Source organism: Oscillatoria sp. CS-180, from assembly GCF_028330965.1.
In the GTDB taxonomy this organism is placed as follows: Bacteria; Cyanobacteriota; Cyanobacteriia; order Phormidesmidales; family Phormidesmidaceae; genus Halomicronema.
Map to the genome: position 1 here is coordinate 1 of NZ_JAQMUB010000025.1, position 115343 is coordinate 115343.

103 protein-coding genes, 1 other RNA gene and 2 pseudogenes (1 of these 106 running past the window's edge) are annotated in these 115343 nt (G+C 50.1%); 59 read left to right on the top strand and 47 right to left on the bottom strand.

Annotated elements, in window-relative coordinates; translation table 11 throughout:
- Both PN498_RS04280 and PN498_RS04285 read right to left on the bottom strand, forming a co-directional pair.
- Nucleotides 1–206, bottom strand: a pseudogene (locus PN498_RS04280) (hypothetical protein); the annotation flags it as partial.
- Nucleotides 187–2070 carry a strawberry notch C-terminal domain-containing protein gene (locus tag PN498_RS04285; RefSeq protein WP_272061446.1) on the bottom strand — a complete coding sequence of 628 codons (1884 nt, stop codon included), beginning with the start codon at nt 2068–2070 and terminating at the stop codon, nt 187–189. The gene PN498_RS04285 and the pseudogene PN498_RS04280, both read right to left, overlap by 20 nt.
- On the opposite strand from PN498_RS04285, the gene PN498_RS04290 reads away from it, so the two are divergent.
- Nucleotides 2065–2262, top strand: a complete 198-nt coding sequence (locus PN498_RS04290) for a hypothetical protein (protein ID WP_272061447.1) — start codon at nt 2065–2067, stop codon at nt 2260–2262. The two genes, PN498_RS04285 and PN498_RS04290, sit on opposite strands and share 6 nt — an antisense overlap.
- Here PN498_RS04290 and PN498_RS04295 read toward each other — a convergent pair.
- The 5 genes from PN498_RS04295 to PN498_RS04315 form a co-directional block, all read right to left on the bottom strand.
- On the bottom strand, nt 2245–2868 hold the full coding sequence (locus PN498_RS04295; RefSeq protein ID WP_272061448.1) for a strawberry notch-like NTP hydrolase domain-containing protein: 624 nt from the start codon (nt 2866–2868) through the stop codon (nt 2245–2247). The two genes, PN498_RS04290 and PN498_RS04295, sit on opposite strands and share 18 nt — an antisense overlap.
- 36 nt (nt 2869–2904) lie before the next feature.
- On the bottom strand, nt 2905–3075 hold the full coding sequence (locus tag PN498_RS04300) for a hypothetical protein (protein ID WP_272061449.1): 171 nt from the start codon (nt 3073–3075) through the stop codon (nt 2905–2907).
- A 20-nt stretch (nt 3076–3095) separates the two neighbouring features.
- Complete coding sequence (locus tag PN498_RS04305; RefSeq protein ID WP_272061450.1) at nt 3096–3602, bottom strand: hypothetical protein; 507 nt, start codon at nt 3600–3602, stop codon at nt 3096–3098.
- 124 nt (nt 3603–3726) lie between these two features.
- Entirely contained in the window at nt 3727–4446 is a 720-nt protein-coding gene (locus tag PN498_RS04310) for a hypothetical protein (RefSeq protein ID WP_272061451.1), read from the bottom strand.
- Nucleotides 4447–4609: 163 nt separating this feature from the next.
- Nucleotides 4610–5182: a hypothetical protein gene (locus tag PN498_RS04315; protein WP_272061452.1), complete on the bottom strand. Its 573-nt coding sequence runs from the start codon at nt 5180–5182 to the stop codon at nt 4610–4612.
- Nucleotides 5183–5238: 56 nt separating this feature from the next.
- Between PN498_RS04315 and PN498_RS04320 the strand changes: the two genes are divergently transcribed.
- The 9 genes from PN498_RS04320 (at nt 5239) to PN498_RS04360 (ending at nt 11256) form a co-directional block, all read left to right on the top strand.
- Nucleotides 5239–5547 carry a hypothetical protein gene (locus tag PN498_RS04320; RefSeq protein WP_272061453.1) on the top strand — a complete coding sequence of 103 codons (309 nt, stop codon included), beginning with the start codon at nt 5239–5241 and terminating at the stop codon, nt 5545–5547.
- Nucleotides 5548–5655: 108 nt separating this feature from the next.
- Nucleotides 5656–6876, top strand: a complete 1221-nt coding sequence (locus PN498_RS04325) for a hypothetical protein (RefSeq protein WP_272061454.1) — start codon at nt 5656–5658, stop codon at nt 6874–6876.
- Nucleotides 6877–6885: 9 nt separating this feature from the next.
- Nucleotides 6886–8682: an ATP-binding protein gene (locus PN498_RS04330; protein WP_272061455.1), complete on the top strand. Its 1797-nt coding sequence runs from the start codon at nt 6886–6888 to the stop codon at nt 8680–8682.
- 191 nt (nt 8683–8873) lie between these two features.
- On the top strand, nt 8874–9290 hold the full coding sequence (locus PN498_RS04335) for a UvrD-helicase domain-containing protein (RefSeq protein ID WP_272061457.1): 417 nt from the start codon (nt 8874–8876) through the stop codon (nt 9288–9290).
- A complete protein-coding gene (locus PN498_RS04340) occupies nt 9229–9921 on the top strand; it encodes a hypothetical protein (protein WP_272061458.1) in 693 nt (230 codons plus the stop codon). The genes PN498_RS04335 and PN498_RS04340 overlap by 62 nt, the downstream gene beginning before the upstream one ends.
- Before the next feature lie 36 nt (nt 9922–9957).
- Nucleotides 9958–10104, top strand: coding sequence for a hypothetical protein (locus tag PN498_RS04345; RefSeq protein ID WP_272061459.1), 147 nt, complete (start codon nt 9958–9960; stop codon nt 10102–10104).
- Nucleotides 10105–10201: 97 nt separating this feature from the next.
- Nucleotides 10202–10585, top strand: coding sequence for a 3'-5' exonuclease (locus tag PN498_RS04350; protein WP_272061566.1), 384 nt, complete (start codon nt 10202–10204; stop codon nt 10583–10585).
- 149 nt (nt 10586–10734) lie between these two features.
- Nucleotides 10735–10956 (top strand): WYL domain-containing protein, encoded by a 222-nt coding sequence (locus PN498_RS04355; protein ID WP_272061461.1) that lies wholly within the window; start codon nt 10735–10737, stop codon nt 10954–10956.
- A gap of 15 nt (nt 10957–10971) precedes the next feature.
- Complete coding sequence (locus PN498_RS04360) at nt 10972–11256, top strand: hypothetical protein (protein WP_272061462.1); 285 nt, start codon at nt 10972–10974, stop codon at nt 11254–11256.
- Between the two features lie 23 nt (nt 11257–11279).
- Here the strand turns inward: PN498_RS04360 and PN498_RS04365 are convergent, their stop codons facing one another.
- Nucleotides 11280–11642 carry a type II toxin-antitoxin system VapC family toxin gene (locus tag PN498_RS04365; protein WP_272061463.1) on the bottom strand — a complete coding sequence of 121 codons (363 nt, stop codon included), beginning with the start codon at nt 11640–11642 and terminating at the stop codon, nt 11280–11282.
- Nucleotides 11642–11899: a hypothetical protein gene (locus PN498_RS04370; RefSeq protein ID WP_272061465.1), complete on the bottom strand. Its 258-nt coding sequence runs from the start codon at nt 11897–11899 to the stop codon at nt 11642–11644. The genes PN498_RS04365 and PN498_RS04370 overlap by 1 nt, the downstream gene beginning before the upstream one ends.
- A 35-nt stretch (nt 11900–11934) precedes the next feature.
- On the opposite strand from PN498_RS04370, the gene PN498_RS04375 reads away from it, so the two are divergent.
- Genes PN498_RS04375 through PN498_RS04385 form a run of 3 tightly spaced genes read left to right on the top strand, consistent with a single transcriptional unit; the run spans nt 11935 to nt 13782 of the window.
- Nucleotides 11935–12108, top strand: coding sequence for a hypothetical protein (locus PN498_RS04375; RefSeq protein WP_272061466.1), 174 nt, complete (start codon nt 11935–11937; stop codon nt 12106–12108).
- A gap of 24 nt (nt 12109–12132) precedes the next feature.
- Nucleotides 12133–13275 carry a hypothetical protein gene (locus tag PN498_RS04380; protein WP_272061467.1) on the top strand — a complete coding sequence of 381 codons (1143 nt, stop codon included), beginning with the start codon at nt 12133–12135 and terminating at the stop codon, nt 13273–13275.
- 51 nt (nt 13276–13326) lie between these two features.
- Nucleotides 13327–13782 (top strand): hypothetical protein, encoded by a 456-nt coding sequence (locus PN498_RS04385; protein ID WP_272061468.1) that lies wholly within the window; start codon nt 13327–13329, stop codon nt 13780–13782.
- 97 nt (nt 13783–13879) lie between these two features.
- On the opposite strand, the gene PN498_RS04390 is transcribed toward PN498_RS04385, so the two are convergent.
- On the bottom strand, nt 13880–14128 hold the full coding sequence (locus tag PN498_RS04390) for a hypothetical protein (protein ID WP_272061469.1): 249 nt from the start codon (nt 14126–14128) through the stop codon (nt 13880–13882).
- Here PN498_RS04390 and PN498_RS04395 point away from each other — a divergent pair.
- The 3 genes from PN498_RS04395 to PN498_RS04405 are packed head-to-tail and all read left to right on the top strand — an operon-like array spanning nt 14127 to nt 15092.
- Nucleotides 14127–14468, top strand: a complete 342-nt coding sequence (locus PN498_RS04395; RefSeq protein WP_272061470.1) for a hypothetical protein — start codon at nt 14127–14129, stop codon at nt 14466–14468. The genes PN498_RS04390 and PN498_RS04395 overlap by 2 nt on opposite strands.
- Nucleotides 14469–14505: 37 nt before the next feature.
- Complete coding sequence (locus PN498_RS04400) at nt 14506–14703, top strand: DNA-binding protein (RefSeq protein ID WP_272061471.1); 198 nt, start codon at nt 14506–14508, stop codon at nt 14701–14703.
- The gene (locus PN498_RS04405) at nt 14703–15092 is read left to right on the top strand and encodes a type II toxin-antitoxin system death-on-curing family toxin (protein WP_272061472.1); all 390 of its coding nucleotides are present in this window, start codon (nt 14703–14705) and stop codon (nt 15090–15092) included. Before PN498_RS04400 ends, PN498_RS04405 begins: the two co-directional genes overlap by 1 nt.
- A 141-nt stretch (nt 15093–15233) precedes the next feature.
- Here the strand turns inward: PN498_RS04405 and PN498_RS04410 are convergent, their stop codons facing one another.
- Nucleotides 15234–15476: a hypothetical protein gene (locus tag PN498_RS04410; RefSeq protein WP_272061474.1), complete on the bottom strand. Its 243-nt coding sequence runs from the start codon at nt 15474–15476 to the stop codon at nt 15234–15236.
- Nucleotides 15477–15570: 94 nt separating this feature from the next.
- Between PN498_RS04410 and PN498_RS04415 the strand changes: the two genes are divergently transcribed.
- Nucleotides 15571–15852: a hypothetical protein gene (locus PN498_RS04415; protein WP_272061475.1), complete on the top strand. Its 282-nt coding sequence runs from the start codon at nt 15571–15573 to the stop codon at nt 15850–15852.
- 84 nt (nt 15853–15936) lie between these two features.
- On the opposite strand, the gene PN498_RS04420 is transcribed toward PN498_RS04415, so the two are convergent.
- Genes PN498_RS04420 through PN498_RS04430 form a run of 3 tightly spaced genes read right to left on the bottom strand, consistent with a single transcriptional unit; the run spans nt 15937 to nt 21552 of the window.
- Complete coding sequence (locus tag PN498_RS04420; RefSeq protein ID WP_272061476.1) at nt 15937–18261, bottom strand: DEAD/DEAH box helicase; 2325 nt, start codon at nt 18259–18261, stop codon at nt 15937–15939.
- A 4-nt stretch (nt 18262–18265) separates the two neighbouring features.
- The gene (locus PN498_RS04425; RefSeq protein ID WP_272061477.1) at nt 18266–19204 is read right to left on the bottom strand and encodes a tRNA-guanine transglycosylase; all 939 of its coding nucleotides are present in this window, start codon (nt 19202–19204) and stop codon (nt 18266–18268) included.
- The gene (locus PN498_RS04430) at nt 19201–21552 is read right to left on the bottom strand and encodes a DEAD/DEAH box helicase (RefSeq protein ID WP_272061479.1); all 2352 of its coding nucleotides are present in this window, start codon (nt 21550–21552) and stop codon (nt 19201–19203) included. Before PN498_RS04430 ends, PN498_RS04425 begins: the two co-directional genes overlap by 4 nt.
- Before the next feature lie 135 nt (nt 21553–21687).
- Between PN498_RS04430 and PN498_RS04435 the strand changes: the two genes are divergently transcribed.
- Nucleotides 21688–22362 carry a hypothetical protein gene (locus PN498_RS04435; protein WP_272061480.1) on the top strand — a complete coding sequence of 225 codons (675 nt, stop codon included), beginning with the start codon at nt 21688–21690 and terminating at the stop codon, nt 22360–22362.
- Here PN498_RS04435 and PN498_RS28465 read toward each other — a convergent pair.
- From PN498_RS28465 to PN498_RS04455, 3 genes and pseudogenes are all read right to left on the bottom strand, one after another.
- Nucleotides 22359–22745, bottom strand: a pseudogene (locus tag PN498_RS28465) (toxin-antitoxin system TumE family protein). The gene PN498_RS04435 and the pseudogene PN498_RS28465 overlap by 4 nt on opposite strands.
- Complete coding sequence (locus PN498_RS04450) at nt 22745–23068, bottom strand: hypothetical protein (protein WP_272061483.1); 324 nt, start codon at nt 23066–23068, stop codon at nt 22745–22747. The pseudogene PN498_RS28465 and the gene PN498_RS04450 overlap by 1 nt, the downstream one beginning before the upstream one ends.
- Before the next feature lie 99 nt (nt 23069–23167).
- Nucleotides 23168–25261 carry a hypothetical protein gene (locus PN498_RS04455; protein ID WP_272061484.1) on the bottom strand — a complete coding sequence of 698 codons (2094 nt, stop codon included), beginning with the start codon at nt 25259–25261 and terminating at the stop codon, nt 23168–23170.
- 136 nt (nt 25262–25397) lie between these two features.
- Between PN498_RS04455 and PN498_RS04460 the strand changes: the two genes are divergently transcribed.
- The gene (locus tag PN498_RS04460; protein WP_272061485.1) at nt 25398–26057 is read left to right on the top strand and encodes a Uma2 family endonuclease; all 660 of its coding nucleotides are present in this window, start codon (nt 25398–25400) and stop codon (nt 26055–26057) included.
- Here the strand turns inward: PN498_RS04460 and dpdA are convergent.
- The 4 genes from dpdA to PN498_RS04480 are packed head-to-tail and all read right to left on the bottom strand — an operon-like array spanning nt 26054 to nt 29886.
- On the bottom strand, nt 26054–28141 hold the full coding sequence (gene dpdA / locus PN498_RS04465) for a tRNA-guanine transglycosylase DpdA (RefSeq protein WP_272061486.1): 2088 nt from the start codon (nt 28139–28141) through the stop codon (nt 26054–26056). The two genes, PN498_RS04460 and dpdA, sit on opposite strands and share 4 nt — an antisense overlap.
- The gene (queC, locus tag PN498_RS04470; RefSeq protein WP_272061487.1) at nt 28120–28842 is read right to left on the bottom strand and encodes a 7-cyano-7-deazaguanine synthase QueC; all 723 of its coding nucleotides are present in this window, start codon (nt 28840–28842) and stop codon (nt 28120–28122) included. The genes dpdA and queC overlap by 22 nt, the downstream gene beginning before the upstream one ends.
- 2 nt (nt 28843–28844) lie before the next feature.
- A complete protein-coding gene (locus tag PN498_RS04475) occupies nt 28845–29492 on the bottom strand; it encodes a 7-carboxy-7-deazaguanine synthase QueE (RefSeq protein ID WP_272061488.1) in 648 nt (215 codons plus the stop codon).
- Between the two features lies 1 nt (nt 29493).
- Nucleotides 29494–29886 carry a 6-pyruvoyl trahydropterin synthase family protein gene (locus PN498_RS04480; RefSeq protein WP_272061489.1) on the bottom strand — a complete coding sequence of 131 codons (393 nt, stop codon included), beginning with the start codon at nt 29884–29886 and terminating at the stop codon, nt 29494–29496.
- Nucleotides 29887–30090: 204 nt separating this feature from the next.
- On the opposite strand from PN498_RS04480, the gene PN498_RS04485 reads away from it, so the two are divergent.
- From PN498_RS04485 to PN498_RS04500, 4 genes are read left to right on the top strand one after another with little or no spacing between them, the layout of a single operon-like run.
- Nucleotides 30091–30525, top strand: coding sequence for a hypothetical protein (locus PN498_RS04485; RefSeq protein WP_272061490.1), 435 nt, complete (start codon nt 30091–30093; stop codon nt 30523–30525).
- 29 nt (nt 30526–30554) lie between these two features.
- Complete coding sequence (gene lepB / locus PN498_RS04490) at nt 30555–33002, top strand: signal peptidase I (RefSeq protein WP_272061491.1); 2448 nt, start codon at nt 30555–30557, stop codon at nt 33000–33002.
- A gap of 10 nt (nt 33003–33012) precedes the next feature.
- On the top strand, nt 33013–34887 hold the full coding sequence (locus PN498_RS04495) for a hypothetical protein (protein WP_272061492.1): 1875 nt from the start codon (nt 33013–33015) through the stop codon (nt 34885–34887).
- A gap of 12 nt (nt 34888–34899) precedes the next feature.
- Entirely contained in the window at nt 34900–36804 is a 1905-nt protein-coding gene (locus PN498_RS04500; RefSeq protein WP_272061493.1) for an ATP-binding protein, read from the top strand.
- Here PN498_RS04500 and PN498_RS04505 read toward each other — a convergent pair.
- On the bottom strand, nt 36801–37103 hold the full coding sequence (locus PN498_RS04505; RefSeq protein WP_272061494.1) for a hypothetical protein: 303 nt from the start codon (nt 37101–37103) through the stop codon (nt 36801–36803). The two genes, PN498_RS04500 and PN498_RS04505, sit on opposite strands and share 4 nt — an antisense overlap.
- A 98-nt stretch (nt 37104–37201) precedes the next feature.
- Between PN498_RS04505 and PN498_RS04510 the strand changes: the two genes are divergently transcribed.
- The 3 genes from PN498_RS04510 (at nt 37202) to PN498_RS04520 (ending at nt 40817) form a co-directional block, all read left to right on the top strand.
- Nucleotides 37202–37435, top strand: coding sequence for a helix-turn-helix domain-containing protein (locus PN498_RS04510; RefSeq protein WP_272061495.1), 234 nt, complete (start codon nt 37202–37204; stop codon nt 37433–37435).
- An 828-nt stretch (nt 37436–38263) separates the two neighbouring features.
- Entirely contained in the window at nt 38264–39226 is a 963-nt protein-coding gene (locus PN498_RS04515) for a UDP-glucuronic acid decarboxylase family protein (RefSeq protein WP_272061496.1), read from the top strand.
- 205 nt (nt 39227–39431) lie between these two features.
- Nucleotides 39432–40817, top strand: coding sequence for a UDP-glucose dehydrogenase family protein (locus PN498_RS04520; RefSeq protein WP_272061497.1), 1386 nt, complete (start codon nt 39432–39434; stop codon nt 40815–40817).
- A 310-nt stretch (nt 40818–41127) separates the two neighbouring features.
- Here PN498_RS04520 and cysC read toward each other — a convergent pair whose 3' ends face one another.
- Complete coding sequence (gene cysC / locus PN498_RS04525; protein WP_272061498.1) at nt 41128–41700, bottom strand: adenylyl-sulfate kinase; 573 nt, start codon at nt 41698–41700, stop codon at nt 41128–41130.
- 510 nt (nt 41701–42210) lie between these two features.
- Here cysC and PN498_RS04530 point away from each other — a divergent pair.
- Nucleotides 42211–43362, top strand: a complete 1152-nt coding sequence (locus tag PN498_RS04530; RefSeq protein ID WP_272061500.1) for an AI-2E family transporter — start codon at nt 42211–42213, stop codon at nt 43360–43362.
- Nucleotides 43363–43458: 96 nt separating this feature from the next.
- Nucleotides 43459–44199: a hypothetical protein gene (locus PN498_RS04535; protein WP_272061502.1), complete on the top strand. Its 741-nt coding sequence runs from the start codon at nt 43459–43461 to the stop codon at nt 44197–44199.
- Nucleotides 44200–44231: 32 nt separating this feature from the next.
- On the opposite strand, the gene purM is transcribed toward PN498_RS04535, so the two are convergent.
- A complete protein-coding gene (gene purM, locus PN498_RS04540; RefSeq protein ID WP_272061503.1) occupies nt 44232–45287 on the bottom strand; it encodes a phosphoribosylformylglycinamidine cyclo-ligase in 1056 nt (351 codons plus the stop codon).
- Between the two features lie 731 nt (nt 45288–46018).
- Between purM and PN498_RS04545 the strand changes: the two genes are divergently transcribed.
- Nucleotides 46019–47134: a septal ring lytic transglycosylase RlpA family protein gene (locus PN498_RS04545; protein WP_272061504.1), complete on the top strand. Its 1116-nt coding sequence runs from the start codon at nt 46019–46021 to the stop codon at nt 47132–47134.
- A 57-nt stretch (nt 47135–47191) separates the two neighbouring features.
- Here the strand turns inward: PN498_RS04545 and PN498_RS04550 are convergent, their stop codons facing one another.
- Nucleotides 47192–47914, bottom strand: a complete 723-nt coding sequence (locus tag PN498_RS04550; RefSeq protein WP_272061506.1) for a 4'-phosphopantetheinyl transferase family protein — start codon at nt 47912–47914, stop codon at nt 47192–47194.
- A gap of 520 nt (nt 47915–48434) precedes the next feature.
- On the opposite strand from PN498_RS04550, the gene PN498_RS04555 reads away from it, so the two are divergent.
- Nucleotides 48435–50183 (top strand): DUF3370 domain-containing protein, encoded by a 1749-nt coding sequence (locus tag PN498_RS04555; RefSeq protein ID WP_272061507.1) that lies wholly within the window; start codon nt 48435–48437, stop codon nt 50181–50183.
- 203 nt (nt 50184–50386) lie between these two features.
- Here the strand turns inward: PN498_RS04555 and PN498_RS04560 are convergent, their stop codons facing one another.
- A complete protein-coding gene (locus tag PN498_RS04560) occupies nt 50387–50638 on the bottom strand; it encodes a ChaB family protein (protein ID WP_272061508.1) in 252 nt (83 codons plus the stop codon).
- A gap of 295 nt (nt 50639–50933) precedes the next feature.
- On the bottom strand, nt 50934–51323 hold the full coding sequence (gene gloA2, locus PN498_RS04565) for an SMU1112c/YaeR family gloxylase I-like metalloprotein (protein WP_272061509.1): 390 nt from the start codon (nt 51321–51323) through the stop codon (nt 50934–50936).
- Between the two features lie 18 nt (nt 51324–51341).
- On the opposite strand from gloA2, the gene PN498_RS04570 reads away from it, so the two are divergent.
- Both PN498_RS04570 and PN498_RS04575 read left to right on the top strand, forming a co-directional pair.
- Nucleotides 51342–51677 (top strand): cupin domain-containing protein, encoded by a 336-nt coding sequence (locus tag PN498_RS04570; protein ID WP_272061510.1) that lies wholly within the window; start codon nt 51342–51344, stop codon nt 51675–51677.
- Nucleotides 51678–51805: 128 nt separating this feature from the next.
- Entirely contained in the window at nt 51806–52141 is a 336-nt protein-coding gene (locus PN498_RS04575; RefSeq protein WP_272061511.1) for a hypothetical protein, read from the top strand.
- 26 nt (nt 52142–52167) lie between these two features.
- Here PN498_RS04575 and PN498_RS04580 read toward each other — a convergent pair whose 3' ends face one another.
- Nucleotides 52168–52386, bottom strand: a complete 219-nt coding sequence (locus tag PN498_RS04580; RefSeq protein WP_272061512.1) for a glycogen debranching protein — start codon at nt 52384–52386, stop codon at nt 52168–52170.
- Nucleotides 52387–52460: 74 nt separating this feature from the next.
- Nucleotides 52461–54218, bottom strand: a complete 1758-nt coding sequence (gene hmpF, locus PN498_RS04585; RefSeq protein WP_272061513.1) for a pilus motility taxis protein HmpF — start codon at nt 54216–54218, stop codon at nt 52461–52463.
- 549 nt (nt 54219–54767) lie between these two features.
- On the opposite strand from hmpF, the gene PN498_RS04590 reads away from it, so the two are divergent.
- The 6 genes from PN498_RS04590 (at nt 54768) to fabI (ending at nt 67761) form a co-directional block, all read left to right on the top strand.
- Complete coding sequence (locus tag PN498_RS04590; RefSeq protein ID WP_272061514.1) at nt 54768–56027, top strand: response regulator; 1260 nt, start codon at nt 54768–54770, stop codon at nt 56025–56027.
- A 416-nt stretch (nt 56028–56443) separates the two neighbouring features.
- A complete protein-coding gene (locus PN498_RS04595) occupies nt 56444–56812 on the top strand; it encodes a response regulator transcription factor (protein WP_272061515.1) in 369 nt (122 codons plus the stop codon).
- Nucleotides 56813–56841: 29 nt separating this feature from the next.
- Complete coding sequence (locus PN498_RS04600) at nt 56842–57375, top strand: CheW domain-containing protein (RefSeq protein WP_272061516.1); 534 nt, start codon at nt 56842–56844, stop codon at nt 57373–57375.
- A gap of 38 nt (nt 57376–57413) precedes the next feature.
- Nucleotides 57414–60200: a methyl-accepting chemotaxis protein gene (locus tag PN498_RS04605; RefSeq protein WP_272061517.1), complete on the top strand. Its 2787-nt coding sequence runs from the start codon at nt 57414–57416 to the stop codon at nt 60198–60200.
- 193 nt (nt 60201–60393) lie between these two features.
- Nucleotides 60394–66876: a response regulator gene (locus tag PN498_RS04610; RefSeq protein ID WP_272061518.1), complete on the top strand. Its 6483-nt coding sequence runs from the start codon at nt 60394–60396 to the stop codon at nt 66874–66876.
- Between the two features lie 108 nt (nt 66877–66984).
- On the top strand, nt 66985–67761 hold the full coding sequence (gene fabI, locus PN498_RS04615) for an enoyl-ACP reductase FabI (RefSeq protein ID WP_272061519.1): 777 nt from the start codon (nt 66985–66987) through the stop codon (nt 67759–67761).
- Between the two features lie 32 nt (nt 67762–67793).
- On the opposite strand, the gene PN498_RS04620 is transcribed toward fabI, so the two are convergent.
- Together PN498_RS04620 and PN498_RS04625 are read right to left on the bottom strand one after the other, a co-directional pair.
- A complete protein-coding gene (locus PN498_RS04620) occupies nt 67794–70775 on the bottom strand; it encodes a CHAT domain-containing protein (RefSeq protein ID WP_272061521.1) in 2982 nt (993 codons plus the stop codon).
- On the bottom strand, nt 70772–71902 hold the full coding sequence (locus PN498_RS04625; protein WP_272061522.1) for a leucine-rich repeat domain-containing protein: 1131 nt from the start codon (nt 71900–71902) through the stop codon (nt 70772–70774). Before PN498_RS04625 ends, PN498_RS04620 begins: the two co-directional genes overlap by 4 nt.
- Nucleotides 71903–72130: 228 nt before the next feature.
- On the opposite strand from PN498_RS04625, the gene PN498_RS04630 reads away from it, so the two are divergent.
- On the top strand, nt 72131–73585 hold the full coding sequence (locus tag PN498_RS04630; protein ID WP_272061523.1) for a hypothetical protein: 1455 nt from the start codon (nt 72131–72133) through the stop codon (nt 73583–73585).
- Nucleotides 73586–73687: 102 nt separating this feature from the next.
- A complete protein-coding gene (locus PN498_RS04635; RefSeq protein WP_272061524.1) occupies nt 73688–75130 on the top strand; it encodes a M48 family metallopeptidase in 1443 nt (480 codons plus the stop codon).
- 424 nt (nt 75131–75554) lie between these two features.
- Here the strand turns inward: PN498_RS04635 and PN498_RS04640 are convergent, their stop codons facing one another.
- Nucleotides 75555–76394: a Uma2 family endonuclease gene (locus PN498_RS04640; RefSeq protein WP_272061525.1), complete on the bottom strand. Its 840-nt coding sequence runs from the start codon at nt 76392–76394 to the stop codon at nt 75555–75557.
- Between the two features lie 104 nt (nt 76395–76498).
- Nucleotides 76499–78016 carry a hypothetical protein gene (locus tag PN498_RS04645; protein WP_272061526.1) on the bottom strand — a complete coding sequence of 506 codons (1518 nt, stop codon included), beginning with the start codon at nt 78014–78016 and terminating at the stop codon, nt 76499–76501.
- Nucleotides 78017–78212: 196 nt separating this feature from the next.
- Here PN498_RS04645 and PN498_RS04650 point away from each other — a divergent pair, with 196 nt between their 5' ends.
- From PN498_RS04650 to PN498_RS04665, 4 genes are all read left to right on the top strand, one after another.
- Complete coding sequence (locus PN498_RS04650) at nt 78213–79133, top strand: shikimate dehydrogenase (protein ID WP_442951398.1); 921 nt, start codon at nt 78213–78215, stop codon at nt 79131–79133.
- Between the two features lie 65 nt (nt 79134–79198).
- Nucleotides 79199–79639 carry a hypothetical protein gene (locus PN498_RS04655; protein WP_442951399.1) on the top strand — a complete coding sequence of 147 codons (441 nt, stop codon included), beginning with the start codon at nt 79199–79201 and terminating at the stop codon, nt 79637–79639.
- A gap of 369 nt (nt 79640–80008) precedes the next feature.
- Nucleotides 80009–81478, top strand: a complete 1470-nt coding sequence (locus PN498_RS04660) for a peptidoglycan-binding protein (RefSeq protein ID WP_272061527.1) — start codon at nt 80009–80011, stop codon at nt 81476–81478.
- 54 nt (nt 81479–81532) lie between these two features.
- Nucleotides 81533–82624 carry a glycosyltransferase family 4 protein gene (locus PN498_RS04665; protein ID WP_272061528.1) on the top strand — a complete coding sequence of 364 codons (1092 nt, stop codon included), beginning with the start codon at nt 81533–81535 and terminating at the stop codon, nt 82622–82624.
- Between the two features lie 191 nt (nt 82625–82815).
- On the opposite strand, the gene PN498_RS04670 is transcribed toward PN498_RS04665, so the two are convergent.
- The 3 genes from PN498_RS04670 to PN498_RS04680 form a co-directional block, all read right to left on the bottom strand.
- Nucleotides 82816–83715 carry a carbohydrate ABC transporter permease gene (locus PN498_RS04670; RefSeq protein ID WP_272061530.1) on the bottom strand — a complete coding sequence of 300 codons (900 nt, stop codon included), beginning with the start codon at nt 83713–83715 and terminating at the stop codon, nt 82816–82818.
- A 4-nt stretch (nt 83716–83719) separates the two neighbouring features.
- Nucleotides 83720–84208 (bottom strand): DUF4231 domain-containing protein, encoded by a 489-nt coding sequence (locus tag PN498_RS04675; protein ID WP_272061531.1) that lies wholly within the window; start codon nt 84206–84208, stop codon nt 83720–83722.
- Nucleotides 84209–84283: 75 nt separating this feature from the next.
- Nucleotides 84284–85957, bottom strand: coding sequence for a CocE/NonD family hydrolase (locus tag PN498_RS04680; protein WP_272061532.1), 1674 nt, complete (start codon nt 85955–85957; stop codon nt 84284–84286).
- A 566-nt stretch (nt 85958–86523) separates the two neighbouring features.
- On the opposite strand from PN498_RS04680, the gene PN498_RS04685 reads away from it, so the two are divergent.
- A complete protein-coding gene (locus tag PN498_RS04685) occupies nt 86524–87654 on the top strand; it encodes a SpoIIE family protein phosphatase (RefSeq protein ID WP_272061533.1) in 1131 nt (376 codons plus the stop codon).
- Nucleotides 87655–87945: 291 nt separating this feature from the next.
- On the opposite strand, the gene PN498_RS04690 is transcribed toward PN498_RS04685, so the two are convergent.
- Nucleotides 87946–88113, bottom strand: a complete 168-nt coding sequence (locus tag PN498_RS04690; RefSeq protein WP_272061534.1) for a hypothetical protein — start codon at nt 88111–88113, stop codon at nt 87946–87948.
- Between the two features lie 369 nt (nt 88114–88482).
- Here PN498_RS04690 and PN498_RS04695 point away from each other — a divergent pair, with 369 nt between their 5' ends.
- The 9 genes from PN498_RS04695 to PN498_RS04735 all read left to right on the top strand — a co-directional run bounded on the left by PN498_RS04695 (nt 88483) and on the right by PN498_RS04735 (nt 103639).
- Nucleotides 88483–89130 (top strand): GNAT family N-acetyltransferase, encoded by a 648-nt coding sequence (locus PN498_RS04695; RefSeq protein WP_272061536.1) that lies wholly within the window; start codon nt 88483–88485, stop codon nt 89128–89130.
- 303 nt (nt 89131–89433) lie between these two features.
- Entirely contained in the window at nt 89434–90393 is a 960-nt protein-coding gene (locus tag PN498_RS04700) for an aldo/keto reductase (RefSeq protein WP_272061537.1), read from the top strand.
- Between the two features lie 632 nt (nt 90394–91025).
- On the top strand, nt 91026–92201 hold the full coding sequence (locus tag PN498_RS04705; protein ID WP_272061538.1) for a response regulator: 1176 nt from the start codon (nt 91026–91028) through the stop codon (nt 92199–92201).
- 261 nt (nt 92202–92462) lie between these two features.
- Nucleotides 92463–92819, top strand: a complete 357-nt coding sequence (locus PN498_RS04710; RefSeq protein ID WP_272061539.1) for a response regulator — start codon at nt 92463–92465, stop codon at nt 92817–92819.
- Nucleotides 92820–92907: 88 nt separating this feature from the next.
- Nucleotides 92908–93345: a chemotaxis protein CheW gene (locus PN498_RS04715; RefSeq protein WP_272061540.1), complete on the top strand. Its 438-nt coding sequence runs from the start codon at nt 92908–92910 to the stop codon at nt 93343–93345.
- A 323-nt stretch (nt 93346–93668) separates the two neighbouring features.
- Nucleotides 93669–96857: a cache domain-containing protein gene (locus tag PN498_RS04720; RefSeq protein WP_272061541.1), complete on the top strand. Its 3189-nt coding sequence runs from the start codon at nt 93669–93671 to the stop codon at nt 96855–96857.
- A gap of 110 nt (nt 96858–96967) precedes the next feature.
- Entirely contained in the window at nt 96968–99226 is a 2259-nt protein-coding gene (locus tag PN498_RS04725; RefSeq protein WP_272061542.1) for a cache domain-containing protein, read from the top strand.
- Nucleotides 99227–99321: 95 nt separating this feature from the next.
- Nucleotides 99322–102411 carry an ATP-binding response regulator gene (locus PN498_RS04730; RefSeq protein WP_272061543.1) on the top strand — a complete coding sequence of 1030 codons (3090 nt, stop codon included), beginning with the start codon at nt 99322–99324 and terminating at the stop codon, nt 102409–102411.
- Nucleotides 102412–102559: 148 nt separating this feature from the next.
- The gene (locus tag PN498_RS04735) at nt 102560–103639 is read left to right on the top strand and encodes a TRAP transporter substrate-binding protein (protein WP_272061545.1); all 1080 of its coding nucleotides are present in this window, start codon (nt 102560–102562) and stop codon (nt 103637–103639) included.
- Nucleotides 103640–104116: 477 nt separating this feature from the next.
- Here PN498_RS04735 and PN498_RS04740 read toward each other — a convergent pair whose 3' ends face one another.
- The 4 genes from PN498_RS04740 to PN498_RS04755 form a co-directional block, all read right to left on the bottom strand.
- Nucleotides 104117–104647, bottom strand: a complete 531-nt coding sequence (locus PN498_RS04740; protein ID WP_272061546.1) for a chromate transporter — start codon at nt 104645–104647, stop codon at nt 104117–104119.
- The gene (locus tag PN498_RS04745) at nt 104631–105197 is read right to left on the bottom strand and encodes a chromate transporter (protein ID WP_272061548.1); all 567 of its coding nucleotides are present in this window, start codon (nt 105195–105197) and stop codon (nt 104631–104633) included. The genes PN498_RS04740 and PN498_RS04745 overlap by 17 nt, the downstream gene beginning before the upstream one ends.
- A gap of 21 nt (nt 105198–105218) precedes the next feature.
- A complete protein-coding gene (locus PN498_RS04750) occupies nt 105219–105998 on the bottom strand; it encodes a hypothetical protein (RefSeq protein WP_272061550.1) in 780 nt (259 codons plus the stop codon).
- 396 nt (nt 105999–106394) lie between these two features.
- Nucleotides 106395–106910, bottom strand: a complete 516-nt coding sequence (locus tag PN498_RS04755) for a VOC family protein (protein ID WP_272061552.1) — start codon at nt 106908–106910, stop codon at nt 106395–106397.
- A gap of 536 nt (nt 106911–107446) precedes the next feature.
- Between PN498_RS04755 and PN498_RS04760 the strand changes: the two genes are divergently transcribed.
- The 4 genes from PN498_RS04760 (at nt 107447) to PN498_RS04775 (ending at nt 108775) form a co-directional block, all read left to right on the top strand.
- Nucleotides 107447–107602 carry a hypothetical protein gene (locus tag PN498_RS04760; protein ID WP_272061553.1) on the top strand — a complete coding sequence of 52 codons (156 nt, stop codon included), beginning with the start codon at nt 107447–107449 and terminating at the stop codon, nt 107600–107602.
- 71 nt (nt 107603–107673) lie between these two features.
- Nucleotides 107674–107770: signal recognition particle sRNA small type (gene ffs / locus PN498_RS04765), an RNA gene on the top strand.
- Nucleotides 107771–107909: 139 nt separating this feature from the next.
- Nucleotides 107910–108281, top strand: a complete 372-nt coding sequence (locus PN498_RS04770) for a phasin family protein (RefSeq protein ID WP_272061555.1) — start codon at nt 107910–107912, stop codon at nt 108279–108281.
- The gene (locus PN498_RS04775; protein WP_272061556.1) at nt 108278–108775 is read left to right on the top strand and encodes a hypothetical protein; all 498 of its coding nucleotides are present in this window, start codon (nt 108278–108280) and stop codon (nt 108773–108775) included. Before PN498_RS04770 ends, PN498_RS04775 begins: the two co-directional genes overlap by 4 nt.
- On the opposite strand, the gene thiD is transcribed toward PN498_RS04775, so the two are convergent.
- From thiD to PN498_RS04800, 5 genes are all read right to left on the bottom strand, one after another.
- Nucleotides 108754–109569 carry a bifunctional hydroxymethylpyrimidine kinase/phosphomethylpyrimidine kinase gene (thiD, locus tag PN498_RS04780; RefSeq protein ID WP_272061557.1) on the bottom strand — a complete coding sequence of 272 codons (816 nt, stop codon included), beginning with the start codon at nt 109567–109569 and terminating at the stop codon, nt 108754–108756. The two genes, PN498_RS04775 and thiD, sit on opposite strands and share 22 nt — an antisense overlap.
- A gap of 39 nt (nt 109570–109608) precedes the next feature.
- Nucleotides 109609–109806, bottom strand: a complete 198-nt coding sequence (locus PN498_RS04785; RefSeq protein ID WP_272061558.1) for a hypothetical protein — start codon at nt 109804–109806, stop codon at nt 109609–109611.
- 65 nt (nt 109807–109871) lie between these two features.
- Nucleotides 109872–110987, bottom strand: a complete 1116-nt coding sequence (gene ftsZ / locus PN498_RS04790) for a cell division protein FtsZ (protein ID WP_272061570.1) — start codon at nt 110985–110987, stop codon at nt 109872–109874.
- 487 nt (nt 110988–111474) lie between these two features.
- Complete coding sequence (locus PN498_RS04795; RefSeq protein ID WP_272061560.1) at nt 111475–112317, bottom strand: cell division protein FtsQ/DivIB; 843 nt, start codon at nt 112315–112317, stop codon at nt 111475–111477.
- Nucleotides 112318–112389: 72 nt separating this feature from the next.
- Entirely contained in the window at nt 112390–112818 is a 429-nt protein-coding gene (locus PN498_RS04800; RefSeq protein WP_272061561.1) for a hypothetical protein, read from the bottom strand.
- Between the two features lie 344 nt (nt 112819–113162).
- On the opposite strand from PN498_RS04800, the gene psaK reads away from it, so the two are divergent.
- Nucleotides 113163–113402, top strand: coding sequence for a photosystem I reaction center subunit PsaK (gene psaK, locus PN498_RS04805; protein WP_272061562.1), 240 nt, complete (start codon nt 113163–113165; stop codon nt 113400–113402).
- 248 nt (nt 113403–113650) lie between these two features.
- Here the strand turns inward: psaK and PN498_RS04810 are convergent, their stop codons facing one another.
- Nucleotides 113651–115343, bottom strand: partial view of a ShlB/FhaC/HecB family hemolysin secretion/activation protein gene (locus tag PN498_RS04810; RefSeq protein WP_272061563.1) — the 3' portion only. It continues 29 nt past the right edge of the window; 1693 of the gene's 1722 nt are visible here — the last part of the coding sequence; the start codon falls outside the window, past its right edge; its stop codon occupies nt 113651–113653.

Sequence of the window (115343 nt, forward strand, 5' to 3'; positions counted from 1 at the left end):
AGTTGTTTGGATAAAAAATTGCCCAATCCAGGAGAAACATGAGTCTGTAGTTGCGCACGAACCGTCTGTTCGATAGTCTCCAAACTATCCATCGGTAGGCCCTGGGTCTGCGCATCGCTATGCAGAATCGCTGCGATTGCGTGGACATGGGAATCCAGTTGCCGACGGTCCTCGAGGTCATGACTATCACCGAATAGAAACGATATCTTCTAGGATATTTTTTCTACCATGAGCGGATGACGTGCTCCCTTTCTCAAAAGCCTTGATCAGGTTGCCGGTAAAAATCTGCCGATTCATGCGACCAGCAGCAGTCTGCTGGTCGAACAAGCCATAGACATCATTGCCCAGCCAATCCTCGGTCTGGACGGTTGCTGCCAAAGCTCCACTGCGTCCGGTATTGAATTTCGAGAGAGGAACCGTGAGTTGCCGGACGGAGTCAGCTACCAGAATCCGGATCTTCCAGCGGTTCGGTGCAGCAGGGCTGCCGGATCGCGGCTTAGCATCAATACTTGCCACCACCCCATAGAAAATGCTTTGGCTGGCTGGAGTAACCAGTCTTAAGGGCGTTCCCGGAGGGAATGCTTCCAGCACTTGGGTGACGTGGCTGAGCTGCTGGTCGAGGCGATCGTTTAGCTTGTCCCTGGCTTTCCTGTCTTGTCTATCCGCCAGCGCCAGTTGTCGGTATTGCTCTGTTTGAGTTTGGAGGATGGCGATCGCACCATCCGCCTGCCCCCTCGCCCGCTCCTCAACCGCGCCCTGATCGTGCAGCTCAACGGCTTTCACCGTCTTCAACCCCACGGACTCCCGCACTGCATTGATCATCTGCAACTGGGTCAGGGGCTTGGTCTGACTTTTGGCATCCACCACTTCCAGATATACCGGCCCCGTGAACTCACTGGGCGTATCGCTGTTGTCAGCGACCACCTCCATCCGAGCCAAAGGACGAGCATCCAGGTCGAGCTGATCGGCTTCCAGAATGTTTTCGCCCATCGCCCGCGCCTGATCTATCAGGTCGCGGTACTCCGATTCAATCAGGCTGTAGAGCGCTTCTTGCTCTGCGATCGGCAATAACGGAATCCGCCCGGTTACTTTCTTGATCAGAGCAATGTCGGAGGCGTTGTTATCTGCCTGAGCAACGGGGAAATCCAGCTGGGCGTTGAGTTCGGGGTCATCATTCAACAGTTCAGTGACCACCTGCTCCCCGTAAGAATTCATGAAATCGACGACGGTGTTGAGGGAAATGTCGGTCTCTCGTGCTGCCGTGGTGTTGGCGTTGAGGTTGGCCATCTTACGACAGAGAATTGCGCCCGGTCTTTTCTCAGCCGGTAAGTCACCCATCAGCAGGGTGTAGCTCGGCAGGGCGACCTGCCCAGTGCGATGCACGCGCCCCAGCATCTGCATGAACACATTGATGTCCCGCTCCGCCTGAGCCACAATCATGTGGCGCGATCTCTGGTCAGCAAACTTTTCCGAGGCATGGAGCGAAATCCCTGTAGAACCGGAGCAGTTCAGCAGAATGACATCGGCATCGCCCGCATTGAACTTGGTGACCGCGTCAATCTTGCCCTTTGCCGTTGTCTCCTGGTCAGCCCTCACCCGGTAGGTCATAGAACCATCGGCAACATACTCAATTCCGGCTTTGCGTCCCGTCACCTCCGTAACGCGATACCCAACTCGCTCTAACTGCTGCTCAATGTAGTCAATGGGGCTGACAGGTATACTGCTGAAGTCGGCTTCTCGAATCGCGTCTAGGGCAGCTTCGTAAGCTATAACGCCCTCGGCTCCCAATTGTTCGTTGGTGAGGCGCGATCGCGTCGCTTTGCCCCGATAGTCTTTCACGATGACATCGCGGGAGCGTTCCAGATACCGTTCCAGCAAATCGCCGAAGGAGAGATTCAGTTCATCGCCGGGATTTAAGCCTTGGGCGTCGGCATAGGCCTGAATAAAACTGCCCATGGTGTTGGCAACCGTGATGACCGGCTTTTCGCCCTTTTGCAGCGCCGCGATCGCTGCTTGTACCGTGGCATCCGCTTTCTGCGCCAGGAGCCCCTGCTCAATGCAGTTGTGCATCAGGGCGGTGAAATTCGTACTCTTCGCTCCCACTTCGCCGATCGCCCCATCCTCGCCCAGCGCTTTGGCTTCGGCTTTGAGGTCTTTACTGATAGTTTTGACCGCTTTCTGTTTGCCGTCATGCTGCTGACGCCGAGCCGCAGGTCGGTGCGGCGAGCGTACAGATCCATCACGTCAGGCCGTTTGGCGTAGGTGGCGGAGGAATAAAAGACGCTGGAGGAGTTGTCGATCAACTCCCGCACGTAATCGGCGCGGTCTTGCTTTCCAGCCGCCCTTGCTGCCTCCGGCTTGGTGGGCTTCATCGAGAATTAGGATGGCCTGAGGCACGAGTTGACGTAGAAAATCGCGCCGCAGGGGTTCTTTCTTCCCAACGGTCTGAAGCTGGCTGTAGGTGGTAAAGATCGCGCTGTAGTGGCCGAGATGGCCCCGTTGCATCATTGCCCGCATTTCCTGCTGTTGTTTGGCCGCGCCAGCGGTCTTTAAAACACCGCCTCTGGTCAAGGGAATCTCGGTACTGCTGTCGGTGATGAACGGGGTAAACCGGCGCATCCCGATGTCGCTGACATCGCGCATCATGTCAGCGTAGAGGGGTTTGTCCTTGGTGATGAAGATGGCGATTTTGCCCTGCTGCTGGGCATAGCGCATGATGCTGGCGCAGATGCGGCCTTTGCTGATGCCGGTTTGGTCGCCCGTGATGAATCCGGCTCCCTGTTCCAGATTGCTGATGGCGAGAGGGGCAGCATCCACCTGTTCAGCGCTGAAGTACTGATGCAGTTCTGCGACCGAGCCATAGCCCAAGTGAGTCGCCAGGTATTCATCGATATCGCCGTGATATTACTCAAAGCGTTCCAAGGCCTGCTGCGCCGCACTGGCCATGTTGAAGGGAACCAGGGTCTGGGTCGAAAATCCCTGGCTTTTAGGTACATACTCGACCTGCCGAGGCTGGACATCGTAAGCCTCGGCAGACGCTGCCTCAGCGCTACCGGTTGAAAGAGATGTCTTCATCGTGCGTTCGGGGTGAAGATCTACAGAGTCAGTTCGCTCAGCCACGCTGCCAGCGGAGTTTCGTCGTGCAGGCTCAGCCAGTCGGAGTAATCCGGATAGTGGGGCGTGACGGGCGTCGCCGGAAAACTCGCTCCGTAGTGGCTCAGTCGTTCCTGAAACCGCCAGTTGCTCAGAATCAGAGTCTCCGCCCATTGCTGTCGCCAATACTCCAGGGCGAAGTCCCGGTCCGCGTCGGTTTCCAAGACCGGAATCTCCTGAGCCCAGTCCAACTGGCTGAGGGTGCTGGCCAGCCATTGCTGCGTCTCGCTCTGGGAGGTTTCCGAGACGGCGGCCTGAATCATGCTGTCCAGCCGAGTTTGCATCAGCTGCCGGTACGTCGCTTTGCTCAACTGCGCCAATTCTGGTGGCACCTTGACGATGAACAGCGCCCCGAGGTTCTCCAACGTCCAGAGGTTGGGAAAGTTGGGATACTGGCGGGTCATGAACGGGTAGGTCCAAGGGGATACGGGCAGGGTGGATGGGTTCATGGGGAAGTCGTCCCTTGAGTTCATTGAAAGAGTGATAAATCGTTGGGACGTCGGCAGCAGGTAAGGGGCGCTCAGACGGTCCCCTCCCTGCAATCACAATTAAATCGATGGGAAAACCGGCTCCCTACTTGCGGTAGAGGTCGCCGGAGAGGGAGAAATGCTGCGTCACGCAGTAGTGCTGGTAGAGCAGGTAGTAGAAGGCGCGACTTTCGCGAGTGTTGTAGCGTTGCGAGCGCAAGTCTGTGTCAAGCCCCATTTTGCCCCCCAGAATCAGCACCGCTCGTCCCTCCGGTTTCATCACAGATAGAGCATTCAGGGCAATCACCTGGTCGATCTGGGTGGTCCAGGTATCGGCGATGGGGAAACGGCGGGTGTGCAGTTTGGGGTCCTTGACGGAACCGAAGGGGGGATTGCAGATGACGACATCCACCTCAGTAGTCGGTCGATAGGTCAGCGCATCTGCCTGGGTGAGTTGACGGAAGCCTCTAGTGGCGAGTTCAGCCAATCTGCCCTCGTTCAATTCATTCGCGATCACCTGCTGTGGATTGGCTCCAATGAGCAATGCGCCATTGCCCGCTGTCGGTTCATAGACGGTAGTTGCGGCATCAATACCGGCGAGCACCGAGGCGAGATAGGCGATGGGAATTGGCGTGCTGTAAGCCTGTTGGAGTACCGAAGTCGAAGACCTGACGCTCAGATTAGGCTGCCGTTGCAAGAGTCCTACTAAGCGATTATAGGTGTCGTTAATCCCATCGGTACTTTGGACAATGTGCCGACCGGCCCGCACGACTGCCGCTTCGATGGATTCATCAACGACCTTTGCCAGAGCGGTTCCTGGTCGCACGGGTTCCTTAAAGCCGACGACGCCAACTGTCGAGCTTCCACAATCGATGTGAAGCCCTGTTCCGAGAGAAAATGTTGGGTAAAGGCATCCACTAGTTCGGGATGACTCATAGGACGCTCCGGACATGAAACAGCCTGGTAGATGCCGGAGCCCTGTATTCGACCTAACTGATTTCGAGTTGAGATTTGGATGCTGTGAGCGTTTTCTGTTCAACCTGTTGCATTCGCTTTTGCAGCCGACTGAAATAGGCAAAGTCTTGGGGCGTCAATCGAGAAGAGACCTGACCTTGTTGACGCTCATAGACCACGCCTCGGCCCCACTGATCGATGATGCGCACCGCGTCTGCTTCTCCTATTTCAAACTTGAACTGACCGCCGTCTTTGCTCCAGCTGCTGGCTCGAACATGTTTCTGAAGAAAGTTGCGGACAGTCTGTTCTACCTGACGAGTCTTTGCCACATAAATCGCTGCACTGTCCAGGGTGCTTTGAGGCACTAATTGGCGATTTTGACGGAACCCTTGCAAAGTTTGGCGGTGGATGTCATCGAGGCGATCGCTCACAGCCTGGACTTGCACCTGCCGCCCTAATCCGACACTACCGGACGCCTGAAACTGCATCAGGACTCCCCGTGCATCCCTGAGGGTGTATTGGTTTGATCCTTGGCGGCTGAGGGTGTAGTTACCGATGTGATACGCGCGATCGCCCTTCCTCGCTGAGATCCTAGAATTACTCTTCACCAGCGAAGTTGGGGAGCAACTGCGAGAGAGTGCTCTAAAGCACCGCTGCGATTGGATTGCCGGAGTCGTTGTGTCCGGAGTTGCTGTCGCCAGATGCGGTCGCTCTCATTTCTGAAGTCTGGGAAAGTGAATCGCCTGCGCCGCAGTGTGGTTGGAGAACGTTGGCTAGGGTTGCCAATATTACTAGCTCGGAACCTCTGGGATTGCGTACCCGATTTCAAGAAACTCCTCTTACCTCTGGATGGGAGCGTTTGACAGTTGAGTTTCAAGATGGGCAGGAAGGGGTACTTTACCGTTTTTACGCAACTTATGACGAGGGATATTGGTGTGAAATTCGAGACAGTTTTCCAGAAGATTGGCTCTAGAAGATGTATGACAAAACAGCATCCGGCGATATCTCTGCGAAATAAGCTGCGCTTTACTCTTTCACTTGCTAATGTGTGAGGCTAGCGGTAATAGGACGGAAGTTCTATATGAGATTTGACCTTCATTTACGATCGCAAGTTCGTGACCAGTTCCAGGCTCTGGCCAGTGAAATGCAGTCTTGGCAGACCCAGCCTCGTATTCAAGAGGTGGAGGTCGAACGGCTACGGTCTGCGATCGTGAGCTTTGACCACACCATTGAGCGTACCAATTTGACTGTTGCAGGAGTAGATGGCAGCGGTGACTTTCCCCTCCTTAGTTACGCAGACTCTTTCATTTATTTGGCTGTGGCGCAAGGAACGGTTTATCAAGCTGATCGGCTTTGTGGTTTGCGGGAATTGCCCCCTGCTAGGGAGCCACTGTTTCAGACAGTATGGCTGACTGAAGATACAGAAATGTCAGATAGTGCCCTCGACCGGGTCTTCGGCGAGCTCGCTGGTATGTCGCCACTGGCAGCCATTCAAGAGTCGGACTATCGCACCCTCAAGGCGCACGTTTCCGGCAGGCGTCTTAGTTCAGACCGGATGTTGGCAGAACTGATCCGGCCTCATGCCAGTGACGCCAGCAACTTGGCGATCCAACTGCGTTCGACGGCGGAGTTTGGCGCTGCGCTGCAACTCTTGGCAGGGGGAATTTTGCCGAAATACCTGCTAGTAGACACAACCTTCTCATTGCCGCTGGTTTCTAACGCCGCAAACTCCCTCTTTTATGAGCACCTGAAACGACTGTGTTGTGTGAGAGCGCGATCTCGAGGGGTGGGCTTCTTTGCCTTATCCAAATCCCACGGCTTGCCTGCGATGGAGGTCTTGGAAGACATCGTCAGAGATGTTCAGGAACGAGACACGAACGAGGTTGCGGAGCATTGGTATCTCCGAATTCCGAAACCGGAACGGGATGGCTGGCAGTTGTCGCTGACGGAGGGGCGGCGGATGCCACCACCGGGGACAGTATCTTATCTAGTGCGGTTTCATCGGACAACTCCGGTGATGCGACTGGATATGGATTTAGCTTATTGGGAGTCAGCCGTGAAGGGGGCGTCTGAGGCGGAAACGAGATCGCGAGAACGGACCATCTTCGAGGACTTAGACTACGCTTGCCACGACCAGCGAGTCTATGGCTATCCATATCCCATTAAAGCGGCCCATGATCGCGCATCTTTAACTCAAGCTGAGCGGGTGACCTTCCGCAAACAGCTCGTTGCAGCAGCCGTAAAGCAAGGCATGAGTCCGTCTCTCTTCCGGGATCCGTCCCGAGCGACCGGACACCGATAGGAGGACACCATGGAAACGATGGATGCGTTACTCAAAAAGGTGGGCGATCGCTTCGGCGTCTTGGCAGAAAGCGATACGTATCAGCTCACCGTCGTCGCCAAAAATCTGGATGTTGCTGTCGGAGATTTGTTTCTGTTGCCCAGTATGCGGGGACCTAAAGATCGGGTTTACGTGTTTCGAGCAAACCAGTATGCCAATGTCATGAACCGGTCACTGGATATGAGTGACATTGCCCGCAACAAGCTCACGATGGAAAATTCTTACCTGAGTGAAGACCTCGCAGAAGAGTTGCTCATCGAAATGAAGGGCATGGTACTGGGCTACTCAGAGCAGCAAGCAGATGGCTGGACCTTTCACCGACCTCGCCGACTCCCGGAACACTTGTCCGACGTGCATCGCGTCGATGCTGACCAGTCCGGCACCCCAGAAGTGATGCAGGTCTTGATGGGCAGCCAACTGGGGCGAGAGGGGCTCTATGTGGGAGACCTGTTGGCAGGGGAGCGATCGCTGCCTGATGTGAAGGTCTTTTTGCCCAGCTATGCCTTGTCTCACCATATCGGTGTGTTTGGCCGCACCGGGGCCGGCAAAAGCAATTTGATGATGGTGTTGCTGCAGTCGATCCTGGAGCACAACCAACAGGTCACCCGCAAACAGACGTTGGGACCGGCAGCGAGCGTGCTGGCGATCGACCCACATGACGAGTTTCGGTTTTGGCACTTGGCGACGGGAGGGCGAGATGGGATCCACGGCATTGTAGAAAGCTATTCCGCCAAGGAAAAGGTAGCATTGGTCAACCCTTTCTACTACCTGACGGGACGGCAACTGGCGAAAGAAGGGTTAGAACGACGAGTCGTTTTCTCACGAGCGGACGTGCTGCCGGAGGATTTGGTCAGTATCAGCGAGTTTTCGGAACAGCAAGTTGCCTTTGTGAATCAGCAATTTGCTCAGTGGGGCGAGCACTGGATTGGGCGGGTGCTGATGGGCGACACCCAAGGGCCAGGCGGGTTTGAGCAAGGGCCAGACTTCCTACCGGGTACGGTGTCAGCAGTGCAGCGGCGGCTCGACTTTTTGCGTCGGGGACGATCGCAAGTCTTTGGTCCCTTTGACCCCGAGTTGGGGGCTCCCTATGAGTCGCTGCTACCGGAGCTGGTGTGTGCTCTCGAACAGGGGCGAGTCGTCATCGTGGATACGACGCTGATGGGAGAGCTGGAGCAGTTTTTGCTAACGACAGTAGTGGCGCGGACTTTGTTTACTTTGCGGCGATCGCTGCGAAGCGTCGAAAAGCCTAAGGATTTGGCAGGGGCAATCCGCAGAGCGTTTGGCAACGACGAGGATCTGGGGCAAGTCGGATTGCGAACCTTCTCAGATGTGTTGTTAGAAAAGCTCGAAGGGGGCCACTTGTCCTATCTGGAAGGCGATCAGCTCAAAAGTACCGATCAGCTCCCCTATGTAAATGTGGTGGTGGAAGAAGCCCCGAGTGTGTTGAATCCTGACCGCATGAAGTTTGGGTCGGTTTTCCGAGACATCTCGCGGCAAGGACGGAAGTTTGGTATTGGCTTAACGGTCGTTAGCCAGCAAGTCAGCGAAATCGACAATGGCATCTTGACTCAGCTGAATACGGAACTGGTGATGGCGCTAGGCAATGAAGGCGAGCGGAAATCGGCATTGCGTAATGCTTCCGCTGATTTATCTGGTTTTGAGCGAGAGCTTCAAGTAATGGGAAAAGGACAGGTCATGGTGTCAGGGTCTTATAAGGATGTGCCATTGCCCATTCAGGTCCCTGAATTTGATTCTTGGCAGGATTGAATGGTTCCAGATTATTGTTTTTTGCTATGGATCGCGAAGCAAGGTTGCGCCACGAAGACATTCGACGATCGGTGCAGAGGTATTAATTTTGCGGAGTTTATGAAAGCTTTATCGTTTTTGTGAGGATCTGAGCTTTCATACTGGGAAAAATACTGAAACAGTAGGTAGCCATTTGGCAATAGAGGATCTTCATGCTCGCTGTAGAGCCCCTTGCCGGAACGGGTGGAATGATTTCACTTGAGCAATTTTACCGAGCCTATACAACGGTCAGTCAATATGAGCCTAACAGTGAGCAGCAGGACACGATCAGACCTGCTTCTACTCAACCTCTCTTCATTGTGGCTGGACCTAGTACAGGAAAGACGACCTGTCTTACGTTGCGCATTCTCAAGTTGATTCTGGTGGATGGAGTGCCGCCCCAGAGCATCCTGGCGACTACGTTTACTAAAAAAGCGGCAGCCGAATTGCGATCTCGCATTCTGGGCCGGGGTTTTCGCATTTTGGAGGCTCTGGAAGCAGACCCGACCATCCTAGAAGATACGAACGGTGGCCATCTTTGGGGGACTGTTGCTGGAATGTTTAGATCCTGGAGGAGCGGTCGAGGCTGAAATCCGAGGATTAAGCCGGGACATCCAGAGAGTCTTTGAGCAGTGGCGCGAGACCGCAATCAATTTTGTTAATTCCGCTGATGCTCCAGACGGATTGCTGGAATTTGCCCAAGGTTGGGCGAGACGAGAGCCCCAAAGGACTGAGCTACGATGGCCTCCTAGAGTCCCAGGTTTGGAGTTGATTTACGGACTGGCCCACTTCTTCCCTGCACTGCACGACGACCCTGAGGGACAAATTTACCTGGAGGTCTTCACCCGACAAATCTCTGCCTGTGAGCAAGTTGGCGACTTTTCGGGAAGAGTCATCTACGACCCCGAAGATACCGGACTGGCGGATGCGTCCACTCGGGAGCTATTGCGGGACTTTCTGGGACCCATTGCCTCTGGCACGGTTAAGGTCAACGAAGACTTGATGGAGGCTTTTCCTCGCGATCGCCTCAGCATTCTCTCCATCCACCAGTCGAAGGGCTTGGAGTTCCCGCTAGTGATTGTGGATGTGGGGGCAGACTTTAAAGGCAATCACCACGCCCATCGGTTTAAGCGCTTCCCGAAAGACGGTGGCACACCTCACATCATGGAAGATAGGCTGCGGCCTCACTCAGAACTTAACCACCCCATCCGTTCTGGATAAGATCGATCCTTTGACGATCTCTACCGGCAATTTTTCGTGGCCTACAGCCGTCCCCAGCAGGTGCTGTTGCTGGTTGGGCTGAATGCGACCTTGCCCGAGGGGCGAGTGAATAATGTAGCCACGGGTTGGGACCGCACCGGAAATTGTGCCTGGCGCGGCGACCGTCCGTTTGTGGAAATTTGAGGGTGCGCGTGAAGGTGGATCGATTGATAGCTGAGACTGCCCTAACCTTTCTGGACGTAGAGACGACCGGCACGTCTCTCAGGCATGGCGACGCATTATCGAAATTGCCATGCTCCAGATGCGGGGAAACGATATCGTGGGTCATGTGGATGCGCTGGTGAACCCGCAGCGATCGCTGAAGTTTGGGGCCATGCAGGTCAACGGCATGACGTCAGAGATGGTGGCGGAGCAGCCCACTTTTGCGGAGGTGCTGCCGGAGGTGCAGGGGCTGTTGGAGGGTACGGTGGTGGTGGGCCACAACGTGCGGTTTGACCTCAACTTTTTGCAGGCGGAGTATGTGATCGCGGGTGTGCCGTTCCCGTCGGTGTCTGCGCTGGATACTCTGCCCGTTGCCCGCAAGCGTACGACTTCCCCTCCAATAGCCTGGAGCAGATTGCTGACTGTTTGGGCATTGTGGGGGACCAGTTTCACCGGGCGATGAGCGATGTGCTAGTGACCTATGAGGTATTTGACCACTTCACGACAGACCAGAGCTTTCGGACGGTAGCCGACTGGCTCGATGCCCAGGATGGCCCGGTCTGGAAGCCGGGGACGGTGAGCTTTGTGCCTCCGGTGACCAACCCTGAGCCGGTGCCCCTGCCCATCGACTTGCCGATTCCGGAGCTGATCGCGGTGGCCATTGGCGAGTGGCGACCGGTGCAGATTGAGTACACCGACACCCGCAACGGCATCACCCAGCGCACCATCAGCGTCTCGTCCTTCGATGGCGTTACCATTCGCGCCTTTTGTCACCTGCGGGAGCAGCCCCGATGTTTTGTGCTGGAGCGGGTCTCTAGCGCCTGTTTGTTGTAGTTCTGGCCCAATCCTATGGAACTCTCTGTGCGACCATCTGTCTACGCTCGGTTGCGGCGAGCGATTCGGGTGATTCCGGTGACGGAGGGGACAATGGCCCATGCGCTGGAGCAGTTTGACCAGACGGTGGCGAGGATTGAGGTTTGTCGGGGGAGGGAGTTGGAGGAGGGCAGGGTGTTGAATACGTGGGAGAAGAATCCGGCGGAGGAGAGTACTTGTACGGCTTGTGATGCGAGGACGTTTTGCCCGAGTTATGGGTCTGAGAATCAGTCGAAGTTGCCGGGAGTAAGGCAGGGATAAAAGGCCATGTGGAGTTCGACGGTCTATACCATGGGGTCATGGAGATTCAGGTTGGGAATCCAGGCAAAGTCGTCGGTGTCGTGGGTAATGAGCGTCAGACCGTATGACAAGGCAGTGCCTGCAATCAGGGCATCCCCAAGGGACATGCGACGCTGCTGCCTGAGAAGCACTGCTCGTTCAGCAATTTCTGCTGTGATAGGCAAAATCTCTGTAGCGGCAAAAAATTCTTCGAGAAACTGTTTGTCTTCTAGATCTAAGCGATGAAAGCCCAAAGTTTCGACATAGCTGACGAGCGACGCAGCCGGATTGTTGTCTTTGATGAACTGACGCAGTGCAACTTGAGCTGGCTCGGCAGCGTAAATGATGATGTTGCTATCAAGCAGCATTATTCTCGCCCATGCAGGGGTTTATCTTGGCGAACTTCTCGTTGCCAGGCGATGGGGTCAACGCCTTTGAAAGCGTTGCGTTGGGCCAGTTTTTCGAGGGCAGCGGCCATGGCGTCTCCCCGCGATCGAGTGCGGGGAAGAGATTGGCTAACGGTGACGCTGACTTCGGTGTTTTCGGGCAAGTTGGGGGGAGGATCGAGCCAGATCAGCTGTGAACCCTGGAGGATTGCCCGATAGGTTGGAGGTTGAATCGTCATGGGAGCCATCTAGAGGAGAAATGGACTTGATTTCTATGCTAACCCGTTGCCAGCTTCTGCCCCTGTCGAAGGTGGCGCGGGTGATTTCGATGGGGTTTTCGGAGGGGGGAGACTACCTGAAAATGCGGGATGAGTTGTTTGAGGGGGAGACGGTGGAGTCTCTGGCAGCCAAGATTCAGGCGTTTCGGGAAGAGCAAACGACAGACTAAAAATCAATATTCGATCAAATTTTTATGGCGAATGAGACACGCGGACTTTTATTTGAAACAGTTGCAGAAGCAGCCCTACAGCAAGCTGTTCAACTTGCTGGCATCCCCGGAACGGTGCGCTGGAATGAAAAACCAGCAGGCATGAGCATAAACCCGGACTTCACGATTGGAAAAGACAAAGATTCGCCCAGTCATGTTGTATTGGTTACTGCAAGCGGAGCGGAACATAACAGCCACATGAAAATGTGGAGGAATTTAGCTGAAATTTTTGAGGCAAAAGCTCAATTACCAGCAACAGCAACTGTCATCAGCATTTATGGATTATCTCGACAGAAGAAAAATGTCCGTTCAGTAATTAACGAAATTGTTGACTTAGGTTTTCATTCAGATGAACAGATATATTCTGAAGCTCTAAGTCAATGGATTGAGCAAGGAGCAAAGGGAACAAAAAAGGCTAAAGAAGAGAAAAAATCACTGCTGACTCATAGTTCTCAAGCCAATCTTAAACTTGCTGGTGCTGTTTTATCCTTAGCTAAAGACTTGGCTCAGGTTTTACAACAGCGCAATACAGAACTCGATGCTCTCTGGCAGTTAATGCGAGAAGACTATACCAAAGCGCACCATCCGCCAGAGGCGAAAACCACTTCAGTGCGTCGGGGATTGGGCAAGCTGTTGGTGCTGGAGCCATCAATCCGGCAATTGGTGTATGCCGTTTACAACAAGCGATCGGGCATTCGAGCAGATAACTTACCTCAATATGCCTATGAACTCGGCTTCTTCAAGAAGTCCCTTGTGGGTGCCCACGTTGATGATCCTGAAATCAAAGCAGCCCTGGATTTACTCGGAGGTGAAACCTGTGAAGCAGTCCTAGAACAAGCCCCTGCCTCAATAGAAACCTGGATTAATCCACTGCGCGATTTAGCTAGGGTCGCGACCCATGTGGACTTTATTTATGAAAACTACGATCAAATCACTGACTCTGAAGGGTTTAGAGAACTATTAAGCCGTTGCTTTAATGACCCATCAGGTTTATCTGGTGAACCAGGTGACGAGAAAGTCTGGGTGTACGAGATCATGGTCTCTCTTCTCAAGGCTGAGACAGGTAGATTGCAGGGCTATGGTTTAGCACAGTTAGCTGAAGATACTGGTTTAGTTGAAACTAGATAGGGTGCTCCACTTGCTCGTTTTATTATTCCTAGATTTACTCAACGAGAAGAAATGCTTGAGCCAGACCATCTAAGAATGTTGGCGAATGGCTTAGCTAATCGCTTTCAAACCAACGTCAGTCGTGAGAAGGTGTTGGCTCTCAAAGCAAAAGTTGAAACTTGGGTGATCAAGGAGAATCTGGAAGATCGGCTGATTCCCTATCGTAATTTTGAGCCGCTGATGTGGTTACTGATCGCAGAACTGCGCAAGCAAGGTAAAGCTTACGAGGCTAAAAAGCCCTACGTCGGTTGGATCAATGAATACGCCAGCACTGGAAAACGCAGCGCCACACCCCTTTCGTCAAAGTCGGTTCCACCCTCATCCACTGGAAAACCGTTTCAGACGCAGGCCGAGTGCATAAGAAAAAAGAGCTATCTGCCCGTGCCCGCAACGTCAAATACCAGTACCATCCATCCAGCAAAACCTTTACCCGTCGCGCCGGAGTCAGCCAACTGGCCCTCATCGTAGACGGCACCTTCACCGACGACGATCTCAAAGTTCTCTCGGAATCAGGCTGGGACATCATTGTTTACCCTGATCAAATTGCTGACCTGGTTAGCCAACTTTAGGCAGTCTGCAAATGCTTGAGGCGGAAATGTTGATCAAGACCCATCAGTTTCTCAAAACTGGGCAACTGACGGAGCAGTCCATCTCCCGCCTCTACACAGACGCCCACACTACCCTCCTCTCCCCCAAAACCCTTTCCCCCTTCCAGCGCTTCACCCTCAACCTCGGCGACTTCGTCATGCCTTCCGACCTCGTCGGCCAACTCACCGACGGTAAAATAAGGAAAAGAACCTCCTGGGAATGACATGGCGAAAGTTACGTTAGATATTCCAGATGAACTCATGGCGCAGTTAGCTGACATGGGAGAAGACCCTTCCAACTGGCTGCGTCAACAGTTACCTGAGTTAGTACAAGCCAAAATTCAGCCATCAACTCCCCCCAACTCCGTCTATCGCTACATTCTCGACTTCATCGCCAGCACCCCCACCCCACAACAAATTGCAGAGTTTAGACCGACCCCAGAAATGCAGGCACGACTGCAACGCCTACTTGAGCTCAATCAATTGGGCCAACTCACCCCCTCGCAACAAGCAGAACTAGACGAATATGAACGCATCGAACACATTGTGATTATGCTAAAAGCGTAAACTTAGTCATAATCCTGGTTGAATTGACAATACCCCGATGGCAACCATCACCATTACCCTAGCTGACGACCAGCTTGCCCAGCTCAAGGCGATTGCCACCCAGCAAGGGGTAACCGTCGAATCCCTGATTCAGACGAAGATCGCCACGTTGGTTAATCAGCCTCAACCTAGCTTCCAAGAAGCATCAGATTATGTGCTGCAAAAAAATGCTGCCCTTTACCAGCGCTTAGCTTGATGCACTACTTGACTGTTGATCAAGTGATCAACTTGCATACCCGTATCGTTGAGCAGTCAGGCGGAGCACCGGGGCTAGCGAACAAAGGCGCATTAGAATCTGCGGTGGCTCAACCTCAAATGACCTTCGCAGGAGCAGACCTGTATTCTACGATTCCTGAAAAAGCCTGTGCTCTTGGTTTTTCCCTCATTCAAAATCATCCCTTCATCGACGGCAACAAGCGCATTGGCCATGCCGCCATGGAAGTTTTTCTAGTCCTGAATGGTCATGAGCTCAATGCCTCCGTCGATGAGCAAGAGCACATTATTCTTCAAGTTGCCTCTGGTGCGATTGATCGTGATGGTTTGGCTCAATGGCTAGCTCGATCAATTGTTCTGCGGCAATCTTGAGAGTCTTGAACTGGTTATGCTGGTATTCATTGCAGCTTTTCCCAGGTGCCCAATTTAACCCCTTGTACCAAGATACCCGCTTAAGCAGATTCCGCCGATTGCAGCTTTTCGGTGACCAAGTCTTTGGTGCGGGCTTGCAACTCAGTGGCGATGGCCCTCGGGCCGGTCTTTGACCATCGCGTCAATCTCCTCCGCATCCAGCAGTGAGCTCAATCCCTCCTGCAAAAGGGCCAAGAGCTTGGCGAGATCGAGGTAGCTTTCCGCACTCACCAGATATGCATCCGCATTGCGCCCCCAATCAAAGCCAGCCTCCACATCACAGCCAGCGTCCTCCTCAATGCGAGCCATCTCTAGCAGCTCATCCTGGCTAATTGCAAACGCCATGATTCTCTCCCTCTCCTTACCCAGTGCTCAACTAGCAAGACTTTGGCAGCTTCATTAAGCTTTAGTGTAATCTGATCAATCTTTGGTCGGTGGTATGCTTCGATCTATTCCCCCCGATCAAACATCCACGATGTCACCTACTTATCGGGCGATCCTCAGAGGCAACCAGGTTATCTGGCTAGACACCCCTCCCACTTTGCCAGAGAGCACAGAAGTGCTGGTCACACTCTCGACCGTAGTGCCTCGATCAGATGGCAGAAAAATGGCTGAGAGCCTGGAAAAGTTAGCCACTCGTCATGCCTTTGCAGATATCGATCCAGTTCAATGGCAGCGGGAGATGCGCCGCGATCGCCCTCTTCACGGTCGAGAAAATTGATTGCTTTCCGACCTAGGAGATTACCCTCAACCTCAGCACCAGCGACCCCCACCGTGACAAATTACGCTTCAAAGCAGTAAGCAACTAACGCATACGTCTTCTCAGATAAGTAGAAATCTGTTCTGCCTGTTTTCGCCTCAGCCCTAACGTGACGAGGCGATCGCTATCTAGCCCCACTAAGTCTTTGAGAGACTGAATCCCAGATTCTTCTAACTTCCGAATGGATTGAATTCCAAGCTTGCGTTCCTGAGAAGGCAGCATCCGGCGCATCTCCTTGAGCAAACTGCCTAGGGGAGAGCAGTACTTCAAATATTCACGCAACTCATAGGTTTGATACCGCATCTGCCTGAGGCACCGCTTAATGCGCTTGATGCGTTCCGAGCTAGCCTGACAGTCTCCTTTCAAATGATAGTAAAACGTGCGAATTTCTAAAAGCTTCGCTAGCCCCGACAGCTTCCACAGCATGTCGTCCCGCCAGCGTTCCTCAATACCTCCCAGGTTTTTGATGCCGTATTGTCGTTCGATTTCGTTGCTGGGGACACCTTGCGATCGCAGCCCCAGCACCAGAACTCGCAGCATTGCCAAATAGCTTAGTTGGTGAGCCCACTTGTCAGCCGCTTGTCCCGCTTTGTCAGAAGCAATTCCCAAAGAACCCAGCACTTCTCCAGCTCTGGACTGTTCGACCGTACCCCAAATCCATTTGCGAAAAAGAATGGGCGTTTGGTTAGGGTTCGCCTCACACCAGCTCTCAATTTGGCCGGATAGCTTAGCGCTGTAGCGGCGCAAACTGGGAGACTGCTCAGATAGCAAATCCAGTATCAGCAGATGATCCAGAGATCGCCAATCAGCCAAAAAGGCATCGTCAGGATCGATAGTCATCAGGTCGCGCATTAGTCTCGCAAAACCAGTGGCCAACGGTAAGGGCAAAACGGCTAGCGCAGCTCGCTTCCCCAGAACTGTCAGGTGGTAATTTTTTTCCTGAAGATCTTGGTAAGCCAGAGTCTCAGATTCGAGCCAGCGTAAAGCTGAAGGCACTTGGGAAACGAGATTCTGACTACCCAGCGACTTTTCCAAAAAGCGCTTGATGCTTTCCAAAGACATTCCAGTTTCTGGATGACGCGAAAGTAAAGCCGCAATTTGTATTGTGCCGGGTGGCATATTCTCTTGAGTACGCCCTCGATGTTCTCGTTCAAAGGCGGACGCAAACTCGGGCAGTATCTCGGTCTTTAGTTCCGACACCAATTCCAGTTCAGACCAGCTATCGGTCGGTCTGAGCATAACGATTGCGATTCCTGGCTGGTCGCCACGACCCGCTCGCCCCATCATCTGAAGAAGTTCGCCACTGTGGAGTCGGCCCACGCCTGGGAACGTGATATCGCGAATCAAAACGTGGGTTGCGGGTAAATTCATGCCCATCGCTAGCGCTGTGGTGGTCACGATCGCTCGGCTCTCTTCTTTCAGAAAAGCCTGCTGCACCTGTTCCCGCTGCCCTTGGCTCATCTGCGCATGGTAAGCCTGGGCGCTTATCCCCTCTGAGGTATTGTTGATGGCCTGGGCTAGCTTCTGAGTGGACTGGGTTTGGTAAACAAAAATCAAAATCTGGGCGTTGGGAGACTGTAAAGCTTCGGCAACATAGGCGATCGCGACCTCGTTGGCCTCTTCTCCTTCCTCCAAAGCCAACACCCATTTCTCTAAAGAAGGCTGTCTCTCCAAGACACTCACTACTGAACAAGGCTTCAGCCATTTCTGCGCCTTCTCCACATTGCCTAGAGTCGCTGATAACAAGGCCAAACGGGGGGGCGTCGGTAAGCAAAGTAGCGAGGTCACCAGATACTCCAGAGTCGGTCCCCGCTTCGGAGAACTGATTAGGTGAGCTTCATCCACACAGACGGCACCGACAGTCTCAAACCATTTGGCGTTAGCCGGATTGCGCAGCAAGGCTTCCAACCGCTCAGGCGTCGCGACTAAGATCTCGCCCCCCGGTGGAGGACCAAACGGCAGTTCGTCTTCGATGCGATAGTCACCTGTCGAAATTTTCAGGCTGATGGGCTGCTGCAGAATGAGGCTGAGCTGTGGCGTCAGTCGCTCAAGCTCGTCAACCATTTGGCGAGCCAATGCCCTTAGGGGCTCTAGCAAAATGGCTCGCTTCCCTTGTCTCACCGCGTCTAGCAAAATTAACCAGCCGACCAGTGTTTTACCGCTATTGGTGGGAGACGACACGATAAGGTTTTGGTTGGTGTCCAAGATTTTGTGGTCTCTGAGAGCCATAAGCTGAACTGGCCGAAGCGATCGCTGCGGACATAGCAATTCCAATACCGCTGGCCAGGGAGGGGAAAGCTCCAATTCGTCCCAGCTCGCTTGTTGACCGCTTTGACTCGTTCCTGATGTGCCGCAAAAGATTGGTCGCATTGCTCTACCCACGCTGAGCTGACCGTAGCGTCGAAAAGGTGATTTGTGCCGCCGAAAGCGGTAATGTGTGTCCCGTTGCCATTGCTAAATTGCAGAGTGCCAAATGTAGCCGATCAGTAGGAGAAGGGTCTTTCAGTTGCAGGTTCGGATCTGCCCACAGCTTACCGTTTGCGGCGTATTGCACGTAGGAGCTGCTGTCCACGGAGTCTGCTCCGGCTTTGTAGATTTCCTGGAGAAACTTGGGGTTGCCTAATCCGAGGACGTGGAGCGGCAAGTCGCCAATGACTTCTCGGACGGTACGAATGATAGCCAAGACGAGCTCCTGATTCTGCGATCGCGGCACTAGTCCCCCAATTGCCACACCGTCAAACCCTTTCCCGATATAAGCTTCTGCACAAGCTTTGGCAGAGTCCACATCCCAGGCTTGAAGGCAAGCGTAAAGGCAAAGGTCTGGGCGACGACGGTTGGCTAATGCCCACAACGCATTGGCGATCGTCAATTTTTGACGACGTTGAGATTCCCGTTTGGGTAGTCCGGGAGGGATGGGAAAATCGAGCGTTAGAGCCACGTCAGCCTGGGATTCTTGAAACGTCAAAATATCCTTAGGATGCAGAACTTCTACTTCTTCTCCTCTGGTGATTTGGAGCAGCCCAATATCCCCTTTTTTCTGGATTTTGGCACCTTCGAACAAAGCGGCAAAACCTCCTGAATCGACCCACATGGGCAATCGAGGACGCTGTTCTGGCTGCATTTGTTGAGCGTAGTAGTAGCTCACCATCACTCCTGAAGCCAGCCGGGGTAGATAAGGACGAATGAGATCGTCTAAGGGATACTTTTTGCCAAAGGTGGTTACTGGTAGGTAAGCCGGAAATAAAATCTCTCCCCGTCGGGTTTGGAGCGATCGCGATTGACTGATGCACGTTTCAGTTTGTGGTGGAGTCATCGATTCCCCCTCCACCAAAGACTGAAGAGATCGAGCGGGTCTTCAGCTTTGGCCTCAGTCAAGTCATTGGCGAGTTGGCGAAGAGATGCGTCTCCCTGAAAGAGGCGCACTTGTAGGACGTGCTTGCAAAGGTGTCCTTTGGCATAGTCAGGACAATCACAAGCCAGTTCTCCTTGTCGAAACTGAACGGCATGGGGATCAAGTCCGCCGATAACCCGAAAGACGTTGCCGTCCTGTCCCGCAACCTTGAGCTCTAAGGCTCGACGCAACCGATACGGATCCATGTCTTTAGGCCATTCAGATCGCTTAAGCGTGTGGCTTGAGGCCTCTTCACGGTATCGAAAGGCTGATAGATGCCCATCCACCATTTCTTCGGCACCAGTTAGCCAACTTTCCGCTCGCTTCAGACCGATGCCCGGCACCTTCAGAAGATCATCAATTTCTGCGAGGGCTAAGTCTTCAACGTCCTCAATGCCTGCTTCTTTCAACTGTCGGGCAAATTTTGCTCCCAGCCCCGGGACTAGGGTTAAGGTGACCGACTGCTCATCGAGACCGCAAGCGATCATCTTCTCCAAAACCCGAATGCGTTCTAACAGAGCTGGTCCCTCAGACGCAGGCACCTCTTCTTTTTGAAAAACGGAGAAGAGATCGACCATGGCTGCCAGCAGTCTTTGCAACGACTCACAAAGGCATTGCACTTCAAAGGCATAGCACCCATGGCGATCAGCAACCCCTTCAGCATTTCCCATGCGAGTCCAGGTCCGGCCAATTAGGGCTGTATGAAGCGCTGACAGTAAGCGTTTGCCTTCAATGCCCAGGAGCTGAGTGATTCGGTTTTCAGAAAGCGTCAGCAGAAAAGAAGGTGCTTGGTTGAGCTGATCAGACAGCTCATCAAGCTGCTCAAAATCTACCGGAATCAGAGGTTGGCAATCAGAGCTACTCGCCGCCAGCACAAGCAAATCCAAGAAGGTCAGCTGGGGATGCGACTCCAGCACTCGCCGAAATAACAGAACCGTTTGGGGGCGCAACATGTGTCGCACTGCAACATGTCCCAGGCGAGTGGCCCGCAGTAAGACTCGACGATCATCTTCAATCGTCACCAACATTTCGGCTGCCAGCATTTCATCCACTAATCGGTGAATTGATGGCAGCTTTCCTTGTTGGGCAGCCAAGCTATGGGAAAAGTTCGCCACTAGCTGGCCTTCTGTACAGCTCAACCCACAGGCAACTTCGGCAACAATTTGCTCAGCTAACGCCGCAGCTTGGCCTAGACCAGACTGCAACGGTTCAAAATTGCCCTGGGGGTAGTGATCTGTCTGTCCCCAAGTGGGGGCTATTAGCACAACTTCGCCGATCTCATCAAGGCCTGGGCGGCCAGCCCGTCCTGCCCGTTGCCAGACATTATTGACCGGGAGCGGCACAAAGTCTTGCCCGTCGAACCCCTGTAAGTCATAGAGGATGGCTTGTCGAACAGGCAGATTAAGGCCCATTTCTAGGGTTGCAGTGGCTATCAACACGTCAAATTGCCCAGTTCGAAACGCAGATTCAACGTTGCGGCGAGCTGGGTGATCCAATCCAGCATGATGGTGAGCGACTTGAATACCCGCTTCTTGAAGCTGGGCCGATAACGCCTCAGCACGTCGCCGACTTTGCACAAAGACCAAACTTTGTCCTCCGTCCCGCAAATTGCGCTGCAGCTCACGCAGCAATAGGTTGGGTTTGTCATCAGCACGCTTATAGCGAACGGTAGACCATTGAAGCGGAACGGGTCTTTCTGTAGAAGCGTATTCGATGCCTTTGAGCCAGTCTGTCAACTCGGCACGATTACCTAAGGTCGCTGACAGCCCCAGGATGCGGATGAATGGATTGAGGCGCATCATCCGTAGCAGAGCCCCCTCTAAGCGGGGACCTCGATTAGAGTCTCCCAGCAGGTGAAACTCGTCGATCGCCATCAGACTGACGTTAGGTAGCCAGTTCCAGTGCGATCGCCAATTTCGCGTACAGGCATCCAGCTTCTCAGGCGTCATCACCAGCAGCTGCGCCTCTTGAAACGAAACGGGATATTTGCCGCCAGCATAGTCACCTGTAAAGACGCCAACAGCGTGACCGCTAAAACGCTTTTGCCAACGATCGCAGAGTTCATCGGCTAGGGCTCTTAGAGGTGTCAGATAGATTGCTCTTTGCCCCTGGCCCAGGGTGTGGGCGATCGCTTGCTCCGCCAACCAGGTTTTGCCGCTGCCCGTTGGCATTTGCAGAATGCAGTTGAACCCAGAAGTGAGTAATCCTGCCTGCAATATGTTGGCTTGGGCCAAGGAGGGTTTCCAGCCGACCTTTGCTGACGTAGCCACCCCAGAAACCATCATGCACACCCACTTTCACACCACTTTAGCAGTGAATTATAGAATTTATTGCTTCGCTTTTAGCTTGCTAAAAACAAAAATAAAGGGAACTTTGTTTCCTGGCGATTGAGATACAGTTGAAGGATGAGCAACTTTTCAGCCAATCTCCGATTTCTGCTGTGGCGCAGGCAAGTGCCACCCAAAGAATGGGCTGCAACGGTTGCTCAGTGGATAGAGGGACAATCTTTTGAGCAGCCTACAAGCGTTTATCGACCACAAGCTGACTGGCATGCTCGTCAGCGGCAGAACGAGACGGTTGCGACTACCGAGACAATGGGATCAGTACGGGGCGATCGCCGCCGCGCTCATGAGTTGCTGACGACTAGTGACCCCTCAGAACAAGAAGTCCACCAGATTGCTCAGACTGTAGGACTGGAAACGCAGGAACTGTTCTACACCGATCTGCTGGAACAAAGCGACATCGACATTTGGCGAGAAAATGTGGCGCATTTGGTGAAGTCGCTCAAGCGGGGGGAGCAAAGCAAGTTGGTGGCCTATCTGGGCTTACGCTCTCTAGGCACCGTCACGAAGTGGAAATCGAAACAAGCTAATCCGGAGAAAAAGCATAAGCAGGGACTCCAAAACTTTTTTGGATTGCCCTTATCGGTGGATCTGGAGCAGACCCCTCTATTTTTGTCTCTCAGTCCGGTTGATGTAGTGTCCCAAAGAGCTTGGCTGCATGATCACATTGACCAACTGGGCGACCTCACCCTTCGCAACCTGTTTCCAGCCTTGGAACGCTTACTCCGCGATCCCTAATTTTCCAGCAGATTTTCCAACTCGTTTAGCAATTGCAGAATACTGCGTGGTTCTGACGGTTCGACAACGTCCTCAGCACCTACATGCACGTGATGGGGAAAGTGAGGCAAATTCGGAAAATGAGGCACGTTATCCTATCGGTTGCGAAGAGTTTGATGGGTCTTGTCCATCCATTGATAGCGGTAGCGCTCTGGCTGAGGCTGCCCATCAACGATGACAAAATATTCAGCAATTTCTAAAAAGTCAGTATTGACCAACTGAACTCGGGCACGAAAATAGCCGCAATCGTTCAAGTCTTTTTCTTCGACGATGGCAAAGCTCGCCGCGATCGAGCTGGCAATTAGCCGCGACTTAATTTCGGTCAGGTACTGCTGTGCATCCATCAGCGGGTGGCAAATTGCAAAACCTCTAGCCGCGCTTGCACAGATTGCCACATATCGTAGAAGGCGCTCCACTCAAAAAAGTCCATGCTGTCCCCGAGTGTCCCGGCATTAAACTGCTGGTAAAAAGCCTCGGAAGACATCTGATATTGAGTTTCGTAGTGCTTTAGCTTGGCTTCCAGTTCGGTGGCTTGTTGCAGGGCATGACTGCGTTCGAGTTCAATGATTTTGGTGAGGGCGCGTTCCATCAAATCGCTGTGGTAGCCCTGCTGAGATAGCGTATTGAGTATTTGCAACTGATGGGTAAAGCTACTTGGTGCAGTCATGGTTGCTGGCCCAAAACGTCGCTAGAGCTTCAGTGTAGCCTAAACCGCTTAGCGCTTGACCCACTGGCTTTGGGGCTGACGAACGCACGTCGCTTGCCGCTAAGACGGTTGAATGAGCTGACGTAATTCCTGGAGTTGAGAGACGTCGCCGACCCAGTTCCACCCAGCTTCGTAGAGGTTACGCTTTTTGGTGACATCCCAATCGCCATCGAGCACGAGAGCCAGCTTGGGCAAAGGGCGCAGGCTAAAAGACCACTCATCGCGGTTCCGGGGATCATTACCGTGGGACCAAGCTAGCCGCAACGCCCGACACCGACCCGCCAATTCTTTGGTTTTGTGCCCTTCATTGCCATCCTGCGACGACTGCACCTTGATTAGCCACTGCCTATTCCGCGACACCCCCTCCATCCACGTCTCCAGCGGTCGCCCATTCCAAATTGTATTAATCACATCCGTCTGCCAGGATGGGCAAATTCTAGCCTTGAGTTCTTCTGAATAGTCTGAGGTGTCTTCTGTAAATTGGAGATAGCAAATATCTCCCAAAAAATGCTCAACCATGATGTAAAAACCATTGAGGTCAGAGCTAATAACCCGCATCGATTTGTTGCCCTGATACTTCTGAATCACAGTTTCAGAGGGATAAATAATGCGATTCTCATCCCGAAAGCCCTGAATAATACATTGGGCAATGGTGCGCCAGCTCAAAGTGCGAAACTCTTCGGCGCTGAGGGTACGTCTGCGGCTAGAGTCTGACCATTGTTCGCTGATATCGCGACCTTGCAGCAGAAAGGCAACCGTCTGTGCATGTCCTCCATAGGGAGCATGGGGTCGAACTCGGTGTCCTGATCGCTCAAAATTAGCCTTGAAGCGCTTTTGAATATCCTCAGCACTGTTGAGTCCTGAGATGTAGAGCAGCATCTCAAACACCCAATTTTGCTGATGCTCAGAGATTTCTAGGCGTTCCTCACTCAGAACTTTAGCGTGAAGCTGTAGTTGCTCGTTGAGAGCATCTTCATCCTCTAATACACTCAAAAAATGGGCTCTCACAAACGCCTCTTTAGCCGACACCAAAGCTGGATCAGCTAAGTCATCCAATGCTTCTTCAATCCCAAAAGTTTGATCAAACCGTTCAAATGAGCGATAGACAGAACTGGCAAAACTGCTGTCTTGAATGTGCTCTCGCAGGTCTTGCATACAAAGCTGAAAGTCAGGATTGAATTTGGCTCGATAAACTGTTGCGTCGGCAATTGGGTTAGAAAAGGTCTGTAGCGTGCAAAAGGTTTTGGCATTTTTGCCTTTTCGCACATAAATCTGAGCCAACTGTTCAAACACTTGAACGAGCCGCTCCAATCCCATTGCAGCCAAAGCGGGTTGGGTTGCCAGTCGGTTGACATGCACTCGGTCATTGGTCGTTTCTACCAAAGTTGATACAAAATCTTCCAGGCTGGGCGCACGGTCATGAGCAACCCTTTGGACTAACCGATAGAACAAATAAACGTGCAAAAGCCCAATGCGATAACGACTACGGGTGTTCTGTACTTGAGGTAAGTTTTCGAAGGCTGTATGCCGAATTCCTTGAAGTATCTGCCACTGAGAGATAAAGCAGGGCTTGATGTCAGCTTCCAATACCTCAGCCAGCAAGTCAGTGGTTGTCGGATCGTGGTTGCCTTCTACGGAGTGGTCTAATTCAAAGACTGGCGCATACCCAACCGGAAAAATAATTGAAATATCGAAAGCTTCAATCATCGCCCAGCCAATGCCAGGATCCCAGCCATTAAGCTGAATGGGGACATCTTCCTCACGAGTCTGGTCTCTCGGTAACTCATGCGAGGTTCTGTAAACGGCAGGTTGCGAACCTGATGGCAGCGCTTCAAAAATACAGTTAATCGTCAGAATTTCTTGGGAGACAGCCAGCTTTTGTTGCACGGATTCTTCCCAGGTTCGCCAAAACTTTTTCTTCGATGATCTCGTTTCGCTCCAGTGAGTGGAGTAAATGATCGCTTGAACTTCTCGACCTTCTCGAACGACAATATCTGGCTGAATATAAGTGTCAGGAATAATGATATTTTTGGCTCGTTTTGATGGGTGCAAATAGTTTTTGCCAACCGTGCTGCCTAGCTCATAGCCCAAATGAAGGAGTGATGCGGCCAAAATCTGCTCATAACTGTCACCTGTTCGATCTTGCTTGGGCATGTTGGGCTAGCGTGCTGGCGTCTACGGATTGCGGCTATAGGTTCTTTTGTCTCAATTAAGTAAGCCCTCCTGCAACACGACATAACGCTAGGATCAGCAAATAGTATTCTTCCTTACACAGGCAACAATTTTATTCATGGTTGCTTCCCCCGTCACCATCCCCATCAAACAGCTTCAGCTAGCCCCCGGCAGTCTAGCCACCCTTTCTGACGTTACCTGGGACGCTTACGAAGCCATCCTCACCGAACTAGGGGCCGAGCGACGGGTGCCCCGCATCACCTACAGCAACGGCATCCTGGAACTTATGTCTCCCCTGCCCCGACACGAACGCCCCCACAAGCTCATTGGCTACATCGTCACCACCCTCCTAGATGCCGCCGAACAAGACTGGGAAGACTTCGGCTCCACCACCTTCAAACGCCCAGACAAGCAAGCTGGCTTAGAACCCGACACCTGCTTTTACATCCAAAACGCCGCTCAGGTCCGTGACTGTCAGCGCATGGATTTGAGCACCTATCCCCCTCCTGATCTGGCCATCGAATCGGACGTCACCTCCAAAACCACCCTGGAAGCCTACCAGCGCATCGGCATCCCCGAACTCTGGATTTACGAAGCGGGAGCACTCACGATTTATCGGCTCAATCAAGACGAGTACGTACAATCAGAGACCAGTCCCCTCTTTCCTGACTATGCAATTCCCTCCCTGATCCCACAACTGATTGAGGAAGCCTTTGCCGTCGGCAGCAGCCAAATGTTACGCAACCTGCGATCGCGTCTCACTCAAGGGCAACTCTAACGTTTAGACAGCTTTGCCAAGAGCTCCTGAAAGCGCTTATAAAAGGCCCGTGTGTTGTGGAACCCCCGTCTGCGGTTGCGATCGTTCCCACGGAAAATGACCACTTCGACTCCAACCTCATTACAAATCACGCAGTCGCACTGCTGCCAAGGGCGATCCTCCAGCAGCTCTCGGTACATACGCTCATGCTTTACCCGTCGCTTTGCCTGCTCTGCCGGGTCAGCCTTGCCATCCTTCGGTAGCTCCAGCAGCTCGTCATAGGCTAAAAGCGCTTCTAGGGTTTCTTCCAGACCCAACCCTGCCTGATCGAACGCTCGCAGTGCCTTGAGAGCATTTTGCTCTAGTCCTTTGAGCGTGTCGCGATCAGCGACACCTGCTTCAATGAGCCGCTTCACCCGTACTCCATGGCCATCAACGGGTGGAATGCGGACAGCAGTGTACATTCTGCTGGAGGAGGTGTGGTAGTTAGCTCCCGAACCTAGCCAAGCTCGTCGGAGGGGACTGGCCGAATCAAAGCTGGTGATGCCCAAATGCCGAAAAACTGGAATCGCGTTGATGCGGGCCACTCCAAATAGGTGTAGTCGGGTATTCGGCGTCAGATGAGGACGCACCTCCTTCATGATTTCGATAATTTCTTTGCTCTGGGCTCTGGCTAACCCACCCAGCGCGATGTAGTCGTACCCTACTCGAATATTCTCTTTGACGGATTCGGCGTAGGTTTCGGGGCTCCAGCCTTGAGCGACACCGATAGGAGTGAAGGAATAACCTGCTGTCTGGTGCTTCTCGAAGAACTCCCGCGCATTCTTCATCGTGAGTTCGTACCGCTTTTCGCGAATGCCTGGGATAGCAAAGGGGCCGACGATCAGGTGGTCGATACTGACCCCGTAGTCGAATCCCAGGTTTTCGTAGTAATCCAGAATTTCAACCGTGTTGTAGGGTGGTTTCTCTTCTTTGACATAGCCGAATGCGCCGCAGTCACCCATGACTGGTCCTGAGTATCGAATAAAGTCGTGGATGCCGATCGCTTCAATCCGTGCCCTTTTCTTCTTGCTGCTGTCTACGACGACCTTCGACACTAGGATGCCGTCGTAGTTGGGGGTGTTGTAAATCTGGTGGGCGTAGACCTCATCATGGTGGGGATCACGTCCCGGAGTGAGACGGTCATTCAGAAAATCGTAGTTGGGGTCTACATGGTCATCCCATTCGGGAATGTAGTACTGCATGCCCAAATCAATGTTGGCGGCTGGGGGCACATCGGGAATGGGCAAAAATTCGTCTTTGCCTGGGCGATCGCCCCCGGTCTTTCCACTCGCCTTGGAGGGTTTTGGCGTTGTGGGTACTTGATCCAGTAAAGTCGTGAAGGCAAGCTGCTGAGGTGGAGGCTCAATATCGCCCTCAATGACTTGTCGAAAGATTCCGGGATTGTCTTGAACCTTGTTCAGCAGTTCCGGTTCTGCGGCAACGGCTTCGGCGAACTGCTTGAAGAGGAACCCTTTGAGCCCAACCAATCCGTATCGGTAACGCTTCGCGTCTTGATTAGAAAGCGGCAGCACAAAGGTCTTGGCTGCCAGGTCAGGAATCTTTTTGGCTGAACCGCCAGAGGCTAAGAAGACGAGGGTCTGATCAGGTCGGGTTTGAATGGGGAGCTGGAGCGATCGCAGGTAGTTATCCCCCAGCAAAAAAAAGACCAGGTCTGCTAGCTCTAGCCGTTGCTCTACCGCATCGTGAATGCCCAACTGCTGCCCCCACAGGTCCACCTCACCCGCTTTCATGCCGTTGAAGGTGACTTCGTAGGGGACAACTTTTTGGTGCTCTGCAATCAGCCCATAACCAGCCGAGAGAATATCGACATCTAAGACTTCTGGCCCTAAGGTATCCCTTAACGCCTGTACTCCCTCCATTAGCCGCAGATGTTGTTGCCCAGTGTACAGCTCTCCAGCGGGGCAGGCGAAAACGGCCAGCTCAGCCTCGCGATCGCGCAACCGTTTCACGTCGCGAAAGTCTTCGAGGGTCAGTTGGTTCTCAGGTTTGGAGCGTTTTTCCCCAGTGCAGGACGTAATGACTAGGACACGGGGGTCGGGCATTCGGTCTCCTGAGCGTGTAGATTTCGGCCTATCAACGTTGCCAGATCGGGGCGTCCAGCGTCAATCAGGGCCTTGTCACGAATGCGGCAAGAGTCGCAGAGTCCACAGGGTTCTTCCCCTCCCTGGTAGCAGGACCAGGTTTCCTCAATGGGAACGCCGAGTCGCAGGGCTCGCCGCACGATCGCTTCCTTGGTATCTCTTACCAGCGGAGCCACCAGGATTGGTGCATTACCCTCCAGACCTGCCTTGGAGGACAAGCTGGCGAGTTGCTGAAACGCTTCGAGATACTCGGGACGGCAATCGGGATAGCCGGAGTAGTCAACGGCGTTGATCCCTAGGTAGATGGCTTGAGCTGACTTAGCTTCAGCTAGGGATAGGGCAAGAGAAATGAAGACCGTGTTGCGTCCCGGCACATAGGTTGAGGGAATCTGATCGGGCTGAACACCTGCTTGGGGCAACGTCTCATCCAGATCCGTCAAAGAAGACCCGCCCCACTGAGCCAGGTTCACATCCAGAACGTAGTGTTCTTGGATGCCGAGGTGAGCGGCGACTTTTTGGGCTGCTTCGAGCTCGCGCTCATGGCGTTGTCCATAGCGAAACGAGAGCGCAACGGGGGCGTAGTCGTCGGCAATCGCCTGGGCTGCAGCAGTAGCAGAATCCAGACCTCCGGATAGGAGAACGATGGCTTTGGGTTGGGGCATGGCTATTGGACTCCTAGAAATTTATGAGTTTGCAGGCTAACGCGCCATTCGGAATGCTTCAAGACGTAACTGAACACAATTTCCTGACTGCCGGGAGTTTCCCATTCGGGCTGGAGCAGCTTGACTGCGGTTGGGGGAACCTGGGCGGCTTGCTGTTCGGCCCATTCCAGATCGGACTCGTCAGCGATGACGACTTTGAGTTCGCTGACGTGGGGATAAATACTGGGGTGAGGTGGTTTGAAGCGTTTGGGAGAGCAGGTCACCCAGTCAAAGTTGCCGCTTAAGGGGTGAGCACCCGACGTTTCCAGGTGAACCTGTAGTCCCTCGACCTGGAGCTGCTGAGTGAGCACTGTCAGGTCATGCATGAGCGGTTCCCCTCCGGTAATCACGACGATTTGAGGATTCGCCGCTTGGGCTGCAGCCACCAACTCATCAATCTCGCGTTGGGGTTGTCGCTTCGGATTCCAGGAATGTTTGGTGTCGCACCAGGGACAGCCGACATCGCAACCAGCCAGCCGGATAAAAAAGGCGTTGGTGCCCGTCCATGAGCCTTCGCCTTGTATGGAGTGGAACATCTCAACGATGGGCAGGGGTGAGGATGCTTTGCTCGATAGGGCTGCTGGGGATTGGGTGGCAGTTGGGCTAGTCATCTTAGTCGTCGTCCTCGTACTCGACCCAGGAGTTCGGTGTCTCAGAAACGCAAACTTTGAGCTTGACGCCTTCCGGTACTTCTTTCTTCGTTCTCTCGTGGATGTACTGGGCAATCATCTCTGCGGTGGTTTCGTAGCCTTCGGGCAGCACCTCATTGAGGACGCAGTGGTCGAGCCCTCCTTTGAGCAGGTCGCGTTTGGCCCAGCGCAGGGTGCGGAAGTCGCTCACCATAACGGAGTGGGGACAGTATTGGGAGGAGTGGAGCTGGCTGGAGGTGGCTTCAATGCGCACTCGGTAGGTATGGCCGTGCATGCGTCCGCAGGGGCCATCGTAGTCGCGGATGAAGTGCGCGGCGTCAAAGGTAAATTCGGTTGAGAGCTTCCACTTAGGCATGGGGAGATTTAAGGATTAAAAGGCAAAAACGCTACATGTAGAATTCAGAAGCAGGGAACGGACTAGATATAGAGCCTAGTTTTAGCACAACTTGCCTATTAGATCATTGTAGTTTGTTTGAACTATAAAAGTGTTTTTGAAGTTATCGTGTCACCTCGTAGAGTGCGGTTATAAAGGTACTGAGAAGTTGCTGAGCAGATACCCATGGAGCCTTTGACATTAGCTGCGACTGCGATCGCCGCCACAATCATGACTAAGTTTTGGGAGAAAACAGGGGAGAAGCTCAGCGAAGAATTGTTTGAGAAAAGCGAAGAGTTTTACAAGTCACTGCAACAGAAGACTCCTGAAACCGCTTCAGCAATTGAGAAGTTGCCTCAAAATTCTTCGGCATATGGCCAGGCGGTACTGGAAGTTAGAGCGATCGCTGATAGTGATGTCGAACTTGTTGAAGAGATGGAGTCACTTGCGGCAGTTGCTCAGAATGAGCCTAATGAGCAGTTACAGCGAATAATTGGAGAGATTCTTGACACCCTGCAAAACCAGCAACCCACAGTACAGAACATCGGTAAAGTGGCTGACAAGATTGGGTTGCTTGTCCAAGGAGGGACAGTCAATATTCAGAATTTCTCTGTTGAATAAAGGTAGCTTGCTGGGGAAAAAGCTTGAAAATGAATCATAACCAGGACAGAGATCCAAGAAAGATTGGAGTTTATGCATTAAACAGCCAGGTAAATATCAAAAATCTTTCGATTGGTAAAGATAGCAAGAAAGAACTTCGTAGAAGGGTTTCTTTACTTACAAAAGTTGACAGCGAAATTACTGGCAGGCTGGAGCAATCACTCCACAACCAAGTACTTATGAAGGTTTCGAGCGAATATCGAGCTCAAGATGTAAAAAGGATATGGGATGTCGAAGTTAAGGTTAGGGGTCGATCTGAGACCAAGAATATTGACGATAAGGACATCATAGATATTCTTGATTGGACATCTATTGCTGGTAGATTGCTCATACTTGGAAAAATAGGATCAGGAAAGACAACCAGTCTTCTAAAAGTGGCAAAAAAGTTGGTTGAGAGAGCCTCAATAGATCAAAACGAACCTTTGCCCATTATTCTAAGCCTTTCATCTTGGAAGGATGAAGACCTTTTATACACTTGGCTGCAAACCGAGACAAGACTCAAGTATGGAATTAGAAAGAAACAATTCTCCAAATGGCTTCAAGGGGACATGTTGTTCCCCTTACTAGATGGACTAGACGAATTAGAACCAACAGTTCAGGAAAAATGCATCTTAGCCATAAATGAATTTCTTTCAAGTGAAAAGCAAACGACAAGCCTTTTAGTTTGCTGTAGGTCAGAAGATTATAAAAATCATAGAAAAACATCTCTTAATCTGAATGGGGCTGTCTTTCTTAAACCTCTCAGCAGCAATCAGATATCCGAGTACTTAAGAAAGGTAGACCTTGAAACTCTATGGATTAGCATTAGTGATTCTCCAAGCATATTGAATTTAATAAACTCTCCGCTGTTTTTAAGCATGATGGTTCTCGCTTACAAACAAATATCTCTTGATGAATGGCGAAATTGCAATACACCTGCAAGATGTAAAGAGTATTTGTTAAGCGTTTACATCAACTATATGCTATCTAGAAGGGGTAAAAGCAGAGCGTTTGCCAATGAATCAATTGTAGATCCCTCAAGAAATCATCGTTGGCTTATTTTTTTGGCTCAGAAATTGAGCAGAAGTAGTAGAAGTATTTTTTCAATAGAACAACTGCAACCCTCTTGGCTTGAAACTGCAAAACAAAGACTTGTTTATCGCTTGATTGTTGCATTAACTGGTGGAATGTCTCTTGCCTTGATCATTATTCCGATTACTGGAGTAGTATGGGGTTGTCTAATATCAAACTTGCTTTGGTTATGTTTGACGCCATACGAGATAACTTCAGAACCGAACTTGAATATTTCTTGGAAAGTACTGTTTAAAAACACAAGATCAAATTTCCAGTCTTATCTAAAAATAAATATACTTTTATGCACGATCTTCGTCTTCCTGAATAGTCTTTTTGGGACTCAGAAAGAGTTTTGGATTGCGTTAATTACCGGAGCGCTGGGGGGCATGCTCATCGGAACCACCCTCACGATTTTAATAGGGGCAATACCTAGTTTAATTGCAGGAGTTTTTTCTTCCTTCCAATATTCGGAACTAGGCTCCGAAATATCTCCAATAAAAGTAGCAATCAAAACCACTCGTGGTGCAGGAATTCTAGGTATTGGGTTCTGTGTACTTTTCGGTGTACTAACTGCTTTGTTTCTCGGTTCTACTTTCGGTATGCTTTTGGGTTTAATATTTGGAACCGTAATTTTCCTGATTGGTTGCAGATCCTTGATTCAAATCTTAGGACTTCGTCTAGTTCTCTGGAGATATGGCTTCATCCCCTGGAACTATATGGAATTTTTAACCGTTTCAACAGAAAGAATCATCTTGCAGAGAACTGGAAACAGTTTTAGTTTTATTCATTCTTCTTTGCAGGAACATCTAGCCAACAATCCTCTTTTTCCTGGCAAGCAAGATGTCTTTTCAAATCAACATCGCAACCAAAAGCGCAGACTTAGATGGCTTTTGCCCATTTTCTTCCTTTACTTTTCTAGAACTTTTATCTTGGAAGCTAGATATGTGGCCTCGGTAGACTATATGAATCCATCATACCAAATAAACGATAGAATTCTTGTTGATAAGCTAACTTATAGCATCTTCAACCCTAAGCGTGGAGATGTTATTTTGTTTGATAGCAAAAGAGCTTACTATGAAAATATTAGAGAGCAAAGCTTTTATTTTCGGAGGATTATTGGACTTCCTGGAGAAAAAGTAGAGATCAAAGATGGAAATCTTTATGTTGATGGTCGTTTTGTAGAGGAGTCCTATTTAATTAATGCCAGTACTGGCTCTTCCATTAGTGAAAGCGAGACTATAATCCCAAAGTCAGAATATCTTGTGCTAGGAGATGATCGGCAACAGGGAAAAGCCATTTATTTAGAATTGGTTCCCAAAAAAAATATTTTAGGGAAAGGTGTCTTTCGAATGTGGCCGCCTTATAGAGTGCGGAGGCTTTGGTAAGTACTAGGTAATGTCCAACATTTCCCAAATATACAGCAGCTACGGCGAAGCCCTCGACTTCTCCCGCGACAAGTTCGACGACCTCTACACCAGTCGCGCCCATAACGCCAGCGACTTCTATCACACCTTCTTCCACCACCTCATCTGCCCCCTCCACCCCCACTTCACCAACCCCGCCTCCCTCCGCACCCTCCATCGCCATATCGAGCGCTTCTTCGGCACCCGCCAACTCGACTTCGTTGCCATCGATGGCACCTGCGGCAAAGACCCTTTCCAAGACTTCATTGTCTTCTCCGCCTGCGCCTATGGGGCCAAAGGCCAAATCAACCTCGACGACGACCCACCCACCGTCCGCTACCAAAAGTGGTCCCTGGACAAAGACGTCTCCATGGTTACCTACATCCCCGTACCCTTTTCCGAGTTCGCCGACGTCGTAGACCAAGACCGTCCCGAAACCTTCCTCGTCTCCGACAACGAGCGGGTAGACCTCTCCAGCATCGATACCAAAATGATGGAGCTGGCCGAAATCTACCTCGCCTACAACGTCGCCACCTCCTCTGCCCTCGAAGCGCCCAAGGTCATCCTCCTCGATCGTTCCCCCTCCAGCATCCTAGCGAGCGTGGCCGTGCAGCCCGAAGCCATCCCCATGCTCAACTTCCCCTTCGATCGCCGCCACCTCACCGTCGATGACGCCACTGTTGCCCTGGCCCACCCTTTCAACCCCGTCCTCGGCATCCCCACTACCAAAAAGTTTAGCCAGTACATGGCCCTCATCGCCGAATTGCACCACCAGCGCACTCGGTCCCTCAACCTTGATGAGTTTGCCGCTCGCCAACACCTCACCACCGACGACCTGCAAGGGGCTATTCGCTACCTCACCAAAGAACGCCGCCGAGGGCAAGATCCCCTCCCGCCCTTCGCCCGGCTCGAACCTCACCAGGGCAGCACCACCCTCACCACTGACGTCAACTGCGTTGCCTCCTGGGACTACTGTGTGGCTCTCTTCGAACACATCTGCCGTCGCCTTTTCGTCGAAAAAGACCAGCAAGCCCTCGTCTACGAAGCTCCCGACGAATACGGTGTCGTCCGCCAGCGCTGGATGTCTCCCAACGACGTCGGCTTCCTGATTGCCGTCGGCATCCGCGCCCTGATCGAAGAATGCTGGCAGCGCAAAATCCTCCTCACCGGCATCATCAAAGACTCCGCTTCTCGCTACCTCACCCGCAACTACTTGGGCGTCATGAAGCAGCTCGGTCAACAGGGCTACCCTGACCTCGCCACCCTGGACGTGCGCCAGCTCCCCTGGACTGATCGCATCTTCCTCGAACTCCTCCCCCTCGCCGACGAAACCCTCACCGCTCCCTGGTCCTCCATCGAGTTCGACTCCACCTACATGACCCTCCACGCTCGCGCCAGTGCGGACGGCAACCCCGAGATATCTGGCGTGCAGGGGTTCATCGTGGCACCAGAGCGGTTGTTTGCGCGTTCCCTGGCCCAATTTTTCTTAAAGCGAGATAAAGCCACCCCCCTCATGGGGCATGTTGTGTTTATAGACCGGCTCATCTACCCCGAGTGGGACCAGCCAGGGCTTGACCAGGTCACCATCCAGACGAATGCCTTGGGGCGTATCCAGCCCTTCTGCTATCGCACCAAAGATGAAACCAATCTGGCCCAGTTCATTAACATGTACCTACTCAACGTCCTCACCCGTAACCACTTCCCCGAGGTGATCGGCTACCCCGATCCCCTCCATAAGGCCGATTGGGGAGCCAAGACCGTCGGCAAACGCATCCAGGGCATCATCCGCTCCTCCGCCTACTCCTTCCGTTCCCAGCCGTTGAGCAAAACCTTCCGCAGTATCCGCGATTCCTTCCACCGCTCCTGACCGAGGTGACCCATGTTCGTAAGCGACCTAAGCGGCATTCTCATGAAAATTGAGGAAAACGAGATCACCCGCTACCGCTACGAACTGTGGTTCGACTACACCCGCAAAGCGATGAACACCATCGCTGAAGGAGCCATGCTCGCGGTGCCCAACTTCGCCAGCGACCAGCGTGAGACCCGCTACAGCATCCTCGAAGTCACCGGCATCCTACCCATGCACTACGCCCTCGGCACCGACACCGGCGGCTACCCCGGCTTCATCACCGAGGCCGCCCGCAACGCCGGACAAGACTGGATCACTCAAGACACCCTCTCCACCGAAGACACCACCAAAATTCGCTGCATCGCCATCCCCACCAACCTGGAAATTGTCGAGCAAGCCTTTTCCCCTAACGGCACGGGTCCCCAGATTCAGGAAGAAAGCAACCTGCCCATGGTCGGCCATGAGGTTCACCTGCTCAACACCGACATGACCGAGCAAGTCGCCAACCTCTCCCTCGACCTGGAGCAAGACACCCTGATCCACATTGGTTCCCTCGTCCGCGACGAAAACGTCCGAGTCCATCTACGGGTCGAGGAACTCATCAAAGTCCACTTCGGTATCTTCGGCTTCACCGGGGCCGGTAAGTCAAACCTGCTGAGCACCCTGGTGCGCAAGCTACTCTCTGAGGTCAAAACTGAGCCGGTCAAGATCGTCATCTTCGACCTAATGAGTGAGTACACTGGGCTGCTGCTAGATCAGCTCGTGGAGCTAGACGAAGGCTTCATCGTCAACATCGGGGCGCAGACGACCCCCGAATCCGTCATCACTTACTACAGCGAACTGAATCGGTCCAACGCTGAGCAAAAACAAAACCTCAAAGAAGCCACCATCGACTTCGTCAACTCCACCGTCCTCCCCAAGGCCCTTAAACGCCGACAGCCCGACCTGCACCGACCGGCTGCCATCTTTCTCAAACAACGCAAGATGCGGTTCTGGCAGCAGAGAACAGTCGTGAGCGATGCTATTAAAACTGCCAGAGACCAGTTCAAAGGCAATATGGGTGGCTGCGGTCGAGACGTCTACAAGTTTCTGAAGGATTTAGATAAACGCCACGGCAGTAAAGGGATTGATGCTGCGATCGTCGAAACTATTGAGCAAGAAGTGGAGGATTTCATCGACGATTACAACGAAAACCCAGCCAATAAAAAAGCGAAGAAATCCATCACCTCCACGGCTCAAACTAACTTAGACGCAGTAGTTAGCGTCCTCACGTCTCAAGCTCAACAATCGAGAGTCGATATCCCTGCCAACGTCACGGTCTCGATGCCCCAAATCGTTGAATGGCTGAACGACGAAACCCAAAGCAGCCTGATCATCGTTCAAGCTCACAACCCTGACGAACTGCGGGACTTTGCTGCCAAGCTCTCCTATGTCGCCTACGAGTCCCGTCGCCGCAGTGGCCGCATCGTGCCCCTGGTTTCCTTCATCTTTGACGAAGCCGACGAATTCATCCCCGGTAAGAGCAACAGCGACAGCCAGAAGAGTTCTAAGGCCGCCGTCATGACCCTCGCCCGCCGAGGCCGGAAGTTTGGCTTGGGCATCGGCATCTCCACCCAGCGCATCGCCAACCTCGACGTCAACACCCTGGCCCAGCCCCACACCTACTTCGTGTCGAAGCTACCCAGAGAGTACGACCGACGGGCGATCGCGGAAGCCTTCGGCATCTCTGAAGACATGTTCCGCCAAACTTTCAAGTTCAAGAAAGGCGACTGGTTGCTGGCCAGCTACGATGCAACTGGTTTAGAGGCCCTTCCTATTCCTATCCATACAGAAGATGCGAATCAGAAAATCTTGCAATTTGTAGAAGCTCAATCATCCCTTTCCGCAGCGAAGCAAGAGATGACTGAGAAAAAATCTCGTAATAGTCTTGTTTAGACACGCGGAAAGTATTTCACCAGCATTTTCATCGACTCTCCAGGTTGACATCGAAGGGGACGTTCTGGAGTTGGGGCAGGCATAAAATCCGTCCATTCAAAAATTTCAGCAAAGCCACAGACATGAAGCTGCTGCACGATCGCCTGAATAGCTGGGCGAGAGCCAATCACCAGAAGTTTGACAGGATCTCTGTCAGCCTTGGGATAATTTCCCAATTTCTGCCTGATTTCAACGCTGACCAAAACATCAGCATCGGCATCAGACGCTTCAGAACCCACGAAAGCAGTCGGAATTAGCACACCAGCATCCTCAGAGACATCACAGCAAAACGAGTCACATGTGACAACGTTAGCATATATGACTCGTTTTGCTGCTAAACCTCTGAAAAGATGAGGTTATGGGCAAAGCAGGCGACATTCTCAAACAAGTACTGGAGAAATACGACATTACCCAGTACAGATTTGCTGCCACGATGGGAGTTGATCGCACCAGCGTCTACCGTTGGTGTAGCGGCAAGATCGACCCTACGGGTGACACCATCTTAGAAATTGTGCGGGTACTAAAATCGATGGATCCAGACGCAGCTTCCGAATTTGTTAACCAATATCTAGGACATGAACTAGAAGAGTAGTCCCCTGGATCCTTCGAAGTAATCTTGGCTTGATTGTTCAGCAACTTTACTGCCGATCATCAAGCTGGCTTCCAAGTCGTCTGAGCCCAGCTTGACGGATTTGGTTGGATCCAACTCAATTGCCCCAATACCCCAATATAATTTACAAAAATCAAGAAAATAAGTTTTTGGGGGTGAAGCTTTTATTGGGGTAAGTTTGGGATAAATTGAAGAGGCACTACGCTGAAAGCCTTGAAAAGTAAGGGTTTATAGAGGTCTGCAAAACCTCCATTCCCCAGTTCGAATCTGGGTGCCGCCTTCAGAGATGATTAAGGGGTTCCTTAGTGGTGCAATCAGCCACAAAAATAACAGGCTTATCCTTTTACCTGAATTTGTGCAATAGGCATCGTCATGTCGGTCTTAGTGCTCTGTGGCTAAGTCTATGACACGCCTTTAGATTGTGCGATTTGGCTCAAAGGGCTGTCTTATCAGGCCGAGGCAACTGTAAACGTGAATTCCTTAGATGGAAAGCGATCTGTTTAAGGAACTTTTGTGAACTTACTGTCAACTGCTTCTACAGGCGTATGTAGATATAGGAGCAACCTGATAACTTAAAGGCAATTTGTTCGACAGTTTGTTGCCAAAGCTTTGTGTGCTGTCTAATATTCCGTTTAAGTCTCTTATTAGTTAAGACCATCCTCGCTGTTTTGGTTAACTTTAGTTATCACCACAGCAAAAGTTGCGGTGGATAATGAAAGTAACAAAACCAAGACGCTGTTTGGTGATGTGAGATTTTCTGTGGAATCACGGGAATTCTGCAAGCGTGTCCTTCCTAGTTAATTAATTTCTATGAGAATTTTAGTAACTGGTGGTGCTGGGTTTATTGGCTCTCACCTGATTGATCGCCTTATGCATGCTGGTCACGATGTTATCTGTGTAGATAATTTCTTCACAGGTCACAAGCGTAATATTCAGCACTGGTTTGGCAATCCTAACTTTGAGCTGATTCGCCACGACATTACCGAACCTATTAAGCTTGAAGTCGACCAGATTTATCACTTAGCGTGTCCGGCATCTCCTGTCCATTACCAGTACAACCCTGTCAAAACCATCAAGACTAACGTGATGGGGACGCTCTATATGCTGGGCTTAGCAAAGCGCATCAAGGCTAGAATTCTGCTGGCATCCACTTCCGAAGTCTACGGTGATCCTGAAGTTCACCCCCAGTCGGAGGACTATCGTGGCAATGTTAATCCTATTGGGATCCGCAGCTGCTATGACGAAGGCAAGCGAGTGGCTGAAACGCTTGCGTTTGATTATCACCGCCAAAATGGTGTGGATATTCGAGTGGCACGGATCTTTAACACCTATGGTCCCCGCATGTTAGAGAATGATGGGCGAGTCGTGAGCAATTTTGTTGGGCAGGCCCTGAAAGATATCCCACTGACAGTTTATGGTGATGGTTCTCAGACACGTAGTTTTTGCTATGTTTCTGATTTGGTTGAAGGGCTGATGCGCCTTATGAATGGCGACTTTATTGGACCAGTCAATCTGGGTAACCCCGACGAGTATACGATTCTTGAGTTGGCTCAAACCATTCAGAGTATGGTGAATCCAGATGCTGACGTTAAGTTTGAAGCCTTGCCACAAGATGACCCTAAGCGGCGTAAGCCAGATATTACGAGGGCCAAAACCTACTTGGATTGGGAACCATCAATTCCTTTGGAGACGGGTCTACAGAAGACTATCGATGATTTCAAGACTCGCTTACAAGCAGAAAAACGGTTATCCCTCGAAACAACGCTTTCGTAGAGGGTTTTGCTGACTAAGGTGGTAATTTTTCACCGGTGGAATCTTGTTGGTGTATACAATTTTCTAACTCTAAAGTGGCTTACCTTAGTTGGGAATTTGACTGTATTTCTGCCTAATTGATGGGAATGATAGACCTGTCTGAGGACGATTCCTAAGATGGGCATTGATTCTGGTAACTCACCTATTACTATGAGGACTGAATATTATGCGTGTGTGTGTCATTGGAACTGGCTATGTTGGTCTTGTAACAGGTGTTTGCCTGTCCCATATAGGGCATGACGTCATCTGTGTTGACAACAACGAAGAGAAAGTTAAGTTAATGCAATCCGGCCAATCTCCTATCTACGAGCCGGGATTGTCAGAATTAATGAAATCTTCCATGGAAGAGGGACGTCTCCAATTCACGAGCGATCTCTCCAGGGGGGTGAAGCACGGCGAAATTTTGTTCATTGCTGTAGGTACGCCACCTCTACCCACTGGAGAAAGCGACACTCGATATGTCGAAGCGGTCGCTCGGGGAATCGGTGCTCACCTCAACGGTGGCTACAAGGTTATCGTTAACAAATCTACGGTACCCATTGGCTCGGGTGATTGGGTTCGTATGATTGTTATGGACGGTATCACCGAGCGCAAGCAATCCTTGGTAGGGGCAGGCGCTCCGGCAACTGACACCGAAGATATTAAGGCTGATTTTGATGTTGTGAGCAACCCTGAGTTTCTGCGCGAAGGTTCTGCTGTATACGACACCTTTAACCCTGACCGTATTGTTCTAGGTAGCAACAATCCTAAGGCGATCCAAAAGATGCAAGAACTTTACGCTCCGTTGGTAGAGCGTAAGTTTGCTGAAGATTCTTCTCTTCCTGAGGTCCCAGTTGTTGTCACTGATCTGAGCTCTGCTGAGATGGTGAAATATGCTTCAAACGCGTTCTTGGCAACCAAGATTAGCTTTATCAATGAAGTTGCTAATATTTGCGATCGCGTCGGCGCAGATGTCACCCAAGTCGCTGCGGGTATTGGGCTAGACTCCCGCATTGGCAAAAAATTCCTACAGGCCGGTATTGGCTGGGGGGGGTCTTGTTTTCCGAAGGACGTTCTGGCGCTGCTGCATACGGCTAACGACTATGGCTACGAAGCTGAATTGCTGAAAGCAACTGTTAGCGTCAACAAGCACCAGCGGACGATCGCCCTTGAGAAACTTCAGCAGGAATTGAAAATTCTGAAAGGTAAGACGGTTGGTCTGCTGGGCCTCACCTTCAAGCCAGACACCGATGATATGCGAGATGCTCCAGCACTGACTCTGATTGAGCAGCTGAATCGTCTGGGTGCCAAGGTCAAGGCTTACGACCCCATTGTTTCCCAGAGCGGCCTGCGCGATGGACTATCAGGCGTCATCGTTGAAACAGATCCTGAGCGTTTAGCAGATGGTTGCGATGCGCTGGTGCTGGTCACAGATTGGAAACAGTTTGAGTCTCTCGATTACGGTAAGATGGCTAGCCTGATGAATACGGCAATCATGATTGATGGCCGTAACTTCCTCTCACAGCCTAAGTTGGAAGAGTTGGGATTCCGTTATTTAGGAATCGGTCGCTAAGCTGAGCAACTATTGCTAAGTCTTATTGAACGAATGCGAGGATCAGGATAGGCCTGTCCTCGCATTTTTGTGATGGAAAACAACTCAAACAGGACCTAAACATTGAATCCGGCTTTGGCCTCTTAACCCCTAAATAGGGTAAGCCGGATTCAACGTTTCTCAAAAGTGCAGATACAAGGAGAGCTAGGCTTAAGGTCTAGCAAAAAAATTGACGTATTGCTTCTTCATTGAGAAAGCAATACGTCATTTTGAGAAGAATCAGCAAGGGTTGATGCACAGTGGTTTAGAGCCGCTGTGCGGAAATCACAGGCTAAGCAGTGACGGCCATGGAAGACAAATACCCCATTTCTTCCAGCTTATTGATGACCTTATCAACACTCTCATCCAGGGACTCGACGTGGGTCTCGCAGACAACCTCAGGGTTGAGGGGCGGCTCGTAGGGATCATCAATCCCGGTAAACTGTTTGATTTCCCCTGCTCGTGCCTTTTTATATAGACCCTTCACGTCACGAGATTCGCAAACATTCAAAGGAGCACTCGCATAGACTTCGAAGAAATCGCCAATTTTCTCGCGCACTTCATCCCGTACCGCTCGGTAAGGAGAAATCGCTGAAACTAGGACGATCACACCATTTCGGGTAAGCAGATGGGAGACAAAGCCGATACGACGAATATTAGTGTCTCTATCTTCTTTGCTAAACCCCAAACCTTTGGTCAGATTGGTACGGACAATGTCGCCGTCTAACACTTCAATTTTGCAATCGCGATCGCGCAAGCGCTGTGCCAAAGCTTGAGTAATGGTACTTTTACCTGAACCGCTGAGGCCGGTGAACCAAATCGTTACGCCACGTTGTTTCATATCTTTACTATATTCTCCTAACAACTTTACTTAGAGAATTTCCTTACCATTCATAAGTTGTGCTCCCTAGAGTGCCCAACTCCTTTTATCTAGTACGGATCTGAATAGTCAGTTGCACCATTATTGCGGACGCGATGAACTTATAGATAAATCCATCTATCCAACCTATCAGGTGATGAGACACTATCCCTTGTGGTCTCCTGTCTCACAAACCTTAAAGCAATTAAAGCAATTACTTTTCCAGACGAAAATAGCCTTCTACGGTACATGCTAGCGACCTTTCTGCACGATCTTTGCGAAGCCTTTAAAAGTACGGCTGAATTGTAGATAAGACTTAAAGAGTTCCTACATCTTGGCTGCTATTCACCTGTCGGTTTCTCTTATTGATGGTTTTTGTGATTGTACTGGCTTTCCTTCAGTGCTATGTGGATTTTTCCTAGTCTGACAGCGTCTATGACATCACGCTTTCGTTTCCCATATCTGCTATAGATGAATTGAGCACGTTTTTTCAAACCTGCCGAGGATAGAGTCCGAATGTCCCCGAATGAACAGCGTATCTCGCTATCGATCAGCAGTCTTGTCTGGTTGCTACTGTCAGTACCGTTACTCTTGCTTTTATGGCAGCTGCGCAGTCTTTTCCTGTTAGTCATGATTGCTATTGTGCTAGCAGCATCGATCGCACCCGTTGTTGATTGGGCAGAGCGCTATCGGATTCCTCGCTGGCTAAGCGTTGTACTCACCTATCTAACTATCATTGCCATTATTACGGGAGTCGGTCTCTGGGTTGGTCCGACCGTTGTGGAACAAATTCAACGGCTAATTCGACAAATTCCGGTCTCCCTCAAGCAATTCTTAGGCTATGCAGAAACCTGGATCATGTCCTTCAATGACGAGCGACCGGGCATTACCAGTGAATTAATCAATCAGTTTGTTGATGTTCAAGGGCTAACACGATGGGTTATTCGCTCTAGTCAGCAGCTCCTTGTCCGGTCCTACGGCGTCACGACGGGTATCCTAGGAAGTTTTTTTAGCCTGATTTTGGCGCTCTTTCTATCAGGTTATCTATTGGCTGACAGCCGCACCCTGTTGAAAAATTTTGTACGACTCTTGCCGCAACCTTGGGACGATCGCATTGCTGCTCAGGTAGGACCCATCAGCAATCGCATGGGCAGTTACATTCGTGGGCGGCTTTTGGTGTCATCGGTGCTGTCGATCGCAACTACGGTGAGTCTAACTACACTCGGCCTCTCGGACTTTGCCCTGGGTCTCGGAGCAATTGCTGGTTTCACTAACTTAATTCCCTTTTTAGGTCCCATCCTGGGAGCAATTCCAGCGTTAGTCGTTGCCTTTTCACAGGGGGGATGGACGTTCCTGTGGGTCCTCATCCTGTACATCGTTATTCAAAACATAGAAACCTATGTGCTAGATCCTTTGCTAGTGGGAACGTCTGTTGGTGTTCATCCGCTGTATCAGTTGTTAGCAGTCCTGGGTGGCACACAGGTTTTGGGCATTATCGGAGCGCTGATTGTTCCGCCGTGGGTCGCTGGTGGAGCGGTTGTGCTAGAGAATTTGTACCTCCGGCCTAAATTGATGGCAGAACGCCAGCAGCGATCGCGCCCTACTACGCTTAAGGATCCACGCATGCAAGCTAGCTCGTCATCCAAGGCCATGATTATAGACGGTTAAAGAAGACTTGGGTTAAAAAGCCTCTACAAGAGGTGGTAAAGCCAGAAGGATGTGTCAATATAGGGAGCTATATTGGCTGTTCTTTGTGGTGTGCTGATGTCTGTAATCAAAGCGCTTCAGCGTTGGGGGTTGGCAACTGCGTTAATTGCCGGAGGAGGGGTTGCGCCTCGCGCGATCGCCGATGAGTTTCCACCTTGTGCACCACCTGGAACAGGTGAATATTTATTGCTGGTGCAAGGAGAGACCGTTGAGGCCCGCGATCGCATCCAAAATTTGCTGCCTGCTACGACAAGCGTTAGCGTGTGCCGCTATCTGGATGACATTGTAGTTAGGGCTGGTGGGTTTACCAGTCTTGAAAACGCCAATGCTTGGGCACAATATTTGACCGAAGTAGAAGGAAATCAGGCTTTTGTTGCTAGACCAGCTGCTCCTGGAGAAGTTGCGCCAAGTGAACCTATTGCCGCTGAGCCGGTTGAACCTGTTCCTGAAACTCCGGTAGAAACCGTATCTTCTGAACCTGAAACCCCGCCTGAAGTGACCGGAACGCCTGCACCCGATGCAGTCGTGGCTTATGCACCCAAACTGTTAGGAGAGGGATATGCCGTATTGGTGGATTACAGCAATGATCCTGAAATCGCCAAGCAGCTCCAACAAACGCTCAATCAGCCGATTGGCCTTGCGGTGTATGAGCAGCAGCCCTTTCTCCTGGCGACTCAAAGTACGGATGCCCAAGAGGCCGCTCAGGTCCTACAAACGCTCAGCAATGGTCGCTTCGGTGCATTTATCGTCGATAGCAGCAAGGTCGTTCTCCTGTCGTCTGCTGTGGCAACCCCTTAGGGGTAATTTTGATTAGCACTGCATGCTTGAACTTATCGCGTTGGAATACCCGTAATTGAACCATCGCCTGCAATTATCGAGCCAATTTGATAAGCTCCTACGCCCTGCTGCTGAAAATGGGCGATCGCCTGCTCGGCTGCGCTGTCGGGGACAACTACGACAAAGCCAATTCCCATGTTGAAGGTATTAAACATATCAGCTGTGGACACTCGGCCTGCTTGTAGCAGCCATTGGAAGATAGGCAGAATAGGCCAACTTAGGGGGTCTATCTTGATGGAATGGTGAGGACTCAAACAGCGGGGCAAGTTTTCTGGCAGTCCACCCCCAGTAATATGGGCCATCGCGTGAATCGGAAGACCGGTTCTCAGGGCAGAGAGGATAGGTTGGACATAAATTTGAGTTGGGGTCAGCAAAACGTCTGCTAGGGAAGGTCCATTTAAGAGTTCAGGGCACTCACTCCAGTCATATCCAGGAGCGTCGCGATCGCTCCTACCCGCCTCAGCTACGATCTTACGCACCAGGCTGTAGCCATTGCTATGAATCCCCTGACTGGCGAGACCAATGGCAACATCCCCTAAGGCTATTTGAGAGCCATCGATGATCTTGGCTTTCTCAACAATTCCGACACAAAAGCCAGCTAAATCATATTCTCCTGCTTGATAGAAACCGGGCATTTCTGCCGTTTCTCCTCCAATCAAGGCACATCCTGCTTGATGACAGCCAGCAGCAATCCCTTCGACGACAGCTGCTAGCTGTTCTGGATTCAAAGATCCGGTTGCAAGGTAGTCGAGAAAGAACAGGGGTTCTGCACCGCTGGTCAACACATCGTTAACGCACATGGCTACTAGGTCAATGCCAACGGAGTCATGACGGTTGAGCATATGGGCCACCTTGAGCTTGGTGCCAACGCCATCAGTGCCAGAGACCAGGACTGGACTTTGATAGCCTGCTGGCATTTCGAAAAAACCACCAAAGCCACCTAACCCTCCCAAAACCTCAGGGCGATGGGTGCTAGTGACTACTTCTCGAATGCGATCAACAAATGCTCGACCTGCTTCAACATCAACTCCGGCCTGACGATAGTCCATACACTTTCCCTCAACTGCAAATAATCTGCCCAGTTCTATCCGGCTGGCATTGATTGCACTCAATTCCCAAGCTATCTATTTGAGGTACTTGGAATCAACAGCCCTTGAACGGGATTAGCTGAAACAGGTCCCGTTGTCCTGCGTCCCCAATGTGTTATTACTTATGGCTGCTCAATCTTAAGAGCTAAATTCGCCGAAAGACTGTCATTTCAATGATGGACTAGCCCAAGAAACGTTTTTTTAATAAGAAGAAATCAACTCAAAAATAATGCTGACTTATTGAAAAAATAGATTTCTGAAGAAATCGTCTATCGTGCTGCCACTGCAATTTGTTGCAGTTAGATGCCAACATTTCAAAAATAGCAGGATCATTCTCCCAGGGCGACCGATTTTATTTTCAAAAGTTCCCTATCTCGCTACATAAGTTTTGTTAACTGTATTGGCGATCGCTATATTCCATGAAAAAAGCACGGCGTAAGGATCAGACGATGCGTTTTATTTTTTCTAAAGATTTGAAGAAACTGCCTCAGTCATCCTTTTTTGATCTTCTGCGGATTGCCAATTGAAATCTTCGTGTTAACGTACGGGTCGTTCAAAAATTACAGAAGGTTACGTCATGACAAGTGCAGTTCGAGGCAGTTTATCTGAACGACTCCTAGAGTCTTTGGATCTGTTTCACTCGGGAACTCGCCGATGTCTCTGTGCTTGTTTGTTGAGCTCTTGTGACAACTATGAATCGAAACCTGTGTCGTAGTTTTGCGACTGCCGTTTTGGTATGTGCCGCCGGTATCCCATTATCAGCAAGTGCTGAAGAAATGACCTCGGATGTCTCCGTTCGTTCCCAAGAGGGGCTTGATATTGCAGCTGATGCAACGGAGCCTGCAGATTCTAAGTCATTTGAATTAATTCCTGAGAATTCCCAACTGATTGAACTAGATGCTTTCGCCGATCCTTCCATGCCATCTGAGGTTACGGCACTTCAGGAAAGGGATGCTGCTGTCGAACTTCAAAGGGCAGCCCAAGGCGAAGTGACTGATCCTGTCGAGGTCGAAGCCGCAGAACTGCCTGACATTGTAGATATTACTGCTCACGACTTAGACGGTGTCCGTGTTGCCATTTTATCGGTTGACTCTTTGCCCGTGCTGACCTTTGTGGAGGAAGCCTCGGATGTTGCTTCTACACCCAAGGACAATGCTGAATCCGAGAGTGACGTCGACGGCGTGGCTGTAGATTCCATAGTTCGAGCTGAGGAAGCCGCGCGTCAAATTGGTGAGTTTTATCAGTCTGAAGCAGATGCGGATGCAATTCGAGTTCGCTGGGAAACGGAGTTAGAAGAATATGTCGTTTCTCTGGATGGAGAAACCCTGGTTCTCATCAACGACGATACACAGTATTTCAATACGACGGGTAATCATTCGGTTGATGCTTTGCAAGCAACCAACCGTCTCCGTGCTCTGTTAGGCGGTGCTACACCACTTCGTGAAGTCGAAGGACGTCCCCCTGAGCCAGAACCTGAACCAGAGGCAGTTGTAGAAGACAACTGGGGCGTCTCGTCGGTATTCTCGGGTCAAGCTTCATGGTATGGTCCTGGCTTCCATGGTCGGCATACGGCAAGCGGAGAGGTATTTAACCAAAATGCAATGACCGCAGCTCACCGTACTTTGCCCTTCGGTACCCGTGTGCGAGTGACTAACCTCAGCAACAACCGTCAAGTTGTGGTTCGGATCAACGATCGCGGTCCGTTTTCCCGGGGTCGGGTCATTGACCTTTCAGCGGCTGCGGCTCGCGAGATTGGTCTACAGCGCGCAGGTGTAGGTCCTGTCCGTGTTGAAGTCCTGTCTGACTAGGTGATTCCAAGCCGTGCTTTGTCTTTGCAAAGCGCGGCTTGGTTGCAAGGTGGAGTTTCATGCGATGACTGAACGAATTGCAGATGTTCTAGAGGTCCCACCGACGCAGCTAGCAGCAACTGAGTTTGCGTCTGGATACCACAGCTTTATCGTCCAGGTCTGAATAGTTTCGTCAGCAATCTGACCTGCGATCGCCAAGTAGGGCTCAGGTTGAAATTCAACTTGAACCTCCGTCATCGGATAGCTGAGTCCCAATCCTAGTGCCTTTAGATGAGCTTCTTTAATGGTCCAATACTTCAGGAAGCCGGTTAGCCGAGTCGATTTGGATTCTTCAAGGGATATTTTTTCCTGAGTGGTGAGGCATCTCTGAATCAGCGATTCTAGATAGGTGCGCTCAACCTTCTCTTCTACATCGACACCAATCCATTGGCAAAGGCTGAATCCATAAACGACCCATGCGCCACTATGGGCTAGATTAAAGTGAATTCTTCGATAAGCGTGGGGCAAGCTGGGTTTGCCATAGGCACTATAGGAAAACGTGAACGATTGAGGCGAATCACCCAAGTAGCGAGCCAAAAGATAGCGTAGACCTCCTCGACTCAAGACGAAGCGATCGCGGTCCACGTCCCGAAAGAATCTTTGTGCACGATCACGTTCATCTTCAGAAAGCCAGGTGAACCATTGATCGCGATTGCGCTTTGCAGCAGGCAGATATAACTGCCAAAGATGAGTTTCCTGGGGATTTGGCAATGCTATTGCCGATAGAGGACAGTCGTTCATGAACTTCACGGGTGCGATCGCATAAATATATTGTCACATCGCCTCAAATTGTTTGAGCATCAAGGATCCAGAGGCCTCTAGACGATTTTCTCTGGAGATTTAGACACAGTAAAGCTTAATCCTGGGGCAATAAAAATTCTCCTATTTATCTTTGAACTGGTTCTTTTTGCTCCGGAATAAGGAATACTTGTATAGCTTTTGCTGAAGCTCTCGAATAGCAAGGTGTGCTAATCAAGCCTTTTCTATATTGAGTAATCCTGACCTGAGCGGTCAGGTCAGTAGATAGGGTACAGCCGCGATGATATTTTGAGACTCAGTGTTTAGTTGTCATGACTGCTAGGAGATGTTGAGGGCTATCTCCATCATTGCGATGAGAGATAAGGCCGGCTAAATCGCTGGAGTGATGATTCAACCGCGCTATAAATTTGGCACGAACCGATGCTTGTTAGTCCTGTGTTCGTACTGTCTGCTTTGGTCTCTCAACCCTCGTATCTGCCCGTTGTTCCGTTGCGATTAACCTATGTTGACTGCACTTGTATGGCTCCCCTTTGCCCAGGCTCTCGCGATCGCTCCCTTGCCTCAGGAGCCTGCGTTACTCGCTTCAGTTCCCGCAATTGAAGGGCAGGCACTACCCAGAATTCCCAACGAAGTTACTCGCTTTCAGGAAGTTCGTCCCCTGCCCGGACAGCTTGATGAAACGCCTGTTTTCAATAGCAACAGTCCAGAAGTCATCCAGCAGGATGGCATATTGCTGTCGACTTTTCCTGGCGACCAGATGGCAAACAGTTCTGCTCACCTGGATTATGCCTTCGACGGACGGTTTGATTTTTTTGCCCACCATATTGCCCGTGGAGTGGCTTATGATGACCGTCGTACCTTATTTGTCGGCGGTGTTGTCTATAATCCTAATTCTGAACCCGTCACGCTAGAGATTTTGCAAGGGGTCAGTTATCTCAGTCAGGAAGCCCCTTTCCGAGACTTACCTTCGATTCGCTTCAATCCCGATGGTGATGTTTTTGCCGGCCCAGGTAGCCGAACCGTTACAGACTTCTTAATGGGTCGACGACAGTTGCAATGGCCACGGCGAATCACAATTCCACCGGAACGGGCCTATCTGCTGATGAACGCACCGATTCCACTGCGAAGGTTGCCGTTTTCGGCAGATGCCACCCTGCCCCCAGGCTCGGTATTGCCCGGTCAGATCAGCAACTATACAGATGATCCTGTAGCGTCTATTGCACCCACTAGCGGGGGTCGTCCGTTACCCAGCAATGGGCGATCGCTGCTGCTGCATCTGTCCAGCGATGCTCCGGTCTATGCTGCTACGTTAGCTATGTATGCTCCACGGACACTGCAAGGACAAGAGCGAGCACCTACGCTTCAGGAATGGCTACTCCTGCTTGTCAATGGTGATCTAGCAGGTCCTCGTGACATTCCTCCTACCGATCCAGAAGGGTACGATAACCAAGGCCGCTTTTTCTATGGTCGGGTTGCAGGAGTGGCCCGAGGTTCCCAGTGGGAAGCGGTTTTAGAAGACGAACCAGCCGTAAATCGTTTGACCATTCCCGAACCAGGAGATGCAGTCTCCTATGTACTCAGTACTGTTGATCACAATACGTTTGGCACCGAACAGATTCAGAGTGCGCCCATGCTGGCCCGATATTCGGATACAGCGTATCGGGCCCACGGCAACTATGGCATTCATTACCGTATTAAGCTGCCGCTATACAATGATTCCAGTGCTGATCAGGCAGTCATTCTGCGGCTTCAAACACCCTTGCAGGATGAAACCATTCTATATGGCCTAAGATTCTTGCGAAATCCTGCTGATCGCATTTTCTTCAGAGGAACGATGCGGATTAGCTATCAGTCTGACTCCGGGCAGGAGCAGACTCGCTATATGCATGTTGTGCAGAGGCAAGGCGAAGAGGGAGAACCGATTCTGCGATTAAATCTACCACCGGATGCCCGACGCGACGTCACGGTTGAATTTATTTATCCTCCAGACGCTACCCCCCCTCAGGTGCTCACGATCGCAACGTCTGGTATCGCTAATGGACGCTCCTCAATTCCTGTTGAAGGGGAGTCTAACCAAGTTATTGAATTGAACCCTGAGGAGCAAGGACCTGTTGAATCGCCTGAGGTTCCTGCTCAGGATGTTGAAACTACAGCGCCATTGCCTCCTCAAGACTCTGAAACGGATGCCAATGAAGATACTGACACGTCTGATAGACCTAACAATCGGCGAATGGGCGAAGTAGCACCTTAGGCTCTGGCCTCTAGTGCTTTGTCCAACGTTCAAAATAAGGTATTTGCAGGTTGGCGTAAAACGACGTGAAACTCCACATTGATGAGGGATACGTTAGATTTTTGACAATAACTCAACCTACAAATTCAACTCAGCAAACGGTTAGGTCTGTGCAACTTTAAACGGAGTATTCTCAGCAAGCGTTGAGAGTACTGTAATGGGTTCTATGCCTGAGACATCGTGCCAGTAGGACTGTCACCCGGCGTTGTGCCTCCTTCAGCACGATGGTGCCATTGACCGTCACTACCTTGCTCGTAGCTATTTTTAACAGAGCTCCAAGCAACCTCATGAGCAGCGCTATCACTCATGCCATCAGAAGATGCACTGTTAAAAGCAGCCATGAAGATTTGCTGAGCGCTTTGAGGTAGCTTATCTTGTACATCTTGAGGCAGTGTTTCTAAGCTTTCATACGGCATTGTCGTTGTTCCTTTTTTGCAATACGTACTCTCTAGGAATAACGAAACCTTATCGAGAGCAACATCTATCGCAAGCATTAACAGCAGGTAGGGTGAGCGCGCGCAGCTTCTACCTTACGTATGCCAGCTATCCAGGCTATGCGCTGCACCTGGGCGACTTGATGAATGGTACGCTACGGCAGAAATAGGCTCACCATTCAAAACCCTGAGAAAGCTTATCTGCCTTAGTTTTGAATTCTGTAGAGCTTTGCTCTTCTCGCAGAGTATTCTGAATTTTGAATTCCGCTTGGCGGTACTAGTGTTTTATTTCATAGAGCTCCAGCGGCAAGTGATCGGGGTCTTGAAAGAACGTGAACCGCTTTCCAGTGGTTTCGTCTACGCGGACGGGTTCAGTGTGAACGCCGTGATGTGTGAGTCGAGCCATTACGGTGTCTAAATCAGACACTACAAGAGCCAAGTGTCGTAGACCACAGGCTTCGGGATAGCTGGGTCGAGCAGGCGGATTGGGGAATGAAAACAGTTCGATTTGGTCGCGATCGCCCACCCGCAAATCTAGCTTGTAGGAATCTCGCTCAGCTCGATAGGTTTCCTTCAGTATTTCAAAGCCTAAAACTTCTGTGTAGAAGGTCTTGGAGCGATCATAATCAGAACAAATAATAGCAACATGATGAATGGCAGAAATCATTAAATTAAATTGACGCTGATGAAGTATGTTTCTCTGAATACTGTTCCCACCCAAAGTGTTTCTCACAATACCGCTATTCACAAACAGACAATGTTGGAAAAAGGTGACCTTCCCCACCTAATACAGTTTGCGCAGGCTCGGTTTGCACCAGGTCAAGTCGCATCTGCCCACGCTCACATCGATATGCACGAGGTTTTTTTTGTCCAGTCGGGTTGCGGCACTATGGTGATCAACAATCAAGTGCATACTCTTGAACCTGGCGCCTGTATCTCAGTCGCTCCTGGAGAAGTCCATGAAGTCAGCAATACAGGAGACGAGGTTTTGGTGTTGACTTACTTTGGCATCGCTGAATGAAATCAATGAAGGATTTTTAACGCTTTCATTGAAAACGTGGACACTGCTTAACTTACATACAGATAAATTTAAGGCAGTGCCAAGGATGGGAAGGCTAAACTCAAAGAAGCATTCTAGGCATATCTGTTATGGCAACTCCAGCTGAATTCAGCTATTGCTGGCTTGATGTATTGACTCAGCACTATCGTCTCAGCCAGTTCAAACAACAGCTCCCAGGTCCGGTGCAAAACTGGTTAAATGACTGTGAGTGGACGCTAATGGCGGATGCTGGCCAGGCTAAAGTGCCGCTATTGATTTTGCGTACTCCGGGCAGAATCCAGCTGCGCAATCCATTGCTGCTACAGCTTGCCGAAAGTGTTCACAATAGCTGGGGACCGCTAGATTTTTCTCTTTTCTCTGCTGAGAGCCAAGAACCTGTCAGGGTATTAAGTCAAACGCTAGTTGATATCAATCGTCGACAATAAACCAATTCATCTGATATCAGCAGGGCTTAGTAGCTCAGTTTCAGAGCACTGACGGGAACATCGTCCCACGATGATACGGTGCGTATGCGAGCGACCCAACCCTCCGCCTTTTGTTCTGGTGATAAGTTCGCTTCGAATGAGGCATGACAGTCTTCTGCTTGCTGTTGATCACAGCAGGCAATGCAAGAATAGACGATACCGCAAGGATCAATCTGCTCGTTCACCCAGATCATAGGCTCAGACATTCAAGATGTGCGTATTCACAACGCCTCCTATCCTCTCACAAGTATTCTGTCTCACAACCAGGTGTGAAAGGTCTTTAAGCCGAGATGACTTCAGAGGAGTCATTGGCGGCCAAGGTAGACACCAACTGCTTGACCTCAGCGATCGCTTGCAATTGGTAATCGCTGGCTTCTTGGAATTGCGATAAGGACTGTGTGGCATCGTCTAACTTCTGACGTAAATCATTAGCTTGTTCTTGTAAAGGAGACAGAAGTTCTGAAAGCACCTGCACTCGACCCTCTAAAGCACCAACCTCCATTTGCTGCTGCTTCAGTTGACCGTCCTGCTGCTTGAGTTCCTCACGGCTTCCGAGCTGCTCGTTAGATTTTTGCTCAATTTCTTGCTTAAGCGCCTCGATTTGTGCCTGAATCTCTTTGATTTCTGCCTCAGTGTGTTGCAAGGTCTCCGTGATGGCCTGCCGGGACGTATCAATCTGTTTCAGAATCGGTTCTAGATCCACCACTGGCATCGCTGTTTCTTCAGTTGCTAGTCCCTGACGACGTCTCAAAACAGCCTGATGCTGAGTCAGCACTTCTTCTCGTTCCAGAAGATTGCGACGCTGACCGACTAGCGTCTCATTCAACATTTGATAGCGGTCTTGCTCGTCAACCAGCTCCGGCTCCATCTGTAGGCGATCGAACTCACTCACTTCCTCCATCTTCCGCTTAACGTCTTCGATGGTTTGCTGCTGAAGATTGAGTTCCTCTTCCTGGTCGCTGACAAAGCGCGACATCTTCTCTAAATCTTTTTCCAAGTCAGAGACTAACGTTTGTAGCTCTTCTAAAGGCATGGCATCTAATGCGCCAACATCTACTTTGTTGCTGAGCCGTACTTTATCTGTCGTGTTTAGCAGCTCGTAAACCTTTTTATAGAGATTACTTTGGGATTGCAATTGCTGAGAAAGCGATTGAACACTTTCCTGCTTATCACCTAATAATTGCTGCTGTGACTTGAGGTCTGCTTTGCGTCCATTCAATACCGCTTCGGCTTCGTGCCATCCCCGCCAGCGCTCAGTTAAGGCCGTGTAGTCCTGTTGAAGCTGGTCTCGCCTTGCGTCCAGCGTTTGTTGTTGTTCTCCGATGGACTGATTCCGTTCTGCGATCGCTGCTTGTTGTTGATCAAGGACCTCGCGAGCAGCATTGAGTTGTTCACGCATACTCTCTGTTGGTGTGACCGCAGTGGTCAAGCGATCCAATGCGCCTTGAAGCTGCTGAATTTGTGCTTCATCTACGCCAACGTGTTGCGATGCGTCTTCCTGTCTCTCTTCAAACCGCCTGACCTCACCGTTGAGATGATCCCAGGCTCCCTGCAATTCCTGATGTTTGCGATCAAGCTCGTCTCTCAGCTGATTAATTTCCTGCTCAGCCGTTTCGACTTCTTGACGCTGGGCTTCAAGCTTTTCTAAATCAGCTTCTGCCTGTTCAACTTGCTCTTGCCGGGTTTCTAACTCAAGTTCGCGTCGATTCAATTCTTGACTTTGGAAGGTCAAAGATTGCTTCCACTGATCAATCTCTTCCTCTTGTGACTTGGACTTCTTCGCTTGGTTTGAAAAATTCTGCAGAATACCGACCAAAGGGCGGCCTGCATCGTAATGGCGTTGAACTTGACGGTTGTTATTGAGTTCCACCATCACCAAAGCACCAGCCCCATAGTTGGCATCGTCAGGTGCAGAAATGGTTTCCTCGCCGGGTACTCCTGTCCAGGTATCCCCCCGCTGACAAGCTAAAAGCTTAAAGTCCGCCTTACCACCGCCGATGAATCCAGATTTTTTTTGAACCTCAGCCAGATAAAGCACGCTAGTCTTCCTCTTTCCGTGTCGTGATTACTGGGTGCCTATAACATTGAAATGTTTAACCCAGGAGAACCGTAGTCTTCAATACAAGAATGAAGCTCTCAACTTAAACGAAGGCCCACTTAGGCGCTGGTTGGACCTATCGTCATGGCTGATGTCCCTGCAATTCTCATCTGTTCATAAACTAACTCATGTTGTCGTAGATAGCGCGAACCCACGCCATTTATCTGCGATTATCGATAATTGTAACGTCACTGTTCAATTCCCGTGCGAATCGCTTTGTCTACTTGTGGTCGGTAGCTTACTGTCCATCTGACACCGGTGGCTCTTGGAGAATGTGGAATGAGCACGATCGCCAACTATTCTTCTGAGTATGACTCTGCAAAGTGTGCTTAAGCCGGTGAAAGCGCATACCATTGATTTGAAGGATTGAAATCTTAAAGCTGAGATAAATTTTTAAGCAGTGCGAAGAAGCTGAGTCATTTGATACTCCATATCGTCAATAAAACTTCAACGTTCCAACCTGGTTATTTAAGAGCTAATTAAACGTATATGCAGGGGCAACTCGCTGAAATTGATATTCGCAGTATTTTGCAGCTAATTAAGTTAGGGCAACGTACTGGAGAGTTGTATGTCGAGGCCTACATCCCTGCATCGCTGACTGGAAACACGAGCTCATTACCCCAGTGCCACTTACCGTCTCAGTCGTGGCTAGTTTTCTTTTTCAACGGTCAGATTATTTATGCGGGCACAACTGATGGACAACTCAACCGTCTGAGTGACTATATCCATCGGTATGAGCTTGATGAGGCCTTACATAATTTGGACGTGCCGGCGATCGCAACTTTTAATTCCCCCGAATATGGCTATCTTTGGGCACTACTAGAGAATCATAGTCTGACACCGCAACAGGGCCGTACGATTCTCAACGGTATGGTTCACGAAACGCTGTTCGACCTGTTGAGTTTGCATCAAGGGACGTTTGTGTTCAAGCTGGCAGCAGGTCTCAGCCCGCAGCTAACAACCTTTGATATTGACTCCCTGGTAGCAGCACTCACGACCCAAATACAAGCTTGGAAGCAGTTTTATCCGCATATTCAGTCGCCCCATCAGTGCCCTATCGTGACTGAGAAATCACAGTCCAATTCTAGGGAAGATGTCAAAACAGCTCGTATTCTTCAATGGATGGACGGTGAAACCTCAATCCAACAAATCTCCCGTTATCTTAATCGCAGCGTTTTTACGGTTGCTAAAGGAATCTATCCCTATGTGCGGCAGGGGCTGATTCATCTATCAGACATCAATCATCTTCAGCCACCAGATGATACGTCCGAGGAATGGCACGCGACCCGAGTACCCCGTATCGTTTGTATTGATGATGGTTTGACCATTCGTCAAACGGTGGAACAAATTTTGGACGAGCACGGTTATGAAGTGACCTCGATTAGCAATCCCTTGCGGGCCCTCAGCTTACTCTTTCAGCTACGCCCTGATCTGATTCTCTGTGACATTGTGATGCCAGAGCTAGAAGGCTATCAGGTTTGTGCCATGTTGAGGCAGTCAACGGTCTTTCGGCAAACGCCGATCGTGATGTTAACGGGCAAAGATGGATTTATTGATCGCGTTAAGGCGCGTATGGCTGGAGCCACAGACTATCTCACCAAACCATTTGGTGCTCAAGAGTTGCTGACCCTCGTTGAAAAATATGTCGGTTTGGGGAACCCGGCTCGCCCAAAACCAGATCGCTTGCTAGCAGAGGCTATCAAAGATGATTTGGAGCTAGAGACCACTTCATCTCCATTCCTCGATTAGACGGCTGTTTTAGCTATCACCAGTTCCATTAGGACAAAACGGGCGAGCCATTGGGCTATGCGCTGCGGACCCAGATGCTATTGGGCACATAAACTTAGATGGCTAAAGTAGTATAAAAAACGGTCAGTTGCAGAATTTTCGATTGAGCGATATCGTTGCTTCGCTTTGTAGAAATCGCTTTGATTGGGTGAGAATTTCCTGCTGGCTGACTTCCGAAGATGATCTTTAACTGGAGCCGTGATCAAAGACTGCTGGTTTCCCTGAGCAGGCAAATAGTAAGCGTTTTCTGAGTTTGAGGGTACCTTAAAAAAGCATGGAACAATAATTGAGATTGCCGCTGTCGCAATCTTCAGATACAGGTGAAACAAGCTTTAGAAATTGCATCAGGGAAGCTATTTTGCGAGTCATTGAATACTATGAGCATGGTTTTAGTTGTAGAGGACAGCATTCCCCAGCGAAGAATGATCACTGAATTGTTGCAAGGAAACGGATTAGAGGTGGCGGCAGCCTGTGATGGTGTAGAAGCACTGGAGCATATCCAGGCAGGTCGACACCCAGATCTGGTTGTGCTGGATATTGTGATGCCTCGGATGAATGGTTATGAAGTTTGCCGTCGTCTAAAGGCCGATCCGATTACCCAAAACGTTCCTGTGATTCTGTGTTCTTCTAAAGGGGAGGAGTTCGATCGCTATTGGGGCATGAAGCAAGGAGCGGATGCTTATATTGCTAAGCCTTTTCAGCCAACAGAGCTGGTCGGTACAGTAAAGCAGTTACTTCGGGGATAGTGTCAGGGGATAGAGGAGACGACGGGACGATGGTTGGCAATCCTGATTTTTTAATGGGTAAAGGTCAAGAGCAAGGACCAGAGCTACAAGAACTAGAAACTCCAGAGGGTGAACTGTATCTCCGATTTTTTGTCACCTCCGGAGATGAATTTGCACTTCCTGCCACGGGAATTCGACGTATTATTGAGCATCCGCCTGATAGGATTACCGCCGTTCCAAACGTGTCTCCCTTGTTATTAGGTACGCTTAATGAACAAGGCAGGGTCATTTGGGTCGCAGATTTAGGTCAGTTTCTGGGATATTCGACTCAGTTAAATACTGATAGACCAGAGATTCCAGTTATTGCGGTTGAAGATCAAGGAACTATGTTAGGCTTAGCGGTTAATCAGATCGTTGGGACGGATTGGATGGATCTGGAGAGACTTAATCTCTCTCAAAGTACCCCAGATACGATGGCTCCCTTTTTGAAGGGAGAGTGGTCTGTTGGTAACGACGGCTCAAATCGCGTGGTTCGATTACTTGATCACATCGCTGTTTTAAGGTCTGCCCGCTGGGCTGCCTAGCAGCTGTAGTTAGATTGCTTAAGGCAGGAGATTAAGACATGGCATCGGGCACTGATTACACGCAAGCATATCAGAAAGCTGAGCGAGCCTACATGCAGGGTAGCTACGAAAATGCTGCTGCGATTATTGATCAGCTTGCTGCCGACTATCCGACTGATCCCAGTGTGCTTCTTCTTAGAGGGCATATCTATTGCTACGGCTTGCATCGCTATAACGAAGCTCTTGAGCAATACAAGGCTGTCCTAGATGTGACTACCGATCCTGAGTTCGTTGACTTTGCCAACAATGGCTTGGCCTATGCTGAGGAGCAATCTTCGTTTGGTGCTGATGACGTAGAACGTGACGATTACGGGGCTGCCAGCGCGACGCTCGTTGATAGCTCTCCGCCGTTGGAAGATTCCCCGGACAGCGATTCCGATATTCCAGATATTTTTGACGATCAAGATCTAACTGACTTTCGATTGGATTCAGTTGACTTAGGTCTAGACCTGTCTCCAGATCTATCTGAAACAGACTTTGCGCTTGACAATCCTTTTGAGGAGCCTGCTGCTGGAGAAGAGGCTCCGTTAGACGCTGAGCAGGAAGATATGTTCGCCGCAGCTGATCCGTTTGCGGCTCCTAGCGTTTCAGAGCCTGAGCCATTTCAGCTATCAGATGATGATGACCCTTTCGGAGACGGGGTAGATCTGTCTGAGATGGATATGCCTGACTCAGAAATGGCAGAAGACGATCCGTTTTCTGCTTTTGAAAATCTCGAAACGGCTGAGACTGATCCTGAGCCTGTTGCTGAACCTGATCTCATGGATTTGGGATCGGCTCCTACTGAGATGGAAGAGATTCCTGAATATACTGAAGACGTCGTCCCTGATACGCCTCCTTTGGGAACGGTGGAAGACCAGACGCTTTTCATGTCTGAGCCCTCGGTCGAGATGGCGGAATCCCCTCTCGAACCGTTGGACGAGTTTTCCTATGACTCTGAGACAGAAGATATTGCGAGTGCTTCTTTGCCGGAGTCCTCGGCGACCCACGAGACCTATGACGATCGCGACTTTGTTGATAATGGTGCTGCGATCGCAGAAGACAATACCGATAGCCATAGCAATGTTGATTTCTTAGATGATTTCGATGAATTTGACGACTTGGGAAGTATTCCCGATTTTGATTTGACGGACAGTTCTGCTGGGTTTACCAGTCCATCAGTCGGAACCTCGGGCATTGGTGCGATCGATGATAATGCGGACAACAGCTTCGGGGCATCCGATTTTGCACTGGAAGATGACTCTTCTACGATTGATAACGAAGAGATTTTTAGCCTCTCGAATGCTGCTAGCCAGCTACCTGCTTTTGCGCAAGTCGATGAAGAGGACACGCCTTCTCCGCAGGTTGAGCAGGGCGGACTCGCGTTTTTAGAAAATGCTCCCATTGATAAGAAGCAGCTTATTGTTGCTGGGATCACAGGGGTAACATCGGCGATCGCCGTTGCCATCGTCAACTTCGCTGCAACCAGTATTCTGCCTGACCAAAAGCTGCCTCGGGGAGTGCCGCCTGCGATGGCGGTTGCAGCTGGGCTCACAGGGTTTGGGACGGCTGCAACTGTCGGTCACTTGGCGACCCGCCGGACTAAGCAGGGAATTCAGGATCTTCAGACCCAGTTCTCGTCTGTTTCGCAAGGCAACTTGAATGCCCGTGCGACCATCTATGCCGAGGACGATGTTGGTCAACTGGCAACCGGCTTTAACCAGATGGCCCGAGTTATTTTGACTACTACGAGCGAGGCTCAGCGTAAAGCCCAGGAGCAGGAGCAGGCTAAGGAAGATCTCCAGCGTCAAGTGATTCGCTTGCTAGACGATGTCGAAGGAGCAGCCCGGGGCGACTTGACTGTCCAAGCAGAAGTGACGGCTGATGTCCTAGGTGCGGTCGCTGATTCGTTCAACCTAACGATTCAAAACCTGCAAGAGATCGTGCAGCAGGTAAGCGCGGCAGCGCGGCAGGTGAGTAAAGCGTCTGCTGAGAATGAGACGTTTGCACGCAGTCTATCGGCTGATGCCCTACGCCAGGCCGAAGAGCTAGCCGTCACGCTGAACTCAGTCCAGGTGATGACGGACTCAATTCAGCGAGTAGCTGAGAGCGCTCGTGAGGCGGAAGAAGTGGCTCGTTCAGCTTCTGCGACTGCCCTACGCGGTGGTGAGTCGGTAGAGCGAACCGTAGCAGGGATTCTAGAAATTCGAGAGACTGTTGCTGAGACCACACGAAAGGTCAAACGCTTAGCAGAGTCTTCTCAAGAGATTTCGAAGATCGTGGCGTTGATCTCTCAGATTGCCTCTCGAACGAACTTGCTCGCCCTTAACGCCAGTATTGAAGCCGCCCGAGCGGGAGAAGCTGGGCGAGGCTTTGCGATTGTCGCCGATGAAGTGCGCCAACTGGCGGATAGAGCCGCCAAAGCGTCGAAAGAGATCGAGCAGATTGTCTTGCAGATTCAGAGTGAGACGAGCGGCGTGATGACGGCGATGGAAGAGGGTACTCAGCAGGTGATTGAAGGAACCCGATTGGCTGAGCAAGCCAAGCGATCGCTGGAGGACATTATTCAAGTCTCGAACCGGATTGACGTTTTGGTGCGATCAATTACAGCGGATACAGTGGAACAAACGGAGACATCCCGTACGGTTGCTCAGGTTATGCAATCAGTTGAATTGACCGCTCAAGAGACTTCTCAAGAATCTCAGCGAGTGTCAGCTTCTTTACAAAATCTGGTGGGTGTGGCGCGAGACTTGCTCACTTCAGTCGATCGCTTCAAAGTTGATACGCGGGAGGAACGACCAAACTAAATGGAGTACGTTTATCTCATTCACTCTTTAAAGCGCTAAAGTGCTGTTACAGCACGTATTCACCCACAGATGTCTCAATAAAAGGGCGCATTGAGCCATTCAGGCTGATTGAGAAGACATTTGCAGGTAGATCTCTACCGTTCTAACGGACCCATACGGGCACTACACACGAGCACGAGGGGGATAATCCGCCATGATGCCTGAACAGCAGCAAAGGATTCTAGGCTACTTCATTGAAGAAGCTAAAGACCACCTTAATACGATTGAGCAGGGACTGCTGAATCTTCAAGCAACCATACAAGACTCGGAGATGATGAACGAGGTCTTCCGAGCCGCTCACTCGGTCAAAGGGGGCGCGGCTATGTTGAGTTTGGGTAGCATCCAGCGCACATCCCACCGTTTGGAGGACTACTTTAAAGCGCTGAAAGATGCTCCGGGAACCGAGGTTGATCGAGATCTGGAGACGATGTTCTTGCAGGTTTTTGACGGTTTGCAGGCCCTCCTGGAAGAATTGCAAGGTCCCTTCGGCTTGACCGAAGATAAGGCTCAGGAAATCATGGCGGACGTTGAGCCTGTCTTTGAACGTTTGGAGAACCATCTCAATCACCTAGTGGCTCATGCAGCACCCACTGCGGAAGCTGTCCCAGAAATCCTGATGACCGCTCCTGTTGCTGAGGTGCTCGTTCCGCAGGCAGTCTCTTCCACTGGCGAGGAAAGTGCGCTGAAACTGGTCTTCAGCAGCGATATCCCCAGTAACTTGCGCGAAATGTTGACTTTATTCAAGCAGCCTGACACGGAGGTCAGCCGTACTGCTTTGCAGCTGTGTTGTGACGCTCTGAAACAGACGGGAGAGCAGTTTGACCTGAATGCCTGGTGTCAGCTTGTGACTGCCGTGCGTAGGGCTGTTGGCAACTCTGAGCAATCCTATCGCTCGCTTGCACCAGTGGTTATCAAAGAGCTGAAGCGGGCACAAGAGCAGGTGTTGTCTGGACAGGCTGTAGCGATCGCGATTTCCAGCGACCTAGAGTCTTTGATTCCGCTAGCGATCGAAGAAGAATCTTTTGATGATGTAGCCGCTCTGCTAGACGAAGTTGCTGTAACACCTACTTCAGACGCCGATTTAGCAGATCTGTTCGAGACCGAGCCTGTTGCTGAGGTCACTGGAACGGATACTGACTGGCTTGAGCTATCAAGCGCTGATAGCAGTGAATCCAGCGATTTGAATGCAGATGATCTGCTGACAGCCTTTTCAAATGAGGAGCCAACCTCTGCAAGTGGGAGACCAACACGTGACCGTGAGCCTGCCGTAGGAGCCGCTGAGTTAAATAGTTTAGCTGATTTGTTTGAAGGTGAAGTTTCAGGCTTAGGTTCTCCTTGGGAGGAGATGTCTGAAACGGACGACGTACTTGCTGATAGCATCAGCCCTGATATCGATATTTCCGATGACTTCTCGGATTTGCTGGATACAGCTTCAGGTGAAGAGGAAACCCAGCAAGATCTCGCTGACCTGTTTGGCGATGCAGCCGCCCTTGAAGATCCAGCCGATCTTTTAGACGGTGTTTCTGAAGATTTTGGGGCTTCGGATGAAGCTATTGCCGAGACTGACTTTGATGATCTTCTCAGCCTGCCGGAAACAGAGACGGCTGAGGCTGAAGCAGAGGCAACCTCCGAAGTAGACGACTTGGACGATTTGCTGGATGATCTCCCCGACGATTCCAGTGACGAAGACGATGTTGCCCTTGGGTTTGATGCTTCTGCTACCGTCGGTGTGGCCGATCTCTCCTTTGATGCGATCGCAGATCCCTGGTCAACCCAAGACGGTGACGACGATACCGATGAATCAGCTTTAGAGGCACTTGATGATCTTTGGACAGAGGGCCAACCTCCCGAAGCAGGCCAGACCGTTGTTCAAGACCATACGATTGTTCAAGCAGAAGGCACAGCGGACTTTAGCGATTTCCCAGAGCTAGAGCTTGAAGACACACCTGATGCGACGGCTGTCGTTGCGGATGTTGAGGGGGCACCAATGGCTGCCCCTGTCGCGGAAGGCAATGATTTTGACGATTTGTTTGCCGATGAGGGTGAAGCTCTGTCCGAAGACGATTTAGCCACTATGCTGAGCAATTCTGAAGCGGATGTTGCCGATTTTTCTGACGGTTTACCTGATGTTGACGCAGAAGACAGCGAGCTTGACGCTTTGCTAGCCGATGATGATGTCTCCTTTGCTGATAGCGACTTGGCTGACGTGCTGAGCGATAGTGAGGGCGAAGCGGTTATTGCTGATCTCGCAGACCCATTTGCTGAGGCAGACGTTTCCTTAGACCTCGAACTGCCAGAAAGCAGTGAGCTACAGCTGGATGTTCCGGCAAATGAAGAGGCTACTCTAGACTTTCTGGCTTCGGAATCGGATGTTTCCGACTTAGACGATCTTTTTTCATCAGTAGATACAGCTGAAACTGGCCTGGATGCTGATGCCCTGAATTTGGATGACCTGGACAGCGAACTGGGATCTGACGACATTATTACCGAGAACTCGACCCCACAGTTTGCAGACGATCTGGACAGTTTGCTGGCGTCTCCGGCTGCAACGACTCCAGTAGAAGAGATTACGTTCGTTCAGCCTGAGGCGGTTGAACTGGGGGATATGCAAACGAACCCTGATGAAATCATCGAAAGCGATGCTGATTTAGACGCGCTTTTGGAAACAGCAGAGGTTGCTCCAGAAAACCAAGATTTTGATCTGTCGTTTGTCGAGACAGACGATGCTACGACGCTGGACAGCACAACTCAAGAGCGAACTCTGCCTGACGAATCACCGGCAGAGCTTGACACGATTGATTTTTCAATTGCTGATGACGATCTCTTGCTAGATGAGGCAATAGGCGCGATCGCCGACAATGAGTCTTCTGAGGATGACTTTTTTAATCTAGATGCGTCTTCATCTCAGACACCTGCCGAAGCCTTTGTCGCGGACACTGATGATGGTTCAGAGATGGCTTCAGCCGAAGCGATCATTGAAGACTTCTTTGATACGCCACCGGTGGAAACCAGTCCAGAAACTCCTGTTGAAAGCCTAGAAGAGATGGGGGAGAGCGCAGATAGTCTCGACGATTTTTCAGAAGATGACCTCTCTGTCAATGCTCCTGTCGAGACACCTCAGCTTGAGACTGAAGCTGATGATCTTTGGAACAATGACCTGGAGCCTGAAACTGGGACCAGCGACTTAACTGATAGCGCCTCTCCTGAACCCGAGGCAGAAAGTACTGCTCTAGCAGACTTAGGTGTTGATGACATCGAGACGACTTTTGTTCAAGAACCTGAGGCAGAAGGTACTGTTCTGTCAGACTTGGGTGTCGATGACATCGAGACAACCTTTGTTCAAGAACCTGAGGCAGAAGGTACTGTTCTGTCAGACTTGGGTGTCGATGACATCGAGACAACCTTTGTTCAAGGACCCGAGGCAGAAGGTACTGTTCTGGCAGACTTGGGTATTGATGACATCGAGGCAACCTTTGTTCAAGGACCGGACGAAGCCATAGCTGAAGTCGTCGCTGACGAGGAACTCCTAAGTCTAGATCTGGATGAGAATGAGCCTCTATCCGATGAATCATTGGGTGACGATCTCTTCAGTGCTGATTTATCCGTTGATGTTGATAACGAATCAGAGATTCAGATAGACGATCTACCCTCCCTCGATTTAGGCGGTGGTGAAGCTGAGAGTGCTGATCTGGAAAACGGATTAGAGGCTTTAGATTTTGGGGATGTTGCTACTCCAATAGAGGACTCTCTGAATGGCGATCTTGATGCTTTAATGGCAGACGATGCCTTCTCCGAGACCCCTGATACTGAAGGTGCTTCTAGTGCTGCCACGTTTGAAGAAAGCTTGGATTTTGATCTCTCCGAACTGGAGATCGGAGAAGTTGAAACGAGTGATCCATTAGCAACGGACTCGGATGAGTCTAATGATAATCTCGACAGCTTGCTAAGCGAGATTTCGCTGGATTCTGTGGACGACGTTACGTCTGAAGCCGTGGATGATCTAGGCGGTCAAGCAGAAAGTGGGTTAGGCGAGGACTCCTTTGACCTATTCGCTGACGATGCTGGAATACCTGATGCGTCCCTTGAAAATGACGGCGATGCAGTAGATGACAGTTTTTTAGCTGAATCGGAACAGGCTGAGGACATTGCTGATTTCCAATTCGAAGATATCTCCCTTGAAACGCATCAGGAAGACCTGAATGGAGTTGATCTGGGTGAGCCTGAGGAAGCTATCACTGACGACAGTAACGGTGGCTTGTTCGATGACCTGGATACTTTGCTAGCTGAACCGTCTGCCGCTGATCACGAAGTTCAACAGCAGGATGGTCAGGACTCAGATGCGCCTAACTTTGATGAGCTAGAGGATTTGCTGAATGACGATCTGTTAGAGGGAGAGCATTCAGATATGGCTGTCTCTTCTGCTGCAACTGACGAAGGCGGAGCCGCCGATTTTGCCGAGCTAGATGCTCTACTGGATGAAGATGAGTCAATTGCGATCGCTAGTGACGATGTTGGCGATGTGGATGCAGTGGATGCAGTGGATGCAGTGGATGAATTCAGCGATCTCGAAAAGCTGCTGGAGGAGGCCGATCAGTCCTTAGGCGTGGGTCCGTCAATGCGTTCTGTCGGTAGTACTCGCTCAGCACGTCGGGTAAGCGGCATTGTTGATCAGACGATGCGTGTTTCGGTCAAACATCTCGACAATTTGAATAATTTGGTGGGTGAGCTAGTCGTCAACCGAAATTCTCTTGAGCAGGACCAAGACAGACTCCGCCAATTTTTGGACAATCTCTTGTTCCAGGCGCAGCAGCTCAATGACGTTGGTCAGCGGATGCGTGATCTGTATGAGCGATCTCTCCTAGAAAGTTCCCTCCTAGCTAGCCGACAGGCATTCCAAGGGTCCAGCATGACACGCTCAATGGACAGTCACGGTGGCAATGGTGGTCATGCTACTGGAGCTACCTTCGACGCCCTAGAGATGGATCGGTTCACAGGGTTCCATACGCTAACCCAAGAAATGATCGAACTCATCGTACGAGTTCGAGAATCAACCTCTGACATTGCCTATACCGTTGAATCGACAGACCAGATTGCCCGTCAGTTCCGACAGGTTACGACCCAGCTCCAAGAGGGCTTAAACAAGGCCCGAATGGTGCCCTTTGCCCAGACGGCTGACCGCTTGCCGCGTGCTGTAAGAGATATCTCAATTAAGTGCGGCAAAGAAGCTCGGTTAGTGGTCGAAGGCCGCGATACCCTCATTGACAAAATGATTTTGGAGCGGCTGTATGACCCGATGACTCATTTGGTCAACAATGCCATCACGCACGGTATTGAGATGCCTGAAGAACGTGCTGCTGTCGGTAAGCCCCGCGAAGGCAAAATTACCATTCGAGCGTTTTATCAAGGAAATCAGACCGTTATTTACATTGCTGATGACGGAGCCGGAATCAATCCTGATGTTGTGAAGCGTAAGGCTATTCAGAAAGGGATTCTGACTCAGTCAGAGGCTAGGGCGATGAATACCTTGGAGACCTACGAACTGCTGTTCCGTCACGGTTTCAGCACCCGCGATAAGGCAGACGACTTTGCTGGACGGGGCGTAGGGATGGATGTTGTCCGCACAGCCCTGTCTGAAATTCGCGGGTCCATCACGATTGATTCTGATTTAGGCCGAGGGACTAGTTTCACCATTCGCTTGCCGCTCACGTTGAGTATTTCCAAGGCGCTGAGCTGTCTGAACAATCAAGCCCGCATTGCTTTCCCAATGGATGGTGTCGAGGATATGTTCGATATTCCTAAAGAGCGGGTAAGACGGGATCAGAACGATCAAACCTATATTCAATGGCGCGACACGTCCTTGATTTTCCAACCCCTGTCCGATTTACTTCAGTTCAACCGCTCTTTGGGGCGCAACCGAGTGTACGGAGGAAGTCAGGATGAAGACATGATTTCTATTGTTGTGCTGAGAAACGCGAGTACACACATCGGCATTCAGGTCGATCGCGTTTTGGGTGAGCAGGAAATTGTCATCAAGCAAATCGAGGGGCCGGTGCCCAAGCCAATGGGAATTGCCGGAGCGACAGTTCTTGGCGATGGTCGAGTGATGCCTATCGGCGACGTACTCGAACTGATTGATATTGCTCAAGGACGGGTGCGTCGTGAGGCGGGTTCATCGTTGTGGTCACAGGTTGAACAGCCACCTTTAGAAGAAGTGGTCTCCGTCAAGGCAGAGCCAACTGTCTTGATTGTGGATGACTCCATTACTGTGCGTGAGCTACTTTCAATGAGCTTCAATAAGGTTGGCTATCGGGTAGAACAAGCCCGAGATGGTCAAGAAGCTTGGGAAAAATTGCGCTCTGGACTTCCCTGTGACTTGGTGTTCTGTGATATTGAGATGCCTCGCATGGACGGCCTAGAGTTGCTGTCTCGGATGCAGAAGGACAGCATCTTGAAGCGGGTTCCCATTGCTATGCTGACCTCTCGCGGCGCTGATCGCCATCGTCAAATGGCGGTTGACTTGGGTGCGAGTGGCTACTTCACCAAACCCTACCTTGAAGAAGCGCTGCTAGATGCGGCTCAGCGGATGCTGAAGGGTGAGGTGCTGTTGACTAAACAGGATGAAGAGTTGGAACTGTAGCCTAATCGCTTCGAGGTGATGCGGCTCATTGATTGCTTTTTGGATCAGGGACTATCCAGATGTCCCCAGTTTTGAGTATTCTCCTAGTTGGCTCATTATGGAAATACCATGCTGGATCTCACTGGAAAACATGCCCTTGTCACTGGAATTGCCAACAATCGCTCCATTGCTTGGGGCATTGCTCAGCAGCTGCATGCGGCTGGAGCAGACTTGGGAATTACCTATCTCCCGGACGAGAAAGGCAAGCACGAAAGGAAAGTGAAAGACTTGGTGGAACCTTTGAGTCCTTCACTGTTCCTACCTTGCAATGTCCAAAATGACGAGCAAGTGACAGCAACGTTTGATGCTGTGAAAGAGAAGTGGGGCAAGTTAGATATTCTGGTGCACTGTCTTGCTTTTGCCAATCGCGACGACTTAACGGGAGACTTCAGCGCGACCTCTAGGGAGGGGTTTCAGCTGGCTCTAGATATTAGTGCTTATTCTCTGCTCAGTTTGTCTAAGGCTGCTAAACCCTTGATGACCGAGGGCGGCAGCATCGTCACGTTAACGTATCTAGGCGGCGTGCGAGTTATTCCGAACTACAACGTGATGGGTATTGCAAAAGCTGCTCTTGAGATGAACGTCCGCTATCTGGCCTCAGAGTTGGGCAGTAGCAATATCCGTGTCAATGGCATCTCTGCGGGACCTATTCGAACGCTGGCTTCCTCGGCAGTGGGCGGCATTCTCGATATGATTCACCATGTTGAAGAGATGGCTCCTCTGCGTCGTACGGTGACGCAAGAAGAAGTCGGGAAAGCAACGGCGTTTTTGTGTAGCGATTTGTCCAGCGGTATTACAGGGCAGATTTTGTACGTGGATTCTGGATACAACATTATGGGCATGTAGGGCTGCGATAGTAGCGCCTCTATCCAATTTCACTATTTGCCTGTGTGGCCGTAGAGGCTGAAGGCAGCCCATTTGTAAGGATGGGCATGGTCAGGGTTTTGGCGAGTGGTTAGCATGGCGTTGCGGAGGGCGATCGCTCGATTAGGGGTCTCTTGCAACTCCCGGTAAAACTCTCCCATCAAGATGGCGGTTGCGTCATCTGGAATTGACCACAACGTGACGACGACGCTATCGACGCCGGCTGTGAGGAGCGATCGCGATAAGCCAATAACGCCATCCCCTGTGATATGGCCTTGAGCGGTGTCGCAAGCGCTGAGTACCGCCAGCTGTGCGGTGAGCGTCATGTCTAAGATTTCGGCGGCTGTCAAATAACCGGAATCTCCTGCTGTCGGAGCAAAAGCTAAAATGCCGGGGATACCAGTTCCAAAGTCATCGAGTAAGCCATGAGTGGCTAAATGAATGATTTTGGCGTCAGACATTTCATTGACCACAGCCGATTTTGTTGCAGCCTCACGGGTCAGCGGTTCTGTGTTCAAGATAGCGGCTACTTCAAGTGCCTCTAGCTCAGCACCCACTAGCGGAGAAAGCGGCAGCCCACTGGTGGGATCTTTGGGCATTACCGGATTGCCAACCACGACGGCGGGGTCGCTGCCGATACGCAGCGGTTCCTCCAGGGTCGAGTTAATTGCCAATAAATTAATAGCAGGCGCAAACAGTAGGGGATGCTTCTCAATCAGCACAGTTCCACTGTTGTCGATCAACGCCGGAAAGGGCACCAGAAACAAGTCGCCCTGAGGAATGATAACAACGGTGGCATCGGGGTCAGTCGGCAAAAAATCGGCAATGGGCGCGATTAGTAATTCATGTAGCTGATTGAGATTGTTGGTCGCTGGAGCAATCTCCCGCTGCTGCTCACCAACGACTTCGACGCCTAATCCCCTGCCTGGGATAACCAGCGCTTGACGAAATTCAGTGACCCAGTCAGCAATTGGTTTGCCGATTAAAGACTGACGTGCAAACTGCAATTCGCCCTCTGGAGAGACAACCCAAATATACAAATCATCGCCCACCTGAGAATATTCAACGAGAGTAGCCTGCTGCTCTTGAGCAATCTGGCGAATTGCTTGTATGTTGGGTGGGTCAAGACTCTCTGTAGGAGCAGCCTGCCCTCTCAACGATAGGCGATGGACCAGAAGTTCAGTAAAGGCTCTGGCCCGTCCCCGTTCGGACACTTCGAGACCCGCTGCAATATTCTCTAGTTCAATCAGCGATCGCTGCAACAGCTGATAGGTTTCTGCTTGAGTCTCCGCAATGGAAATTTTGTTTTCGTCTGTCAGTCCTGGTCTGAGGGATTCCCACAAAGTCACAGTTTTAGCCAGCGCCTCGCTAGCCGCTTGGGGTTGTTCCGTCTCCAGTAGCAGTTTACCCATTGCGTTCAACGTCTTGCCAGCACCCGCAGGATTATCCAGCGTGTAAGCATCCAAGGCTTGCTGATACTGATTTAAGGCGATCGCAGTGTCTCCTGTCGCGACTGACAAGTCGCCCAGCGCTTTAAGACTGCCAGCAATGCTCGGCTGATCATCAATCGCCTCACTCAGCTGTAGTGCCTGAGTTAAGTAGAGTCGTGCTTTGTTGATGTCACCTAGCTTAAGGTAAGCGGTACCCACGCGAACGAGTGCGATCGCCTCGCCCGACGTGTCATTGTTTTGCCGATAGCCCGCTAGACTCAGCTTGGCAAACCGGAGTGCCTGAGCATGATTCTCCTGCTGGCTATAGACCAGTGCCAGACCACTGAGAATGTTTTCTTCTTGAGGTGTTTGGCGCAGCCAACTGCGATCTCTGGGCACAAGTTCGCGATGCATATCAATCGCCTGCTCAAGCAGTTCAATAGCCTTTTCGTTTTGACCGAGACGAATATAGGTGATGCCTAAATTGGTTAAGGTCTCACTTTCCCCTTGGCGATCGCCCACCTGTTCACGAATCACCGCTGCTTGCTGATAGTGATCAAGTGAATTGGCGTATTCTCCTTGAGCATCGTAGACATTGCCTAGTCGATCCAATGCATCGCTTTCCCGCAGGCGATCTCCCGTTGCTTGATACACCTCTAAGGCGTCTTGAAAGGTGTTCAGCGCTAAGTTGAAATCACCTTGCTCAAGTTGCGCTTCTCCTGCTTGATAAAGATCAGCAGCGGCGTCGCTGAAAATGCAAATCGTGGCTGGAAAGACGGGACAGGCTTGGGTCATCAGAGGATTATTTCTGAGGTCAAGCTGATTAAGATTTTGGAGGTTAGCCAGTGCATTGACCTGGGTAATTTGATTATCACTAATGTCAAGTTCAACAAGTTCAGGTAAGGTCGATAGCCCATCAACGTCAGCAACTCGATTGTGACCAACATTTAAATACGCAAGCCGTTCCAGGTCAGTCAGAGGAGTGAGATTGCTAATTTGATTATGAGCCACAAAGAGTTGAGTTAAGTGAGTCAGGTTCGTAACGGAATCGAGCGATTGAATCCGATTATTGTTGGCGTAGAGAACTGTGAGCGATCGCAGGTCTGATACCGCGCTAATGTCTTGAATTTCGTTATTGTCAAGATACAGGGTATCTAAGCGGCTAAGCTGAGCAATCGGACTGATATCTGTGATGGTATTGTTTGGTAAATGTAGCTCTGTTAGGTTGACTAAGTCAGTAAGTGGATTAATATCACTAATCTGATTCTGGCCCGCATATAAAATGGTTAATTGAGTCAGTGACGCTAAAGGACTCAAATCTATAATCTGTCGATTAGTGAGATCTAATTGAGTTGTTTCTGCAAGAATATCGCTGGCGGCTTGACAATCTTGTGTTCCAGCAATGTCAAGCAATGTCTTGACTGTATGCAAAGCCTCAGGCGAGAATTCTTCTGATTGAGTACACCACTCCAGAAAGCTTTTAGGTACTGGAGAACTCGCTGAAAGAACTGACGAGCGGACCAGAAGAAGACTACAGGAGAAAGCGATCGCGCAAAGTTGTTTCATGGCATGCAGGATCCAACGCCACCATCTGGCAAAAGGGCTTCACAGAGATTGGTATTGTCTAAACGGGTTCCTTCTAGAACAGCATTGAGCAAATTTGCATTAGACAGATCGGCACCGCTTAAATCTGCATTACTAAGATTGGCGGCTTCTAAATTAGCGCCTACTAGATCCGAATTTTGTAGATTAGTTCCTGAGAGATCGGCTCCCCTTAGATTGACGCCAATTAAATCAGCTGTGTTTAGATCAAGTCCAGCAAAATTGCAGTTTGGACACACATGCTTGCGCTGTACTCGTCGTAGATTGATGATGTGTTCAATGGGTAGGCGATCGCTCTCCAAAATGGGATTGTTGTCGATATCAAGTTCGATTAAATTAGCTAGATTGGCCAGCGGTTGAATGCTGGAAACTACGTTGGAATCAAGCCGTAAAATTGTCAGATTCTGTAAATTGCTGATTCCATCTAGGCGAGATAATTGGTTCTGATCTAGCTCTAACACTGATAAATTGAGTGACTCTGAAAGGGGTGATAGGTCTGCGATCTGATTGTTCGACAAATAGAGATATTCCAAGTTGTCTAAGCTGGCTAACGCCTGCAAATTTTGAATGGCATTGTGGCTTAAGTGAAGCTCTTGCAGTTGGCTCAAGGATGACAAAGCGGTTAGGTCAGTGATGTTGTTGCGGTTGAGGTATAACGCTTGTAAATTGACCAACTGATTGAGCGGTGTGATGTCTGAAAGTTCATTGCCGTCCAGCGAGAGAACTGTGAGGTTTGTTAACTCGCTGAGGGCTGCAATCTCCGTAATTTGATTGTCGCCTAGATAAAGCTCAGTCAAATGCATGAGAGATGCCAGGATGCTGATGTCCTCGATCCGTGAATTGTTGAGCGTCAAGTTGTCTGAAGACAACACAAGACTGTTGACAGTCTCGCAGTCTGTTTCTTGCAATGTCTCCAGTAGGACTTCAAGAGTATGACGCGCAGCGGGTGAAAGGCGATCTCGACTTTGGCAAATGTCAAGAAAGGATTTAGGCGATTGAGCTTGTCCTGGTCCGATTGCGGGCCATCCAACTGCCGACAGACCTGCGACCAACCCTATCAAGAGCGACGGCAAGTTCCTTTTTGCGAACACTCTTTTGCCTCAAGCCAGTGCTGTATTGAAGCTTACTGTAAATTAACTTCAGTTAAACGACCTTGCCAAAGCAATTTTTCTCGGTTTTAGTAAAAGCAAATTAGCAGTGATATTACTGAATTTGAGCTTCGCTGTCAGGAAAACCTGTAACAAGTTCTTACGGGCTTGATGACTTCAGCGGATTTCGCTTGACGTGCTTGAAATAGAACTGATGGTGTAGAGCCACCTATGAATACGAATATGAGTTTATTCAGCCAAACTTCCAAATCTGTTTTTGGGCAAGCGGGTCGAGCGATCGCTGTTGGTTTGACAGCCGTTTTTGTGAGTTCGCCGGCTATTGCAGAGGTTCCCGAGCAAGCGCGAGTTGACGATCTTTTGGGCAACAGCAGTGAATTGCTCATTCGTCGTAATCAACGGCGTGAAGCGATCCAGATCGGTTCCATTATCCAAAAGTTCAACGATTCGTTACTCACAGTGCCGCCCAACAATGCGCGGGCGATGCTGCGATTTTTGTCAGCTGAGCAGGAAGACCTCAATTTTTATATTCAAACGAATTCTCATCCCGACGCTGCTATCTACTACTTTCCCTGCGAAATTCAGGGCGGGAACGCCTTCATCGGGTGGGGACTAGCTCAGAATGAGAGTCGTGGTTGTGAAGAAGGGTTGTCTGTCACGTATGGGCGATCGCAGAGTGCTCAGTCCTTCTCTGAATTGGTAGCCTTAGCAACGAAACAAATCACGCCTCTGCGATTGGTGTCCTATTGCAGTGCGACTGGAAGTGGTGGAGCAATAGGCTTTGCGACATCAACGACAGGCGACCCTTGCGTAGAGGCCATTGAGCAGTGTGAAGCGGCGGGTGGTGCAGGCTGTGAAGCAACCTCTACGGGGCGCTGGTGGACCAACGAAGAACAACTCGAAGCATGGCTCGCTTGTGATGAAGGCCCCTCCCCTGCTGTAGCGGGCACGGGGGCAAACATAGGTGACCAGATTCCAGCACTGATTGCCCAGACGACAGGCAGCAACTGCTCGGTCCGTATTGCTCGTCCCGATGATGTCATCATCGTGCCCGCCCCCGACGATGTTGTCATGGCTCAAGGAAGTGATGAAATTCTGGTACAGACCCGCGATGTCGGGTCAGAAGTTCAGGTCGATGTCATCAAGGGGGCCATCAATGTTTCAAATTTGGGTCAGACCTCGCCTGTGTTAGTGGCTCAAGGTCAGCGCTATACCTACTCAAACTCAACGGGGGAAGTCACAACGTTTGATCGCCAAGAAGCTTTGACCTCAGTGGATATGGAAGTTCTATGTGCTTTTGCATCCAACTCAGCGGATAGGTTGAAGGTCTCGGCCTGTCAGGAAGAACTGGGGATTGACACGACATCTGGCATCCCTATTGCATTCTGCAACCGAGAGCAGGCTAGTGGTGGGCAGGAGGGCGATCGCCGTATTGTTCAAATGAGCGCTAGCCAGGGAGAGATCAAGCTGGAATATGAGATGTTTGATGCTCCAGATCGCCTCCAGATTCTTCACGAAGGCAGACAGATTTTAGATACGGGCTTTATTTCGGGTAACGACGCCCTCACGATTCCAATATCAGGTCGCTCAGGAAGTTTGGAGGTCATTGTTACGGGTAGTCCAACCATAGACACGACGCTGTGGAATTATCTATTGAGGTGTCCGTAATACAGTTTGACTGTTTGAAGATCTGGAACAAATCTAGTTGCTGAGTGTGTTGTTCAGCTAACGCAGGAATAAGGTGTTGTTCTTACGGATTAGGAAACTCTTATGACTAAACGATTAAGATACGGTTTGTTCGTTGTACTGGGTATGGTGATGTGTCTTCTGGGCAGTAGCCTGTCGACACCACTCACGAGAACCCATGCGTTGCAGTCCCCGGTAGAGCTTGCTCAGGCGGGCAGCCGATCATCCGCTTTTGTAGAAGCAGACCAGCTGTATCGGCAAGGCGACATTGCCTCAGCAGAGGAACTCTATCGTGAGCTGAAGCCAGAATTTGCCGCTGGTTCAGTCTCTCAAGTCATTGAACCGATTTATGAGGCGGAGGCTTTAGATTCTGCTGATCTGGCCTATTGGAACGCTGCTCAGCGATCAATCGCAGACAATCAGACCAGTGGTGCGATCGTTGCTTTGGAGCAGCTGATTGCTTCAGAGCCTGGTTTTATTGTTGCGCCTTTGCAGCTTGCTGAAATTTTGCAGGAAGAAGATCGAGGTGGCGATGCGCTTAATGTGCTGGAACAAGCAGCAACGGTTCACCCTTACTCTTCAGATATTGTGATGGCCCAGGTGAATGCATTAGCAAACGATGGGCAACATTTGGAGGCATCTATTGCGGCGCGATCGTTCGCCATCCTGAACTTGGATAATCCCCTAGCAGGTGAGTTTCGTTCCCGCGCTCAAAGTGAGCTAGATACCTTTCTCAACAATCAAAGAAACCAAAACATTGCGGAAACTGGCGTTAGCATCGGTATTGGCATTTTGACGGGAAATGCACCGTGGTCCTCGACGGATGCAGCTGTAGACACCTATGAGCGGGTCGCTCGAATTTTTCAAGATGAGTCTGCACTAGGGGCAGAACTGGCGGGACAGATCAAGGAAGACTATCGGCAGCAAGGCAAGCTTGTAGAAGATCCTGAGGTTGTGGACTACATCACTCAGTTAGGTCTGGGCGTTGCTCAACTCATGGGGCGCGACTTTGACTATGAGTTTTTTGTCATTAATGAACCGAGCATCAATGCGTTTGCCTTACCTGGCGGAAAAATCTTCGTCCATACAGGGGCGATTCTCGCTGCCAACTCTCAGGCTGAATTAGCAGGCTTGATGGGGCATGAGGTCGCTCATGCTGTTCTGTCTCACGGTATGCAAAGAATCAGCAAAAACGATATTTTGTCTCAACTGGGTGACCAAATTCCCTACGGAGATATTTTCGCGAACCTGATTAGTCTGGAATATAGCCGTCAGCACGAGCGTCAGTCAGATATTCTAGGAACCCGTGCCTTAGCGGCTTCTGGATACGCTGCCGATGGTCTTCGTAACTTTATGGCAACGTTGAACGCGAATGTGCAATCTAATCAGCCAGAATATCTTTCCAGCCACCCTGCATCTGCCTCACGGGTTCAGTATTTAGAAGAATTGATCCAGCAAAACGGCTATAATCGCTATGCGCTGGAAGGGGTTGATCAGCACGAAGCTATTCGAAACAAGCTAGCCTAACGAGAACGAAGGTGGACTTACGCAGACGATGGACAGGTAGGGTCGGCTGGCACTAACCTGACGCTAAACTCCAAGGTTTATAGCCGTCGCCAGTTCCGTCAAGACAAGACGGCGAGTCATCGAGCTATAAGCTGATATCAGGTCCATTTGATCACCCATCATTAGAAAAGTCATGATCGTGTAAAGACGCGATATATTGCAGCCCTAAGATGGCAATTATCTAAACGGACTTCATACGAGAACCTGGAGACTACTGGGGGCACCAGCCTAGATGGCTAAAGCTATGACATAGCCTGTTTGCGTAAGTCCTGGATGCAAGGCCGTGGGTGCAGGAGGGAGTAACAGGGCGTCTCAGATGCCCATTGTTGAGCAGCAACTCTAGCTTGCGTCGAGAATTACAAGTAGGAGATTGAGGCGAACTATCCTAAAGGGTATCTGGATCAAATCCTAGCTCTCTCAGTTTGGCCGCTAGTTTCTCACTGCGCTGTCGTTCTATTTCGGTTTGCTGCCGTTCAGCTTCGGCCCGTTGCTGCTCAGCCTCGGCTCGCTGCCGTTCAGCCTCGGCTCGCTGCCGTTCAGCCTCAGCTCGCTGTCTTTCTGTTTCCACGTTCTGACGCTCAGCCTCAGTTCGTTGCCGTTCGGCTTCGGCATCTTCTTCAGGAGTGGGCACAAGATTGCCATCGGGCGTGAAAAATCGCAGTTGCTCTTGATGGACTCCTAGATACAAACCCAGCTGTTCGCTCCAGCGCCAGCCCTCTTCCGTCGTTGGAAGAGATTGATAGCGTCCCTCAACTAGATGAAAGCCCTCAAATTCAAAGCTGTGAGGATCAAACCAGAAGTAGTCTGGCGTGCGGAAGATGTCTTGGTAGATTTGCTTTTTTAAACCCCGATCCGTCTTTGCGGTCGAAGAGGACAGCAATTCCACAATGACGTTGGGGTATCTGCCCTCTTCTTCCCAAACGGTCCAACTCTTACGGGGGCGCTTTTCAGTATTGAGAACAACAAAGAAATCGGGTCCTCGAAAGTCCTCTGACTTGAGCTTGCGAGCACTGTAATAAATAGTCAAGTTGCCAGCTGCAAAGTAGTCTGTTCGGTCTTTCCAAAGCCAGTCTAGACACTTTATGAGCAGCAGGAGTTGTTGCAGATGCTGATAGGTTTCCAAGGGCGGTTCGTCACTGGCAAGATCGCAAGGCGGACAGGTCACAGCGTCTGATACTGTTTGCTGAGTAGGCGTTTCAGTCAGGTCAGTCGCAGGGACAGTCATGGATTGCAACCGGTGTCATTATGTCTTTAGCTTAGCAAAGCAGCCACGGAGACAAGGATTTTCCAAGGCTTTCTGACGATCGCCCCCACCCCGCCTCAATTGCTCTATCCGTTAGCCGTCGCCTTCACCCAGTACAAGTAATACTGCTCGTTCTGCGATCGCTCAAAAGACGCAAGCGACTCGATGATTAACTCCGGTGCAGACACTGCTAGCTCATCGGAGAGAACCAGCAGAATTCTGGGATGTTCGCTCAATAGACGGGTGACCTGGCGGAGAACTTCACCTTGGTCTACATCTTGACGATCGCCTTTGAAGAACAGCGTGTAGCTCCCTAAAGCCTGACGTTCTGGGTAATAGAGCGATCGCCCCAAGTAACCGCTGAGGGGAGCCATTTCCGCATCGCGACTACCGACAATGAATTCATTCTGCAATCCCGCCTTGCGGATGTAGGCTGCCGCTGCTCGTCCTGCCGAATTCGGCACAGCGAGATCTGCGGAGAACCGATAGAGTCCACCCCCTAAGTGAAAGAGTAAGGTCGTGAGAATCATGTAGCGAAACCAGCGCTGCGAATGGATCTCCCACTTTTCTAATGAGGGTAGACGCCGGGTGAGAGCTGTCGATGTTGAGTAGGATGGCGCTAGCCACAGCGCTGCCAGCAAAACAAGATAAAGGTTGCCAAAGTGACGGATAAATCTGGGCATGAATTGAACATAGGTGAAGCCCAAGATCAAGCTATTCGCTAATCCATAGAAAGTAAGGGCATAGGGCTTTTTGATCAACCGTAGCAGCGTGAGAAGACAAGCGGCGATCGCAATCAGCGCGCAAACTGTGACGTCTATGGTCCGTTTGCTATTGGGAATCACCGTGTAGTAGCCCGCAAAAAAGCGCCCTATCGTCCTCATCAGACGATCAAGATCAAAATAAAAAAAAGTTTCTCCCAAGGCCGAATTGGCGACATCGCTGGGCGGCAAGATGAAATATAGCGAAACAGCACAGCCCAAGAGAATGAGTAGGCCACTGCCGAGGAGGTCTAACCAGTTGCGGCGCAGCTTAGTGTCGAACAGAATTTCGAACGCCAACGTGAGGCTAAGGGCGATCGCAATCCATAGAGCATATACATGACTGTTGGCGAGCAGCGCAATCAACCCTGCAATGGGCCAATAGGCACGACGGCGAGTCGGCCATAGCGTACAGAGGGCAAATAGTAAAAACATGCCGAGCGCATAATTTCGGGCAATCAACAAGTATTCATAAAAGGGCAGGTAACCAAAGGTAAATAACCACTTTTGTAGTTGAGAGAAGGGGCTGTAGCGCCAGAACAAAACGAGGCTACTGACCCCCAATAGCCAATGGAAGAGCTGCATCGCCACAGGTGCTTTGAACAGGCTATGCAGTGCAGCAACGGCCAGATGCCAGAGACCGGGATGGGCGCGATCATAGTGGATGTTTTCGATGAGTGCAGCAAAGGAGGGGCTGTCCCGCACTACCAGCCAGACGTTCATTTCATCGCGCCATAAGGTGTGATGAAGCGTGGCAATGAATCCCAAGACAGCGAAGATTGCGATCGCCGCCCAGGGTGACGTGTAAATGCCAACTAGCCAGCGCGGAAAACGGTGTGCCATGTCCCTGATCCAAACCAAACAGGACTTCGCAGTTGACTCCAGCTTTGGCCCCTTTAATCCCTAAACGTAGGGGCAGCTGAAGTCAACGTCCTCCCAAATTTGGGGATTAGGGGAGCTATGCGTAAGTCTTTCCCAACCAAAAGGTCACTTGCCATAAGCATAGAGGACGAGATTACACCAATGCGATCTGAATATTTTGATTTCGCGGGATGATGGCAATAGTGACGAACAGGATAAAGGTATGGCGGGCATGTCTTTGAACGGAGCAACTCAGGTATTAGGCATCATTGGGCATCCGGTTGAGCATTCGCTGTCGCCACCCATGCAGAATGCTGCTTTGGCAGCATTAGGGATTAACGGGGTCTATGTCCCGTTTTCTGTTGAACCAGAGGCGGTGGAAGCTGCGATCGCCGGGCTATGGTCTTTGGGAATCCAGGGGTTCAACGTCACGATTCCCCACAAGCAGGCTGTGATGTCCCATCTTGCCCAAATCACGGATGTCGGCAAAGCCGTTGGGGCAGTGAATACCGTTTGGCGGGTAGAGCAAGGATGGCAAGGGACCAACACGGATGTCACTGGATTTATCGCGCCGCTGAAGTCAAGTCATCAGGATTGGAGCCAAGCGCGTGTGGTGGTTTTAGGCAATGGCGGGGCCGCGCGGGCCGTGATTGCAGGCTGCATGATGCTGGGGTGTGCAGACTTGTGGGTCGTGGGGCGGAGTGCAGATAAATTGCAGTGGTTTGCCGAAAGTTGGCAAGACTCACCGCTTCAGCCAACGATTCAGACCGGCTTGATGGCAGACATCAATGCTCTTTTGCCCGAAACGACACTGCTCGTGAACACGACGCCATTGGGAATGTATCCCCATACCGAAGCTGCGCCAGTGACATCAATGCAGTTGGCGCTGATGCCTGCGGGAGCGATCGCTTACGATTTGATCTATACGCCGAGTCCGACTCAGTTTCTCAAGTTAGCGGCTCAGGCGGGCTTGCAGACTTGGGACGGAACGGAAATGCTGGTGCAGCAGGGAGCCGCAGCCCTAGAGATTTGGACTCAGCAAACGCCCCCTATCGAAATCATGCGTCAGACTCTCAAGGCTCAACTCAATCCCGCTTAGCTGCAAACCCCTTTTTCACGATACGCTGATGCATGGCAATCTAACGTTTAAGTAGAGGAATCTCTATGATGAGAACTGGATTACGGGCTGCTGTCTTCACTGGCTTAGTGGTCTGTTTGTTTGTGTTGTCATGGGTGATGATGCCTGCTGCGAATGCCATGACCCAGATACAGCTTAAGGATTTGAGCTACTCTGCTTGTCCAGAGGAACTTTCAGAGGGAATTGTGGCACCGGGGTCATTGCAGAAGGCGAACTGTTACCTGGTTCGGGGAACAGCGGTAAACACGTCTGGTAAACCTGTGCTGAATGCCGACGTGTTCGGGCGGATCTATGATGCGAACAATAATCCTGCCATGATGAATCGAACACGGTTAGGTTCAATCGACGAAGTGCCGCCTGGTGAAAGTCCGTTTGAACTGCGAATCTCGGTTGCGGCGAATCAACCTGAACCATTGAAACTAGAGCAGTTTAAGGCTTCAGGATTTACTGGCCGTGTGCGGCGTTAGCGCGATCGCCATCGCTTCTGAGGTCTTGCCCGGACCCATAAGCTTTGTCGTCTGAGATGGCAGTGGTAATCCCTTTAAGGCTATTTTGGGGGAAGCTTTTTAAGCGTGTGTTTGCCGATGGCCGACCTTAGGGTTGTGAATAGGATCAACTTTGGGAGCTTGTTGCTACTTCTGAACAAGGTAATGGTTGGCTGGAGCGAGTTCTCTCGGTTGACAGTGATGTAAACCCAGCAATTGCTTTAAATTCGGGTAGACTGTTACGAAATTATCCTCTATTTTCTCTGATGCTTCTGGGGTGTTGGGGAACTCTTGACACCAAGGACCTTTCTAGGGTTCGTCACGCTGCGTAAGCCGGAATAGAGCCTGGTAATGTCTAAAATGTCTCATCGCTTCTTACTCACTTTGCTTACTGTAGTCGCCACTGCTGGGACTGGCTCATCGGCGATCGCAACTGACTTTCAATCCTCAGGCAATGGAGTGCACTTTGCTCAAGACACTGGCAATGATGCTGATTTATCAGAAGAACCTAAAAGTCAACCGGCTCAGCCTCAACCCTCGCCTATGGTGCAAGCGTTGCAGTCCCGCCTGGCAGAGTTGGGGTACTACAGCGGCACTGTAAACGGCATTTTTAACACCGATACTCAAAGGGCGATCGCCGCTTTTCAGCAAGATAACGGTCTTGTTGCAACAGGCATTTTGGACCCAAAAACACGGGAACGGCTGACGAATCCGAATCCCGTTCAGACGCCTTTTGAGACAGGTCCTGAAACTCCAGATCCCGCCACAGAGCTTCCTCAGCCTGAAGCCGCTAATAACCCTTTGACGGATAATAGTGAGCCGGTGGAGGTTTCTCCTGCTCCGGTCGATACGGCTCCAGAAGCTCTGGTTGAATCAGGAAGTGCCGATGCCTTGATTGAAGGAATAGAGACCCCTGCCGCAACCAGTCCCGAGGAAGAGAGCGGTGTTCCCATTCCCTCCGAAGGAACGCCGCCTGAGGAGATAGAGCTGTTTCCGAGCGAGACCGAGACCCCAGCAGCAGACGCTGAAGCGTCGGAGGGACTTTTGCCCTCAATTCTTTGGGGACTGGTCATCATGACCATAGGTACTGTGGGGACAGGATTGATTCTTTGGTTAGCCAAGCGCGGGCAATCCCAAGAACCTCAGCCTCAAGGCCCCCTGTCCGCTCCAGACGATCGGCTGAGGTCTCAAACGCCGTCCTCGGTATCGGCAAAATCGATTTCACCTCTATCCTCTAAGCATTCGTGGAATGGGCAGCCTGAACCGAAAGACGTTTCATCCGCTTCGGTTAGTGCAGTGTCCTTGAGTGAGCCTGCGGAGGCGAGACTCGCCAAAATTAATATTGTGGATGAGCTGATTCGGGATTTGGAAAAGCCCGATCCAGAGGTGCGGCGCAAAGCCATTTGGGAATTAGGGCAGCGTGGCAATTCAGTTGCTGTCCAACCTTTGATGAGCTTATTACTGGAAGCCGACTCTAGCGAGCAAAGTTTGATTCTGGCATCGCTTTCAGAAATCAGTATGAAAACGCTGAAACCGATGAACCGAGCGGTTGCTCTGGCTCTGCGGGATGACAATCCCGAAGTCCGTAAAAATGCAATTCGTGATTTGACGAGAATCTATGATTCTTTAGGGCAGATTAGTCGCTTGTTAGGACAGGCAACGGCAGATAGTGATCCAGATGTTCGTCAAACGGCTCATTGGGCATTGGATCAGCTGAATCATATGCGCCTATCTGCGAACGATTCAGCAGGGCTACTGGGCGATCGCAGCTCGTCGGTTGAGAAATTGCCGGAAGATGGGTCCTCGTCTCATAAGGTATAGTGCTATTCACTTCGTCTACGGCACATCCCGAGTGAAAGGGATTTAAAGCTAGCAATGGGTATCTACTCTCCTTACCGGGTCCTGCTCATTTCGACCGCGGTTGCTCCACTCGGTTCCGGTCTGGGCGGCGGCGTTGAGCTATTTGTTAAAAATGCTGCCCAGGGATTACGGCAAAGAGGGCATTTTGTCGGTGTTTTAGCTCCCCAAGGCTCAAAATTAGAAACGTGTGATCGCCTGATTCAGCTCCCTGGGCAACTACAACCAACTGCTCATACTAGTCAGCGCAACAGCCCTATTGTGATGCCTGAACCCTCTGTATTAGGCGCAATGATGGATTATGCTCGTCAAGTGCAGCACGAGTATGACGTGATCTTGCACTTCTGCTACGATTGGCTGCCATTCTATTTGACGCCTTATTTCAAGACGCCCATTGCTCACTATGTCAGTATGAGTTCGCTGACGGACGCGATGGATGACGCGATCGTTCATGTCGCCAAAACTTTTCCCGGCACGGTGGGGGTTTGTACTCGCGTTCAGGCCGAAACGTTCTCGATGCCTGGTTGCTATCGGCTGATCGGCAGTGCTGTCGATTTATCCCTATACGATTACTGTGAAATACCTAATTCGGAACTGGTGTGGATGGGCCGGGTGTCTCCAGAAAAAGGACTGGAGGATGCGATCGCAGCGGTTCAGCAGGCCCAAATCCCGCTCAAAATTTTAGGCAAACTGGAAGATGAAGCGTATTGGCAGGCTCTACAAACTCAATATCCTGATGCTCCGGTCGAATACTTAGGTTTTCTAGACACCCAAGGACTCCAATCAGCGGTCCGTACCTGCCGGGCCTTATTGATGACCCCAAAATGGGTGGAAGCTTTTGGCAACGTCGCCATTGAAGCCCTGGCCTGTGGTGTGCCTGTTATTGCTTACAAACGCGGTGGTCCCACGGAAATTGTGCATCACGGCACAACGGGCTGGCTGGTAGCCCCCGACAGCGTCCAGGGTTTGGTCGCTGCGATCGCCCGCATTGATGAACTCGACCGCTCGGCCTGTCGCCAGCAGGCAGAAGCCGAGTTCTCCTTAGATGCCTTAGCTATGCGTTATGAAAACTGGTTTAGTGATTTGCTGTCGCCCGTTTCTCTCAGATAACCCAGACTACTGAGATCTTGCGCTAGTACATCGGCATCCTGCATTTGCCCCCAAATCCCCCAATTCTAGGGAACTTCAACCTCAGAACCCCCCAAATTTGGGGGCAGGGGGGCCAAGTCAGGCAATGTCGGGACAACTGCAAGATCTGAGGACTACTAGTTCAAGGGGGGCCAAGTCCTGCCCCGTTTGCGTTAAAGGACTTCTGAGCGATCGCTCATCAGCCGCAAGATGGATAGGGTCAAAATTACGAGAAATAGCACCAGGCCGACGGTGCAAGCATAGCTCAGCTCTAGTTCCTGGAAAGCCAATTCGTAGACGTAGTACACAATCGTCTTAGAGCTGTTGAGGGGGCCTCCCTGAGTCATGATGTAGACTTCTTCGAAGACTTTGGTGGCGGCGATCGCCGAAATGACAGTCACCAAAAAAATATAAGGTCGCATCAGCGGAAATGTAATGTCCCAGTGCTTGCGCCAACCGTCTGACCCTTCAATGGCAGCGGCTTCGTAAAGATCAGCCGGAATCGTCTGTAATCCCGCCAGGTAGATCACCATGTAGTATCCCAGTCCTTTCCAAACAGTGACCAGCATGACGCTGGGCAGCGCTAACGCTGGACTGGTGAGCCAGGGAATGCCCCTGGCAGTCAGTCCTAAGCCCAGCAAAATTTGGTTGAAAAAGCCGTTTTCTGCATAGAGCCAGCGCCAAGCAATGCCCGCCACTACCATCGAAATCACGACGGGTGTGTAGTAAGCTACTCGAAACCAGCGGATGCCTCTGAGCTTCTGATTGACCAGAATTGCTAACAGCAGTGGCAGAATAGCAAGAACTGGAACCACGCCAATGAGGTACAGCAGCGTGTTTTTGACCGTGGTCCAAAAGGTGCGATCGCTCAGCAATGCCTGAAAGTTTTCCAGCCCAATCCATAAAGGTGGCTGAGTGACGTCAAACCCATATACGGTGAAACTCAAGTAGAGCGCTTGCAGGGCAGGCCAAAACACAGTGAGTCCCAAAACAATTAGGGCCGGAGCCAGAAAAAGATAGGGAACGAGCGATCGCCATAATGTAGATTTTCGCGACTTCGATAACTCTTGCATAATCTTAGGTATTAGAAGACGCTTGCTGCGACCATGTTTCCTGAGCCTGCGACCAAACATCCATCAATTGCTTAGAGAACACTTTAAGTCCTTCTGACTCATCTTGAACATTTAAGTATCGGCCACTGGATTGTAGATAGAGAAACATTTCCATTTGAAACTGCTGAGCAATGTTGCGAGATTCAACCCACAGTCTTTGTGTATTGGTTTGACTCAGCAGCGTTGTTGCCAGCGTTGCTAGACCGCTGATGGCGGGTACCACCCACTCAAGCAATCCAAAGAGTCCACTGGCTGACAGTGCTGAGAGGATTGTGGTGCAGATGGCTAGGGTCACACTCATGACCTGTAATCGTTTGTATCGAGCTTTGTAACGATCTGCTCGCTTGGCAAAGTCTCGTATGAGATAGTCACACTGCTCAAGAGCCTGCTCCCTTTTCTCTTCGAGGGTGCTAACGGGTGCTAGTGGGTTATATCGCTTCAACGGCTCTTGCATATTGTGTGTATCCAAAGCAAAGGGTCATACGGTCTATTCCAATCCAATTCTCGCTGTGTCAGTCTGGCTCTGATATTAGGTGGCGATGGGCAGCGATAGATAGGTCTTGAGGCAATCATTGGCTTGAAAACTCAGGGTTGTAATGGCGGAGGTTATTGTCCGAGTTTTTAGGGCTGTTTCACCTGTACCGGGATTGACTGCGTATGCCGGATAGCTGGCAGCACTGATGCTTAGCCGCAGGCCGCGACCGAGTGGAATGGTGTAGCACGTTGGGTGCAGCTTTAAGCGGCAGATAGCCCACTGCTCTGCAGGCAGATCGAAACGAGCGTATCCCTGAGTCAGCGGATGGACTGCTCCCTCTGAAGTGATTTCTGACAGCGTGATGCTGAGGTCAAAACTGGGGCGATCGCTCCAGCAATACAGGTTCACCTCAACTTGTCCCGTGATCGACACAACCTCAGTCAAAGGAGCCGATGTGTAGGTCAAAACGTCGCTGCGACAATCAACGGCAGCTCGATTAAAGGGGCCTGCTGGGATTGCTGCATGTCCCCCTATTGAAGGAACAGGTCGCCACGGATCGTGCACCAGAGTATCAACCGTGTCGCCTGACGGAGTGCTGGGTTTATCGAGGGATTGGTCAGCACTAGCAAGCACTAATTGGCCGTCTTCCTGGTGCATGGAAGCTAAACCCGTGCTGTTCAAATACCATCGCTGTTCGATGGTTGACGGCCAGTGGGAAGATTGCTGCCAGCGTTTGACTCCCATATCAAACAGATTCACCGTCGATAGGTCGGGTATCTCTTCGGGATTCTTCTTGAGCCAATGACTGAACCACTGAACCTGTAACCGATCAACAGGGCTATTAGCAGCCGGTCCGAAATCGCGATTGCCAACAATGCGCCCCCATGGAATATGTCCCCAAGGGCCGATCCAGAGAGGGTGTGGGTATCGACTACGATTGACCATCTCGTGATAAAGCCGCAGGTCCCCCCTGAGATAAGGATCGAACCACCCGCCAATATGCAGCATCGGTAGGTCAACGGCTTCCAGACAAGGCGTGATGCGTTGCCAATAGTCGTCTGGATAGGAATGACTGAGCCAATCGTGAAAAAAGGACTCTGGAGCGTACTGTTTCAACACGTCGGGACAGGCCGCTACCTCATCATTGAGCGGAAGCTGGCGTGAAGCCTGATAGAGCTTCTGAAAAGCCGTGCGATCGCCCTGCAAACGGGCCGTTTCAGCAGCTAGTTGAATGGCCCATCCCAGACCGGCCTGTAGCAGCAGCGCTCCGTTTTCATAGGCCCAGTCTTCGTAAGGATGATAGCCCACCATGGCAGGGGCGATTGCGGTGAGTGCCGGGGGGCGCGTTTCTGCTGCGTATAGCTGAGTCATACCCTGGTATGAAAATCCATACATGCCCACACGGCCATTGCTCTGCGGCAGTTTGGCTGCCCATGCGACCGTATCAAAGCCGTCCTGAACCTCGTGTGCAAAGAGTCGGAACGATCCTTCTGAGGTGCCACGGCCCCGCACATCTTGAATAACCACGATAAAACCGTGAGCGGCATACCAGGTTGGATGGGCATAGACAACGGTAGAGGCGATCGTGCGACCGTAAGGCTGTCGCATGAGCAGCACCGGAAAAGGGCCCTCGGCATCAGGCCGATAAACATCGGCGTCTAAGCGAATGCGATCGCGCGTCAGCATGGACACGCTTTCCTTTGGACAAACAGAATACCGTTGAGCCACAGCTATTCTCCGGTAATGACCCTTCACTCTTACGCGTGTAGGCAGGCATAAGACTGACGCATAGCCCCCTTACCTCCCCAAATTCTGAAAAACGTTGAATCCGACTTGCCCTGTTTGATTCAGGGGCTAAAGACGGTTCAACTGCGCCAGTTTTAATGTATTAGAGCGTTCGGGGTTGCAGGAAGAGACGAAAAGCGACGATAAACCAATGAAAGCTAGTGACTGATGCGCAATAGTCGTAAATTTACGGTGCTTCCTATCTTATTTTGTAGCTTCGATAAGCTGATGAGTTCCCGCTTGCTGAGGAAATTTTTCCTTTATTTGCTGCAACGTTCCGCTTCGTTTATGGGAAATCTGGATAGAACCTGCGCAGTAACTTATAAAGTAATTACAAAGCGTATGTATTTTTATAGAAGGCATTGAGAACTTTTTTAGGTATTGTTACGGCTTTAAGCACTGCTGGCAGAACAGCTATCAAACGGCTTTGACAGCCTTGATGGAATACCGTCAATCGTTTGATGGTGATGACGTCAGACGAAATATGTCTTGGACAGGACTTTTACTAGATGATGCATATTCTAGTTATCAACCCAGAGTATGAAACACTTCGACCGATTCATCGTTGGTTCAACGCTGAAGGGTACAAAGTGAAGCTGTGGAGTGATGACCCGAAAAAGATTGATCTCACCGAACTCGATGCACCTACGCTGATTATTGGCGATTGGCAGCACAAAGGTCTTTCCAAATGCCTCCCTGTTTGGAACAGTCTCAAGGCAAATCCTAAAGTTCCTCCTGTTTTTTGTCTGATGCTGATCTCTCAGGCAGGACTGGAGGCCCGTTCAGATGCAGTAACCCAAGGGGTGGATGATTGGCTGCTGTATCCTGTCGATCCGGTTGAGCTAAAAGCTAGGGTGTTAGCCAGTAAGCACATCCTGAAGCTGAAGTTGGAGTTGCAAATGCAAACCCAATTGCTGGAAACTGAGCTGTCTGAAGCAGAAGCTTATGTGCGATCGCTGCTCCCAACTAACCTGACTGAGAAGGTGCCCATCAACGCTCGGTTTATTCCATCTCGAATGTTGGGGGGAGATTGTTATGACTTCTACTGGTTAGATCCTGACTATCTCGTGATGTATGTGCTGGATGTTTCAGGACACGGACTGGGCTCGGCGCTGCTATCAACCTCTGTGCTAAATATGCTGCGATCGCAGTCTCTTCCTGACGTCAACTTTTATCGTCCCGAGAAGGTGCTGCGGGCACTCAACGACACCTTCCAGATGAACGATCAAAATGAGAAGTACTTTACGATATGGTACGGGGTCTATAACCGAGCTAACCGCCAATTAATGTACGCTAGTGCGGGTCATCCGCCTGCCGTTTTGTTGTCCAAGCAAGGCGAAAAGCGGTCTCTGCAATGCTTAAAGACTGCGGGTTTACCCATTGGTATGCTGCCAGATATTCAGTACCGGTGGAAGCGCTTTCATATTCCTCCTGACAGCCGCCTCTATCTGTTCAGTGATGGTGTCTATGAAATTAAGCAGAAGGACAACACCATGATGAGCCTGGATGACTTTCTCAAAATCCTGTCTGTCCATGCCCCAGAGCGCACCATTGACGACATTCTCAGCAAAGTGGAAGCGCGCACCCAGTCGCAGACCTTTTCAGATGACTTGTCGCTGCTAGAAGTCTGCCTGGATTAAAGGTGTTTTCTACAACAAAAAAGCCCGCTTCAGGCGGGCTTTGGACAGCGTTGGGGAGAGAGCAACTTGAGAAAGATGCAAAGTCAAAAATACTTAGGACGTACTCTTGAGTATTTTTGCTTAGCAGATCAGCATATTGGTTAGGCCTTGATAGGCAGAACGCAAATCACTGAGCAGCGTACTGGCTCAGATCGAAAAAGTTGGATAGTAAAAAGCTTTAACATCAAGAATTGCTGGAAGCGTGACTGTTAACAAAGAGTGCTTCAAAACAAAACGATTCTTGGTCAACCCTTACAGAAGCCGATCAATAATGACTGCCATCGCAGCTGAAAAAAGAGTGATTGCGATCGCAAGCCACGGACTTTGTCCCTGACCAATGGCAAATGAGGTAATGACTCCAGCACCGAGTCCTGCAACTACTAGGGATCCAACCCAATCCTTTTCTTGTTTCTGATACATGGATGATAAAGCCAACAGTTATCTAAACAAATTTCAAAGTATCACCCATTCCTGATCGATTCTTGTTCCACATGAGTAGATGCAACCAACGTTAAACTTGAGACAAACTTCTTAATGAAATCGAGTTGATTCGATAAACTAGCTCAACATATTAGGCAGAAAACGCTAGAAAACGAGTAACAACTCCCCCGTTCACACCCCTCATCCTTGTCGCCGCGATCCTTTCTCTCCCAACGCTCAAAAGTTCATCAATTCGGTAAAATCGGCAGACAAAATAATGAGTTGGGAAGGTTACACTGACGGTTGTGTCTATGCATTATGAGGTAGGCACCTGCATGCAGAATGCTCATTCCACTCGTCACAAACACGATGGTTCCTCTAATAATTCGGTCTTTAGTGTCTTTACCTGTTGACGTTGACTCCGTTTCATTCTGCGTCCGGCCTGCGGCAGTTAATGATTTGCAGCAAGTTGCCGATGTTTTAGTCAGTAGTTTTTATCCCCCTTTGGGATGGCAGCGCTGGTTCCATCCTCTCTTTCGCTTCAGCATTTACGAAGATTTAAAGCAGCGATTGCAGGGTGGACATCAGCATTATCGCTGTTTGACGGCGATCGCCCCTGATCGAAAGAGTCGCCGCAATGTGGTAATCGGCACGGTCGAACTCTCCTACCGTCGGCAAGGTTTATGGACCTTCAATCGTCCTCAGCAAATGTATATCTCCAACCTGGCCGTGCGTGAAAACTGTCGTCGGCAGGGGATTGCTCGCAGACTTCTACAGAATGCTGAACAGCTCTCCCTAGAATGGGGCTTTCGAGAGTTGTATCTGCACGTGATGGCAGATAACACCCGGGCTCGGCGCCTGTATCAAAATATGGGATATCAGCTTCAGCAAGTTGAGCCGACGCTGTTTTCTCTACTTAGCCTGCAACCCTCACGTCTACTGTTGAAGAAAGTTCTATCGCCTCAAACAGTTGCCTACCCTAGTAGTTCATCTGCGGTTCGAAGAATACCTTACTGATGTCTTAGGAGACTGATGTCTTAGGAGAGCTCTAAAAAAGAAATCACCTGAGAAAGCTAAGGCGATCGGTTGCAGTTGACGTTGGAAACCCGATGAAAGAGGCTTTAAGACTGTTGGGTTTCGTCCCTCGACACTAACCTGCGCGGGGATAGTCATTGTCAGAAAACGCCTAAGTAAAACAAATCAGAAGCTAGTTCTTGCCCTGGCAACGCTTTGTGTCCTAAGCCGGCATACTTCGATTGAGCGATCGCCTCGCAGATTCGTTACCGTCATGAAGTAAACCCGGTAACGCAAGGAAAGCTCATGCAAACGCTGGAATTTAAGAACGGCGACCAAATGCCCATCTTGGGGTTGGGAACCTGGAAATCCAAACCTGGCGATGTTTACCATGCGGTTAAAGAAGCTATCCATTTGGGGTATCGCCACATTGACTGTGCACTGATTTACGGCAACGAGGCTGAGATTGGGAAAGCATTGTCCGAATCTTTTGAAGCAGGGGATGTGACGCGCGAGGAGATGTGGATTACGTCCAAGTTGTGGAATGATGCTCACGCGCCTGAAGATGTTCAGCCTGCCCTTGAAAAAACACTGTCAGATTTGCAGTTAGATTACCTAGACCTTTATCTGATTCACTGGCCAGTTTGTATCAAGAAGGGAGAAGGGTTTCCCCTGTCAAAGGAGAAATTGATTTCTTTGGATGAACTGCCGATCACCACAACCTGGACCGCAATGGAATCCTTGGTTGAAAAAGGACTGACCCGCCATATTGGAGTGTCTAATTTTAGTGCTGCCAAACTCAAATCTCTGTTAGGAAAAGCCAACATTGCACCGGCGATGAATCAAGTTGAACTCCATCCCTACTTTCAACAGCCAGAACTCCTAGAGTTTTGTAACGACAATGGTGTCTTCCTGACCGCTTATTCCCCGTTAGGATCTGCCGATCGACCCGATTCTCTGAAGGCTGACGACGAGGCTGTGCTGTTGGACGACCCGAAAATTGCTGACATTGCTAAGCGTTATTCTGCAACGCCTGCTCAAATTCTTATCAGTTGGGCCATTCATCGAGGCACCGCAGTGATTCCTAAGTCTGTGAATCCAGAGCGGATTAAGCAGAATCTAGCCGCTGCTGAAGTGTCGCTGACGGCAGACGATATGGAGGCGATCGCTCAACTCAATCGCCGACAGCGCTACGTCAGTGGCAGGACGTGGGTTGTTGACGGCGGTCCGTACACCTTGAGCAATCTTTGGGATGAAAGTGCTTAAGTTGATGGTTTGACGGTCATGCTTGACGGATGAATACGGCTTGAGGCGTCAAGGAAACCTGCAACAACGGGTATTTTCAGTAGAATTATCGACAAAGAAAGCGCAACTGGGTTTGAAATGTCGTTCGCTGTTGCAAATGTGCTGATAGCTACAGCTTTTTCCCATTCTGCGCTTTTTTCGCCCCCTCTTTGTAAGAGTGTAAAGACTAGTTGAAACGGTATCTAAAATAAAAGGAAATTGGTGAGCACAGGTTATTCTTTCTTTGTGAGCAGTTTCCTCTTGTCTTCAGGATAGACGGATCTGCTAGGGGCGTTTCGTTGATTTTTCTGAGTAAAGTACGCCAGCGGACAAAAGCGATTCAGGGTTTTCTCTTTTCAAGCATTTATCAAGCCCGCCAAGATAAGACTACGGGGAAGTTGTAGAAGACATCCGTAATTGCAAGTTTTATGGAAACTTATTGTGCCGTTGCGAACGTATAAGATTAAGTATTTTAGTTCTTGTTTTGAACCTGATTCTTGGTCAAAAATGTAAGGCTTAGTAATGTTAGAAACTATCTAATTTTTGACTTCAATATTGGAAATCATGGTCTCTACCAGGCAAGCTGATCAGATTTAATACGTAGTGTCAAAACCATGGGATATGTGTACTCACAGGAAACCCAAAATTTTTTGTTCGGACCGGAAGCGCTTCCTCATAAAATCGTACAAGAAAGTGATTTTTCGCTGACGGGTTGTTGGCATCATCAACTGCAGGTGACGTCTCAAACTCAAGCTTCGGCATCTTGGTATTTGTATTTGTCTCACGGTAAAGCTGTTTTCTCAGGCAGCGATCTGCTCTCAATCGGCAATGTTATATCTACTGCGGAGCGTTATGTACCTCGGTTGAGAAACAGTGAGACAAAGCAGTTTATCAAAGGTCTTCAGCTGAAGTTAGTTCCTGATATTCAAGATGAGCCTTTAGAAACACTGCCCAACTTACTGAATAATTTGTTTCAGCTGAACATCGTCGGACCTCAAGAAATTCAACGCGCTCTCCGTTTAAAGATTCTTCAGGATTTTGATGAGTTTTTATTTGACTATGCTGGCCAAGCGAGCTTTCTACCTAACTCAAAACTAGCTGATCAGCTTCCAAATATTGGCTTTGACTTACAGGAATTGCTCGCCGAGGCTCAAAGACGTCGAATCATTTGGAACAACATCAAGACGCTGATTCCTTCAACCGATAGTCAGCTCGTCATCAAGAATGATGCTATACAATCGGCCAAGTTAGCCACGCAACATAAGCAAAAGCTGAACGAGTTAATCTCTTACGGAGGAACTTTAAGTAGTATCTCTACGGCTTTGGGTCAGGATACGTTGGAGATTGCCCGAGGGCTGGCACAGCTCGTGCATAAGGGCTTGCTTGCAGTGCAGTCGGCAGCAAAGCGAGACGGAGAGGTTTGGATTATTGATGATTCTCCGCAAATTTTGCATCAGTTTCAAAGGCTCGTTTCTAGTTGGGGATATCAAGTGCGATCGCATTCAGATGCTGCTTCAGCGGTAGAAGCGATGATGCATGCCAAACCTAAGGCGATTTTCCTCGACGTGAATATGCCAAAGCTGTCTGGTTTCGATTTACTGAAGCAGATTCGCCGCCAATCATCACTCGCGAATGTTCCTCTGATTATGCTAACGGGTGAAAAAACGCTTTCTAACAACTGGAAAGCTCGATGGAGTGGCTGCAAATTCTTATCAAAACCACTTTCAGCTGAGGAAATTCCCGATTTTACATACAATTTACGGATGTTGCTAGAAACTGAAATTGTTTGACTTTGAAACTCTTCATCTTCAAGCAACAACATCTTTTGAAAAGGATGAATTGATAGGAGTCTCTATGAACAGGGCGCATTTAAATGTGTGATGTTTGAGTGAAATAAGACCGCGATCGCGCGGCTCTCAAGTATTTTTTGATCGAGGCAACTTAAAAAGAACTTTAAGACAATTGTTCCGGAATGTCTTAAGTAATTCAGAACAAGTAAATAGCGAATTTGAATATTCCTCATCCCGCAACACAAAGGAGTACGTCTAAATATGCAGTTTCTAGTAGTTGATGATAACTCTGTTGATCGAAAATTTCTGTCATCTTTGCTTGAGGAAATGGGACATCATGTTGAGGCTTGCGAAAGTACTACAGGAGTTGCTAGTAAGCTCTCAAGCGGACAATATGACTGTCTATTTTTAGACATTGTTATGCCACAACAAGATGGCTATAAATTTTTGCGCGAACTTCGAACTAAAGAAGAGACCGCTGCGCAGAACGTTGTTTTTTGTTCTAGTAAAAAGACTCCTGTGGAAATTAAATATGGTCTGCGTCGCGCTGGAGCCAACGACTATATTACTAAGCCAGTGAGTCGCGAGAAATTAGCTGAGGTTTTGAGCAAACTGTAGCTTTCTCTAGCCTCATAGACTATTAAGTGTGCTGAACAGGTCTTCTTTGTAAACTTCATAATGCCTCTGACGCCGTAAGGTTACTCCAATGGATTTTAATAACGATTCTTTAGAGTTAACATCTTCAGAAACTCAATACATTCTTACTCAAGTGGGAATGCGTCGTGTGGCATTTCCTGCTGAGTCTGTTGCTGGTATTTTGCTGGCAGAAAGATCCCATATTTTATCTTTGCCTTTTTATCACGAGGCCATTTTAGGTGTTGTTCATCATCAAGGACAGCTGGTTGCTCTGATGATGCTACAGCAGTTGTTGGAGGACGGGCTAGGTACGTCTCGTGAGGTCTTTAATGCGGTGCAACTGACTGCAAGCGTAGGTGCACCGGGTTTGGGTTTGATTGTTGATCAGTTGCTTGGAAATTGTAGTGAAGAGCAGCTCTCAAACGATGGCACAATCACTCTTTTTAAATCAGACACTCTACCGCCAGAGCTATGGCAACCGAAGCGTTGGATTCCTCTAGCCTCCTAGTACACAACGACAGAAATATGCTCACCATGCAAAATCTTGGGAAAGCTTATCCGCCTTAGGTTTGAATTCTAAATGTTGCATTTTGAATTCCGCGTAGCGGTACTAGATGTCAATTTAGATGACTCTAATTTGTTAACTATCCAAAATCTACCGAAAAAACAATTTTAATAACCCGCTATTTCGGTGATCAATATTGCCGAAATAGCCTTTGGTGAGAGTCACCGACTAGGCTCAGAACCTGAGGGTCCAGCGATCGATAGCAGCTCTTCAAAACAATCTTTCTCTTCCTATTCACTTGTCAAATTTTCAGGAACACAATCACCATGACTGCCCCGAGCCAGAACACATGGGATGCTCCCAAACAGGCCGTTGAGATTGAAGGTACAGAGTTGACAGAGTCTTCATCAGCTTCCAAGTCTGCTGATGAGTTGGCATCACCTGCACCCTTAAATTCAACACTGTCTTCAGAGGTCGCCTTCCCAAAGCCTATCTTTCGTAAAGGATTGAGTATTGGCACGAAAGCGACTGTTTTAGCGGGGATTTTTGGTGTCTTGCCGGTATTAGCGGTGGGTATTCTCTCTTATCGTTCAGCTGACAGTTCCATTACCGAGAGGATTGCGCAACACGAGATTATTGAGGCTGATCAGCTTTCTGATCAGCTTCAGCAGTTTTTGCAGGAGCGGCGAGCTAACATCACTACGATGGCTGATATTGTCAGCGATTCTGGTTTGCTAGATACTGTAACTCCTGCTGCCGATGAAGCTGATGTGGATTCTCGTGATAGAGGGGACGAGAGCGACGAGGATACTACAGAAACAGAACTGGAAGAAACGATCGCCCGAGAACTCACAGGTCTGATCGAGAACTATCGTACCTATTCTCAGATAGCTGTTCTAGATCTTCAGGGGGATGTGGTGGTGCAGTCTGAAGGCTCGGCGCGTGCGCCTAACCAGAAGGACTTTCCCTATTTTCAGACGGTGTTAGAAACTGAGCAGCCTGTAGTTAGTGAGCCTGTCCTGAGTGAACCGAATGACCCTAATAGTGAACGTGTTATTTACGTAGCTGCACCTATTTTGGATCTAAACGGAAGCGGTATTCAGGGAGTCCTTAGCGCTGAGGTACCGGTTGGTTTTATTGGTAGTGCTGTCCTGCTGAAAGCGGTGGATTCCGAAGAAGGTCACACTTTTCGTCTAGTGGATAGTGAGGGCAAAATATTTCAAAGTTTGCCAATTGTCGCGGACGACAATCCAATAGGTCAGCCGATCGCAGACATCCTGCCGACCTTTCCAGACATCAATGCCGAGAAGCAAATTACGGCCTGGATTGAGGATAGCCCTGTCGAGGGCGACGTATTAGGCGCATATGCGCCGATGAGGGGATTTGCCACCCTGGATTGGAGTGTGGTCTCCTCAGTTGACACTGACCTCGTCTTTCTTCCCCAGCAGCAACTCTTAAGAACGATTGTGCTGGGTTCGGCCATTACTGGCATCATCTCAGTATTGTTGGGAATTTTGTTAGCGAACAGAGCGACCCAGCCTGTTAAAAATGCCGCTGAAACTGTGGAATTGATTGGACAGGGTAAGCTGCATGCCCGTATGGAAGTTCAAGGCCGCGATGAATTGGCCATTCTCGGTTTCAACATCAACCAGATGGCCCAGCAGATCCAAGGCTTGCTGCAAACTCTGCGTCAAAACGCGAAGCAGCTGGGAATTCAGAACAATGTGCTGTCAGAGCTAGCTCGGGACGAAGGTTTGATTCAAGGAGATGCCTATGAGGCAGCGAAAGCGTTTACTGAGGCTATTTCTACGACGCTTGAAGTGCATCGAGTCAGCATCTGGGTTTATCAGCCTGAAGAAGAGCAATTGCACTGTCTTTGTAGCTATGATCGCGAGGACTCAATGCAACCTTCACCTCAACCGTTACCCGTTGCAGCCACGCCTAATTACTACGCCCTAATTTCTGAGAACCAGAACCTCATTGTCGATGACGTTGCCAAGCAGGATGTCACACGGGAATTGCAAACGGGTGGTCACCTAGATACTAAGACGGTTTCCCTGTTGGAAGTGCCGATTCAGAGTTCAGGTAGCTACATTGGCAGTGTTCGATGTGAGCACTTCGATTCTGTGCGGGAATGGAAGCCGCAGGAACAAACGTTTGTGAGTTCGGTATCCAACCTGATATCCCTAGCCCTGGAGAGTGAAGTCCTACAGGACGAAGTCAGCCACCTGCTGGATGTGGTTTCAGAGGTGGAAGACGGTAACCTAGCAACGCAAGCCCAGGTGAGCGATCGCTCCACGGGCCTAGTGGCTGACACCTTCAACCGCTTGATCGAGCGACTATCGGATGTTTTGCAGCAGGTTGTCGACACCGCTCGTCAAGTCTCTCTAGAAGCAAACCAGCAGCGATCTCAGGCCGCATCAGTTGCCGCCAATGCCGAGCAGCAAGCTCAGGAAGTGAGCCAGGTGATGCAGCTTGCTGAAGAAGTGGAAGAAGCGGCTCAAGGCTCAGCTCAACTGGTGCAGATGACGAACCAGTCGCTGTTAACGGTACAAAATTCTGTGGAACAGGGTCAGCAGGCCATTACCAGTCTGACGCAAGGGATTGGCATTCTGCAGGATGGTAGTGACCGGATCATCCAGCAGATGAAAACGCTGGGTGAATTTGTAGGCTTAGCCGACCAGTTTGTGCAAGACCAAAGTCAGATTGCCTCGCTCACTCAGACTCTGGCACTCAATGCCTCCCTCGTGGCTGCCCGAGCGGCTGAACAGCGTGACCCCAGACAATTTGCAGTTGCTGCTCGTGAGTTTAACTCCATTGCAACTCAGGTCAGCCAGCTGGCTCAACAAACCAACAACAGCCTGACCACCCTAGAGGATCGCAGTACGCAGATCCATACAGTGGTGTCTGCTATTGATGCTGATGTCCAGGGCTTAGGTGGACTAGTACAAGGCTTTACCCAAGGCGTTGAACAAACGAACCAGGTATTTAACGAGGTTCAGGGCAGTACCGTTGAGGCCGTATCAGCGGGAGAAAATATTTCTCAATCCAGTACTGAGATTGTGAAAGCGGCTCAGTCTGTGGCCGAGGTGGTCCGAGACATTACCCGGATTGCCACTGAGTCAGCCGAATCAACACAACAGTTTAGTCAACAGGCTGATCGCATCGACAGTCTCTCTAGTCAATTGCTAGAGAAAACAGAGTTCTTCCAGCTACCAACGCCTGTCCTCAATACCGACCCTGTTATCGATACGCCAGCTCTAGAGATTTATGACGCTGAAGCCACGGATACTAAAACGGCAATCAATGGGGGTTGGTCATCAACTGATGAAAATGGTAGCGCGACGCCGACAGATGATGCCGACTCTGATACAGCAGTGGCTGCATCAGTAGCATCCGATGAAGTAACTGCATTAGACAGCGACGCAACCTCTAATGGCAGTTCGTCAGCAGATGAGCTGTTGACTTCAGACGTTCAAGATATTGCTTCTAGTAATAGCTACTCCGTTCACTGAAGTTCGCGGGCGGTTGACTCGTGATTCTCCCGCCAGCGAGTTAAATCGGCAGCGACTTTTCGAAAGCATTATGAGTTTTTGATCAAGCCTTACACCTCTTCCCTGTACCTATGTCCTCCTCTATCTTGACTTCCTCAGATTCTCAGCATCCTCATGCAATCAAGGCTCGTCGACCCTCCAAATTTCAGGTCGGTTTACGTGGGCGGTTAACACTGACGGCGATCGCTTTGGCCGTCACTCCTGTACTGTCAGTAGGCGGGCTGTTGTACGGGATGACGGGACAGAGTATTGCCCGCCGCAGCGCTCAGGAACAAATTGTCCAGACTCAACTCGCGGCAGCGGCTGTACACGATGTCCTCAGATCTCGTTATCAAAGTGCAACGGCCATTTCAGGGCTGGCTGTTTTTACAGACCCAACTTTGCGACAGCAAACCACCACCGCTCAGAAGAAACAGGTGCTCGATACCTTTTTACAAAGGACCGACGGTGTTGAAAACATTGCCTTCTTGAGTAATGGCGGTCAGCTTCTGTTTCAAGCCGACAGCGATCAGCCGCTATCAACCAACGTGGGACAACAAGCGTTTGTTGAAAGAGCGCTAGAGAACCAGCGCCCTACGATGAGTCCGTTTACAGCCTCTGAGGACGCAGAACTCCAAGTGGATTTTGCAGCTCCTGTCTTAGATGCCAATAGCAATCAAGTGATTGGTCTGATCTATCTCAGAATGCCAGGTAGAACGCTGCAATTTGCCCTGGAAAGCTTGCAGACGGAGGCTCCCACTTGGTTCCTAGTCAATCCTGAGGCGCAGATAGTAGCCGGCTCAGAACCGGACAGCTTGGGGCAATCGGCAGACAATCGTTGGTCAGAGATTGCGGCTCAGGTGGCAGCCCAAAAGCCAGATAGTGGCTTTCAACGCCAGCCTGGCGGTCGTCGGGCGCTGCTGAGTTATGCGCCCCTACCGCTCTCTGATGATTTACCCCAGCAAACGTTAGGAGTCTTGTTATCGACTGAAGTCGCTTCAACCCTCACTCCTGCCAATCCACTGCTCTGGGCGCTCCTTTTGGGTACTGGCATATCGGCCATAGCCGCAGCCGTGCTGGCGTCTATCGTTGCTCAAAAGTTGACTCAGCCGATCCATCAGGTCTCCGCAGCGATCGCGCAGCTCAGAAAGGGCAACTTCGACATTAATGTGCAAATTCACAGCGATACTGAACTAGACAATCTAGGCAATAGTCTGAACAATCTAGGCCAATATCTCAACCAGCAGCTGGACAGCACTTATCGGGAATATACGCATCAACAGCAGCTGTTAGAGCAGCAATGGACTCAGGAGTATGAGCAGCTGCAGGCCGATATTCTACGGATTGGGCAGGTGTTAGCGGCTCTCCAAGTCGGGAATTGGTCTCATCCAGAAACGGTGACTAATAGTGAGGCGACAGCGCCAGCGGCGATTGCGTTGAATCAGATGGTGCAGGCGCTCGGGGAAGTGCTGGGTAGTCTTTTGGACCTCAGCGATCGAGTCACCCAGCGAGTCGATGCGCTCAAGACAGGAACGACCGATGTGCTCAAGCTTGCTGATCAACAGCAGCAAGCTTCAGTCGAGGCTTGCACAGCTCTTTCTCAAGTTGAATCATCATCGCAAAACACCCGCCAACAGGCGCTTTCAACCCACGAAACCTTAGAAAAGACGCAGTTTATTCTGACCCAAGGCCGTCAGGATCTGAATGCGTTGGTGGACAACGTGGATGAACTACAGCAAGGGACGACCCAGATTGTTCAGCGACCGAAAACGCTGGCAGAGTTTGTCGATTTGGCGGCTCAATTTTCCAAAGAGCAAAAGCGAGTTGCCGCTCAAACACGGGTGCTTGCTCTGAATGCATCGATGCTGGCTTCACGAGCTAGCAGCCAGCAAGATCCTGGTCAGTTTGCCAGCGTTGCCCACGAATTTGAGACGATCGCCCAACAAATTAACGACCTAGCAGTAGAGGCGAATCAAAACCTAATTCTGCTGAAACAGCGATCAGATCAGATTCAAACAGTGATTTCAGGACTCGATCAAGATGCCCAAAACATCAGCGACATGGTGAGCGGCGTAACGTCTCAGATCGGCCAGTTCCAAGAAACATTCAAGAACCTACACGAGGTCAACACGCAAACGCAGCAACTGGTTGAGTCTGTGGCTCAGTTTAGTGAGTCGGCTACCCAATCTGCTCAAACCGCAACAGCACAGGTTCAGTCGCTAGAAGTAGGTTCCAAAACAGTCCAGCATCAAGTTCAGCGAACTCAGCAAGAAGCCGACCAGGCGCAGGGTGCCGCAGCAGCCCTACAGAGCCAGCTTCAATTTTTCCAGCTGTTTCCCAGTGAGGATTAGGGCTTTCCCCATACCCTTTTCCGGTCATCAGGTGTCTCGTCTGCCCAGTCTTTCTATCAGTGCATTGCAGTTTTGCTCAAAGTCGTCCCAGAACCATGCTCAATCCGGATAAAGCCCATCAGCCTTCTACCTACCAATCCCATTACGAGAATGAGAACATGGATTTAATGGATTCTCAGCTACAGCAAGAACTGCGCGGCATTTTTGAAGTCGATACTCAAAAGGGTTTGCAAACCTACATTGACCAAGTCACACGTCTGCATGCCGAAACTTGGTTTAACGACATTCAGATCCTCTACCGCGCTATTCACACCATTAAAGGGGGGGCAGTCACGGTGGGCGCTGACGCCATTCTCCAAGTTGCGATCGTATTGGAGGATCTGCTGTCAGATTTACGCCACCTGGAATCGGCTCCATCGATAGAAGACGGATGGCTGAGAGAGGCTTTGGTGGAAGCTGGGGAACTGTTGGCCTCGGCGACGGATGTTGAAGTTCGCGATGACGAAGCCCGGGCAAAGGTTCAGTCTTCAGTGCAGCGAATTGTAGATCTGCGATCGCAAATTCAGCAGCGATATTTGCCTCAGTGGAGTGATGAGAGGCAAATCCAACAAGAGTTTGCCCATCAGGGGTTTGAGCTGGTGGTGTTAGATTTGGAAATCGCACTGGAAAATATTGCGCACCAAGATGTCCTGCCGGATGGCATTATCCACACGGCTCGGAAAACCCTGGATCAGCTCTATCAAATTGGGCAAGATTTGCAGCTTTCCTCTGGCTGGGGCCATCTTCTTAGACAGGCTGAAGTTCTGATTCGTGAGCTCGATGCTGAGACCTGGTGTACCCAATGGCCTCGGTTGTTTGAGGCCATGAAAACCTGTGCCCAGAAAGGTGGAGAAGCGGTTGCCTTCGATTTACCCGTTCACAATTTTTCCTCTGAAGCAAGGGAGTTTGAACGGCTGGAGGAAGAACGGCCTGACTTAGAATCCAGGGAAGATCCATCAATAGAGGAGTCTGTCAGCTGGGATGCTCTAGCCACAGTTGATAGTGCAATGGCAGTCGATGGTGACAGCTCCCTCGATAGCAGTATCGCTTTTACGGATATTGGTGACTTTTTTGATGGACTGGGCGACCAAGAGGGTATCCCAAATTTTGACCAAGCAGAGGCGGATGCTGACCTGCAGCAGGGTTGGCTAGAGACTGATCGGGCCGGTGATGATGATGAAGCAGCGGATGCGATCGCCGATACCGCTGCCACCGATACCAACGATACACCACTCGCTCCGAACAACTTGCCCCCGGTTACTGCCACGACAGCACCTGAAGCTGAGGAACAAATTCAGATTCCCATTCCTTTAGAGAAGCTGGATCAAACAGCCCAAAATCTGGTTAATACCTTGCTCTCTGTGAGAAGTACCCAAGGAACGTATCAGGAATTACAAGCACAGGTCTTACAGCTTGCTTCATTGGGTCAAGAGGGAGCACAGTACATTACTCATCTGCGCCAGATTCAAGATGACTACGCCTTGATGGATAACCTCAAGCTAAATTTGCGAGAGTCAGGGCCGACGCCAGAACGTTATCGAGAGGGCTATATTGCCATCAACCGGTTGTTGGAAGTCAGCCTCCGACTTTCCGAACTGGGCGCAGAGGCAGAAAAATCGGCTAAGCAGATGACCGAAAGTCTGCAATTTCTGGACGGCAGTGTTCTCAAACTGAAAGATACGATTAATGAAAGCCGCCTGGTGCCGTTTCGTAACCTGGCCTTTCGTGCCAGAGCAATCTTGCGGGACTTAACGACTCGCTTTAACAAACCGGCCAAACTAGTCGTTCATGGAGAGCGAACCGAATTAGACGTTGGTACAGCTCGAAATCTTGAGCCTGCTCTCCTACACCTGATTCGCAACGCATTTGATCACGCCTTGGAGTTTCCCGAGGCGCGTCAGGCTCTCGGGAAACCAGAACAAGGAACCTTGACGCTATCGCTACAGCGGATTGGTAATACGTATCAGCTAGACTTTCAAGATGATGGCTGTGGTATTGACGCTGAGAAAATTCGCGATCGCGCCACCAATCTAGGGCTACCCCTGCAAAACACCTCAACATCAGCTGACTTGCTGGCGGTGATCTGTCAGCCTGGCTTTAGTTCCGAGAGTGAGGTGAGTGACCTTTCGGGGCGGGGTGTGGGTATGGATGTCGTGGCTGCTCAAATTAGCAGACTCGGCGGAAAACTCACCCTGGACACTAACTTAGGAACGGGTACGACCTTTCGTCTGCAATTTCCAGTTCCGCACTTGCTGGTTCCCTGTATCTTGCTGCAAGCCGGGGAATACGCCTTTGCTATTCCTGCTGAAGACATTAAAACCGTAGCTTTGTTGGAAAGTCTGCAAGCAACTGCGGTCAAAGAAGCTGACACGGTTTATTCCTGGCAGGTGAATATGGGGGATGCTGTGGTTCCTGGCCTCGATTTGTTGGAATACTGGCGGCCTCGTTTGGGCGATCGCCTGCTCGAAGAAACCGCCGTTTGTACCTATGTTCAGTCGCCATCCGAGCCTCAGGGGGTCTGGCTGATTGCTGATGAACTGCTCGGTCAGTCAGATTTGCTAATTAATTCCCTGCCATCGCCTTTACTATCACCAGCAGGTTTGATGGGAATTAGCCTACAGCCTGATGGAACGCTGGTGCCAGTCATTGATGCTTCTGCGATCGTGGATTGGCTCCATAGCGTACCTCAAGATTTCATCTCCGAGCTCAGCGGTCTGTCCGAGCTGAACTTTGAAGATACGATCGTCGATACGCCCACCATTTTGATCGTAGACGACGCTGCTCTGATGCGACGACGCTTGGCAGCGAGTCTGACCGCCTATGGTCACGACATCCATACTTGCGGGGACGGTCTGGAAGCTTGGAACTGGCTCAAGCTCAATCCCAAACCTGCCCTGATCATCACTGATATTGAAATGCCCAACATGGATGGCTTCACGCTGATCAATCGCTGTCGCCAAGAAGGCATGACAATGCCGATTTTGGTCGTTTCATCACGCTTATCAGAAGACTGGTTTGATGAAGCCCAACGACTGGGAGCCAACGATTATTTGACTAAAGGTTTTTCGACGTTGGAATTGATGAACAAAACAGAGGAACTTTTGTCATCAGCATCACCAGGAATCCTGAACAAAATCAATGTTTGATTTTCAACTGTATTTTCAGATGCTTGGGATGCTTAGCAATATCTTCCTTGAAAATAAAAATATTGCTCGTTAATCAGGCTGCGTGAGCAAAGAATGGGTGCGTATATGTTTATTGTCCGCTGTTCACTTGTAGATTTTTTCATCTGTTATGAAGCGTAGAAAACTTTTGAATCAAGTCGCATTAGGCGCTGCCGGTGCTGGAGTACTTGGTGCTTGTAGTAGGAGCGATCAATTTTATAAAGGAGGGGAAGGATCTTCTGCGTCTCAACCTCTTGTTGAGTGGCGATTAGCAAGCAGTTGGTCTGAGGATACGCCTCGTACTCAAGCAATGCAGCGACTCAGTGATCTTGTCAGAGAAGTTACGAACGATAAATTTCAGATCACCGTCTTTCCAGAGGGGAGTATTGCCCCTAAGCAAGAAATTTTACAGGCTGTTGAATCTGGCAGTGCTGAGTCTGGCTTCACACTGGGTCACTATTATCTAGATAGATCTCCCGTAATGTCTTTTGATGCGACTATGCCTTTTGGCCTGGATGAAAACCAGTATGAAATATGGTTGTATGGAGCCGGTGGGATAGAAATGCTACGCAAGGCTTACGCTGATTTCAATATTGTCAATTTTCCCGCTGGTGAAACAGGTAAACAAATGGGAGGTTGGTACAAGCAGAAAATCCAGTCTTTATCTGATTTACAAGGCCTTAAAATGCGCTTCAATGGTCTTGGGGGAAAAGTTTTCGAGCGCTTAGGAGTTGAGTTAGTAAAACTAGCACTCTCTGAAATTCGTCCTGCAATGGAGCGAGGCCAAATCGACGCAGCAGAGATTTCGAGTCCCTTCGAAGATGAATTAACTGGTATTGCTGAAGTCGCTCCATATTATTACTATCCAGGTTGGCAACAACCTCGATCTACGCTGAGCCTGTATGTCAACAAAGCCGCGTGGGAATCACTGCCCAAGAGTTATCAAACCGCAATTGACATGGCAACTGCTATCACTTATCGCGAGATGAAAGCTCTCTCTAGTAGTTCCAATGCGGCCGCGCTTCAACGGCTAAAAAGTAATAATGTGGAACTACTTGCCTTGCCCGCAGATATTCTCAATGCAGCCCAAGAAACAACCAATGAGTTACTCCAAGAGTATGCCAACCAAGATGCTGCTTTTCGGGAGATTTATGACCATGCAACCGCATTCTTTGAGGAATATTCTACATGGACTGGGCTAACTGCATGAGACTTAAAACGTCTTATGAAAGGCTGCCGTCTAATACAAGCAGACCGACAAAATTGTGAATCCCAAGGTATATTAAAGACAATATAAGTAGGCTTTTGATATACCCCTGATCATTCTGCTTGAGAGGATATTTAAAGAGCAATAAAGTGGATACATAGCTGGCCTCATTGAATTCAGTATCTTACCTTGAATCATGAGCATTTATCCAAGCTCTTCGAAGCCCCCATCCACATCTTAATAATTTAATTTGTGGTGATTGGGTAGCATGAACTAATTAGCATTCTGATCCTGCAACAGTAAGAGTCTTGAAACCTCAAAACTACGTTTAATTAGGTTCCTCCACTTATAGAAGTAAGTACTGCTGACTTACTCTTATCGTATTTTTAAATATCCTCCACAAGCTTCAGTTTAGTTATGCGGAACAGCATAGATATAAGACACCATCACGCCATACACTCTCACTTATCGAAAATTTTCCTAAGCCAGAAATGCTGCGGATGCAGCTCCTGATAAAGCCGCCAACAACAGAATCCAGGTTGGACTTAATAGTTGCCTAACACTTAGGACTGCGGCAACTACCGAGATCGCAATCAAGAGAGGATTGTCAAGTATGCTCCGACTTAGGGATAACGTTGCTGCACCTAGAAGGCCAATTGTTATAGGACCACAGACTAAATGGAATTTCTGAACCCACTGAGGACAACTCGAGCCACCCTCCATCCATGCAACACAGATCAGGACTAAAGATGTTGGTCCGAACATACCAAAGCCTGCAGCAATTGCTCCAGGAATCCCCGCCACGCTATTACCAATGTGCAGTACATGCAGCATGTTAGGCCCAGGTACAACCATTCCTAACGCGACCGCTTGGGCAAAGGCTTGTTGTCCCATCCATCCATGGACAAGAACAACTTGACGCTCCATCTCAGGGAGCACAGCCAAGGCACCACCAACACTGATAAGGTCAAGATAAGCAAAGGTTAGAAACAGCTCAAGCAGAATGTTCATCGCTGCCTCCATTACTCTGCTCTAACCACCATGCGACGGGTAGAACGAGCAAAAGCACCAAGGGGACAAACACCTGCAAAATACCCACTAAGGCGAATGTTGCTGCAGCAATGCCAACCCGAGTAGACGACTTCAAGCAAGAAGACAATTTACCAATAACTCCTACCAAAAGCCCGATCGCCGCCGCTGCCACTGCTGCAAGGGTAGCTTGAAAGACCACCTGCTGCGAAACTGACATCATTAAGTGAGACATCAGTAACACCACTAGCGCCCCTGGCAAAATAAAAGATGCGACTGCAACCAATGCACCGAATATGCCATGGAAGCGCCACCCCAGATAAGCTGCCAGGTTGACTCCATTAGGACCAGGTAACGATTGAGCCCAATTTAAACCTTTGAGATATTCTTGTTCAGTCAACCAGCCACGGTGGGTGAACTCATGTAGTAGCAAAGCACGAAATGTTCCTCCAAAAGCTTTAGCACCGACAGCCATGAACATCCGCGTCATCGCATACAACGATGGCGAATTCGCTCTTGATTGTGTAAGCATTGTAAATTAGTGCTCCCTGCTTCATGCTGCAACGGTAGCCAAAGGATAATATTCCTCACACCATTCTGAAAAAGAATCATGAAAAGGTCGAAGGGTGGCTTCAATATCTTGGCGCTCTTCTAAAGTTACAAGCTTTTCTTGGGTGCGTCCCTCGTTATCTTCAACACGATAGAAGGCTTTAGCTTCCCTAACATCCTTGTGTTGGATTCGGTTAAATGTTTCCGCATGATCATACTCAACTTCGCCGACAGATCGATGATCCTTTTCGCCGCAGGTAAAGCTATTAATATCAAATGATTTTTTCCAATGAATCATCTCATCGGTAAATGGGATCTCCCAGCGGTTACAAACAAGTTGAAAGACTTGGTAAGGATCTCGCAGTAAATGCTCTCGGGTTAGGCAGGTGACGTGATTGGAGATGTGTCGAGTGGCTACGAATGTCTTGAAAGTATGCTCGTAGGCAAGCTTAAACATTTCTATATCGCAAACTCCCCCCCAGCCTTGCTTCCCAGCGGCTTTACACTTTTTCCAAGAACTCCAAGTAGCGATAGGATCACGTAGAAGAAAAAGTGGTCGAGAGCAGCGAACAGCCTCGTCGTTGGGAAATATTTGAAAACAACACTCATCAGGCTGAGTATGACCCAGAACTTCTTTAGCAAAGAAAATTTTGCCCGGATATTTCGCAAATGAAGGATGCGTCTCATAAAAGAAACTGTAATCTGGACCTGTTCCCTCACGAATGCCCTCCTTTATGGGCTGATAGAAACAATGCACTTCAGAACTCTGATTGAGCGATTGCATAAAAGCTGTACTGCCGCTTCTGCAAGGGGAGACGAACAACCTGATTACTGACGATTTCATTGATGCAAACTCCTAATATCAACTTTGCTTCGAAAATAGGATCGTACAAGGGCACTGGATAATTTCTCCAAAGAGCCTACTGCATAAACAGCTGCTACGTTGAAGGAATACAAACCCCTCCCTTTTAGACATAGCAAAAGTTCACAGACAACTGTAGGAACCCGAAAAAAGCTTGGTTTCTACGCCGCTATGTGACAAGTAGCTAACCAACACTTTTTGGAGATCTCAAGACGTTGGAGAACTCATGATTAAGTTTCTAGGTAATAGTAAAACCGTGAAAGATAGCCATGTTGCCTGCAACAGCCTCCAGGCAACATGGACGAAGCCACTGAATTTCTAAGCCCACTCCCCCACAGCAACCTTAGTAAAAGACTTAATTTCAATACCATGACCAGAGGGATCAGCTACAAACAAAACGTGTTGCTCATGCCCCTTGCCAATAAAGCGAGCATGCGGTTGGAGTATGAGCTTAACTGCATGATTTAGAAGACTATCCCGTACCTTAGAAAATTGCTCAAAAGATAAGGCAGCACCGAAGTGAGGTACGGGTACATCCTCAGCATCAACCTCACGCCAAAGTTCCCATGCCTGATACTCCGGAACCTCATGACACGTTAACTGACTACCGAAAAAGTCGAAATGAGCTGACGTAGCCGACGCTCTGCGTTCTTCTACACCGAGAATGTCCCTATAAAATTTACGTGTTTCTTTGAGCGAAGTGACTGGTATGGACAGATGAAAAGGGACCAGCTTAACGATGTTTTCTGCTTCAGCAGTGGTAGCTTCTGCTGCTTTCTGAATATCTCGAAACTCCGCCTCTAGTGCAATATTGCTTTTATCTAAACCTTTCATAGAAACACCTAAACGCTAAACTCTAAAGAATGCCAATTGGCACAAATTACTCGAAATAACGGTTACAGAGATCATGCGAAAACCGAAGAACTGATTTGGGAGATTCCCCTTAATCAGAATGGCTCGAATCACTCAGCTAACTTCCCTATAGCAACGCAGATCAATAAATCCAACCTAAGCCGGACATTCCAGTCAGTAGTCGAAAATATCTCCCAATCACAATCACTGCTGATTACAAGAGGGATTAATCCAACATGTAAGGAACGTAAAATCAAGCGTATTTTTTGAAAGAAGATCGTTAGCTCTCAGCAATCTGTCGAGTCGGTTGAAGAATCGCTGAAATGATAAGGCTCAATAGCTCTTTCTGGCTCATAGATACACCCAGGTTTATTGACAGTGAAATGACATCCGTAACCTTTTAACAATAATTCATGATAAACGCTCTACTTACAGTAATCTTTAATACATTTACTTAATCTTCAAGATACCGTCAATAGACTTTCAAGTCTCCTTTAAATAACCGGTAGGATTCACTGATGGTTCTTGTGGCGCTTGAGAATGTTAGAGCAGAATCTGAGCAAGAGCTTGCTTTTGCCCTTAGGTTGATTTGGGCCATGGCTAGAAACTTTGCTGGAACCATGCGTAATCTCACCTTCTTTATCCTCTATCAAGGAACGTGGATAGCGGTTTAGCTGATGAATGTGTGGCTCTTCTGGAGTTGCCAGACAGCAATAATACAAACAATAGTGCTATTCTGGTTATTGACCTGGACCCATGCGGTCACAACGCCCAAACTATGTCAGGACCGGAAGGTAGCAGCATTACGGGATGCTTGTGACAGGCGTGGACTCCGGGTCTTTTAGTATCCAGGTGATTTGCTTAAGAGGCATCACCAGCGACTTTCATCGTTTTTCCATCTTCTGTTAAGACGGTTAACCCCAGTAGTCAAGTTAAGCGTCAGGTCTTTATCCTAGAAGCAGGTATCTATAAAGGAAGGGCATGGCAGGTTTTGGTGACCTCGTTCAAAAAGCTTTCTACCTAGGTGTAGGAGCAGCGTCTTACGCCGGTGAAAGAGCAGGTAGTACTCTTAAAGACCTGCGTGAACAAACCCAGTCGGTCGTCAATGAGCTGGTAGAGCGTGGAGAATTGACCGCTGAGGAAGCGCAGCAGCTACTTAACAAGATGATGAAACGGGCTGAGGAAACAGTCAGTACACCAGCGGATGTTCCGAGAGAAGAGCCTCGCCGCATTGAAATCTTAGATGAAGAAGAAGAACCTACTGCTGAAGCTCGGGAAGCTGAGGCATTACGTCAGCAGGTTGAGGCGATGCGTCATCAGCTGGAAGAATTGAAACGAAAGAGCAGTCAATGAACGATTTTGAAGATTGGGTAAGAGAGCTAAATGCGTTTCTCTCAAATACAGCTCGTGTTACCGAGGAATGGGCTGAGCATACGCTTCACACAACGGTTGAGGTTGCTGACACTTTTGCTGAGGAACTGGAAAAACAAATTCGTCCAACTTTAGAGCGTTGGGCTGACGAGGTCGATCAGTCTCTAGAGCCTTTGGAAACAGCCTTGGGGGACGAAATTGAGCGTTTCACGGACGAATTTATTGAGATCGTTAATCCGGTGGTAGTGCCGTTAGTTGGGGCACTTGAAACATGGGTAGAGGCGATGGCTGCACCGATTAACAGTCATGTTGATCCAGTCGTCAATGAACATACTACCTGCATCGGCTGCAAGCACTACTATGGGCAGGCTCATGGCGGCCAAATGTTGGTCTGTGCCATGTATCCCTATGGTCCTGATGCTGAGACCTGCCCTGATTGGGAATCAGTTTGGGGTCAGCCCCCTAATAACGAATAGAAGTGTCCGACTGGACCTTGACCTTGACCGATGCGAAGGGAATGTTGGAGTGCCTGCGTTACGTAGTTCTTTGCAGAGCGTACAGCAGTCAATGCATCTTGGTTAAGGGCTAGATTGGCCGCGATCGCGGCTGACAAGGTGCACCCTGTTCCGTGAGTGTCTGACGTATGGACTGTTTCTGTCGTTAAGACTTCTAAGCGATCGCCGTCATACCAAACGTCCACGCCTTTGAGTTGTCCAGTCATGCCACCGCCTTTGACCAACACAGCGTGACAGCCTGAAGCATAAATGTTCTCGGCGGCGACCTTCATATCCGCTAAGGTATCAATTTTGGAACCGCTGAGGATTTGAGCTTCGTAGCGATTGGGAGTTAGAACGGTAGCTAGCGGTAAGAGTTTTTCGGTTAGAACGGCAATTGCAGTGTCGTCTATTAGTTTGGCCCCTGTCCGAGAGACCATGACCGGGTCCACGACACAGGTATCTATTTTGAGTCGAGAGAGTGTCTCAGCGACAGCCGCCATGATTTCAGCATTGAGCAGCATCCCTAGTTTGACGCTCTGGATGCCGATATCTTCAACAACGGCCTCTATCTGCGCCACCACTGCCTCTGTCGGGATTGCATCAACCCGGGTAACGCCACAGGTGTTTTGAGCCGTAACGCAAGTGATCGCACTTGTGCCGTGAACTTTATGGAAAGCAAACGTTCTTAAGTCAGCTTGAATCCCTGCTCCGCCGCCACTATCGGACCCTGCGATGGTCATCGCGACTGGAGGAGTCTGGGTATTTTTTGCCATTGTCTACCTCTTCTAAAGCCCAGACCGTAGCGTTTCATATTAGATCATCGGGTGCACTCGCAAAATTCTAAAACCTGAGTCCGTCGTCATCAGTCTGATTTCACGTAATGCCCCTACAGCAACCATATTGTCGATAACTCGACAGAGCAGTTCAACCGAAACTTGTAAAGGCGATCGATCGCCCTCTTGGCTAAGCTGATTAGACATCATAGGCTTAGGCAGCGCAAGCTGCGTCATTAAGCTGTATGTGCCGCCAGTCAAATTTTCAGCAGTTATGAGCTATCGATTCAGCAGCAGACTGCCTAGCGATTATTGGGACGACGACGCTGTAGAAACTCTGGAATATCTAAGCCTGTTGTTCCACTGTTGGTTTCCTGCTTAGGACTGGGAGGCGCGATATTGAGTTTGTTGCGCTTCAGTGGCGTGATTCGCGCTGCATCGACTTGACCGCTGCTATGAGATTCTAGGTTGAACCCTGTTGCAATGACCGTTATCTGCACCTCACCCTGCATGCGCTCGTCGATGACGGCACCGAAGATGATATTGGCATTGGGATCGACGGCTTCGTAAATGATCTCAGCAGCAGAGTTGACCTCATGTAGAGTCAGGTCCGAGCCTCCAGTGATATTGAAGACGGCACCAGACGCTCCATCAATGGAGGACTCTAACAAAGGCGAAGAGATGGCCGCGATCGCCGCCTCACGGGCCCGAGATTTGCCAGAACCAATCCCGATTCCCATAAGAGCTGAGCCAGCATCTGCCATAACTGCGCGGACGTCCGCAAAATCAACGTTGACCAGCCCTGGAATGGTGATGATATCTGAAATACCCTGCACACCCTGCCGCAAAACATCATCAGCAGATTGAAAAGCTTCCTGAACGGGAGTTTGTTCAGAGATAACAGAAAGTAGGCGATCGTTAGGAATGACAATGAGCGTATCAACTCGGCTTTGCAAGGCAGCGATGCCCTCATCTGCCTGTCCCGTACGTCGTCTACCTTCAAAGGTGAAGGGGCGAGTTACGACGCCAACGGTCAAAGCGCCTGATTCCTTAGCCACCTCAGCGACAACAGGGGCAGCTCCAGTGCCAGTACCCCCACCCATGCCAGCGGTGATGAAGACAAGATCAGATTCTTCCAAAGACGAAGCAATCTCGTCTCTAGACTCTTCGGCGGCCTTTTGACCAATGGCAGGGTTTCCGCCTGCACCTAAGCCTCGGGTAAGTTTCTGCCCGATCTGCAAGCGATTTTCTGTGGATGTATTGAGTAACGCTTGGGCGTCCGTGTTGACAGTCCAGAATTCAATTCCAGAGAGGCCACTGTGAATCATGCGGTTGACTGCATTGCAGCCCCCTCCGCCAACACCGATAACTTTTATCTTTGCAATATTACTGGGCACAGTCTCACCGTTTAGGAGCATTTCTCCAGGAGCTAATCTGGCATCACCATTACTGTTGTCAAACATACGAGGAGGATTAGGGTTAAGACGGCTTTCATCCACCTGGATAGATGAAGGCGCATATTCAGTGTGAACATGGGCACCATTTACCGAAAAACCGTCGGAATCAAAATTAGTCGGCGTTGAACTGGAAGACATCGGTCGCTACCCCACGCAGGATCAGATTCCAAGCAAGCAATACCCCGTACAATTTAGACAACTATAAGGTACTTCGGTTGAAAAACCAAACAAACTATGGAATGCCTGAAACAACAGGTATTCAAGCGTCTCTAGTAAGAAAAGTATTTTAATTGCAGCTTGCTCAGACTAGCCTATGAAGTTACCGCATTCACGAAAATTTTTCAGGGAGATTAGCTCAATTTCAATTTTTTCTTAAGAGTATTTCATTAAGCTGATTCTCCTAACTGGGGATATTGACCAACTCTTTCTCTCATGAACTCAGATAGATTTATCGTTCATCTTCGGCTGCTTGAGTAATTTTAATGGCTGGATTGCGAGGATTACTCAAATCAATGTACTCAATTGCAGGGAGATCTTGCGTCTCTTGCAAAGTTCGAAACTGAACGAGCGTTGCAAGCTGTTCATCAATCAGTTGAGCATCATAAATGCCGAGATGAATGGGTCCCAACTCTGTCTTTAGAATGAGATTGTTAAGCGATCGCCAGTCGATTTCTGCGATGGGGACTGGGCTGGCTTGGATAGCGGTGTAGAGTTCCGGCCATTCAGACTGATATCGCGGATGAAAACCCCGCACTTGCAAATCCGGCAAGTCAATCGTTTGGTCCAGGTTAGTCAAAGTATCTTGGGCCATCCAGTAGCCTTCAGAGTCAATGAACCCTGGGTGATTCAGAGGCGTCCACTCGCTTTCGGGGACTGATGCAGTTCGTGAAGGTATGGTGACCGCCACAGGCTGCCGCTCTTGCAATGTGATTTCCAAGCGAGGCGGAAATAGCCGGCGCTCAACTTGTACAAACGCGACGGGCGACTGGGTTTGTACCTGCTCAGCAATCTCTTCAGGTTCGATTTCAAATAGTGGTTGTGGGTATTGCAAATTCAGAAGAGTGTGAATGGCTTTGTCAGAAATCAGCGTATTGCCATCAATGACAACTTGCTCATGTCCCTGTAGCAACAGCCAGAAAGGATTTTTGACTAACCAAATAGCGCTACCTGCTAAGCCTGCAATAGCGATGATTTGCCAAATATTCTGAAGATTTCGCATACGGCGCTGTTGTTTAAGAGCGCGCCGACGGCTTACAAGGTCTTCGGAGGAAGGAGTCGCGAAATCAGGCATGGGCGATCGCAATTAATCTAAAAAAATTGGCTACCTACAGCAGCGCTGGGAGCTTTAAAAATAAAGATGAATTTAGGGCTGTGGCGTTGATTGTAGCGATTCCTGGAGAGTCTGCAACTGATTTTGCCAAGCCGATGCTAACTCCGCGTCCGTAAAGGGAATCCAGCGTTGGTTACCGGAATTAAGGGTAAGACTCAGACCAATTTGACATCCCTTAGGCAACTGTGCCGAAGCAGGGAGATTATCACGGGTATAAAGTGCAATCTTTGTCACCTCATGCAGAGAAATGTGCTGAACCTCTTCAGGCCCTTTGCGAGTCGGGCGGCCCCATGCCAAATGTTCTCCAGTCTGTCCTAAGGCCGCGTAGATGTCGTACTTAGCGCGTTCAAATTCCTGTGCCCAGACCTTATAAGCTTCCAGCTTCTGGTACTCATTCCAACCGGCCCAAGCGAGCCAGATAAAAATGATCAGCAAGGGTGTCCAGAGAAGACCGCGTTCCATAAACAGTGCCTAGAAAATGAGGGATAAGGTTACGGGTTATCTAGCCGTCGCCAGTTTCGTTAGGACAGATGGCGAGCGATTGGGCAATGCGCTAAATACCCGAATGCGACTGGGTGCACTAGTCCCTAGAGAGTGCTAAAGCTATACTAATGCCTCTGCTCACACTGCTGTTCTGTAAACTCTTGCAAAAAATTCGTGACTAGGTGTTGGGTGTCACCAAAAATTTTCACTAAGGTCGCGATTCTGTGAGTGTGCTACCCAGCCCGCTAAAGGGTTCGCTCCTTATAGTGCTGATAATCATTTGAGGAAATAGAAAATTGTCTTTGTCTTACTCCTTGTTACTAATGGCTGTACCCCACACCCCAGAGTGGAGTCCCACGGTTGCGATTGTGATGATTGTGTGTAATGTGCTGGCGATCGCGATCGGTAGACAGGTCATCAAATATCCCAGCGAAGGCCCGGCCCTCCCTGCTCCTGCTTTGTTTGGCGGTATGGGACTGCCTGCTCTGCTGGGCACCACTAGCCTGGGTCACCTGCTTGGAGCTGGTGCCATTCTAGGTCTCGCTAACATTGGCGTGCTTTAGGCTTGGGTGTTTTACACAGGGTTGAGATGGCACTCGATTGAAGGATCCCCTTGGGCTGTCGAGCTTTTGGAGGATCGGCCTAGGACTGATGCTGCCTCAGCCTTATAAGACCCGGGAGGTGCGATCTCGTGCCTCTCGGGTTAACCCTGAACCCTGAGGAGATTTCTGGAAATAAAATACTCGGCATTAGCGCATTACACTTGCGCTAATACAACCCTACCAGCGGTAAAGTCTTGCTTGGAGATTCCCTAAAATTGAAAATCCAAACTGAAATAGAACCGCAACCCTGGCGGATCATCGGTGCTGAGTTCCTCAATATCAATCAGGGGATAAGCAAAGTCAGCACGGGCATTCAGATCTTCGGTAATGTCTAACAGAAAACCGACCCCTGTACCCAGCAGCAAATTATTATCAGTGACGTCGGCGCTGTCACTGCTATTCCAAACATAGGCACCGTCTAAAAAGGGAGCAATTCGGAAAAAGGGCAGACCTGCTTCGTTGCGAGAGATAACAATCTGGTCCTCGATAGAAAACCGAAAGCCGTTATCTCCAAAGCGCTGGTTCTGATCGTATCCCCTGACGGAGAGCCCCCCGCCCGCAAAAAACTTTTCCGAGCCGGGCAGCGAATCAGGAGACAGTTGAACACTGCCCCTCGCCAGCAACAGATGGTCATTGCTGAGACGCTGGACTCGTTGAACTTGACCGATCCAGCTGAAAAAGCCATCAGTGTTGCCGTCCGCGATCGCGGTGTCTTCTGTCCGTTCTTCCCCTAGCCGAAACTGAGATTGTAAAGCCCAGGCACCGTTTACATCTCGCTGGATATAATCCTGTCCAAAACTCAGCACATTAGTGCTGGCCGAATCAGTGATGATCCCCGAAATCAAGGTCGAACCTTCGCGATATCGATAGCCAAGAGACAGCGCAAATTCCTCTCGCGGAGTGCGAATGAGGGGTTGTCGGACACTCACTTCGTAAATGTCTGTTGAGCCTTCGGTATCGAAGGCAAAGGTCGGTTGGTTGGGATCTGTAATCTCAAACTCATTAGGCGTCAGCCGGACCAGCAGCGTCCCATTCGTTGGGCTGATAGGCACCCGATAGCCCAATTCGTAAACTTTCGAGCCTGCGGTCGTTGTCCAAGTCGCTGAACTGAATAAGGTATCACCTAGCCCGGCCAGATTCCTAAATTCAAGCCTGCCGCCGATGCGGACGGTACCTACGGAGGGTGGCGAATAGTTGTCGCTAAACAGTGAGCCACCAATCGTAGAGGCCTCTTCCACGCGCACGATGAGTCGGCTTTTACCGACATCGCTGCCTGCTCTCAAGCTAGCTTCTACGCTTTCGAACATGGGATCAATCCGTAGTAGGCGCAGCTGGTCTTCCAAGCGACCTTGGTTCAGGGGTCGGGTTCCTCCCTGAGCAATCCGAACGCGCACATAGTCTTGTAGGCGATCGGTCCCCTCTACCACAATCTCTTCTAGCTCGCCTTCCAGCACCTCGATTTGAACAACGCCCTCGACAACTGTTTGAGTATTGATGATTGCTCGCGATGTAATGTAGCCATCATTCAGATACAGCTGGGTAATCGCGTCGGCGGCCTCTTGCAGTTCTGCCAAAGTGACTTCGCGATTTTCATAGGGCGCCACGATCGCCGCCAATGTTTCTGCATCAAAGAGCGTGCTGCCAACGACTTGAATATCGGTCACGGCAAACGGAATAGTGGCGCCATCCGGTGAGGGGGGTTCAGGAACAGTGGGAATGCTAGGTTCGTCATCTTCAGGCAAAGGCGTTGGTACGGGCGGCTCAGACGGAAATCGATCTTCGCCAGGGTCAACTTGTGCTAGCTGAGACAACACATTCGACGAAGTTCTGAGTCTATCCGGCGGCACCATTGATGCCGCCACGACAGAGGGAAACAGCCAAAAGAACGCAATCGCCGTGTAG

What these genes read in the sequence shown, in the direction of transcription:
- PN498_RS04285 (WP_272061446.1), bottom strand. Translation starts at nt 2,070, where the DNA reads ATGCACAACTGCATTGAGCAGGGGCTCCTGGCGCAGAAAGCGGATGCC.
- PN498_RS04300 (WP_272061449.1), bottom strand. Translation starts at nt 3,075, where the DNA reads ATGAAGACATCTCTTTCAACCGGTAGCGCTGAGGCAGCGTCTGCCGAG.
- PN498_RS04305 (WP_272061450.1), bottom strand. Translation starts at nt 3,602, where the DNA reads ATGAACCCATCCACCCTGCCCGTATCCCCTTGGACCTACCCGTTCATG.
- PN498_RS04325 (WP_272061454.1), top strand. Translation starts at nt 5,656, where the DNA reads ATGAGATTTGACCTTCATTTACGATCGCAAGTTCGTGACCAGTTCCAG.
- PN498_RS04330 (WP_272061455.1), top strand. Translation starts at nt 6,886, where the DNA reads ATGGAAACGATGGATGCGTTACTCAAAAAGGTGGGCGATCGCTTCGGC.
- PN498_RS04335 (WP_272061457.1), top strand. Translation starts at nt 8,874, where the DNA reads ATGCTCGCTGTAGAGCCCCTTGCCGGAACGGGTGGAATGATTTCACTT.
- PN498_RS04360 (WP_272061462.1), top strand. Translation starts at nt 10,972, where the DNA reads ATGGAACTCTCTGTGCGACCATCTGTCTACGCTCGGTTGCGGCGAGCG.
- PN498_RS04365 (WP_272061463.1), bottom strand. Translation starts at nt 11,642, where the DNA reads ATGCTGCTTGATAGCAACATCATCATTTACGCTGCCGAGCCAGCTCAA.
- PN498_RS04370 (WP_272061465.1), bottom strand. Translation starts at nt 11,899, where the DNA reads ATGACGATTCAACCTCCAACCTATCGGGCAATCCTCCAGGGTTCACAG.
- PN498_RS04375 (WP_272061466.1), top strand. Translation starts at nt 11,935, where the DNA reads ATGCTAACCCGTTGCCAGCTTCTGCCCCTGTCGAAGGTGGCGCGGGTG.
- PN498_RS04380 (WP_272061467.1), top strand. Translation starts at nt 12,133, where the DNA reads ATGGCGAATGAGACACGCGGACTTTTATTTGAAACAGTTGCAGAAGCA.
- PN498_RS04385 (WP_272061468.1), top strand. Translation starts at nt 13,327, where the DNA reads ATGCTTGAGCCAGACCATCTAAGAATGTTGGCGAATGGCTTAGCTAAT.
- PN498_RS04395 (WP_272061470.1), top strand. Translation starts at nt 14,127, where the DNA reads ATGGCGAAAGTTACGTTAGATATTCCAGATGAACTCATGGCGCAGTTA.
- PN498_RS04390 (WP_272061469.1), bottom strand. Translation starts at nt 14,128, where the DNA reads ATGTCATTCCCAGGAGGTTCTTTTCCTTATTTTACCGTCGGTGAGTTG.
- PN498_RS04400 (WP_272061471.1), top strand. Translation starts at nt 14,506, where the DNA reads ATGGCAACCATCACCATTACCCTAGCTGACGACCAGCTTGCCCAGCTC.
- PN498_RS04405 (WP_272061472.1), top strand. Translation starts at nt 14,703, where the DNA reads ATGCACTACTTGACTGTTGATCAAGTGATCAACTTGCATACCCGTATC.
- PN498_RS04410 (WP_272061474.1), bottom strand. Translation starts at nt 15,476, where the DNA reads ATGGCGTTTGCAATTAGCCAGGATGAGCTGCTAGAGATGGCTCGCATT.
- PN498_RS04415 (WP_272061475.1), top strand. Translation starts at nt 15,571, where the DNA reads ATGCTTCGATCTATTCCCCCCGATCAAACATCCACGATGTCACCTACT.
- PN498_RS04420 (WP_272061476.1), bottom strand. Translation starts at nt 18,261, where the DNA reads ATGCGACCAATCTTTTGCGGCACATCAGGAACGAGTCAAAGCGGTCAA.
- PN498_RS04425 (WP_272061477.1), bottom strand. Translation starts at nt 19,204, where the DNA reads ATGACTCCACCACAAACTGAAACGTGCATCAGTCAATCGCGATCGCTC.
- PN498_RS04435 (WP_272061480.1), top strand. Translation starts at nt 21,688, where the DNA reads ATGAGCAACTTTTCAGCCAATCTCCGATTTCTGCTGTGGCGCAGGCAA.
- PN498_RS04450 (WP_272061483.1), bottom strand. Translation starts at nt 23,068, where the DNA reads ATGACTGCACCAAGTAGCTTTACCCATCAGTTGCAAATACTCAATACG.
- PN498_RS04455 (WP_272061484.1), bottom strand. Translation starts at nt 25,261, where the DNA reads ATGCCCAAGCAAGATCGAACAGGTGACAGTTATGAGCAGATTTTGGCC.
- PN498_RS04460 (WP_272061485.1), top strand. Translation starts at nt 25,398, where the DNA reads ATGGTTGCTTCCCCCGTCACCATCCCCATCAAACAGCTTCAGCTAGCC.
- dpdA (WP_272061486.1), bottom strand. Translation starts at nt 28,141, where the DNA reads ATGCCCGACCCCCGTGTCCTAGTCATTACGTCCTGCACTGGGGAAAAA.
- queC (WP_272061487.1), bottom strand. Translation starts at nt 28,842, where the DNA reads ATGCCCCAACCCAAAGCCATCGTTCTCCTATCCGGAGGTCTGGATTCT.
- PN498_RS04475 (WP_272061488.1), bottom strand. Translation starts at nt 29,492, where the DNA reads ATGACTAGCCCAACTGCCACCCAATCCCCAGCAGCCCTATCGAGCAAA.
- PN498_RS04480 (WP_272061489.1), bottom strand. Translation starts at nt 29,886, where the DNA reads ATGCCTAAGTGGAAGCTCTCAACCGAATTTACCTTTGACGCCGCGCAC.
- PN498_RS04485 (WP_272061490.1), top strand. Translation starts at nt 30,091, where the DNA reads ATGGAGCCTTTGACATTAGCTGCGACTGCGATCGCCGCCACAATCATG.
- lepB (WP_272061491.1), top strand. Translation starts at nt 30,555, where the DNA reads ATGAATCATAACCAGGACAGAGATCCAAGAAAGATTGGAGTTTATGCA.
- PN498_RS04495 (WP_272061492.1), top strand. Translation starts at nt 33,013, where the DNA reads ATGTCCAACATTTCCCAAATATACAGCAGCTACGGCGAAGCCCTCGAC.
- PN498_RS04500 (WP_272061493.1), top strand. Translation starts at nt 34,900, where the DNA reads ATGTTCGTAAGCGACCTAAGCGGCATTCTCATGAAAATTGAGGAAAAC.
- PN498_RS04510 (WP_272061495.1), top strand. Translation starts at nt 37,202, where the DNA reads ATGGGCAAAGCAGGCGACATTCTCAAACAAGTACTGGAGAAATACGAC.
- PN498_RS04515 (WP_272061496.1), top strand. Translation starts at nt 38,264, where the DNA reads ATGAGAATTTTAGTAACTGGTGGTGCTGGGTTTATTGGCTCTCACCTG.
- PN498_RS04520 (WP_272061497.1), top strand. Translation starts at nt 39,432, where the DNA reads ATGCGTGTGTGTGTCATTGGAACTGGCTATGTTGGTCTTGTAACAGGT.
- PN498_RS04530 (WP_272061500.1), top strand. Translation starts at nt 42,211, where the DNA reads ATGTCCCCGAATGAACAGCGTATCTCGCTATCGATCAGCAGTCTTGTC.
- PN498_RS04535 (WP_272061502.1), top strand. Translation starts at nt 43,459, where the DNA reads ATGTCTGTAATCAAAGCGCTTCAGCGTTGGGGGTTGGCAACTGCGTTA.
- purM (WP_272061503.1), bottom strand. Translation starts at nt 45,287, where the DNA reads ATGGACTATCGTCAGGCCGGAGTTGATGTTGAAGCAGGTCGAGCATTT.
- PN498_RS04545 (WP_272061504.1), top strand. Translation starts at nt 46,019, where the DNA reads ATGAATCGAAACCTGTGTCGTAGTTTTGCGACTGCCGTTTTGGTATGT.
- PN498_RS04550 (WP_272061506.1), bottom strand. Translation starts at nt 47,914, where the DNA reads ATGAACGACTGTCCTCTATCGGCAATAGCATTGCCAAATCCCCAGGAA.
- PN498_RS04555 (WP_272061507.1), top strand. Translation starts at nt 48,435, where the DNA reads ATGTTGACTGCACTTGTATGGCTCCCCTTTGCCCAGGCTCTCGCGATC.
- PN498_RS04560 (WP_272061508.1), bottom strand. Translation starts at nt 50,638, where the DNA reads ATGCCGTATGAAAGCTTAGAAACACTGCCTCAAGATGTACAAGATAAG.
- gloA2 (WP_272061509.1), bottom strand. Translation starts at nt 51,323, where the DNA reads ATGATTTCTGCCATTCATCATGTTGCTATTATTTGTTCTGATTATGAT.
- PN498_RS04570 (WP_272061510.1), top strand. Translation starts at nt 51,342, where the DNA reads ATGAAGTATGTTTCTCTGAATACTGTTCCCACCCAAAGTGTTTCTCAC.
- PN498_RS04575 (WP_272061511.1), top strand. Translation starts at nt 51,806, where the DNA reads ATGGCAACTCCAGCTGAATTCAGCTATTGCTGGCTTGATGTATTGACT.
- PN498_RS04580 (WP_272061512.1), bottom strand. Translation starts at nt 52,386, where the DNA reads ATGTCTGAGCCTATGATCTGGGTGAACGAGCAGATTGATCCTTGCGGT.
- PN498_RS04590 (WP_272061514.1), top strand. Translation starts at nt 54,768, where the DNA reads ATGCAGGGGCAACTCGCTGAAATTGATATTCGCAGTATTTTGCAGCTA.
- PN498_RS04595 (WP_272061515.1), top strand. Translation starts at nt 56,444, where the DNA reads ATGAGCATGGTTTTAGTTGTAGAGGACAGCATTCCCCAGCGAAGAATG.
- PN498_RS04600 (WP_272061516.1), top strand. Translation starts at nt 56,842, where the DNA reads ATGGTTGGCAATCCTGATTTTTTAATGGGTAAAGGTCAAGAGCAAGGA.
- PN498_RS04605 (WP_272061517.1), top strand. Translation starts at nt 57,414, where the DNA reads ATGGCATCGGGCACTGATTACACGCAAGCATATCAGAAAGCTGAGCGA.
- PN498_RS04610 (WP_272061518.1), top strand. Translation starts at nt 60,394, where the DNA reads ATGATGCCTGAACAGCAGCAAAGGATTCTAGGCTACTTCATTGAAGAA.
- fabI (WP_272061519.1), top strand. Translation starts at nt 66,985, where the DNA reads ATGCTGGATCTCACTGGAAAACATGCCCTTGTCACTGGAATTGCCAAC.
- PN498_RS04620 (WP_272061521.1), bottom strand. Translation starts at nt 70,775, where the DNA reads ATGAAACAACTTTGCGCGATCGCTTTCTCCTGTAGTCTTCTTCTGGTC.
- PN498_RS04630 (WP_272061523.1), top strand. Translation starts at nt 72,131, where the DNA reads ATGAATACGAATATGAGTTTATTCAGCCAAACTTCCAAATCTGTTTTT.
- PN498_RS04635 (WP_272061524.1), top strand. Translation starts at nt 73,688, where the DNA reads ATGACTAAACGATTAAGATACGGTTTGTTCGTTGTACTGGGTATGGTG.
- PN498_RS04640 (WP_272061525.1), bottom strand. Translation starts at nt 76,394, where the DNA reads ATGACTGTCCCTGCGACTGACCTGACTGAAACGCCTACTCAGCAAACA.
- PN498_RS04645 (WP_272061526.1), bottom strand. Translation starts at nt 78,016, where the DNA reads ATGGCACACCGTTTTCCGCGCTGGCTAGTTGGCATTTACACGTCACCC.
- PN498_RS04655 (WP_442951399.1), top strand. Translation starts at nt 79,199, where the DNA reads ATGATGAGAACTGGATTACGGGCTGCTGTCTTCACTGGCTTAGTGGTC.
- PN498_RS04660 (WP_272061527.1), top strand. Translation starts at nt 80,009, where the DNA reads ATGTCTAAAATGTCTCATCGCTTCTTACTCACTTTGCTTACTGTAGTC.
- PN498_RS04665 (WP_272061528.1), top strand. Translation starts at nt 81,533, where the DNA reads ATGGGTATCTACTCTCCTTACCGGGTCCTGCTCATTTCGACCGCGGTT.
- PN498_RS04670 (WP_272061530.1), bottom strand. Translation starts at nt 83,715, where the DNA reads ATGCAAGAGTTATCGAAGTCGCGAAAATCTACATTATGGCGATCGCTC.
- PN498_RS04675 (WP_272061531.1), bottom strand. Translation starts at nt 84,208, where the DNA reads ATGCAAGAGCCGTTGAAGCGATATAACCCACTAGCACCCGTTAGCACC.
- PN498_RS04685 (WP_272061533.1), top strand. Translation starts at nt 86,524, where the DNA reads ATGATGCATATTCTAGTTATCAACCCAGAGTATGAAACACTTCGACCG.
- PN498_RS04690 (WP_272061534.1), bottom strand. Translation starts at nt 88,113, where the DNA reads ATGTATCAGAAACAAGAAAAGGATTGGGTTGGATCCCTAGTAGTTGCA.
- PN498_RS04695 (WP_272061536.1), top strand. Translation starts at nt 88,483, where the DNA reads ATGGTTCCTCTAATAATTCGGTCTTTAGTGTCTTTACCTGTTGACGTT.
- PN498_RS04700 (WP_272061537.1), top strand. Translation starts at nt 89,434, where the DNA reads ATGCAAACGCTGGAATTTAAGAACGGCGACCAAATGCCCATCTTGGGG.
- PN498_RS04705 (WP_272061538.1), top strand. Translation starts at nt 91,026, where the DNA reads ATGGGATATGTGTACTCACAGGAAACCCAAAATTTTTTGTTCGGACCG.
- PN498_RS04710 (WP_272061539.1), top strand. Translation starts at nt 92,463, where the DNA reads ATGCAGTTTCTAGTAGTTGATGATAACTCTGTTGATCGAAAATTTCTG.
- PN498_RS04715 (WP_272061540.1), top strand. Translation starts at nt 92,908, where the DNA reads ATGGATTTTAATAACGATTCTTTAGAGTTAACATCTTCAGAAACTCAA.
- PN498_RS04720 (WP_272061541.1), top strand. Translation starts at nt 93,669, where the DNA reads ATGACTGCCCCGAGCCAGAACACATGGGATGCTCCCAAACAGGCCGTT.
- PN498_RS04725 (WP_272061542.1), top strand. Translation starts at nt 96,968, where the DNA reads ATGTCCTCCTCTATCTTGACTTCCTCAGATTCTCAGCATCCTCATGCA.
- PN498_RS04730 (WP_272061543.1), top strand. Translation starts at nt 99,322, where the DNA reads ATGCTCAATCCGGATAAAGCCCATCAGCCTTCTACCTACCAATCCCAT.
- PN498_RS04735 (WP_272061545.1), top strand. Translation starts at nt 102,560, where the DNA reads ATGAAGCGTAGAAAACTTTTGAATCAAGTCGCATTAGGCGCTGCCGGT.
- PN498_RS04740 (WP_272061546.1), bottom strand. Translation starts at nt 104,647, where the DNA reads ATGAACATTCTGCTTGAGCTGTTTCTAACCTTTGCTTATCTTGACCTT.
- PN498_RS04745 (WP_272061548.1), bottom strand. Translation starts at nt 105,197, where the DNA reads ATGCTTACACAATCAAGAGCGAATTCGCCATCGTTGTATGCGATGACG.
- PN498_RS04750 (WP_272061550.1), bottom strand. Translation starts at nt 105,998, where the DNA reads ATGCAATCGCTCAATCAGAGTTCTGAAGTGCATTGTTTCTATCAGCCC.
- PN498_RS04755 (WP_272061552.1), bottom strand. Translation starts at nt 106,910, where the DNA reads ATGAAAGGTTTAGATAAAAGCAATATTGCACTAGAGGCGGAGTTTCGA.
- PN498_RS04760 (WP_272061553.1), top strand. Translation starts at nt 107,447, where the DNA reads ATGGTTCTTGTGGCGCTTGAGAATGTTAGAGCAGAATCTGAGCAAGAG.
- PN498_RS04770 (WP_272061555.1), top strand. Translation starts at nt 107,910, where the DNA reads ATGGCAGGTTTTGGTGACCTCGTTCAAAAAGCTTTCTACCTAGGTGTA.
- PN498_RS04775 (WP_272061556.1), top strand. Translation starts at nt 108,278, where the DNA reads ATGAACGATTTTGAAGATTGGGTAAGAGAGCTAAATGCGTTTCTCTCA.
- thiD (WP_272061557.1), bottom strand. Translation starts at nt 109,569, where the DNA reads ATGGCAAAAAATACCCAGACTCCTCCAGTCGCGATGACCATCGCAGGG.
- PN498_RS04785 (WP_272061558.1), bottom strand. Translation starts at nt 109,806, where the DNA reads ATGACGCAGCTTGCGCTGCCTAAGCCTATGATGTCTAATCAGCTTAGC.
- ftsZ (WP_272061570.1), bottom strand. Translation starts at nt 110,987, where the DNA reads ATGCTCCTAAACGGTGAGACTGTGCCCAGTAATATTGCAAAGATAAAA.
- PN498_RS04795 (WP_272061560.1), bottom strand. Translation starts at nt 112,317, where the DNA reads ATGCCTGATTTCGCGACTCCTTCCTCCGAAGACCTTGTAAGCCGTCGG.
- PN498_RS04800 (WP_272061561.1), bottom strand. Translation starts at nt 112,818, where the DNA reads ATGGAACGCGGTCTTCTCTGGACACCCTTGCTGATCATTTTTATCTGG.
- psaK (WP_272061562.1), top strand. Translation starts at nt 113,163, where the DNA reads ATGGCTGTACCCCACACCCCAGAGTGGAGTCCCACGGTTGCGATTGTG.